General features: G+C 64.9%; 100 protein-coding genes (1 of these 100 running past the window's edge). 46 read left to right on the forward strand and 54 right to left on the reverse strand.

What is annotated here, in order from left to right; translation table 11 throughout:
* Positions 1–181: 181 nt before the first annotated feature.
* Genes D8Z78_RS16680 through D8Z78_RS16740 form a run of 13 tightly spaced genes read right to left on the reverse strand, consistent with a single transcriptional unit; the run spans position 182 to position 14,606 of the window.
* The gene (locus D8Z78_RS16680; RefSeq protein WP_121632968.1) at positions 182–952 is read right to left on the reverse strand and encodes a WecB/TagA/CpsF family glycosyltransferase; all 771 of its coding nucleotides are present in this window, start codon (positions 950–952) and stop codon (positions 182–184) included.
* Position 953: 1 nt separating this feature from the next.
* The gene (locus tag D8Z78_RS16685) at positions 954–1,898 is read right to left on the reverse strand and encodes an SGNH/GDSL hydrolase family protein (RefSeq protein ID WP_121632970.1); all 945 of its coding nucleotides are present in this window, start codon (positions 1,896–1,898) and stop codon (positions 954–956) included.
* Between the two features lie 10 nt (positions 1,899–1,908).
* On the reverse strand, positions 1,909–3,330 hold the full coding sequence (locus D8Z78_RS16690) for an MBOAT family O-acyltransferase (protein WP_121632971.1): 1,422 nt from the start codon (positions 3,328–3,330) through the stop codon (positions 1,909–1,911).
* On the reverse strand, positions 3,331–4,479 hold the full coding sequence (locus tag D8Z78_RS16695) for a glycosyltransferase family 4 protein (RefSeq protein WP_121632973.1): 1,149 nt from the start codon (positions 4,477–4,479) through the stop codon (positions 3,331–3,333). It lies immediately after the preceding gene.
* Entirely contained in the window at positions 4,476–5,702 is a 1,227-nt protein-coding gene (locus D8Z78_RS16700) for an O-antigen ligase family protein (protein ID WP_128910834.1), read from the reverse strand. Before D8Z78_RS16700 ends, D8Z78_RS16695 begins: the two co-directional genes overlap by 4 nt.
* 9 nt (positions 5,703–5,711) lie before the next feature.
* A complete protein-coding gene (locus D8Z78_RS16705) occupies positions 5,712–6,878 on the reverse strand; it encodes a glycosyltransferase family 4 protein (RefSeq protein WP_121632977.1) in 1,167 nt (388 codons plus the stop codon).
* Positions 6,875–8,026 (reverse strand): acyltransferase family protein, encoded by a 1,152-nt coding sequence (locus tag D8Z78_RS16710; protein WP_164932992.1) that lies wholly within the window; start codon positions 8,024–8,026, stop codon positions 6,875–6,877. The genes D8Z78_RS16705 and D8Z78_RS16710 overlap by 4 nt, the downstream gene beginning before the upstream one ends.
* Before the next feature lie 2 nt (positions 8,027–8,028).
* On the reverse strand, positions 8,029–8,724 hold the full coding sequence (locus D8Z78_RS16715; protein ID WP_121632981.1) for a class I SAM-dependent methyltransferase: 696 nt from the start codon (positions 8,722–8,724) through the stop codon (positions 8,029–8,031).
* 3 nt (positions 8,725–8,727) lie between these two features.
* Complete coding sequence (locus D8Z78_RS16720; RefSeq protein ID WP_121632982.1) at positions 8,728–9,915, reverse strand: polysaccharide pyruvyl transferase family protein; 1,188 nt, start codon at positions 9,913–9,915, stop codon at positions 8,728–8,730.
* A complete protein-coding gene (locus D8Z78_RS16725) occupies positions 9,915–10,799 on the reverse strand; it encodes a hypothetical protein (RefSeq protein ID WP_121632984.1) in 885 nt (294 codons plus the stop codon). Before D8Z78_RS16725 ends, D8Z78_RS16720 begins: the two co-directional genes overlap by 1 nt.
* Positions 10,796–11,758 carry a nitroreductase family protein gene (locus tag D8Z78_RS16730; protein WP_121632986.1) on the reverse strand — a complete coding sequence of 321 codons (963 nt, stop codon included), beginning with the start codon at positions 11,756–11,758 and terminating at the stop codon, positions 10,796–10,798. The genes D8Z78_RS16725 and D8Z78_RS16730 overlap by 4 nt, the downstream gene beginning before the upstream one ends.
* The gene (locus D8Z78_RS16735) at positions 11,755–13,230 is read right to left on the reverse strand and encodes an oligosaccharide flippase family protein (RefSeq protein WP_121632988.1); all 1,476 of its coding nucleotides are present in this window, start codon (positions 13,228–13,230) and stop codon (positions 11,755–11,757) included. The genes D8Z78_RS16730 and D8Z78_RS16735 overlap by 4 nt, the downstream gene beginning before the upstream one ends.
* A 38-nt stretch (positions 13,231–13,268) precedes the next feature.
* Complete coding sequence (locus D8Z78_RS16740) at positions 13,269–14,606, reverse strand: nucleotide sugar dehydrogenase (protein ID WP_240672159.1); 1,338 nt, start codon at positions 14,604–14,606, stop codon at positions 13,269–13,271.
* Between the two features lie 298 nt (positions 14,607–14,904).
* On the opposite strand from D8Z78_RS16740, the gene D8Z78_RS16745 reads away from it, so the two are divergent.
* Together D8Z78_RS16745 and D8Z78_RS16750 are read left to right on the forward strand one after the other, a co-directional pair.
* Positions 14,905–16,341, forward strand: coding sequence for a mannose-1-phosphate guanylyltransferase/mannose-6-phosphate isomerase (locus tag D8Z78_RS16745; protein ID WP_121632992.1), 1,437 nt, complete (start codon positions 14,905–14,907; stop codon positions 16,339–16,341).
* A 63-nt stretch (positions 16,342–16,404) separates the two neighbouring features.
* Complete coding sequence (locus D8Z78_RS16750) at positions 16,405–17,418, forward strand: NAD-dependent epimerase/dehydratase family protein (protein WP_121632994.1); 1,014 nt, start codon at positions 16,405–16,407, stop codon at positions 17,416–17,418.
* Positions 17,419–17,600: 182 nt separating this feature from the next.
* On the opposite strand, the gene hpaR is transcribed toward D8Z78_RS16750, so the two are convergent.
* From hpaR to D8Z78_RS16765, 3 genes are all read right to left on the reverse strand, one after another.
* Positions 17,601–18,062 carry a homoprotocatechuate degradation operon regulator HpaR gene (gene hpaR, locus D8Z78_RS16755; RefSeq protein ID WP_121632995.1) on the reverse strand — a complete coding sequence of 154 codons (462 nt, stop codon included), beginning with the start codon at positions 18,060–18,062 and terminating at the stop codon, positions 17,601–17,603.
* A 63-nt stretch (positions 18,063–18,125) separates the two neighbouring features.
* Complete coding sequence (locus D8Z78_RS16760) at positions 18,126–19,478, reverse strand: aspartate aminotransferase family protein (protein WP_121632997.1); 1,353 nt, start codon at positions 19,476–19,478, stop codon at positions 18,126–18,128.
* Between the two features lie 15 nt (positions 19,479–19,493).
* Positions 19,494–20,261 (reverse strand): IclR family transcriptional regulator, encoded by a 768-nt coding sequence (locus tag D8Z78_RS16765; RefSeq protein ID WP_121632999.1) that lies wholly within the window; start codon positions 20,259–20,261, stop codon positions 19,494–19,496.
* Between the two features lie 135 nt (positions 20,262–20,396).
* On the opposite strand from D8Z78_RS16765, the gene D8Z78_RS16770 reads away from it, so the two are divergent.
* The 4 genes from D8Z78_RS16770 to D8Z78_RS16785 all read left to right on the forward strand — a co-directional run bounded on the left by D8Z78_RS16770 (position 20,397) and on the right by D8Z78_RS16785 (position 24,717).
* A complete protein-coding gene (locus D8Z78_RS16770; protein ID WP_240672160.1) occupies positions 20,397–21,329 on the forward strand; it encodes a tripartite tricarboxylate transporter substrate binding protein in 933 nt (310 codons plus the stop codon).
* A 95-nt stretch (positions 21,330–21,424) separates the two neighbouring features.
* Positions 21,425–21,958: a tripartite tricarboxylate transporter TctB family protein gene (locus D8Z78_RS16775; protein ID WP_121633002.1), complete on the forward strand. Its 534-nt coding sequence runs from the start codon at positions 21,425–21,427 to the stop codon at positions 21,956–21,958.
* The gene (locus tag D8Z78_RS16780) at positions 21,958–23,481 is read left to right on the forward strand and encodes a tripartite tricarboxylate transporter permease (RefSeq protein WP_121633004.1); all 1,524 of its coding nucleotides are present in this window, start codon (positions 21,958–21,960) and stop codon (positions 23,479–23,481) included. The genes D8Z78_RS16775 and D8Z78_RS16780 overlap by 1 nt, the downstream gene beginning before the upstream one ends.
* Positions 23,482–23,484: 3 nt before the next feature.
* Complete coding sequence (locus D8Z78_RS16785; protein WP_121633006.1) at positions 23,485–24,717, forward strand: Tm-1-like ATP-binding domain-containing protein; 1,233 nt, start codon at positions 23,485–23,487, stop codon at positions 24,715–24,717.
* On the opposite strand, the gene D8Z78_RS16790 is transcribed toward D8Z78_RS16785, so the two are convergent.
* Both D8Z78_RS16790 and D8Z78_RS16795 read right to left on the reverse strand, forming a co-directional pair.
* Entirely contained in the window at positions 24,714–26,102 is a 1,389-nt protein-coding gene (locus tag D8Z78_RS16790; RefSeq protein WP_128910835.1) for a hypothetical protein, read from the reverse strand. The two genes, D8Z78_RS16785 and D8Z78_RS16790, sit on opposite strands and share 4 nt — an antisense overlap.
* 57 nt (positions 26,103–26,159) lie before the next feature.
* Complete coding sequence (locus D8Z78_RS16795; RefSeq protein WP_164932993.1) at positions 26,160–26,597, reverse strand: GtrA family protein; 438 nt, start codon at positions 26,595–26,597, stop codon at positions 26,160–26,162.
* 221 nt (positions 26,598–26,818) lie between these two features.
* Between D8Z78_RS16795 and D8Z78_RS16800 the strand changes: the two genes are divergently transcribed.
* Positions 26,819–28,201 carry a phosphomannomutase gene (locus D8Z78_RS16800; protein ID WP_121633011.1) on the forward strand — a complete coding sequence of 461 codons (1,383 nt, stop codon included), beginning with the start codon at positions 26,819–26,821 and terminating at the stop codon, positions 28,199–28,201.
* A gap of 24 nt (positions 28,202–28,225) precedes the next feature.
* Here the strand turns inward: D8Z78_RS16800 and kdsA are convergent, their stop codons facing one another.
* From kdsA to D8Z78_RS16815, 3 genes are read right to left on the reverse strand one after another with little or no spacing between them, the layout of a single operon-like run.
* A complete protein-coding gene (gene kdsA, locus D8Z78_RS16805; protein WP_121633013.1) occupies positions 28,226–29,047 on the reverse strand; it encodes a 3-deoxy-8-phosphooctulonate synthase in 822 nt (273 codons plus the stop codon).
* Positions 29,044–29,832: a 3-deoxy-manno-octulosonate cytidylyltransferase gene (locus D8Z78_RS16810; RefSeq protein WP_121633056.1), complete on the reverse strand. Its 789-nt coding sequence runs from the start codon at positions 29,830–29,832 to the stop codon at positions 29,044–29,046. The genes kdsA and D8Z78_RS16810 overlap by 4 nt, the downstream gene beginning before the upstream one ends.
* A gap of 16 nt (positions 29,833–29,848) precedes the next feature.
* The gene (locus D8Z78_RS16815; RefSeq protein WP_121633058.1) at positions 29,849–30,799 is read right to left on the reverse strand and encodes a KpsF/GutQ family sugar-phosphate isomerase; all 951 of its coding nucleotides are present in this window, start codon (positions 30,797–30,799) and stop codon (positions 29,849–29,851) included.
* Positions 30,800–30,950: 151 nt separating this feature from the next.
* On the opposite strand from D8Z78_RS16815, the gene D8Z78_RS16820 reads away from it, so the two are divergent.
* From D8Z78_RS16820 to D8Z78_RS16830, 3 genes are all read left to right on the forward strand, one after another.
* Positions 30,951–32,273, forward strand: a complete 1,323-nt coding sequence (locus D8Z78_RS16820) for a UDP-glucose dehydrogenase family protein (protein WP_121633015.1) — start codon at positions 30,951–30,953, stop codon at positions 32,271–32,273.
* A gap of 128 nt (positions 32,274–32,401) precedes the next feature.
* Positions 32,402–33,316, forward strand: a complete 915-nt coding sequence (locus tag D8Z78_RS16825) for a lipid A-modifier LpxR family protein (RefSeq protein ID WP_121633016.1) — start codon at positions 32,402–32,404, stop codon at positions 33,314–33,316.
* Between the two features lie 145 nt (positions 33,317–33,461).
* Complete coding sequence (locus tag D8Z78_RS16830) at positions 33,462–34,526, forward strand: Hint domain-containing protein (RefSeq protein WP_121633018.1); 1,065 nt, start codon at positions 33,462–33,464, stop codon at positions 34,524–34,526.
* A gap of 59 nt (positions 34,527–34,585) precedes the next feature.
* Here D8Z78_RS16830 and D8Z78_RS16835 read toward each other — a convergent pair whose 3' ends face one another.
* The gene (locus D8Z78_RS16835) at positions 34,586–35,080 is read right to left on the reverse strand and encodes an SH3 domain-containing protein (RefSeq protein ID WP_121633020.1); all 495 of its coding nucleotides are present in this window, start codon (positions 35,078–35,080) and stop codon (positions 34,586–34,588) included.
* Positions 35,081–35,185: 105 nt separating this feature from the next.
* Between D8Z78_RS16835 and D8Z78_RS16840 the strand changes: the two genes are divergently transcribed.
* The 5 genes from D8Z78_RS16840 (at position 35,186) to D8Z78_RS16860 (ending at position 38,419) form a co-directional block, all read left to right on the forward strand.
* Positions 35,186–36,172, forward strand: a complete 987-nt coding sequence (locus D8Z78_RS16840) for a 2-hydroxyacid dehydrogenase (protein ID WP_121633021.1) — start codon at positions 35,186–35,188, stop codon at positions 36,170–36,172.
* Complete coding sequence (locus tag D8Z78_RS16845) at positions 36,169–36,522, forward strand: CidA/LrgA family protein (protein ID WP_121633023.1); 354 nt, start codon at positions 36,169–36,171, stop codon at positions 36,520–36,522. The genes D8Z78_RS16840 and D8Z78_RS16845 overlap by 4 nt, the downstream gene beginning before the upstream one ends.
* Positions 36,515–37,231 carry an LrgB family protein gene (locus D8Z78_RS16850; RefSeq protein WP_121633025.1) on the forward strand — a complete coding sequence of 239 codons (717 nt, stop codon included), beginning with the start codon at positions 36,515–36,517 and terminating at the stop codon, positions 37,229–37,231. The genes D8Z78_RS16845 and D8Z78_RS16850 overlap by 8 nt, the downstream gene beginning before the upstream one ends.
* 74 nt (positions 37,232–37,305) lie before the next feature.
* On the forward strand, positions 37,306–37,818 hold the full coding sequence (locus tag D8Z78_RS16855; RefSeq protein ID WP_121633027.1) for an alkylphosphonate utilization protein: 513 nt from the start codon (positions 37,306–37,308) through the stop codon (positions 37,816–37,818).
* A gap of 76 nt (positions 37,819–37,894) precedes the next feature.
* Positions 37,895–38,419, forward strand: coding sequence for an REP-associated tyrosine transposase (locus D8Z78_RS16860; RefSeq protein WP_121633029.1), 525 nt, complete (start codon positions 37,895–37,897; stop codon positions 38,417–38,419).
* A 39-nt stretch (positions 38,420–38,458) separates the two neighbouring features.
* On the opposite strand, the gene D8Z78_RS16865 is transcribed toward D8Z78_RS16860, so the two are convergent.
* Together D8Z78_RS16865 and D8Z78_RS16870 are read right to left on the reverse strand one after the other, a co-directional pair.
* Complete coding sequence (locus D8Z78_RS16865) at positions 38,459–40,024, reverse strand: 2-isopropylmalate synthase (protein ID WP_121633031.1); 1,566 nt, start codon at positions 40,022–40,024, stop codon at positions 38,459–38,461.
* 15 nt (positions 40,025–40,039) lie between these two features.
* Positions 40,040–40,396 carry a cupin domain-containing protein gene (locus D8Z78_RS16870; protein ID WP_121633034.1) on the reverse strand — a complete coding sequence of 119 codons (357 nt, stop codon included), beginning with the start codon at positions 40,394–40,396 and terminating at the stop codon, positions 40,040–40,042.
* A 298-nt stretch (positions 40,397–40,694) separates the two neighbouring features.
* Here D8Z78_RS16870 and D8Z78_RS16875 point away from each other — a divergent pair, with 298 nt between their 5' ends.
* Positions 40,695–43,646 (forward strand): calcium-binding protein, encoded by a 2,952-nt coding sequence (locus D8Z78_RS16875; RefSeq protein WP_121633036.1) that lies wholly within the window; start codon positions 40,695–40,697, stop codon positions 43,644–43,646.
* Positions 43,647–43,842: 196 nt separating this feature from the next.
* Here D8Z78_RS16875 and epsE read toward each other — a convergent pair whose 3' ends face one another.
* A complete protein-coding gene (gene epsE, locus D8Z78_RS16880) occupies positions 43,843–45,054 on the reverse strand; it encodes an exopolysaccharide biosynthesis GT4 family glycosyltransferase EpsE (protein WP_121633038.1) in 1,212 nt (403 codons plus the stop codon).
* A 141-nt stretch (positions 45,055–45,195) separates the two neighbouring features.
* Between epsE and D8Z78_RS16885 the strand changes: the two genes are divergently transcribed.
* The 7 genes from D8Z78_RS16885 to D8Z78_RS16915 all read left to right on the forward strand — a co-directional run bounded on the left by D8Z78_RS16885 (position 45,196) and on the right by D8Z78_RS16915 (position 61,639).
* Positions 45,196–46,050: a glycosyltransferase family 2 protein gene (locus D8Z78_RS16885; protein WP_240672161.1), complete on the forward strand. Its 855-nt coding sequence runs from the start codon at positions 45,196–45,198 to the stop codon at positions 46,048–46,050.
* A complete protein-coding gene (locus D8Z78_RS16890) occupies positions 46,047–47,396 on the forward strand; it encodes an oligosaccharide flippase family protein (protein WP_121633042.1) in 1,350 nt (449 codons plus the stop codon). The genes D8Z78_RS16885 and D8Z78_RS16890 overlap by 4 nt, the downstream gene beginning before the upstream one ends.
* Positions 47,397–47,583: 187 nt before the next feature.
* The gene (locus D8Z78_RS16895) at positions 47,584–53,985 is read left to right on the forward strand and encodes a type I polyketide synthase (protein ID WP_121633043.1); all 6,402 of its coding nucleotides are present in this window, start codon (positions 47,584–47,586) and stop codon (positions 53,983–53,985) included.
* A gap of 3 nt (positions 53,986–53,988) precedes the next feature.
* Complete coding sequence (locus tag D8Z78_RS16900; protein ID WP_121633046.1) at positions 53,989–54,996, forward strand: glycosyltransferase family 2 protein; 1,008 nt, start codon at positions 53,989–53,991, stop codon at positions 54,994–54,996.
* Between the two features lie 5 nt (positions 54,997–55,001).
* Complete coding sequence (locus tag D8Z78_RS16905; RefSeq protein WP_121633048.1) at positions 55,002–59,450, forward strand: MupA/Atu3671 family FMN-dependent luciferase-like monooxygenase; 4,449 nt, start codon at positions 55,002–55,004, stop codon at positions 59,448–59,450.
* On the forward strand, positions 59,447–60,076 hold the full coding sequence (locus D8Z78_RS16910; protein ID WP_128910836.1) for a 4'-phosphopantetheinyl transferase family protein: 630 nt from the start codon (positions 59,447–59,449) through the stop codon (positions 60,074–60,076). Before D8Z78_RS16905 ends, D8Z78_RS16910 begins: the two co-directional genes overlap by 4 nt.
* A 231-nt stretch (positions 60,077–60,307) precedes the next feature.
* Positions 60,308–61,639: a GumC family protein gene (locus D8Z78_RS16915; RefSeq protein WP_121633052.1), complete on the forward strand. Its 1,332-nt coding sequence runs from the start codon at positions 60,308–60,310 to the stop codon at positions 61,637–61,639.
* An 88-nt stretch (positions 61,640–61,727) separates the two neighbouring features.
* On the opposite strand, the gene D8Z78_RS16920 is transcribed toward D8Z78_RS16915, so the two are convergent.
* The 6 genes from D8Z78_RS16920 to D8Z78_RS16945 form a co-directional block, all read right to left on the reverse strand.
* Positions 61,728–63,404 carry a nucleotide-binding protein gene (locus D8Z78_RS16920; protein WP_240672162.1) on the reverse strand — a complete coding sequence of 559 codons (1,677 nt, stop codon included), beginning with the start codon at positions 63,402–63,404 and terminating at the stop codon, positions 61,728–61,730.
* Between the two features lie 201 nt (positions 63,405–63,605).
* Positions 63,606–65,702 carry an NAD-dependent epimerase/dehydratase family protein gene (locus D8Z78_RS16925; protein ID WP_121633159.1) on the reverse strand — a complete coding sequence of 699 codons (2,097 nt, stop codon included), beginning with the start codon at positions 65,700–65,702 and terminating at the stop codon, positions 63,606–63,608.
* Between the two features lie 8 nt (positions 65,703–65,710).
* The gene (locus D8Z78_RS16930; RefSeq protein WP_121633161.1) at positions 65,711–66,670 is read right to left on the reverse strand and encodes a glycosyltransferase family 2 protein; all 960 of its coding nucleotides are present in this window, start codon (positions 66,668–66,670) and stop codon (positions 65,711–65,713) included.
* Positions 66,667–67,881: a glycosyltransferase family 4 protein gene (locus D8Z78_RS16935; RefSeq protein WP_121633163.1), complete on the reverse strand. Its 1,215-nt coding sequence runs from the start codon at positions 67,879–67,881 to the stop codon at positions 66,667–66,669. Before D8Z78_RS16935 ends, D8Z78_RS16930 begins: the two co-directional genes overlap by 4 nt.
* Positions 67,878–68,852, reverse strand: coding sequence for an NAD-dependent epimerase/dehydratase family protein (locus D8Z78_RS16940; RefSeq protein ID WP_240672163.1), 975 nt, complete (start codon positions 68,850–68,852; stop codon positions 67,878–67,880). Before D8Z78_RS16940 ends, D8Z78_RS16935 begins: the two co-directional genes overlap by 4 nt.
* Complete coding sequence (locus D8Z78_RS16945) at positions 68,840–69,982, reverse strand: Gfo/Idh/MocA family protein (RefSeq protein ID WP_240672164.1); 1,143 nt, start codon at positions 69,980–69,982, stop codon at positions 68,840–68,842. The genes D8Z78_RS16940 and D8Z78_RS16945 overlap by 13 nt, the downstream gene beginning before the upstream one ends.
* Before the next feature lie 227 nt (positions 69,983–70,209).
* Between D8Z78_RS16945 and D8Z78_RS16950 the strand changes: the two genes are divergently transcribed.
* On the forward strand, positions 70,210–70,977 hold the full coding sequence (locus D8Z78_RS16950; RefSeq protein WP_121633165.1) for a WecB/TagA/CpsF family glycosyltransferase: 768 nt from the start codon (positions 70,210–70,212) through the stop codon (positions 70,975–70,977).
* Between the two features lie 22 nt (positions 70,978–70,999).
* On the opposite strand, the gene D8Z78_RS16955 is transcribed toward D8Z78_RS16950, so the two are convergent.
* The 3 genes from D8Z78_RS16955 to D8Z78_RS16965 are packed head-to-tail and all read right to left on the reverse strand — an operon-like array spanning position 71,000 to position 75,377.
* The gene (locus tag D8Z78_RS16955) at positions 71,000–71,752 is read right to left on the reverse strand and encodes an SDR family oxidoreductase (RefSeq protein ID WP_121633167.1); all 753 of its coding nucleotides are present in this window, start codon (positions 71,750–71,752) and stop codon (positions 71,000–71,002) included.
* Positions 71,749–73,302: a GMC oxidoreductase gene (locus D8Z78_RS16960; RefSeq protein WP_121633169.1), complete on the reverse strand. Its 1,554-nt coding sequence runs from the start codon at positions 73,300–73,302 to the stop codon at positions 71,749–71,751. The genes D8Z78_RS16955 and D8Z78_RS16960 overlap by 4 nt, the downstream gene beginning before the upstream one ends.
* Positions 73,299–75,377 carry an acyltransferase family protein gene (locus tag D8Z78_RS16965; RefSeq protein ID WP_420824326.1) on the reverse strand — a complete coding sequence of 693 codons (2,079 nt, stop codon included), beginning with the start codon at positions 75,375–75,377 and terminating at the stop codon, positions 73,299–73,301. The genes D8Z78_RS16960 and D8Z78_RS16965 overlap by 4 nt, the downstream gene beginning before the upstream one ends.
* A 184-nt stretch (positions 75,378–75,561) precedes the next feature.
* Here D8Z78_RS16965 and D8Z78_RS16970 point away from each other — a divergent pair, with 184 nt between their 5' ends.
* Positions 75,562–76,068, forward strand: a complete 507-nt coding sequence (locus tag D8Z78_RS16970; protein ID WP_121633173.1) for a serine O-acetyltransferase — start codon at positions 75,562–75,564, stop codon at positions 76,066–76,068.
* Here D8Z78_RS16970 and D8Z78_RS16975 read toward each other — a convergent pair.
* Complete coding sequence (locus tag D8Z78_RS16975) at positions 76,050–77,696, reverse strand: Y-family DNA polymerase (protein WP_121633175.1); 1,647 nt, start codon at positions 77,694–77,696, stop codon at positions 76,050–76,052. The two genes, D8Z78_RS16970 and D8Z78_RS16975, sit on opposite strands and share 19 nt — an antisense overlap.
* Before the next feature lie 63 nt (positions 77,697–77,759).
* Positions 77,760–77,978 carry a hypothetical protein gene (locus tag D8Z78_RS16980; RefSeq protein WP_121633177.1) on the reverse strand — a complete coding sequence of 73 codons (219 nt, stop codon included), beginning with the start codon at positions 77,976–77,978 and terminating at the stop codon, positions 77,760–77,762.
* A gap of 147 nt (positions 77,979–78,125) precedes the next feature.
* On the opposite strand from D8Z78_RS16980, the gene D8Z78_RS16985 reads away from it, so the two are divergent.
* The 4 genes from D8Z78_RS16985 to D8Z78_RS17000 all read left to right on the forward strand — a co-directional run bounded on the left by D8Z78_RS16985 (position 78,126) and on the right by D8Z78_RS17000 (position 81,502).
* Entirely contained in the window at positions 78,126–79,253 is a 1,128-nt protein-coding gene (locus D8Z78_RS16985) for an S-(hydroxymethyl)glutathione dehydrogenase/class III alcohol dehydrogenase (RefSeq protein WP_121633179.1), read from the forward strand.
* Between the two features lie 258 nt (positions 79,254–79,511).
* Positions 79,512–80,273 (forward strand): ion transporter, encoded by a 762-nt coding sequence (locus tag D8Z78_RS16990; protein WP_121633181.1) that lies wholly within the window; start codon positions 79,512–79,514, stop codon positions 80,271–80,273.
* On the forward strand, positions 80,270–80,755 hold the full coding sequence (locus D8Z78_RS16995; RefSeq protein WP_121633183.1) for a GNAT family N-acetyltransferase: 486 nt from the start codon (positions 80,270–80,272) through the stop codon (positions 80,753–80,755). Before D8Z78_RS16990 ends, D8Z78_RS16995 begins: the two co-directional genes overlap by 4 nt.
* A gap of 48 nt (positions 80,756–80,803) precedes the next feature.
* Positions 80,804–81,502 carry an NYN domain-containing protein gene (locus tag D8Z78_RS17000; RefSeq protein ID WP_121633185.1) on the forward strand — a complete coding sequence of 233 codons (699 nt, stop codon included), beginning with the start codon at positions 80,804–80,806 and terminating at the stop codon, positions 81,500–81,502.
* Between the two features lie 16 nt (positions 81,503–81,518).
* Here D8Z78_RS17000 and D8Z78_RS17005 read toward each other — a convergent pair whose 3' ends face one another.
* The gene (locus tag D8Z78_RS17005; protein ID WP_121633186.1) at positions 81,519–82,454 is read right to left on the reverse strand and encodes an AEC family transporter; all 936 of its coding nucleotides are present in this window, start codon (positions 82,452–82,454) and stop codon (positions 81,519–81,521) included.
* A gap of 209 nt (positions 82,455–82,663) precedes the next feature.
* The gene (locus tag D8Z78_RS17010) at positions 82,664–83,074 is read right to left on the reverse strand and encodes a hypothetical protein (RefSeq protein WP_128910837.1); all 411 of its coding nucleotides are present in this window, start codon (positions 83,072–83,074) and stop codon (positions 82,664–82,666) included.
* Between the two features lie 230 nt (positions 83,075–83,304).
* On the opposite strand from D8Z78_RS17010, the gene D8Z78_RS17015 reads away from it, so the two are divergent.
* From D8Z78_RS17015 to D8Z78_RS17045, 7 genes are all read left to right on the forward strand, one after another.
* Positions 83,305–84,195 carry a CPBP family intramembrane glutamic endopeptidase gene (locus tag D8Z78_RS17015; RefSeq protein WP_121633189.1) on the forward strand — a complete coding sequence of 297 codons (891 nt, stop codon included), beginning with the start codon at positions 83,305–83,307 and terminating at the stop codon, positions 84,193–84,195.
* A gap of 60 nt (positions 84,196–84,255) precedes the next feature.
* Positions 84,256–85,179, forward strand: a complete 924-nt coding sequence (gene accD, locus D8Z78_RS17020; RefSeq protein WP_121633191.1) for an acetyl-CoA carboxylase, carboxyltransferase subunit beta — start codon at positions 84,256–84,258, stop codon at positions 85,177–85,179.
* Entirely contained in the window at positions 85,176–86,447 is a 1,272-nt protein-coding gene (locus D8Z78_RS17025; protein WP_121633193.1) for a bifunctional folylpolyglutamate synthase/dihydrofolate synthase, read from the forward strand. The genes accD and D8Z78_RS17025 overlap by 4 nt, the downstream gene beginning before the upstream one ends.
* A gap of 126 nt (positions 86,448–86,573) precedes the next feature.
* Positions 86,574–87,026, forward strand: coding sequence for a hypothetical protein (locus D8Z78_RS17030; RefSeq protein WP_121633195.1), 453 nt, complete (start codon positions 86,574–86,576; stop codon positions 87,024–87,026).
* Positions 87,027–87,152: 126 nt separating this feature from the next.
* On the forward strand, positions 87,153–87,728 hold the full coding sequence (locus D8Z78_RS17035) for a rhodanese-like domain-containing protein (RefSeq protein ID WP_121633197.1): 576 nt from the start codon (positions 87,153–87,155) through the stop codon (positions 87,726–87,728).
* 18 nt (positions 87,729–87,746) lie between these two features.
* Entirely contained in the window at positions 87,747–88,325 is a 579-nt protein-coding gene (locus D8Z78_RS17040; protein ID WP_121633199.1) for a LysM peptidoglycan-binding domain-containing protein, read from the forward strand.
* Positions 88,326–88,539: 214 nt separating this feature from the next.
* Entirely contained in the window at positions 88,540–89,097 is a 558-nt protein-coding gene (locus D8Z78_RS17045; RefSeq protein ID WP_121633201.1) for a LysM peptidoglycan-binding domain-containing protein, read from the forward strand.
* A gap of 72 nt (positions 89,098–89,169) precedes the next feature.
* Here D8Z78_RS17045 and zapE read toward each other — a convergent pair whose 3' ends face one another.
* Positions 89,170–90,231, reverse strand: coding sequence for a cell division protein ZapE (gene zapE / locus D8Z78_RS17050; RefSeq protein WP_121633203.1), 1,062 nt, complete (start codon positions 90,229–90,231; stop codon positions 89,170–89,172).
* A 254-nt stretch (positions 90,232–90,485) separates the two neighbouring features.
* Between zapE and D8Z78_RS17055 the strand changes: the two genes are divergently transcribed.
* On the forward strand, positions 90,486–91,730 hold the full coding sequence (locus D8Z78_RS17055; RefSeq protein ID WP_121633205.1) for an MFS transporter: 1,245 nt from the start codon (positions 90,486–90,488) through the stop codon (positions 91,728–91,730).
* Here D8Z78_RS17055 and D8Z78_RS17060 read toward each other — a convergent pair.
* The 6 genes from D8Z78_RS17060 to D8Z78_RS24705 all read right to left on the reverse strand — a co-directional run bounded on the left by D8Z78_RS17060 (position 91,676) and on the right by D8Z78_RS24705 (position 95,461).
* Positions 91,676–92,599 (reverse strand): alpha/beta fold hydrolase, encoded by a 924-nt coding sequence (locus D8Z78_RS17060; RefSeq protein WP_121633207.1) that lies wholly within the window; start codon positions 92,597–92,599, stop codon positions 91,676–91,678. The genes D8Z78_RS17055 and D8Z78_RS17060 overlap by 55 nt on opposite strands.
* Positions 92,596–93,216, reverse strand: coding sequence for an HAD family hydrolase (locus D8Z78_RS17065; RefSeq protein ID WP_121633210.1), 621 nt, complete (start codon positions 93,214–93,216; stop codon positions 92,596–92,598). The genes D8Z78_RS17060 and D8Z78_RS17065 overlap by 4 nt, the downstream gene beginning before the upstream one ends.
* A 4-nt stretch (positions 93,217–93,220) precedes the next feature.
* Positions 93,221–93,670: a YaiI/YqxD family protein gene (locus D8Z78_RS17070; RefSeq protein WP_121633212.1), complete on the reverse strand. Its 450-nt coding sequence runs from the start codon at positions 93,668–93,670 to the stop codon at positions 93,221–93,223.
* A gap of 80 nt (positions 93,671–93,750) precedes the next feature.
* Positions 93,751–94,575: an S-formylglutathione hydrolase gene (fghA, locus tag D8Z78_RS17075; protein ID WP_121633214.1), complete on the reverse strand. Its 825-nt coding sequence runs from the start codon at positions 94,573–94,575 to the stop codon at positions 93,751–93,753.
* 39 nt (positions 94,576–94,614) lie between these two features.
* A complete protein-coding gene (locus tag D8Z78_RS17080; protein WP_121633216.1) occupies positions 94,615–95,232 on the reverse strand; it encodes a TetR/AcrR family transcriptional regulator in 618 nt (205 codons plus the stop codon).
* Between the two features lie 67 nt (positions 95,233–95,299).
* Positions 95,300–95,461 carry a hypothetical protein gene (locus D8Z78_RS24705; protein WP_164932994.1) on the reverse strand — a complete coding sequence of 54 codons (162 nt, stop codon included), beginning with the start codon at positions 95,459–95,461 and terminating at the stop codon, positions 95,300–95,302.
* Positions 95,462–95,620: 159 nt separating this feature from the next.
* Here D8Z78_RS24705 and mbfA point away from each other — a divergent pair, with 159 nt between their 5' ends.
* The 5 genes from mbfA (at position 95,621) to D8Z78_RS17105 (ending at position 99,752) form a co-directional block, all read left to right on the forward strand.
* Positions 95,621–96,595: an iron exporter MbfA gene (gene mbfA, locus D8Z78_RS17085; protein ID WP_121633217.1), complete on the forward strand. Its 975-nt coding sequence runs from the start codon at positions 95,621–95,623 to the stop codon at positions 96,593–96,595.
* A gap of 115 nt (positions 96,596–96,710) precedes the next feature.
* Positions 96,711–97,403: a dihydroxy-acid dehydratase gene (locus D8Z78_RS17090; protein WP_121633219.1), complete on the forward strand. Its 693-nt coding sequence runs from the start codon at positions 96,711–96,713 to the stop codon at positions 97,401–97,403.
* A 68-nt stretch (positions 97,404–97,471) separates the two neighbouring features.
* The gene (locus D8Z78_RS17095) at positions 97,472–98,245 is read left to right on the forward strand and encodes a DUF6478 family protein (RefSeq protein WP_121633221.1); all 774 of its coding nucleotides are present in this window, start codon (positions 97,472–97,474) and stop codon (positions 98,243–98,245) included.
* Positions 98,246–98,257: 12 nt separating this feature from the next.
* Complete coding sequence (locus D8Z78_RS17100; RefSeq protein ID WP_121633223.1) at positions 98,258–98,635, forward strand: hypothetical protein; 378 nt, start codon at positions 98,258–98,260, stop codon at positions 98,633–98,635.
* Between the two features lie 202 nt (positions 98,636–98,837).
* Positions 98,838–99,752 (forward strand): DMT family transporter, encoded by a 915-nt coding sequence (locus D8Z78_RS17105; RefSeq protein WP_121633225.1) that lies wholly within the window; start codon positions 98,838–98,840, stop codon positions 99,750–99,752.
* Positions 99,753–99,775: 23 nt separating this feature from the next.
* Here D8Z78_RS17105 and D8Z78_RS17110 read toward each other — a convergent pair whose 3' ends face one another.
* The 5 genes from D8Z78_RS17110 to D8Z78_RS17130 form a co-directional block, all read right to left on the reverse strand.
* Positions 99,776–101,065 carry an NAD(P)/FAD-dependent oxidoreductase gene (locus D8Z78_RS17110; protein ID WP_121633228.1) on the reverse strand — a complete coding sequence of 430 codons (1,290 nt, stop codon included), beginning with the start codon at positions 101,063–101,065 and terminating at the stop codon, positions 99,776–99,778.
* Positions 101,062–101,877 carry an ABC transporter permease gene (locus D8Z78_RS17115; protein ID WP_121633230.1) on the reverse strand — a complete coding sequence of 272 codons (816 nt, stop codon included), beginning with the start codon at positions 101,875–101,877 and terminating at the stop codon, positions 101,062–101,064. The genes D8Z78_RS17110 and D8Z78_RS17115 overlap by 4 nt, the downstream gene beginning before the upstream one ends.
* 61 nt (positions 101,878–101,938) lie before the next feature.
* Positions 101,939–102,829 (reverse strand): ABC transporter permease subunit, encoded by an 891-nt coding sequence (locus tag D8Z78_RS17120; RefSeq protein WP_121633232.1) that lies wholly within the window; start codon positions 102,827–102,829, stop codon positions 101,939–101,941.
* Between the two features lie 96 nt (positions 102,830–102,925).
* Positions 102,926–104,296 (reverse strand): ABC transporter ATP-binding protein, encoded by a 1,371-nt coding sequence (locus tag D8Z78_RS17125; protein WP_121633234.1) that lies wholly within the window; start codon positions 104,294–104,296, stop codon positions 102,926–102,928.
* Between the two features lie 88 nt (positions 104,297–104,384).
* On the reverse strand, positions 104,385–105,479 hold the full coding sequence (locus tag D8Z78_RS17130; RefSeq protein WP_121633254.1) for a polyamine ABC transporter substrate-binding protein: 1,095 nt from the start codon (positions 105,477–105,479) through the stop codon (positions 104,385–104,387).
* A gap of 153 nt (positions 105,480–105,632) precedes the next feature.
* On the opposite strand from D8Z78_RS17130, the gene D8Z78_RS17135 reads away from it, so the two are divergent.
* On the forward strand, positions 105,633–106,292 hold the full coding sequence (locus D8Z78_RS17135; RefSeq protein ID WP_121633236.1) for a GntR family transcriptional regulator: 660 nt from the start codon (positions 105,633–105,635) through the stop codon (positions 106,290–106,292).
* A 205-nt stretch (positions 106,293–106,497) separates the two neighbouring features.
* Positions 106,498–107,883 (forward strand): aspartate aminotransferase family protein, encoded by a 1,386-nt coding sequence (locus D8Z78_RS17140; RefSeq protein WP_121633239.1) that lies wholly within the window; start codon positions 106,498–106,500, stop codon positions 107,881–107,883.
* Positions 107,884–107,913: 30 nt separating this feature from the next.
* Here D8Z78_RS17140 and D8Z78_RS17145 read toward each other — a convergent pair whose 3' ends face one another.
* From D8Z78_RS17145 to D8Z78_RS17160, 4 genes are read right to left on the reverse strand one after another with little or no spacing between them, the layout of a single operon-like run.
* Positions 107,914–108,630: a SpoIIAA family protein gene (locus D8Z78_RS17145; RefSeq protein WP_164932995.1), complete on the reverse strand. Its 717-nt coding sequence runs from the start codon at positions 108,628–108,630 to the stop codon at positions 107,914–107,916.
* A 60-nt stretch (positions 108,631–108,690) separates the two neighbouring features.
* Positions 108,691–109,065 carry a rhodanese-like domain-containing protein gene (locus D8Z78_RS17150; RefSeq protein ID WP_121633243.1) on the reverse strand — a complete coding sequence of 125 codons (375 nt, stop codon included), beginning with the start codon at positions 109,063–109,065 and terminating at the stop codon, positions 108,691–108,693.
* 12 nt (positions 109,066–109,077) lie between these two features.
* Complete coding sequence (locus D8Z78_RS17155; RefSeq protein WP_121633245.1) at positions 109,078–109,971, reverse strand: MBL fold metallo-hydrolase; 894 nt, start codon at positions 109,969–109,971, stop codon at positions 109,078–109,080.
* A 59-nt stretch (positions 109,972–110,030) separates the two neighbouring features.
* Positions 110,031–110,939 carry a LysR family transcriptional regulator gene (locus tag D8Z78_RS17160; RefSeq protein ID WP_121633247.1) on the reverse strand — a complete coding sequence of 303 codons (909 nt, stop codon included), beginning with the start codon at positions 110,937–110,939 and terminating at the stop codon, positions 110,031–110,033.
* Between the two features lie 197 nt (positions 110,940–111,136).
* Between D8Z78_RS17160 and D8Z78_RS17165 the strand changes: the two genes are divergently transcribed.
* Together D8Z78_RS17165 and mutL are read left to right on the forward strand one after the other, a co-directional pair.
* Complete coding sequence (locus tag D8Z78_RS17165) at positions 111,137–112,363, forward strand: urate hydroxylase PuuD (RefSeq protein WP_121634006.1); 1,227 nt, start codon at positions 111,137–111,139, stop codon at positions 112,361–112,363.
* Positions 112,364–112,608: 245 nt separating this feature from the next.
* A protein-coding gene (mutL, locus tag D8Z78_RS17170) for a DNA mismatch repair endonuclease MutL (protein ID WP_121634008.1) crosses the window boundary here: on the forward strand, positions 112,609–113,837 show its 5' portion. Its footprint extends 619 nt past the window's final position; only the first 1,229 of its 1,848 coding nucleotides appear in the window; it begins with the start codon at positions 112,609–112,611; the stop codon falls past the right edge of the window.

Genomic DNA, 113,837 nt, shown 5'->3' on the forward strand with positions numbered 1-113,837 from the left:
TACTCCCGCAACCACTTACAGAGAACAGGCCGCCACAGCCGCCCTCAGGGCGGCTTTTTGCATCCAGGATAGCCAAAACCACACCAAAACGCTGCCGCTGCGACACAACTAAGCTTGCAAGTATGCTCTGCGCGACGACCCAAGCGTCGCGCTGCCGACGTATCGGCACGCGCCTGCGCGGTCAGCGGGAACCGCGCAGCCGCGCGCGGGCGACGCGGGCCAGAAAGCTGGGGTTGGAGACGAAATTCCGCCGCCACAGCCGTTTAGGCTGGCGCATCAATCGCGGCAGCCATTCCATCCCAAGCTTCTGGAACACCGCAGGCGACCGCGGAACCGTTCCGGCGTAGAAATCGAACACCGCCCCGATCGCACCGATGAACCGCACGTTCAGACGGTCCGCGTTCTGGGCGATCCACTTTTCCTGTTTCGGTGCCGTCATCCCGACCCACAAAACATCCGCGTTCGAGGCGTTCACCGCCGCGATCATCGCGTCATTGTCGTCATCAGAGAACTCGGGCCGGAAAGGCGGCGAATAGGTGCCGGCAAGGCGCATGTTCGGCCAGTCCTGCGGCAGGCGCTGTTTGATCTCAGCCAGCACATGCTCGGTCGAGCCGAGAAAGAACACGCTGCCCCCGGTCTCGTTGAGCAGGTCGCAGGTGTCTTCGAACACGTCGTGGCCGGTGATCCGGTCGCGGATCTGACCCTTGAGCCATTTGGAGCCGATCACGATGCCGATCCCGTCCGGCGTCAGCAAATCCGCCTCGCGCAACGCGCGCTGAAAGGCGGGATCGCTTTCGGCAACATGAAGCGAATGCGGGTTGGCACAGGCAAAGATGCGCGCCGGGCCTGTCTCGGACAGCCATGCCTTGACGCGATCCCGGACCTGCGCACGGGTGAGCGTGGTGACGGGATAGCCGATGATGTCTTCGACGGGCATGTCTGGGCGGGTCATATCACTGTCCTTCGGGCAAAAGCGGGGCAAGACGGGTGGCGAGGTCTTCGGTCACCAGACGCTGCCCCTTGGCATTCAGGTGGATGGGATCGGCGAACAGGTCGTATTGGCTCGACCACGGGTCACGCAGATCGAGGAACTGTACGCTCTCGTAGGTGTCGGCAAAGCCCTTCAGCAGGGTCAGGACCTCGGTGAATGTGTCAGGTTCCAGCGCATTCCAAGCCTCGGTCGTGGGAACGAAGGTGAGGATGACGGGCCAGCCCTTGGCGTCCGCCTCGGCGAGGAAGGCGTCGAACTGGGCCACTTGGGCCGCGTCGATGGCGATGGGCCGGGTTTCCCCAAGCTCAGCCTCGCGTGCGAGCCGTTCCGGATCGAACCGCCCGCCCACACCGCTGGACCAGTCGCCGCTCAAGCCCCGCCGGGCGACGTTAAGCAGCACATCATTGTAGCGCGCCAGATGCACAACCTGCCGGGTCACGTATTCCTGCCAAGACAGGGCGTGGTCGCGCAGGTAGGCATCGACGATTTCGTCGCCCATATGGGGATAGAACAGCCGATGCGCGTTGGAACTCAGCCCGCGCGGCGAGAACATGTGCCCGTCGACGCCAAACACGATGGCGCGCGGGCCGTCGGGATGCAGGGTGCCATAGTGCCGGGCCATGAGGATACGGTCCTCAAGCTGGGCACCGGCGCGGGCGTATTTGGAAACGGGCGTGCCAAGGTCGCGTTCCAGCCGCACCCGGTCGATGCCCAGAACGACGTGGGAATGGCCGACCAGAAGGACGGTATCCTCGGTTTCCAGCCCGAAATAGCGATCAAGCCCCCGCATCAGCACCGCATCCAGCCCACGGTCAGCGGCAAAGAACACGATCAGCCCCAGCAACACGCCCTGTGCCAACCGGATCAGCTGCGCCTTCTGGGCCTTGAGATTGTCGGATATGCGCATCATCGCCCCTTCAGAACTGGAAGTAGATGAAGGCAGAGGAGGACGCGCCCAACAAGGCGATCCCGCACAACAGCAGCGCATGGCCGCTGATCTGCAACGGGCGCGGCACGCGGCTTTCGGAGAAGTAGAACGAGAACCAGCCGCGCACCTGCCCGGTCTGCACCGCGAGCAGGAAGAAGATCAGTAGCACGTTCACCATCGTCGAAAAGCGTGACGAGCCAAGGTCGGGCATGCCGCCCAGATCGGTCAGGATGCGGGTGACGACGATCCAAGCATCCTCGATCGAGGCGGCGCGGAAGAACACCCAAGCCAGAACCACCGCGTGGAAGGTCACAAGCAGGCCGAAGGCGCTGCGCAGCAGCGACGGGCGGTCGGGTACGGGCAGGATCGCGTGCCAGCCGCGTTGCACCATGTAATACGCGGCGTGCAGCCCACCCCAGACGACGAATGTCCACGCCGCGCCGTGCCACAGCCCGCTCAGCAGGAAGACGATCCAGACGTTGCGAATCCATTTCGGCAGGCTGGTGCGGCTGCCGCCCAGCGGGATGTAGACGTAGGATGTGAACCAGCTGGTCAGCGAGATATGCCAGCGCCGCCAGAAATCGGTGATGGTGCGCGCGAAATAGGGCAGGTTGAAGTTCTTCATCAGATCGTAGCCCAGCATCCGGGCACTGCCGATGGCGATGTCGGAATAGGCGCTGAAATCGCAATAGATCTGGAAGGTGAAGAAGTAGGTGGCCAGCAGCAGGGTCGAGCCGTCATGCAGCTCGGGATGGGCGTAGATGTCATCGACATACAGCGCCAGCCGGTCGGCGATGACGATCTTCTTGAACAGACCCCAGATGATCAGCCGCGCGCCCTCGGCGAAGCGTTGGGTGTCGAACCGGTGATGGGTGCTGAACTGGTCCAGCAGCGTCGTGGCGCGTTCAATCGGGCCGGCGATCAGCTGCGGGAAAAAGACCACGTAGGTCGAGAACCGCATCACGCTGCGTTCCGGCCCATGCGCGCCGCGATAGACGTCAATCGGGTAGCTGAGCGCCTGAAAGGTAAAGAAGGAAATCCCCACCGGCAGGATGATATCGAGATGCGGCACCATGTAGGTCATGTTCGCCATCTCGAAGATGGTCCGGAAACTGTCGTTGAAGAAGTTGAAATACTTGAAGAACCCGAGGATCCCCAGCGACACGACACAGGCGAACCACAGCCATGCGCGCCGCGTGAACCGGTCTTCGGTCTGGGCGATGCGGCGCCCGGCCTCGAAGTTGAACAGGGTGACGAAGCCGATCAGGAAGGCGAGCTTCCAGCTCCATTGCATGTAGAAGAAGTAGCTCGCCACCAGCAGGAACGGCACGCGCCACCGGAACGGCGCGGTGAAATAGATCCCGACCACCACCGCGAGGAAAAGGATGTACTCCCACGAATTGAACAGCATCTAGCCGAGCGCCCTTTCATAGGTGGCCATCAGGCGGTCGTAATATTGATCTCGGGTATAGGTCTGGCTGACGCGGGCATAACCCGCCGCGCCCATCATCTTGCGCCGCGCCGGGTCGGCCCAAAGCGTCTGGATCGCCGCGGCCAAGGCAGCCTCGTCGCCCGGCGGCGTGGTCAGGCCGGTTTCGCCCGGGGCGATGATCTCGGGCAGGCCGCCGATATCGGACACGATCACGGGGCGCGCCTGCACCATCGCTTCGATGATGACGCCGGGAAAGCCCTCGTACCACAGACTAGGCACGGCGATCAGCGCCGCCTCACGGTAGAACGCGGACAGGGCCGCCCCGTCGAGATTGCCCAGCAGGGTGACATTGTCCGGCAGGTCGGTGCGGTCGGCCCACGGGCCGGGATTGCCCGCGAAACGGAAGGGCACATCCGGCAGGCGGCGGGCCGCGTCGATAAGCGTCTCGACGCCCTTTTCGGCGCTCAGTCGCCCGACAAACCCGACATAGCCGCCCTCGGACGGCTCCGGCGCTTGATCGGGCAGGTCGATCATGTTGGGGATCACGTCGATGCGGTCGGCGGGATAGCCCTCCTGCACCAGCGTCTCGCGCTGAAAGGCGGTCTGGGCGTAGTATCGGGTGACGTTGTCGCGGTAATAGCCCCGCCTGCGCGCCCATGCGTTGCGGGCGGCGTAGGCTGTGGACTTGAACAGGCTGTCCTCGCAATTGCGGGTGATGCAGTTCCATTCCCGGCCCCCGGCGCAGGCGCGGCAGACCTCGCCATGGGACAGGAACAACCCGTTGGGGCAGACCAGCCGGTAATTCGACAGGCGCATGACGATGGGCACACCCGCGTCATGGATCACCGGCAGGACGGCGGGCGAAATGAGCGGGTACAGGTTCTGCACCTGCACGAGGTCGGGCCGGTCTTGCGCAATCCGCGCGCGCAGAGCCTTGATGGATGAGGCCGAACGCAGGCCAGAGGCGGCAGCGCCCAGCTTGCCGCCGATGCCGCTGATCTCGGCGCTGTCGGCGAAATGCGTATCGACATGATGGCCGCGCGCGCGCAGCAGGTCGACGATGCGCTCCAGCATGATCTCTTCGCCGCTGCGCTTGCCATAGCGGTTATGGACGAACAACAGCTTCATGTTTGTGCCGCCATGCGGGGGTCGACGAAGGGCGCCCTGTCCTGCATCTGCCGCCGCACCTGCGCCTGCCGATAGACGCAGTAATGGAAAAACGCCAGCATCACGAACACGCCCACATGGGTCGGGTCATAAGCGCCGCCGATGATCGACTTGGAATTGTTGTTGACCATCAGCATGGCGATGCCACCGGCCATGCCGATCGCGCCGGGCACCCGCATCCGACGCGCAAACAGCGATTCCCGGATCAGCGCGTAGACGTAGTAAAGCAGAACGAAGATGCCCATCAGCCCCATGCCGAGGATCGCTTCGAGGAAGCCGTTATGCGTGTTGGTCGTGGCCCGCACGCCAAACGTATCCAGACGCGCGCCCACGGCGAAGCCGTAGCCGGTAAAGGGCCGCTGGGCAAAGCCGTCGAGATAGGCGGCCCACAGCACGTTGCGGCCGGTCAGGTTCGACAGGTCCTCGATGCTCCGGCCGGAAAAGACCGTGCTGGTGAGCAGGTCAGTCATCGCCCCCGACAGGAAGGCGACCAGCAGCAGAAGCGACAGCACCGGCAGGATGATGACACGGCCAAAACCCAGCATCATCATCATCACCATCAGCCCCATCACGACGCCGATGTTCGACCCGACGCTGGTGCCGATGCCAAGGAAGAAGAGGAACAGCAGGGCCTTGCGGCGCAGCATCTTTTTCCGGGCCTTGTCGGTCCCGAAGCTTTCGCCGAAACAATACAGCACGCCAAGACCGGCGGTGACGGTATAGACGTTGGTGTGCAGGCCCTCGATGCTGATGCCGACGTTGATCGCCCGTTGCAGAAAGCTCAGGACCGTGACGGCCAGCAGCACCCGCAGCACCGTCCGTTCGGCTTCGAGAAAGTTGGTGTGGCGCGACATCAGGATATAGGCGGTGATGAAGATCGCGATGACCTCCGCGGCGCGAAAGATGCTGAAGGCGGGCAGGGCGGACCAGAGCGCGCTCAGCAGGCCGATGCAGAAATAGATCAGCAACACCATCGCCGAGCTGCGCCGCATGTCCATCAGGACGCGGCGGGTGCGCGGGTTGATCATCGCGAGACCCAGCAGCAGCGCCACGATCAGCACCGCGAGCGAGGCCGATCCGTCGACGCTGGCGAATTCCGACGTGTCGCGGCGGCGCACCATGATCGTCGTCCGCATCACGGACAGGATCATCAACCCCCAGAGAGCCCCGTATAAGATCCGCACGCCGACCCCTTACCTCTTGCGATGCGCGATGGCCATCTCGCAGGCCTCGACGATCGAGCGCGCCGCGTTTTCCGGCCCGTATTGCCGCACCAACGCGCGCGAGGCCTGCCCCATCGCGGCGAGCCCGTCACGCCCCTTGGCCGCCGCCTGTTGCAGCACCTGCGCAAATCCGGGGCCATCTTCTGGCAGGAAGGTCCAGCCGTTCTCGGCCCGGACCAGTTCCGGCCAGCAGCCGTTATAGGTCGAACTCAGGATCGGCAGCGCGCAGGCCATCGCCTCGGGCACCACCAGCGACCAGTTGTCTTCGAGCGTGGAAATCACGAAGGCATCGGCAGACGCGTAATAGGGCGCGATCTCGTCATAGGGGATGCGCCCGGCAAAGACGACATTGCCCAGATCGGCGCTGCCCGCGGTCAGGTCCTCGCGCAGCGGACCGTCTCCCACCAGCAGCAGGCTGGCCTGATCGGGGCCGAGGCCCGCGCTGCGCCACGCCGCCAGCAATTCACGCACGCCCTTGCGGTCGTCCATCCGCCCGACATACAGGAAAACGGTCCCGCGCAGGCCGTAGCGGTCGCGCAGGGCGGTGATCTGCTCGGCGCTGATGGCGTCGACGGCGGCCTGCAAGCCCTCGGTATCGGCGCTCATATGGCCCATGGTGATCCGGGCCGGGTCCATGCCGAGGTCTTCGACGGTGTAGTCCTTGCACAGCTGGCCGCTGCAATCCATCGCATCGGTCATCCGGACCACGCCCTTGCGATACAGCGTCCGCAGCCCCTGCGCATTGCGTTCGGTATGCCGGGTACGCTCGTAGGCGATCACCAGCGGCGTGCGGTGCCGGACCCGGTGCAGTAGCGCGGGCAGCGTCCATTTGAAGAAACCGTCGCAGACCAGAACATCCGGGTCGAGCGCGCGGATATGCTTCATCAGCCCCGGCTGCCAGCGGAACGAGACGTTCCTGTTGGCCATGTGATGCTGGTCTTCGCTGCCGACCTTGGCCTCGCCGGTCAGCGGAAAGGCCCGGTCGCCCAGCGTGGCCACGGCCTTTGCCGTGACGCTTTCGGGGACGTAATCACCGGACCACGACAGGTACAGCCCGCCATTCGTCAGCGCGTCGACCTCGCGAAAGACCGGGATCCGGTAATCGAGAAAGGATCGGGTGACCCAAGCAATCTTCATGCGTGTCCCCTGTTCACGTACCGGTCTTTGGCCAGCGGTTTGGTCCCACGAATGCGGAACCGGTTCTCGATATGGCGAAAGCTGAGATGGCTGATCCAGCACACCGCGGCGAGGTACAGGACAAGGACGAGATTGCCCATCAGGAACCCGCCATAGAACTTGTCCTGCATGCCGTCGACGGGCACACGGTCCCAGTCCAGAATGACGCGCAGCGTCTGCACGAAGAACCAGTTGATCGCGAGATGGACCATGTAGATGGAATACGACACCTGCCCCAGCCACAGCATCGGCCGAAAGACCGGTTGGCCAAAGTCTCCGGGCCGCTCGCCGAAGGCAAGGCACAGGATGGCGATGCCGTAGACCAGCGGAATCGCCAGTTCGGCACGCGTGTCACCGAAGGTTTCGAACCCCCAGAAGACGGTGGCACCTAGGATGCCGCACCCGGCAAGAAACCACAGGCGCCGGTCAACCTGACCCGCCCGGTGCCGCAGCAGGACGAAGCCCTGATAGGCGAAATAGCCGATGGCAAAGCTGCAGACCGAGCGATACAGGCCAAAGATCGGCGCGCGTCCGGTCAATTGGCCATGCATGTTCAGCAATATCCACGCGGACCCTACCGCCGCGGCCAGCAACAGCACGCCCCGCAGCCGCCCGGTGAGGCACAAAACGGCAAACAGCAGGTAGGTGTAGAACTCGACGCTGATCGACCAGCTGACGGCATTGATCCGGGCGTGATCGGCAAACGGCCCGAGCGCCTGCACGAGGAAGGTATTGGCGAGCACGCTTTCGAAATATTGCCGCGAAAAGGCTGGCGGCGCGAGGGTGACGCCCTGCGTCGCTTCGTAGGCAAAGCGCAGCACCTCGATCCCGATGAAGACCGCCAGCATGACCATGTGCAGCGGCCAGACACGCCAGAAGCGCCGCTTGATGAACTCGGCCGCGCCCGAGGTCGTGCGCAACCTTTGTTCGTAATTGTAGCTGATCACGAAGCCCGACAGGACAAAGAACAGGTCCACCATCAGCACGGTATGCGGCAGCATATCGAGCCGGGTGGCCGCATGCACCCAGCCCGCGTGGTACAGTGCCACCGAGACCGCCGCGATGCCGCGCAGCATGTCGAGGGAATGGAACTGCAACCGTTCGGTCATGCCTACTGCGCGCCTTCTGTAGATGTGGCCACCGCCAGCAGCTGGCGGCGCTTTTTCAGGCGCGAGAACAGATTCATGAACAGGCCCTGCAAGGCCCCGTCGCCGAGGAAGAACGCCTTGTGCGTCCATGCGCTGGTGATCGTGCGGACCTCCTGCGGCTCGAACCCGGCCTCGCGCAGGGTGTGCGCGAATTGCAGCGGCGTCCAAGTATGCAGGTGCTGGTTGACGTCCGGGCTGCGCCAGTCGGCGTTGCGCGCGGTGCGGAAATCCTCGACCGGGACCATGATGATGACCTTGCCGCCGGGTTTCAGGATCTTGTGCAGGTCGCGCAGCATGGCGATCGGGTGGGGGATGTGTTCGAACACGTGGTTCGACACGATCGCGTCGTATTTGCGGTCCTCGGGGATCGAATCCAGCCCGTCATACACCGTCAGGTCGAAACTGTCGCGGGCCAGCGCGCGCGGCATGTCGTTGACTTCGAGCCCGTCCACTTCGGCCACGTCCTCACGCAAGAGAGCGGCCATCGAGCCATTGCCACAGCCGAAATCCAGCACGGTCATGTCCTTGGTCAGGTGCGGGCGGTAGAACCGCGCCTGAAGCCGGTAGCCAAGGTGCATCAGGTTGTCCTGACCGCGCCCCTTGAAATAGGCTTCGCCCTTTTCGCCAGCATAGGCCGAAGCCAGATTCTGTTCAGCCATGTCTTATCCCTTCCGCGATTGCGCGATCTGTTCGAAGCGGCCCAGATGACCGTACAAAATGTCGGGCGCCTTTGCCGCAAATGCATCCGCCTTTTTCTGCGTATCGGCATCAAACAGCCGATCCATGACGGTTTCCGGGGCGGTCTGCATCAGGTCGCGGCGGACGAAATAGTTGCCGTCGATCCCGGCGCGGCGCGCGAGGTCGTAATTCGGGTTGCGCGGGTCGCAATGACCAAAGCGCGGTTTCGCCACGTCCATGGTGACGACGGGCGTGTTGTTGGCAAGGCACGAGACATAGCCGTGGAACCGCATCCCGATGAACCCGGCACAGGACGCGAGCGAGGAATACCAGCGCAGCGGCGACATCGGCAGGCCAAGCTCGCCATCGACCAGCGGGTTGCCTTCCTTTTCATGCGGGTTGGCCAAGGTCACCGCCTGATAGCCACGATCGTGGATCACCGAGACCAGTCGCTTGGTCCAGTCCGCGTCAAAGGACCCGGTCAGCAGGATCGTCTTGGACAGGTCCTCGGTCGGTTTTTCGTCCTCGGGCACGGTGAAGGCGCTGTTCAGGCCAAAGACCGGGTCGCAGCTGTAATGCGGGGTGGCGGCGCCCATGGACAGCCAGCGCACCAGCTTGGCGGTCCAGTCGTCGCGCACCGTGACGAAGTCGAAATCGCGCAGCGCCGCGCCCACCTGCCGCATCATCGAGGGGCGCAGGTAGTAAAACGACGTGCCGCGCGAACTGGCGGCGATCGAGCCCTTGATCAGGTTGGGCGCATCGAAGGGCAGGAAGAAGGGCGGCACATCCCGATCCCAGCTGAACGCGTCGAACGGGTTCTTCTTGCCCAGCAGCTTCTTGGCCAGCCGCTTGGGCTCATAAGGCGTGGCCAGACGGAACACCGCGTCCGAGCCGGTCACCACCCCATCCAAGTTCTCGCGGCAGTAGTTCGCAACCGCCTCGGTCGAGGTCAGCGCGGGCGACAGGTTGTAATACCGGTCGGCAAAGGCGTCGTGCTCGGCGATCTGGGCATCGGGCACAAGCTTTTCGAACGCGGCCAGCTTGGCCTCGTCGACATAGTTCACGATCACCGGTTCGTGGCCCAGCTTGCGCAGCATTTCCTGCGTTGCCAGCGTTTGCAGGTTGGCACCGAAATTCCGGCTGGAATGGAAGGTGAGGACGCCGATGCGCATCAAGAGACCTTTCGTCCTTGTCCCAGCCGCGAGTTCAACTGCCGCAACCCCGGCGACAGCACGAACGGCAACAGCCAGGTCGTGTCATGGAACCAGCCGTTGTCATAGCGGATGGTCTGGAGTTTCTCCGGCTCGAACCGCATCCGGTTGCCGAAGATGCTGTGATTGTCGGCCCGCGCGCCGGGCGTGCCATAATCGGCAATCGGCGCGTCGATGAAGGCCTCGATTTCGCCTTTCACGCTGGCGGTGTCGAAACACAGCCGTTCGTAGGAGACGGGCAGCACCGGCAGGCCGTTGCGCTTCACGATCTCTTCGACGCGAGTGTTCAGGCGCTGCCATTGCCGCGCGTCGGCCATCGGGTGGCGCAGAAGGTATTTCGCCGTGCCCTTGGCCAGACCGGCGCGCTTGCGGTTCTCGGCCCAGCTGGCGACGCCGTTGCGGCGATAGGATTTCTGCATCGACACCAGCCACGACCGCACGTCGCGCACGAGGTGCAACACCTTGATGTCGAAGGCCCCCGAGGCAATGGCGCGCTCCAGCCCCTCGGGTGTCTTGGAACTGTCGACCATGACCGTGCCGGGGCCGAAATGCGTTGCCACCGCTTCGCCCAAGGCACGGTAACGCGCGTTTTCGTCGTCGCGCGGGATATCGGACAGGCGCGCGATCACCGGCTTCCAGAACACACAGTCGGCCACACCCGTCCCGCAGGAACACAAGTGACCGTCAAGATTGTCGACGATCGGATTGCGCCGATCCACCAGCTGAAAGATCTCTCCCAGACCGACATGACCCTCGGCCCCGCTGACGAACATCTCGAGCAGGGTCGAGCCGCTATGCCCGGAGCCAGCGATATAGATCAGGGGAAAGCGCCCGCCCGAGGTCATGTCCGCGCCTCCAGATCCTTCAGCACATGGTCCAGCGCGTAGCGGCGCGATCCAGCGGCCTTGGTGTCCTCGGCCAGCGGGCCGAAGGAGATCATCATGATGACGACCTCGTCATCCGGGATGCTGACGGCGGCGCGCAGGGCGTTGTCCTGCCGATAGCTGGCCGACCAGTTGAGCGGACAGGCGCCAAAGCCATGCGCGTGCAGGGACAGCATCAGGCTCATCGAGAAAAGCCCGCCATCGACGAAGGCTTGGTTGCGTTCGCTGGAGGTGGAAAAGATCGTCATCGAACAGGTCACGATGAACAGGCCGGGCACGCGGTCGCCGAAACCGGAATTGCCATTTTGATGCCCGAGCGCGGTCCGGATGACCTTGGGGTCCAGCGTCGCATGCACGCGAAAGCCCTGACGGTTGCAGACCGACGGCGTTGCAAGGCTGTCACGCACGACCTGCCGGACGGTTTCGGGGTCGATTGGATCCTCGCCATATTCGCGGATGCTGGCGCGGGTGTTCAGGCCCTTGATCAGCGCCGCGCGTTCGTCGGCGGTCAGGGCGTCGGGGCCGACCTGCCGGACACTGCGCGCGATCTCGGCGGTGGCCGGATCGTCGAGACCGTCGGTCTCGGGCAGCAGGTCGGAAATGTCGATCCCGGCCTCGTCATGGACACGGCGATAATTCGCGACGGCATCCTGTGCCATGCGCATGGCCGTCGCATCCTCGGGCAGGCCGAGACGGCGATGCTGGCCCATCAGTTTCAGCGTGTTGGCGAGCTTGGCCTTGGCCCGGCGCGGTTCGAACCCGCGAAAGCTGAGCGCCTTTTCAAGGCCATGCGCCGCGATCATCAACCGCGCCTCAAGCAATGCGGGCACGGTCCCGGCGGTCTTGCCAAAAGCCGAGTGCCGCTTGAAGCGCCTCAGATCGTTCATGTAATCGGCCAGCAGGATGATGGATCGCTTCATGTCCGATACTCCAGATAGATATAGCCGAGCGGCGCGAGCGAGAGGATGACGGACACCGCCATCAACGCGATGGAGCCTTCGGAAAAGGCAAAGACGCTGAGCCCGCTGCTGCCGATTGCGATCAGGATCGGAATCGCGGTCTGCCGCAGGAACTGACGCGACAGGAGCACGATGATATATGCCAGCGACGCCAGTGCCATCACGGCCTCGGCCACGAGATAGGCATAGGCCAGCGAGATCGCCGTCGGCTCTTCCCAGATGAAATAGAGCGGCAGCAGGAAGGCCAGCGCCCAGATCACCGACAGCGCGGTGTGCCGCCAGACATGGCCGGTGCCGTCCATGATCTTGCGCAGCGACTGGTTCAGGGCGAACAACGCGACGCTGATCATCAGCGCGGGCAGCACCATCGCGCCGTCGTCATAGGCGTCACCAAAGATCACCATCAGCCAGTCCGACAGGCAGATCGTGACCACCGTGACCGGCAGGGCAATGGCGAGGATGCCGTTGAATTGCAGGCTCACCGCCTTATGGAATTCCGACTTGTCCGCCTGCCCGTAGGTGCCCGCGATGATCGGCAGCGCCACCAGCGACAGCGATCCGGGCACGAACAGGATCATCGTGCGCCACTGGTTCGCAGCCTCGAACAGGCCAAGTTCCTGAAACCCGTTTTCCGCCCCCGCAAGGTGGACGCGGCCCAGCCAGTAGCAGCCCGCAGTCATCAACCCGGTGATCAGCCCGGGCAGCGCAAAGGTCCACAGGATCGACACCTCGGAGCGCCATTCGCGAAACGGCAGATTGCCCTTGATGCCGTGCATCGCCAGTGCCTTGCGGACATGGATTTCGAGGATGACGAAGCTGAGCAGCGCCGCAAGGCTCAGCCCCAGCGTCGCGCCGAGAACGCCCCAGAACCACGCGCCGACCGGCATCAGGACCGCGGTGGTTGCGCCCTTCCAGATGTTGACGCGGGCGTAGGCGCGGAATTGCTCCGTGCCGATCAGGATCGTCTCGCGCACCGCGCTGTAGGCTTGGCAGAACATGAAGACGGAGCCGACCCGCAGCGGCAGGCTAAGTCCGGGATTGTTGAGATAGGTGGTGGCGATGTAGCCGCCGCCGAACAGCAAGACGGCCCCGAACAGCGCGCAAAGTACCGCGGACACGAACAGCGTCATCGACAGGATGCGCGCGGCACGGACCGGATCGGTCTCGCGGAACTCGGCGACATGCTTGTTCGCCGTGGTGCCCAGCCGGAACACCGCCAGCGTCGTCAGGATGTTGGCGGTCGAGCGCAGGATGCCCAACTCGCCAAAGCCCACGGGCCCAAGCACCCGCGCCACCAGCACCGAACTGGCGGCGGTCAGTGACCGCCAACCCAGATTGCCAAGGACGCTCCAGCCAAAGCCGTCACGCAGGCGGCGCAGGACGCTTTTGCCGGGCTTGGCCACGGGTTGTTCGCCGCTCGTGTCGACTGTCATGTCACCCCCTGCGGTTCCGTCCGGTGTTGCTCCGCCTGTCAGGCCAGAACCAGGTTATCGCCCGAGGCCCCCGCCTTGCGGCAGGCGTTGCGCGTATCCACCACCAGCGGCGCATGTGTCAGCAGCGCCTGATAGTCGACATCGTCGTGATCGGTCACGATCAGCACCGCGTCGAAGCGGGCCCCGATCTCGTCGCTCCAGTCCTCGCTCTCGCGGCCCGCCAGATTGGGGTGCTCGCGGGTCATCGGGATGACGGGAACGTAGGGGTCGTAATAGCTGGTCTCGGTGCCGCGCTCGTCCAGAAGTTCCAGCACGCGCAGCGCCGGGCTTTCGCGCATGTCGTCGACGTTCTTCTTGTAGGCCGCGCCGATCACGAGCACCTTCGAGCCGTTCAGACCCTTGCGCAGGCGCTGGTCCATGGCCAGGGCCAGCTTTTCCACCACGCGCGACGGCATGGCCGAGTTGATCTCGCCCGCCAGTTCGATGAAGCGCGTGCGGATGTCGAATTCGCGCGCCTTCCATGTCAGGTAGAACGGGTCGATCGGGATGCAGTGACCGCCCAGACCGGGCCCGGGATAGAAGGGCATGAAGCCAAAGGGCTTGGTCTTGGCGGCGTCGATCACCTCCCAGATATCCACGCCCATCGGCTCGAAGATGGTCTTCAGCTCGTTGACCAGCGCGATGTTGATCGAGCGGAAGATGTTTTCCGTCAGCTTCGTCGCCTCGGCGGCGCGGGTCGACGACACCGGCACGACCGTTTCGATCACATGTTCATAGAAGGCCGTGGCCGCCGCGCGCGCGCCTTCGTCATCGGCGCCGACGACCTTGGGAATGGTTGAGGTCGAGAACAGCGCATTGCCCGGGTCCTCGCGCTCGGGCGAGAAGGCCAGCAGGAAATCCTCGGCCGCCTTCAGACCCGTCGCTTCGAGAATCGGGCGCATGTCCTCATCCGTCGTGCCGGGATAGGTGGTCGACTCCAGAACGATCAGCTGACCCTTGCGCAGGCGCTTGGCGATTTCGCGCGTGGTGTCCAGCAGGTAGGACAGGTCGGGCTCGTAATGGCGGTCCAGCGGGGTTGGCACGCAGATCACCAGCACATCCGGTTCGCCCAGCCGGTCGAAGTCGCTGGTGGCGCTGATCAGGCCGGTGGCCTGCGCGCGGGCGATGGCCTCGGACGGGATGTGCTTGAGATAGCTTTGGGACGCTGCGATCTGCTGCGGCTTGCGCTCGTCGACATCGAAGCCCAGAACCCGCAGCCCCTTGTCGCAAATCGCGAGGGCCAGCGGCAGGCCGACATATCCCAGTCCGATGACGCCGATCAGGGCGTCCTTGCTCTTGATCTTGCTGACCAGTTGCTCACTGATGGTGGCGGACAATGTATCACCCCTAAGATTAGCGTCGGACCGGGGGCGCCGGCCTGTGCCCGCGCCCATGTCTGACTAAATTCGCTTGCCCAATAGCACTAAGTTTGGGCACCTTCTATACGCGCTCGGCAGGGATACAAGATGAAATTGTTTGCACCTGCGGCACAGTGCCGATGACTGCCCAAAAAACGGGCGCACCCTTCGACCGGCTCGCCGCGAGGCGCGACGACTGGTGGGGAATATGGGGTTGCAGAGACAGGGCTAATCCAAGAAAACTCGACGCGAAGCGTTCTTTATCGGAATTTGAGACATGACTGCCACTTCGATTACTCCCGTGATTCTCTGCGGCGGGTCGGGCACCCGGCTGTGGCCGTTGTCACGCAAGAGCTACCCCAAGCAATTCGTTCAGCTGATGGGCGAGGAAACGCTGTTTCAGGCCTCGGCCCGGCGGCTGTCCGGCAAGACCGGGGCGCTGTCCTTTGCCGCGCCGATGGTGCTGACCAACTCGGATTTCCGGTTCATCGTGACCGAGCAACTGCACGGGATCGGGATTGACCCGGGCGCCATCGTGATCGAACCCGAGGGGCGCAATACCGCGCCCGCGATTCTTGCGGCGGCGCTGCTGGCGGCCAAGACCGACCCCGACGCGATCCTGTTGGTCGCGCCGTCGGATCACGTGGTGCCGGATGTCGCGGCGTTTCATGCGGCGGTCGAACAGGGGCTGGCGGCAGTGGCGCAAGGCGATCTGGTCACCTTCGGCATCCAGCCGACCCATCCCGAAACCGCCTATGGCTATCTGGAACTGGCGGGCAAGCCAGAGGGCGGCCCGGTCAAGCTGGCGCGCTTCGTCGAAAAGCCCGACGGCGCCGCGGCGCAGGCGATGCTGGACGCGGGCACCTATATGTGGAACGCGGGCATCTTCTTGTTCCGCGCCGCCGACATCATCGCCGCGTTCAAGACCCATGCCGCCGACCTGATGGACCCCGTGTCCGACGCGCTGGATCAGGCCAAGCCCGACCTTGGATTCCTGCGCCTCGCGCCTGAGCCGTGGTCGAAGGCCGACGACATCTCGGTCGATTACGCGGTGATGGAACGCGCGGGCAACCTGTCGGTCGTGCCCTTTGCCTCTGGCTGGTCCGATCTGGGCGGCTGGGACGCGGTCTGGCGCGAAAGCGGGCCGGATGCGGATGGGGTCGTGACCTCGGAGGGCGCGACCGCCATTGACTGCCGCGACACGCTGCTGCGCGCCGATGGCAACCGGCTGGAGGTCGTGGGCATCGGTCTGAGCAACATCATGGCCGTGGCGATGAATGACGCGGTTCTGGTCGCCGATATGAGCCGCGCGCAGGATGTGAAAAAGGCCGTCACCGCGCTGAAGGCAAAGCACGCGGTTCAGGCCACGCAATTCCCCAAGGATCACCGCCCATGGGGCTGGTTCGAAAGCCTCGTGGTCGGCGACCGCTTTCAGGTGAAGCGCATCCTTGTCCATCCCGGCGCGTCGCTGTCGCTGCAAAGCCACTTTCATCGGTCCGAACACTGGATCGTGGTCGAGGGCACGGCGCGCGTCACCGTCGATGACGAGGTCAAGCTGGTGACAGAGAATCAGTCGGTCTACATCCCGCTCGGCGCCGTCCACCGGATGGAAAACCCGGGCAAGGTGCCGATGGTCCTGATCGAGGTGCAGACCGGCGCCTATGTGGGCGAAGACGATATCGTCCGCTACGAGGACGTCTACGCGCGCGACTGAGGCTGGCCACATCCCGCCCTTGATGCTAGGGGCGGGGCGGGATTTGATCACGGGACGGGTTTCATGGAACGGGTTTTCATCACCGGCACCGCCGGCTTCATCGGCTATTTTCTGGCCCGGCTGCTGCTGGACGAGGGCTATACCGTCCACGGCTATGACGGCATGACGGATTACTACGACGTCACGTTGAAACAGCGCCGCACGCAGGCCTTGCTGCAATCGCCGCGCTTTGGCTTTACCGAAGGCATGCTGGAGAATACGGCCCGGATCGACGAGGTGATCGACGGGTTTAAGCCGGACGTGATCGTGCATCTGGCCGGGCAGGCGGGCGTGCGCTACAGCCTTGAAAACCCGCGCTCTTATATCGACGCCAACGTGGTCGGCACCTTCAACGTGATGGAGGCGGCGCGGCGCAACGGCGTGCGGCATCTGCTGATGGCGTCGACCTCGTCCGTCTATGGCGCGAATACCGAAATGCCCTATCGGGAAACCGACAAGGCCGACACGCAGATGACGATCTATGCGGCCACGAAAAAGGCGACCGAGGCGATGGGGCACAGCTATGCCCACCTCCACGATTTGCCGGTGACCATGTTCCGCTTCTTCACGGTCTACGGGCCGTGGGGCCGCCCCGACATGGCTTATTTCAAGTTCGTGAAGGCGATCCTGAACGGCGACCCGATCGACATCTACAATCACGGCGAGATGTATCGCGACTTCACCTATGTCGAGGATCTGGTGCGCGGCATTCGCCTGCTGATCGACGCCGCACCGGTGCGGCCCGCCTCGGCGGAGGAGATCGCCGCGAATGACAGCCTGTCGCCCGTTGCGCCCTTCCGCATCGTGAATATCGGCAACTCGACCAAGGTGCGTCTGCTCGACTTCATCGAGGCGATCGAGGACTCGCTGGGCGTCAAGGCGCAGCGCAACTACATGGAGATGCAGCCCGGCGACGTGCCCGCCACTTGGGCCGAGGCCAGCCTGCTGCACGACCTGACCGGCTACAAGCCCACCACGTCAGTGCGCGAGGGGATTGGCGCGTTTGTCGCTTGGTACCGGGAGTATTACGGGGTGTAATGGCGGGGGCGGTCGCCCCTCAGCCAGCGCCAGCATTGGCGGAACACGCTCTGCCGGCACGGTTCGAATAGGCAGCCCAGTACGAAGCGGAACGGATCGATTTCGGTCATCGGCAATCCCCCGGTGAATCACTTGCCCGGTGGATAGCGGCGCTGTGTCATGGTTTCATGACAGACGGTGGATCAGGTCTGGCCGCTCACCGCGTCCTGAAGCGCATGCAATTCGTCCAGAAGCGCGTCCAGCCGGTCCGCGCCGAAATGGGCTTCGATCCGGTCGTAGATCGCGCGGCTTTCCGGAGAAATCCCGGCGATGAAGTCCCGCCCGGCCGCCGTCAGGTCGATGGTCCAGCGGCGGCGGTCATCCGGGTCGCGCCCGGTGGTGATCAGGCCGCGCGCCTCAAGCGCCTTGAGCATGCGTGTCAGCGAAGGCGCGAGGATGCAGGCCCGGCGTGCCAGTTGCGACGCATCCGAGGGGCCTGTTTCCTGAAGCACCCGCAGGACGCGCCACTGCTGTTCGGTGATGTCATGCGCCGCCAGCATCGGGCGAAACTGTTCCATCACCGCCTCGCGCGCCCGCAAGAGGGCGATCGGCAGCGTGCGGGCGGTCTGGGCCAATCCGGCGGGGATGCGGTGTCTATCGGGCATGGGTGTCTCCGGGCTTGGACTGTCTTCCCGCAGAAGGCGAGCCTTGGCAAGCCCGGCCCGGCGTCAAACCGCCGAGAACCCGGCGTCCAGCGCCGTCAGGATGGTATCCGCCTGTGCCTCGCTCAGCACCAAAGGCGGGGACAGGATGATGTTCGGTCCCGATATGCGGATCATCGCGCCCGCCTCATAGGTGGCGCGGTGGATGCGCGCGATGGTGCCCTTGTCGATGGGGGTCTTGGTGGCGCGGTCGCTGACCAGTTCCATGGCCAGCATCAGCCCTTCGCCGCCGCGCACGTCACCGATGACCTCGTGTTTCGCATGCAGTGCCTTCAGCCCGTCGAACAACTGCGCACCCCGGGCGGCGGCATTGGTGTGGACGTTCAGGCGCTGGGTTTCGTGCAGGCAGGCAATCGCCGCCGCAGCCCCCACCGGGTGGCCGGAATAGGTGTAGCCCGAGCCGATGGCCCCCTTGCCGGTGGCGTCGCTCTCGAACACCTCCGCCACCGCGCCGGAAATCATCACCGCGCCAAAGGGGAAATAGCCGTTGGTGATTGCCTTGGCGGTACACATGAAATCGGGCTTCACGCCCCAATGGCGGCTGCCGGTCCAGCTGCCGGTCCGGCCAAAGGCGGTGATGACCTCGTCCGCGATCAGCAGGATGCCGTATGTGTCACACAGCGCGCGCACGCCGGGCATGAAGCTGGCATGGGGCGGGATCACCCCGCCCGCGCCCAGCACCGGCTCCATGATGAAGGCGGCGATGGTGGACGGGTCCTGAAACTTGATCTCGTCTTCGATATCGGCCAGCACCAGCTGCGCCAGCCGTTCCGGGTCGGTCTCGTTACAGGGGTTCCGGTAGGGGTAAGGCGCGGGCACGTGGTAGCAGCCGGGCAGAAGCGGCTCGTACTGGGTGCGGAAATTGGCATTGCCATTGACCGACGCGCCCAGCGTATGCGTGCCGTGATAGCCCTTTTTCAGGGACAGATACTTGATGCGCCCGGCCTCGCCCCGGATCTTGTGGTATTGCCGCGCCAGACGCAGGGCGATTTCCACGGAATCGGACCCGCCCGAGGTATAGAAGGCGCGCTCCAGCCCGTCCTCGGCAAAGAAATCCTTCAGCATTTCAGACAGTTCGATCACGCAATCATTCGTCGTGCCGCGAAAGATCGAATAATAGGGCAGGCGGTCAAGCTGCCGGGCAATGGCCTCTTTGACCGGCTGGCAGGAATAGCCGAGGTTGACGTTCCACAGGCCGCCCACCGCATCGACCACACGCACGCCGTCCACATCGGTGATCTCGCACCCCTCGCCGCCGACGATGATGTCGGGCGGGTTGGCGAGGCTGTCGGCGGGATGCGCCATCGGGTGCCAGACGTGGCGGGCATTGTGTTCCTTGAGGAAATTGGCGTCTTTCATGGCGGGCCTCTTGGGTCAGGACAGCGGGTGGTCGGGCGGAAAGCTTCCGCCGAGCGAACGGGTGGCGGCGCGGGCCGCCTCGATCAGGTGGGGCTGGATCGCGGTCAGTTTCTCGTCCGACGCCCGCACCGATGGCACCGAGACGGAGATCGCGCCAAACGGCTTGCCCGCTGCGTCGAAAAACGCGATGCCCTGCGATGTGACCTCGGAGTCGAAAGCCTGCGCCTGCCGGGCCAGCCCGGTGGCGCGGGTGTCGTCGATCAAGGCCTGCAGGGTATCCGGCGTGGCCGGGGTTGTCTCGGTGAAGGCGGTCAGGGGCTTTGCCAGAACCTGCCGCGCCAGCGCGGGCGCAAAGGCAAGGATCGCCAGCCCCGACGAGGTGGCGTGCAGCGGCAGCATCTCGGCCTCGTCGAAATGCACCTGCGTGCCGTGACGCTTTGGGTCCATGTGGTAGATCGGGGACAGCTCGTCGCCTTGTAGCAGCGAGGCATGCGCCAGTTCGCCCACCTCATCGGCCAGCGCGGACACGATGGGACGGATCAGGTGGCGCAGCGGATGGGTGGCCTCGCGCACCGCCGACAGCCGCAGAATCGCCGGACCCAGCCGGTAAGCGCGGGTCTGCGCATGCTGTTCCAGAAAGCCGTTCTGTTCCAGTTCCACCAGATGGCGGTGCACGGTGGCCTTGTCGCGCCCGGTCAGGCGGACGAACTCGGTCAGCCCGATCTCGGGCCGTGAACGAGAGAAATGGTTCAGCATTTCCAAGGCTTTGGTGATCGTGCCCATGCGCTTCCTTCTGACGGGCCTCGGAAATCTGCATCCGGCGCCAAGCTATTTGTTGACAGAGGATCATTGCGGATGCAAGTATTTTTGCAACCAGTGGTTTGAATAATGAACCCGCATCCCAACAGGAGAAGAACCGTGAAGAAACTGCTTTGCACCGCTGCATGCTTGCTGGCCCTGCCCTTGGCGGCTGCGGCCGAGTATCCCGAAAAGCCCGTGGAATTCGTGGTGCCATGGCCTCCGGGCGATCTGGAGGATGTGCTGACCCGGATGATCGCCGACCAGTTTCAGGCGGATTACGGCGTGCCTGCGGCGGTGGTGAACAAGCCCGGCGGCGGTGGCGGTCCCTTCCCCGGCGCGGCCGAGGTCGCAAGCGCGCCTGCGGACGGCTATACCGTGGGGTCCTTCGTGGTGGGCGTGCCGATCGTGGGCCCGCAAACCGGCATCCCGGTGCTGAACCCCAACCCGTTCGAGCCACTGGGCATCTTCCTCACCTATCCGTTCGTGATCGCCGCGTCGGGCGATGCGCCCTATTCGTCCATCGACGAACTGGCCGCGCACGCGCAGGAGAACGAGGTGGCGCTGGGCCATTTCGGGCGCGTGCTGATCCCGACACAGGTGACGATGGCCTTGGCCAAGACCAAGGGGTTCGACTACGCCTATGAATCCGCCTTCGACGCGCTGGATTGCAACACGCTGGCTTCGGGAGACGCGGATGTCATCAACACCACGCTGCAACTGATCCTGCCCTGTCTGGACGACGTCAAGGTGCTGGCTTCCATCGGGTCGGAGCGCATCGCGCTGACGCCTGACACGCCCACGGTGGGCGAATTGGCCCCCGACCTGAACGTGTCGCTGTGGAACGGCCTGTTCGTGCACAAGGACGTGCCGCAGGACGCGCGGGACAAGATCATCGCCACGGCGGAAAAGGTCATGGCGTCGGACAAGGCCAAGGAACTGGCGGCAGAGACCGGCGCGCTGATCTATTGGCAAAATGCCGGGGATGCGGCGGCTCAGATCGAAAGCGATATGACCACGCTGGGTGTGATCGACGGCCTTCTGGCCGAGTGACACCTGTCCCGGGCGAAGACCCGGGACCTCCACCTTGATCCACCCAGAGGCCCCGGGTCTGCGCCCGGGGCACGACCCCCGGACCGCGAGGGACGATGAAGACCTTTCAGGACCTGTTCAAACGCTACCGGAGGCCCGGCGACTTCTTCATCGCGCTCTTGTCGCTGCTGTTTGCGCTGTTCCTGCTGGTGAACCTGCCGGGGCAGGCGCAATGGATGGACCGGGCGAAGACGGTCGCCCAACCGGCGCTGTGGCCGGGCATCGCAGTGATCGGGATGGTCGTCTTCTCCGCCTTGCACCTGTTGGGGGCCATCGTCTCCGACCGCATTCCGGGCCGCATGGCCGAGGTGCTGGAATGGCTGAGGGCGGTGGAATATGCGGGCTGGTTCATGGCCTATGTCTGGCTCGTGCCCTATCTCGGCTACCTGCCCGCAACCCTCGTCTTCTGCATCGCGCTGACCCTGCGATTGGGCTATCGCGGCTGGCGCTGGATGCTGGTGGCAAGCGTCTTTGCCATCGCGGTGGTCGTGATCTTCAAGGGCTTCCTTCAAGTGCGCATCCCTGCGGGTGCCATCTATGAATGGCTGCCCTCCGGCCCGTTCCGCACCTTCATGATGAGCTACCTCTGATGGCCGATCTGATCGCTGGCTTTCACATGTTGATGACACCGGCGGTGCTGTTCGCGCTGCTGATCGGGTCGCTGGGCGGCGTCATCATCGGCGCGATCCCGGGCGTCGGCGCGGCCGTGGCCATCGCCATCCTGCTGCCTGCGACTTTCTCCATGGAGCCGATCGTCGGCCTGACCATGCTGCTGGGCATCTACGGGTCGTCGATGTATGGCGGATCGCTCCCCGCGATCCTCATCAACACCCCCGGCACCGCCGTCAACGCGCTGACCACCTATGATGGCTATCCCATGACCCAGCGGGGCGAGGCGCTGAAGGCGCTGGGCCTTGCCTATGGTGCCAGTTTCATCGGTGGCATTCTGTCGATCTGCGCGCTGATCTTCCTCTCGCCCGTCTTGGCGAAGGTCGCGCCGATGTTCGGCTCGCGCGAGATCTTTCTCGCCGCCCTGCTGGGGATCGTGCTGGTGATCCTTGCCCACAGGGGCCAGACCTTTGCCGCAGGATCACTGGCCTGTTTCGGCATCTTCCTCGGCACCGTCGGGCTGGAGCCGATCCAGTATACGCAACGCTTCACCTTCGGCCTGACCTTCCTGTCCTCGGGGATCAACCTGATTGTCGTCGTGCTGGGCCTGTTCGCCCTGTCCCAAGGCTTCCTCTTGCTCAGCCAGCCCGACGGTGCCCCCCAAGGGCAACGCGTCCAAGGCAACATGTTCCGCGCCATGGCCGGTGTCTTTCGGCACAAACGCATCGCCGGGGCCGGGTCGGGCTTTGGCGTGCTGATGGGCATGATCCCCGGCGTGGGCGAGTTCACCGCCCAGTTCCTGACCTACACCTACGCGCAAAAGACCTCCAAAACGCCCGAGCAATTCGGCAATGGCAGCAGCGAAGGGCTGGTGGCCAGCGAATCCGCCAACAACGCCGTGCCCGCTGCCGCGATGATCCCGCTGCTGGCACTGGGCATCCCGGGCGAGGCGCTGACCGCGATGATGCTCTCCGTCTTTTACGTCCATAACGTCGTCCCCGGTCCGGCTCTGTTCCAGACCCAGATGGACTTCGTCTATGCGCTGTATATCGCGATGATCCTGCTGAACGTGATCGTAGTGATCTTTGTCGGGTTGTCCTCGAACCTGCTGATGAAGATCATCCGCATCCCGACCCGCTTCCTTGGCATGACCATCGTCACGCTGGGGTTTGTCGGCGTCTACTCCCTGCGCAACTCGATGACCGATTGTGCGCTGGCCGCAGGCTTTGGCCTGCTGGGGTTGGTGCTGAAACGGCAGAACCTGCCCATCGTGCCGATCATCCTTGGCATGGTTCTGGGCGGGATCATGGAGACCAAGCTGCGCTCTGGCATGGCGCGGGTGAAAACCCCGTTGGATTTCTTTGACCGGCCCATTGCGGCGCTGCTGGGCGTGGCTATCGTGCTGCTGCTGGTTGCCCATGTCTGGGGTGTGCTGCGCGAACGGCGCCGCAACATCCCCGACGCGGAACACGATCACGACATGCATGACAGCCAGACGAGGTAACAGATGCCCGACCGCACCATCCTGATCGTCGGCACCTATGACACCAAGGACGATGAACTGACCTATCTGGCGCAGGTCATCCGCAGGCAGGGTGGGGCCGTGCTGACGATGGATGTCAGCGTGCTGGGCGATCCCTCGGCCCCGACCGACATCTCGAAACACGAGGTCGCCGAGGCAGGTGGCCACACGATTGCCGAGGCCATCGCGGGCGAGGATGAAAACCTTGCCATGCAGATCATGGCCAAGGGGGCGGCCTTGATGGCGGCCCGTCTGCATGGCGCGGGTCGCATCGACGGCGTTTTGGTGCTGGGTGGCACGATGGGCACCGATCTGGCGCTGGACGTGTGCTGCGCGCTGCCTTTGGGCGTGCCGAAATACATCGTCTCGACGGTCAGCTTCTCCCCCTTGATCCCGGCGGAACGCCTGCCCGCCGATGTGCAGATGATCCTCTGGGCCGGGGGGCTGTACGGGCTGAACTCGGTCTGCAAGGCGTCCCTGAGCCAAGCCGCCGGTGCCGTCCTTGGCGCCGCCCGGGCGGTCGAGCCGCCGAAACGCGACAGGCCGTTGATCGGCATGACCAGCTTCGGCAAGACCGTGCTGCGCTACATGGTGGCGCTGAAACCAGAGCTGGAGGCGCGGGGCTTTGAGGTTGCCGTCTTCCACGCCACCGGCATGGGAGGGCGGGCCTTCGAAAGCCTTGCGGCGCAGGGTGCCTTTGCCGCCGTGATGGACTTTGCCCCGCAGGAACTGGGCAACCACCTGATGGGCAGCACGATCACCGCCGGGGCTGACCGCATGACCCATGCAGGGCGCGCGGGGGTGCCGCAACTGGTGGCCCCCGGCTGCTACGATCTGGTCGATTTCGTCGGCTGGCAGGAGGTGCCCGAGAAGGTCAGGGGGCAGGAAATCCACGCCCATAACCGCCTGCTGTCCTCGGTGGCCATGTCCCCGGACCAGCGCCGCGAGATGGCGCGCGAGATCTGCGCCCGACTGAGCGCAGCCAAGGGGCCTGTCACCGTGTTCCTGCCGTTGCAGGGCTGCAACGAATGGGACCGCCCTGGTGCGCCCTTGCACGATGCGCAGGGGCTTGCGGCCTTCGTCGACGAAATCCGCAGCCACAAGGCGGACCTACCGGTGATCGAACTGGACGCGCATATCAACGATGCCGCTTTCACCGATGCGGTGCTGGCGGTGTTCGACGACTGGGTGGCGCGGGGGCTCATCGCCCGCGCCTAACGCGCCCAGATGGTCCAGTGGTCGAGGTCCGTCACCTGACCGTAGCCAGCGGCCAAAAGCTCGGCCCGGCTGGCCTCTGTCTGGCTCAATGGAACGACGACGAAGGTCACCCTGCCCCGGTCGGGCTTGCCGAACAACAGGCCAAAGGGGCTGGCTTCCCCCATGACCTCGATCCGCGCGGTTTGCGGCAGGCTCGCGCCAAGCGTATCGAGCGCCTCGTAAGCCTCTTTCATACGGGCGACTTGCTGTGCGGCGGGCGTTCCCGGAACAACCGCGAGGTCGCGCAGCGGTGTCTGCGCAAGCGCGGCGACGGGGGCCACCTCGGAGGCCAGCAGGTGCTGGGCCAGCACCGACGCCATATCCCGCGCGGCCCCCGCCAGCCCCGCGACCAGCGCAAGCCCCGAAAGCCCGGCCCACAGGCCCGGCGCCAAGGCGGGCTTCGTTGCGCTGCGCAGCATCCCCGACGCCTCGGCCACGAGCAGCGGCATCAGCGCCACCAGCCCGACAAGGTCTTTGACCACCGCAAGCGCCCCCAAGGCCAGCAGCAGCGTCCAAGACGCCCAGTCCGCACCTTTCTCGCGCGCCCCCGTCATCGCCAGCGACAACAGCACGCTCACGCCGAACCAGCCCGCGACACGCGGCAGCAGGTGCAGGTTCGGCTCGCTCCCGGCGGTCATCAGCCATGGCAGCACCGGCCCGGACATGCTGTCTTGCAGCACGAGGCCGGTGGTCAGCCCCGTCAGCGCAAGCATTGCCTGCCACAGGCTGATCCGGCCGACCAACAGCGCGATGACCATCACCGCCAGCACGCCGGTCGCATATCCCGGATCGAGCAAGGCAAGACCGGCAAGCCCCAGCCCCAGCAGCAAGGCGGCAATTGCGCCCCGGTCGCCTTGCGGCAGGCACAGCGCCGCGATCAGCGGCACCGACAGGCCAAGCGCCCAGCGGCTCTCGATATCCGACCAGCTTGCAGCATCGCTGCCGGGCATGCGTGGCGAAACGACGATGGCCACCGCGAGGATCATCACCACCGCCAAGCCCGCCTTGGACATCTGCCTCAGGAAGACGAGGCAGATGCCGCAGGTCATCAGCGCGAACAGGGCGCTGGCCAGCGGCAGGCGGGTGGCCGACGCGGCACCGATGTCCTGCGCCAACAGATGGACCCATCGCGCCAGCGGCGCGTGCGGCGTGAACGTCTCCCAATGCAGGACCGGGCCCGTGACCACCACCACCGGCACCAGCCAGCTTGCCACGATCAACGCCCCTGACAGGCCCATCCCGCCAAGCGCGATCATGGGCGGGCCGTTGCGCTGCCCGCCGATCAGGGCGACGGCGAGAAAGGCGCCAAGGCTCAGCGCGACGGTGTAGACAGCCAACAGGGTCACGATGCACCCATGCACGTTGCGGCGATTGCTGCATCCTGACGCCGAACGCTCACCCGATCAACGGGATTGATCGCGGTACTTCTTGGGTTCCAGCAGAAATCGCATGAACAGGAAATTGCCGATGATCGCCAGCGGCGTCATCACCAGCTTGGCCCCCAGCCCGGCAAAGGTCTCGGGGCGCAGGGCGGTGGTCGGCACGATCTCGATCAGGTGCGTGCTGCCCCAGCCGATCAGGGCCGAGGATGCGGTGATCGCGCAGGCATGCCAGACCCAGTAGAACGACAGCAGCGTGGCATGCGATTGCGGGCGGCTTTTCTCGAACACGCGCAGTCCGGCCACGACATAGACGAAGGTCACGCCACAGAAGGCTCCGCAGATATTCGCCCAGAAGACGGTCAGGCCCAGTTGCACAAGCGTGCCCATCACGGTGAAATCCAGCAGCCAGCCACAGGCCGAGATCAGCGTGAAGCCGGAAAACCGGGCCAGAAAAGTCATCAGCCGGGATCTGGGCGTATGCGTCATATTGGTCATGGCCGTGCTTGTGCGCGCATTTCCCGGGCAATCATAGGGGAAAGTGCAGGGGAGTGCGAACCGATGGCCGTCCCCCTTGCGGGCTGGGCCGCATTGTTGGCCGCCGCGCGAAATTCGGGCCTATCGCCGCGACCTGTCGACGCCTATACCACCGTCAATTGGCACAAATGAATGGTAGACGGATCATGGCCCCCAAATTCGGAACCAGCGGCCTGCGCGGCCTCGTGACGGAACTGACGGAACATCTGGTGCGGGATTACGTGCGCGCCTTCATCGCGTCCTGTCCGAATGGCAGCGCGGTCCATGTCGGGCAGGACCTGCGCCCCTCGTCGCACCAAATCGCGGCGTGGGTACTGGACGAGGTGCAGGCGGGCGGGTTGATGGCGGTGGATTGCGGCGTCACCCCGACGCCCGCTCTGGCGCTGTCCTCTATGGAGGCGGGCGCGGCGGCGGTGATGGTCACCGGCAGCCACATCCCAGCCGATCGCAACGGGTTGAAGTTCTACGTGCCCGGCGGCGAGATTTCGAAGGCGGACGAACAGGCGATCCTCGGCGCGCTGGGGGGTGAGGCCCCCTCCGGTCCGCGCGGCGCGTTTGAGCGACGCGATGTCGGGGCGGACTATGTCTGCCGGTACACCGGCGCCTTCGGTCCTGCCCTGCAAGGGCTGCGCGTGGGCGTCTACCAGCATTCCTCGGTGGCCCGCGACCTGCTGATGGAGATCATGACGGGGCTGGGGGCAGAGCCTGTGGCGATTGCCCGCTCCGACGTCTTCATTCCCGTCGATACCGAGGCGCTCGACCCCGAGACCAGCGCCCTGTTTGCCGGTTGGATGGCCGAGCATGACCTCGACGTGCTGATCTCGACCGATGGTGACGCGGACAGGCCGATGGTGGTCGATGACGAGGCCCGCGTGGTGCCGGGTGACGTGCTGGGCGCGCTGACGGCGCGGCGGCTGGGGGCAGGCGTGATCTGCACGCCGGTTTCCTCGAATACGCAGGTGGACAAGGGATTTGGCACGGTACTGCGCACGCGGATCGGATCGCCCTTCGTGATCGCCGCGATGGAAGAGGCATTGGCGCAGGACAAGGCGGCGAAGGTCGTGGGCTACGAGGCGAATGGCGGGTTCCTGCTGGGATTCGAGGCCGAGGGACCCAAGGGCGACCTGCCGCCGCTGATGACCCGGGATTGCGTCTTGCCGATCGTTGCGCCGCTGGTCGCCGCGCGTGAGGCGGGAATGGACCTGTCGGCGCTGATCGACGCGCTGCCCGCGCGGTTCACCGCCGCCGACCGGATTCAGGGGATCGACACCGAGGTTTCGAAAACCTTCCTCGCACGGCTTTCCGGGGACGCAGGCGCGCGCGCCGACTTCTTTGCCGATCAGGGCGACGAGATTGCCGTGGATGAAACCGACGGGTTGCGTGTGACCTTCGCCAGCGGCGCGATCCTGCATCTGCGCCCGTCGGGCAATGCGCCAGAGTTTCGCTGTTATGCCGAGGCTGGCAGCCGGGAGCGCGCCGTGGCGCTTTGTGACGCGACGCTCGAAAAGCTTGGAGCAGAGCTTAAGTAGGATGGGTGATCACCCATCCTACCTTCAATAGCCCTTGGTCAGGGCGTCGATGGCGCACAGACCTTTCAGGATGCGCGCCAGCCCCCCCACCGGAACCATGTTCGGCCCGTCGCTGGGCGCGTTGTCGGGGTCTTCGTGAGTCTCCATGAACACCGCTGCACAGCCCACCGCCAAAGCCGCCCGCGCCAGCGGTTCGACATATTCGCGCTTCCCGCCCGAGGATTTGCCTTGGCCGCCGGGCATCTGCACCGAATGCGTCGCGTCCATCACCACGGGATAGCCCGTCTCGGCCATGATCGGCAGCGACCGGAAATCGCTGACCAACATGTTGTACCCAAAAGACGTGCCCCGCTCGCACAGCATGATCCGCTCATTGCCGGTGCTGGCGATCTTGTCGGCGACGTTGCCCATGTCCCAAGGCGCAAGGAATTGCCCCTTTTTCACGTTGATCGCCCGGCCGGTTTCGCCCGCCGCCAGCAAGAGATCCGTCTGGCGGCACAGGAACGCAGGGATTTGCAGCACGTCGACCGCTTCGGCCACGACGGCACATTGCGCGGTTTCGTGGATGTCCGTCAGGACGGGAACGCCGAATTCCTGCCCGATGGTCTGCAAGATGCGCAGGCCCTCATCCATGCCGATACCGCGCTTGCCCTCCAATGACGACCGGTTCGCCTTGTCGAAACTGCCCTTGAAGATCCAGCCGGTGTTGACCGCCTCGCAGGCGGCGGCGATCTGCTCGGCCAGCATGCGCGCATGATCGAGCGTTTCCAACTGGCAGGGGCCTGCGATCAGCTTGAACGGTTTGTCGGCGGCGATCTCCAGATCGCGAATCGTGACGGTGGTCATGCGATGCCTTCCTTCTTGAGCACGCCCTCGATGCGGGCGACGTCGACGGGATTGTTGAGCTCCCAGAACACCCGCCCGCGCGCCTCGACCGGCACGCAGGTCACCGGCGCGCCGTTTTCGAGAAAGCGCAGCTGTTCCAGCCCTTCGGCGCGCTCAATCGGGCCTTCGTCCCACGACATGTAGTAGCGCAGGGCGTCGGGGCGGTAGGCGTAGACGCCCACATGGTGCCAGACCTCGGGCGGGGTATCGAGGTTGCCGACGTAAGGAAGCACCTCTTTCGAGAAGTAGATCGCCGTGCCATCGCGCCGCATCACCGCCGTCGTGCCGCCAACGCGCCCAGCGTGACGGTCGGAGACGAAGTTCGACAGCGTGTCATGGTCGCATTTCAAGACGGGTGTGGCCATCTCCACCGCAGGGTCGGCCATCGCGGCGATCAGCGCCTCGACGAACCACGGGGGCGTCAGCGGCGCATCGCCTTGCAGGTTCACCACCACCTCGGGCGCCTCGGGCAGTTGCGCGACGCCCTCTGCGCAGCGTTCCGTGCCGTTGCGGGCGTTGGACGAGGTCATCAGGACCTCCGCGCCGAAACCTCTAGCTGCCTCGGCGATCCGGTCATCGTCGGTCAGCACGAACACCGCATCGGCCCCCTGCACCTGCTGCGCGGCGTCCCATGCGCGCTGGATCAGCGACTTCTTCTCGCCCGTGGCGCCGGTCAGCTCGACCAGTGGCTTGCCCGGATAGCGGGAGGAGGCATAGCGGGCAGGGATGAAGATCACGTTTTTCATGGGTCCCTCCGGGGGGTCAGGCGACGCCAGCGCGCAGCGCGTCATGGATATGGATCAGGCCGGTCAACCTGTCACCTTCGGTGACCAGCAGCACGGTGCGTTTCTTTTGGTTCATCACGCCCAGTGCCTCGACCAGCAGGGTGTCGGGCGTGGTGGTCAGCGGGCCGCGCGTGGCGACCTGACCGGCGGTGCGGTCCATCAGCCCGGCCATGTTACGGCGCAAGTCGCCGTCGGTGATGATGCCCTTCAGGGTCTCGCCCTCGACCAGAGCCGCCACGCCAAAGCCTTTCTGAGACATGGTCAGCAGCACTTCGGACATCGGCGTGTCCTCTGTCACGATGGGCAGTTCCGCGCCCCGATGCATCACGGCGGCCACGCGCAGCAGCTGCGCGCCAAGTGTGCCGCCGGGGTGGAAGGCGGCGAAGTTCTCGCGCCCGAAGCCCCGCGTCTGCATCATCGCCACCGCCAGCGCATCGCCCAAGGCCATCGCCATCGTGGTGGAGGTGGTAGGCGCCATGCCGATGGCACAGGCCTCGGCGGCGTCAGGCAGGGTCAGGACGTGATCCGCCGCTGTGCCCAAGGTCGACCCGGCCCGTTTCGTCACCGCGACCAAGGGTACGGCAAAGCGCGCGCAATGGGCGATCATGTCGGCCAGTTCGCGAGTCTCGCCGGAATTCGAGATCAGGATCACCGCATCCGCCGGCGTGATCATCCCCAGATCGCCATGCGACGCCTCGCCCGGATGGACCATCTGCGCGGGCGTCCCGGTCGAGGCGAAGGTCGCCGCGATCTTGGCGGCCACATGCCCGGATTTGCCCATGCCGGACACGATCACCCGGCCCTTCACCGCCAGCAGCAGCGCCACGACCGCGTCGAAGCAGCCGGGCAGCTCATCGGCCAGCCGCGTCAGTGCGGCGCTTTCGGTGGTCAGCACGTTGCGGGCAACGTCGGAAGGGGACTGCGTCATGGGGGCACCGTTCAGGATCATGGCGCCTGTTACCCTTCAATCAGGCCGGTGTCCAATGCGCCATATCCCGCAGGCGCAGGCATCCGCTTCGTTGACATTCGCCGCCCGGACCGCAACAAGAAGGCAAATTTTGCGACAAGGGGCAATTTCCATGAAGATCGCGATGATCGGGACGGGCTATGTGGGTCTTGTCTCGGGCGTTTGTTTTTCCGATTTCGGACACGAGGTCGTCTGCGTGGACAAGGACCCGCGCAAGATCGAAATGCTGGAACGCGGCGAGGTGCCGATTTACGAACCGGGGCTCGACGCGCTGATGGCCAAGAATGTCGAGGCGGGGCGCCTGTCCTTCACCCTCGACCTGCAAAGCGCCATCGACGGCGCGCAGGCAGTGTTCATCGCCGTGGGCACGCCAACCCGGCGCGGCGATGGCCATGCGGACCTGACCTATGTGATGGCCGCCGCCGAGGAAATCGCCAAGGCCGCCAAGGACCACATCGTCGTCGTGACCAAGTCGACCGTGCCGGTGGGCACCAACCGGCAGGTCAAGGATGTCGTGGCCAAGGCCAACCCGGAACTGGATTTCGACGTCGCCTCGAACCCGGAATTCCTGCGCGAAGGCGCGGCCATCGATGACTTCATGAAACCCGACCGCGTCGTCGTCGGCGTCGAGACGGACCGCGCCGCGAAGGTCATGGAAGACATCTATCGCCCGCTCTACCTGCGCGATTTCCCGATCGTGACCACCGATCTCGAATCCGCCGAGATGATCAAATACGCCGCGAACGCGTTTCTGGCGACCAAGATCACCTTCATCAACGAGATCGCCGCGCTGTGCGAAAAGGTCGGCGCGGATGTCAAATCCGTGTCCAAGGGCATGGGCATGGACGGCCGCATCGGCAACAAGTTCCTGCATGCCGGTCCCGGCTATGGCGGCAGCTGTTTCCCCAAGGATACCAAGGCGCTTGCCCGGATTGGTCAGGAACATGCCAGCCCGATCTCCATCGTCGAGACGGTCATCAAGGTCAACGAGGACGTCAAGCGCCGGATGATCGACAAGCTTGTCGACCTGTGCGGCGGCTCCTTCAACGGCAAGACGGTGGCGGTGCTGGGCGTGACCTTCAAGCCCAATACCGACGACATGCGCGACGCGCCCTCGCTGACCATCGTTCCGGCGCTGGTCGGTGGCGGGGCCAAGGTCCGCGCCGTCGATCCGCAGGGCAAGCGCGAGGGCGAGCACCTGCTGCCCGGCGTGCATTGGGAAGACGACCCCTATACCGCCGCCAAGGATGCCGACCTGCTGGTGATCCTGACAGAGTGGAACGAGTTCCGCGCGCTGGACCTGTCGAAGCTGGCGGGCAGCATGGCGACCGCGCGCATGGCCGACCTGCGCAACATCTATTCCATCAAGGATGCGCGGCGCGCGGGCTTCGAAGCTTATGAAAGCATCGGCCGCGAGGGCTTTGGCCAGGGCTGACCGGCCCGAACATTGGGGCAAACGCGCCACAGGCACGATATTGACGACGCCGTCCCCTTTCGGGGGCGGCGTTTTTCGTGATACCCCTGCGCTTGCCCGGGGGGGCACGCTTTATCCAAGGGATACACATGTCTCGTGTCCTCGCTCTGGCTGTTCTGGCCATGATGACCTTTGCCCCCCAGACCTTCGCGCAGGGCCGCGAGGCGCTGGGCAATGGCCGCCTTGTCACCAACGACCTTTATGGCGACACCGCCGACCGCTGGCAGTCCGGGTCTGTCGCGGGGTCGCATGTGGTGGGACATGGTTGGACCGGCTTCCTGCCGGACCGTCCCTTTGACATCATCGAATATCGCATCAACGCGCAGGTCGCGACGCCGGCCAAGCTGGGCACGCCCGCGGCCGGGGATCGCCCCTTTGCCGGGGTGCTCAGCCTTGGTGCTCACAGCCATTTCGCGCGCGCCGGGTTCGAGTTCGCCGTGGGGGCGGACCTTGCCTTTACCGGGCCGCAGACCGGGCTCAGCGCCTTGCACGTAGCCCTGCACGACCTGCTCGGGACCAAGGGCGCCTCGAAAAGCGTGACCGACAACCAGATCGGCAACGGCATCCACCCGACCTTCGTCGGCGAGGCCGGGCGCAGCTTCAACTTTGGCAACGCCACCAGCGTCCGCCCCTTCGTCGAGACCCGCTGGGGGCTGGAGACGCTGGTCCGCGCCGGGGCCGACCTGACCATCGGCAATGTCGGGCAGGGCGAATTGCTGGTGCGCGATCCCGTCACCGGGCAGCGATACCGCGTGGTCAAACAGTTGATGCCGGGCTTCAGTTACGTGCTGGGCGGCGACATCGCCTATGTCGACAGCAGCGCCTTGCTGCCTACGGATCGCGGCTATGACCTGACGGACACCCGCAGCCGAGTCCGGGCGGGCGTGCATTGGCAGGGCGACCGCAACGCGGCCTTCTACGGTGTCACCTACCTGTCCGAGGAATACACCGCGCAGCCCAAGGGGCAGGTGGTCGGCTCGGTGCGGCTGGACTTCAAGTTCTGAGCCGCCGCCCGTCGATTATTGCGCGAATGCCACACACGCTTTGGCTGAACGATGTTTTTTGACCTGAAGGTATAGAGCTACTTCACACCACACCTGAATTCGTTAATCTGTTGTTAATAAATATAACAAGGGCAGAGATACAGGCATGGGAACGGGCTATCGCGGCACGTTCGTCATCTCCTGGGCGCAGACGGATATAGACGGTCTTCAGGCCGCACCCTCGTCTTCGCTGACCGTCGGGGCCACGTGGTCTTGGCGCGGAACTCCGGTGCGGGTGGATGGACCTTCGTCCATTCTCCGGCTGGAACAGGCTGATGGCGACGCAGACATTCGACGGCGCGCGGCGCGCATGGTGCGCCGGCTGGTTGGGGCAGCGGTCACACACAAGACACGGTTGGAGGAGGTCGAAGTCGACCACCCATTGGCCGAGTCCAGTTTCGTGGTGACGGATGGGACACAAAGCTACACGGTCACGTTGATCGACATCGGCGAAGGGCAACGCCCGCTGTTGATGTTCCTCGACGAATTGCCGCCGCAGCGCCGCGACCTGTGGGTCGTGCATCACAACCTCGACCCGAACCGCAAATCCGTGGCGACCGAGCAAGGCACCGGGGTGATCTGCTTTACGCCGGGCACACAGATTCTGACGCCCGGGGGCGCCGTGCGGATCGAGGACCTGCGCGAAGGCGACATGGTCCAGACCAAGGATAACGGCGCGCAGGAAATCCGCTGGATCGGATCGCGCCGCATGACCGGGGCGCGGCTCTTCGCCCTGCCGAAGCTGCGACCGATCCGCATCCGTGCCGGGGCCTTCGGCATCGGCGAGCCGGACGAGGAGCTGCTGGTCTCGCCGGAACACCGGATGTTGGTCAAGGGCGTGGTGGCGCGGACGCTGTTCAACACGCCCGAGGTGCTGGTCGCGGCGCGCGACCTCGTCAACGGGTCGTCGGTGATCCGCGATACGCAGGTCAAGGAGGTGACCTACGTGCACATGCTTCTGGAGCGGCACGAGGTGCTGTTCGCGAACGGCGTGGAAACCGAAAGCTTCCATCCCGCGAACACCGCCATGTCGACCATCACCGACGAGGACCGTGCGCGTCTGCTGGGTCAGTTGCCGCATCTGGCCGAGAATCCGCACAGCTACGGCGCTTATGCCCGCCGCAACCTCTCGCATTCCGAGGCGGCGATCCTGCTGCACGAGGCGGCGTAACACAAGGCTGCCGGGGGTGGGTCGGGGTTATGCCCCGGCGCCCCGGCGGCCCATTGGGGTCACTCGCGGATTTCGTCGAGCCTCACGCCCCATAGCCGCGCCTTGGGCGCCCAGCCCTTGTAGCCGTTGACGCTCAGCCAGCACCATTCCGGCTGGCACTCGCCGAGATTGGCGACGACGCCCAGTTCCAGCCGGGCGTTCACCTTGGCCTCCGGGGCGGGCTGCGCCAGAAGCGGCAGCATGTCCTGCAACACCAGCACCGTGCGCACCCCGGACAACAGCGAATAGTGTACCCAGCCGCCCGCGCCGTCGCGGTCGCGGACCTGTCGCCAATGGCCATGCTCGGCCACGACCTCCAGCGGCATGTCGCGGCGCTTGTAGACCCAGTCGATGCGATGGGTCAGCGATGGCCCGCGCCGCACATTGGCCTCTGCAGCCTTCAACGACACGAAGCGCGGCAGCGGCAGGTTGGTCACGGGGCCCTTGTCGGCGGCCCAAGCTGTGCCGAGCGACATCCACAGGATCAGGCCCACGGCCAAGGCTCTTTGGAACATTCGATTGGTCCTGCTCAGGTTTTTCGCGGCGGGTTCTTGTGTCCCGTCCGATCCTGCATCACTCTAGCCGCCAAGCGGCCGCGCAGGAAGATCGGGGAGACATCCATGCCATCAAAACGTCTGAGTGTTGTCGTCACGCGACGCTTGCCGGAGGTGGTCGAAACCCGCCTGAAAGAGCTGTTCGACGTGCGCCTGCGCGACGATGACACGCCCATGACCCGCGGCGAGCTGGTCGATGCGGTGCGCGAGGCCGACGTTCTGGTGCCCACGGTCACCGACCAGATCGACGCAGGCCTGATCGGTCAGGCGGGCGAACAGCTGAAGCTGATCGCCAATTTCGGCGCGGGCTTCGATCATATCGACGTGGCGACCGCCCGTCAGCGCGGCATCCTCGTGTCGAACACGCCCGGCGTCGTGACCGAGGACACCGCCGATATCGTGCTGGCCCTGATGCTGGGCGTCACCCGACGCATCCCCGAGGGCTTGACCCTGATGCAGACCGGCGAGTGGGGCGGCTACGCGCCCACCGCCATGCTGGGCAGTCGTCTGGGCGGCAAGCGTCTGGGCATCCTCGGCATGGGCCGCATCGGTCAGGCCGTGGCCAAGCGCGCGGCGGCCTTCGGCATGCAGATCCACTACCACAACCGCCGCCGCCTGCATTCCCAGATCGAGGAAAAGCACGAGGCGACGTGGTGGGAAAGCCTCGACCAGATGGTGGCACGGATGGATGTGATCAGCGTCAACTGCCCCTCGACGCCCTCGACCTATCACCTGTTGAACGCGCGGCGGCTGAAACTGCTGAAGCCTTCGGCGGTGATCGTCAACACCTCGCGCGGCGAGGTGATCGACGAAAATGCCCTGACGCGGATGCTCAAGGCCGGGGAACTGGCGGGCGCGGGGCTGGATGTCTACGAACACGGCATCCAAGGCAATCCCGAGCTGCGCAACATGCCCAACGTGGTGATGCTGCCGCATATGGGCTCGGCCACCTATGAGGGCCGCGTCGAGATGGGTGAGAAAGTCATCATCAACATCAAGACCTTCGCCGACGGCCACCGCCCGCCGGACCAAGTGATCCCGGCCATGCTGTGATCCGCGTCCTCGCGATTCTGCTTGTCTACCAACTGGCGGGCGAGACGGTGTCGCGCGGGCTGACCTTGGCGGTGCCCGGCCCGGTGATCGGGCTGGCCGCGCTGTTCGTCACGTTCCTCGTGGTGCCGCGACTGGCCGACTACATGCGCGAGACGGTGACCGGCTTCCTGTCGCACCTGTCCTTGTTGTTCGTTCCGGCAGGCGTGGGCGTGGTCGCGCATCTCGACGCCTTTGCCGAGTACGGCGTGGGGTTGTTCGTGGCGCTGATCGGCTCGACCGTGCTGGCGATCCTCGCCGGGGTCGGGGCATTTTTGCTGGTGGCAAAATTGACCGGGGTCGGCGATGACTGAGGCGCTGGCCCTGTGGTCCTACCTCGCGCAGGAGCCGCTGCTATGGCTGACCTTGACGCTGGGCGCCTATGTCACGGCGGAAATCCTGTCACAACTGGCGGGACGGCACGCGCTGGCCAATCCCGTGCTGATCGCGGTGATCCTGTTGGCCGCCGTTTTGCGCCTGACCGGGACGCCCTACAATACCTATTTCGAGGGTGCGCAATTCGTGCATTTCATGCTGGGTCCGGCAACGGTGGGGCTGGCCCTGCCGCTGTACCTGAACCTGTCCAAGGTGCGCCGTGCCCTATGGCCGATGCTGGCCGCCTTGCTGGCCGGATCGCTGGTGGCGATGGTGTCTGCCCTTGGGTTGGCGTGGCTTTTCGGAGTGCGCGGCGCTGTGCTGCTGTCATTGGCGCCGAAATCGGCCACCGCGCCGGTGGCGCTTGGCGTGTCCGAAGCTGTCGGCGGCCTGCCGACCCTGACGGCGGCGCTGGTGATCCTGACGGGCATCGTCGGGGCGGTGGTGTCGACCCCGATGCTCAACATGCTGGGGGTCAAGGACTGGCGGGCCCGCGGCTTTGCCGTGGGCGTTGCGGCACATGGCATCGGCACGGCGCATGCCTTTCGCATCCACCCGACAGCAGGCGCGTTTTCGGGCATCGGCATGGGCCTGAACGCCGTGCTGACGGCGGTTCTTGCGCCGTTGGTGGTGGGCCTGCTGTTCTGAGTGCGCTTTTGGCGCATGGACAGGGCGGCAGGCTTGCGGTTTGAGCAAAGCAAACTGCGGTATTGGAGAACCCCATGTCGAATTGCGCCCTGTGCGGTGGCGAGGATGCCACCCCCTATGTCGTCGCGCCCAAGGAGGACGAGGTGCCGCTGTGCGCCACCTGCCGCGACGGTGCCGAAAACGGCCCGACCGAAGATCCGCATTGGCAATGTCTGAACGGCGCAATCTGGAGCACGGAACCTGCCGAACAGGTTCTGGCATGGCGCTTGCTGAACGGGCTGGATGCCGTCTGGGCGGCGGAGGTGCTGGAGACGGCGTATCTGGAACCGGAGGTCTTGGACTGGGCGCAGGCCGGGGTGTCGTCAAGCGATGAGGTGGTGCATCGCGACTGCAACGGTACCGTCTTGCAGAACGGCGATACTGTGACGTTGATCAAGGCGCTGCCGGTCAAGGGGGCTGGATTCACGGCCAAACAAGGGACTGCGGTGCGCAAGATTTCCCTTGAGCCGGACAATGCCGAGCACATCTCTGGCCGGGTCGAAGGCCAGCGGATCGTGATCCTGACGAAATTTGTGAAGAAGGCGTAGGCCGGGGTAGGATGGGTGATCACCCATCCTACTTTGGTTCAAATTTGAGTAACCGGTTTGTGCCAATGTCTTCGGCATGACCCAGTATCGCCGATTCCGTGTGCCTGGTGGCACGTACTTCTTCACCGTGCGGCTCCAAGAGAGGTTCGGACACTCTCTCATCGATCATGTCGATATCTTGCGAACCGCATACGCGGAGTGTTTGCAGCGCTATCCCTTCCAGACCAAATGCATCGTCATCCTGCCAGATCACCTGCATGCCATTTGGACGCTGCCACGTGGAGACGAGGATTTCTCGTCGCGCTGGCAGTTTCTAAAGCGCCGTTTCACCCAGATTTCAGGGCTGACTGGGGCTGTTTCTCCGAGCCAGGCGGCAAAGGGTGAGAAGGGTGTCTGGCAAAGGCGGTTCTGGGAACACACGATCCGAAATGCAGCCGATCTTGACTTGCATCAGCGCTATTGCTGGACAGACCCTGTCCGGCATCACCTTTCAGACTCCCCGGCGCACTGGGCGTTCAGTTCGATCCACCGGGATATGCGCTCTAGTCTGCTTGATCCGGACGAGATCGAGCCCGTTCCGGATGGCCAATTTGGCGAGTGACGAGAAAGTAGGATGGGTGATCACCCATCCTACCCAAGGTCACGCATCCTTGTAGCTAATCTCTTTCGCATCGGCACCGGGCCCAACCTTGGACCGGCGGACGATCAGCCGGTTCAGCGCCTGGATATAGGCCCGCACCGAGGCAACGACCGTGTCGGTATCCGCCGACTGGCCCGTGGCGATCACGCCATCCTCTTCCAGCTTCACGGACACGGTCGCCTGCGCATCCGTACCCGCCGTCACCGCATTCACTTGGTACAGTTGAAGGCGCGCCTTGTTCGGGTGCAGTTCACGCACCGCCTTGAACGCCGCATCGACAGGCCCGTCGCCCTCGCATTCCGCCGTCTGATCCTTGCCGTCGATCTCAAGCTCGATCTCGGCTTTGGCTGGGCCACCGGTGCCGCACACGACACGCAGGTTCACCAGCTGGATCGCGTCACCGCCTTCGGTCGTGGCGGATACCAGCGCGAGGATGTCGTCGTCGTAGACCTCCTTCTTGCGGTCCGCCAGATCCTTGAACCGGACAAAGATGTCCTTCAGCTGGTTGTCGCCCACCTCGGTGCCAAGCTGGCGCAGCTTGTCGCGCAGCGCCGCGCGGCCCGAATGCTTGCCCAAGGGCAGCGAGTTCGCGGCAAGGCCCACATCCTCGGGCTTCATGATCTCGAAGGTTTCGGCGTTCTTCAGCACGCCATCCTGATGGATCCCCGACTCATGGGCAAAGGCGTTCTTGCCGACGATGGCCTTGTTGAACTGCACGGCAAAGCCCGACACGGTCGAGACCCGGCGCGAGATGTGCATGATCTTGCGGCTGTCGACATTGGTGAAATACGGGATCACGTCGCCGCGCACCTTCATCGCCATCACCACCTCTTCGAGGGCGGTGTTGCCGGCGCGTTCGCCCAGCCCGTTGATCGTGCATTCGATCTGGCGCGCGCCGCCCGCGACGGCGGCCAGCGCGTTCGCCGTCGCCATGCCAAGGTCGTTATGGCAATGCGTGGCAAAGACCACCTCGTCGGCGCCCGGCACGGTCGCGATCAGGCGGCGGATCAGGTCGGCGCTTTCGCCCGGCTCGGTATAGCCCACCGTGTCGGGAATGTTGATCGTCGTGGCACCCGCCTTGATCGCGATCTCGATCACCCTGCAAAGGTAATCCCACTCGGTCCGCGTCGCATCCATCGGCGACCATTGCACGTTGTCGCACAGGTTGCGCGCGTGGGTCACCGTTTCGTGGATGCGGTCGGCCATTTCGTCCATGGTCAGGTTCGGAATGGCGCGGTGCAGCGGCGAGGTGCCGATGAAGGTGTGAATCCGCGGGCGCGCGGCGTTCTTCACCGCCTCCCAGCAGCGGTCGATATCGGGCAGTTGCGCGCGCGCAAGGCCGCAGATCACCGATTGCTTGGACCGCTGCGCGATCTCGGACACGGCGCGGAAATCGCCTTCGGAAGCGATGGGAAAGCCCGCCTCGATGATGTCGACGCCCATATCGTCCAGAAGCTCGGCGATCTCCAGCTTTTCGTCATGGGTCATGGTGGCGCCGGGGGATTGCTCGCCGTCGCGGAGCGTCGTGTCGAAAATGAGGACGCGGTCTTTGGTCTGGTCAGTCATGGTCTTTGTCCGTCTTCAGATATGCGGTTTGGCAGATGCGACGCGGTCGGCATCGCCGGAATTGGGTTCGCCCTTGGGCTCGATCAGCAGCACCTTGACCTCGGCTTCGGCGCGGGGGCGATGAACCTGCCCGGCGGGAATGACAACGATCTCGCCCGCCCGAACGGTCACCGGGTCGGCGGTGTCATAGTCCATGACCATCTCGCCTTCCAGAACCAGAAAGAAGTCGTCGGTGTCGTCATGCTTGTGAAAGGGAAATTCGCCTTGGAATTTCACCACCATCACGTCGTTTCCATTGTAGCCCGCCACAACGTGCGGGTCCCAATGGCTTGAAAACATGGCCAGTTTTTCGGCCAGATTGATCGCATTCATGGGAATGTCCTGTTTGCTGCTAATAGGGGCTCGGCGCGTCACAAATCTCCTCTGAGCAGGCGCGCCGACGGCTGCACGCTCAGAGGCGGCCTAGCAGCAAGTCGAAGCCACGCGCAAACGGCGCCGGAAGGCGCGGTCTGTCTGCGATATGGCCAAGGGTCATCATGACGGTCACTATACGCCCCAAATCGTGAATGAAAACCCACCAAGTGCGCTTTTCGTAGGGCGCGGCCTATGGCACGTTTGCCCGGCAGGAACGCATCGGGCATACTGACCCCGAGCAAGGCAAGGCAGGCACATGATCCGGAAACTGTTGGGCGCGGTGGCACTGGCCCTTGGCGCGCTGCCCGCATGGGCAGAGCGGCAGGACGTCAAGGCATATGTATTCGGCAATTCGCTGGTGCATCACCTGAGCGAGACCGATGACAACACCAACGTCCCGCATTGGCTGGGCCAGATGGCCCGTGCCGATGGGCGGACGCTGGGCCTCGATGGGCAATGGGGGTTCCTGCGCAACTTTGCCGACGGGCTGCCGCCCACGGCCAACTGGTCGTTTCCCAACGTCCGGGGCGTCTGGGGGCCGGGGCAAAGCGGGTTTGGGTCTGCGGGCTTTGATTCGGTCATCGTGACGCCGGCCAATTTCATCCAGTACCAGTTGCCGAATGTGCCGTATGACGGCGACAACCCGACCGGGGAAAGCCCGCTGGGCGCGGCGTTGCGCTTGTTCGACTGGGTGGATGACGCGGCCCCCGACGCACGCCTGTTCGTCTATGAGGGTTGGGCGGCGATGGACGGTATCACCGGGCCGTTCCCCCCCGATGCCGAGGGTTTGGGCCGGTATCATGCCCACAATGCGGGCGATTATCACCTGTGGTACGAGGATTTCCTCGCAGATCTGGCCGAGGCCCGCCCGGCGCTGGAGGTCACGCTGATCCCCGTGGCCTCGGTGCTGGCGGGTCTGTTGGCGGATGGCGGCGTGCTCGAAGGGTTGCCCGCCGAGGCGCTGTATGTCGATGACGCGCCGCATGGCACGCCGACGCAATACCTGCTGGCGGCGATGGTCACCTATGCGGCCCTGTACGAAGCCCCGCCGCCCGCCGACTATCAACCGCCCGCCAGCCTGCACCCGGATGTCGTCGCCAAATTCCCCGAGATCGCGCAGGCGATCTGGGATGCCATGCCAGAGGTCAAGGCATTGAAGGCCGCCGTGGCCAATGGGGCCGAGGCCGTCGCCGAAGAGGTGGCCGAAGCCGCCCAGCCCGACTTGCCGCAACGCCAGCCCATCGCCTTGCCGCCGCGGGGCATCCGCCCCGATGGCCTGCCTGCGCTGGCCATGGGGCTGAACGGCATTTCCGACTGGTCCACGCAGCATCCCTTCCTCGACCTGTTCAAGTCGTCGCGTCCGTGGGTCGGCCACCTGCCCGGCCAATGGGGCGGCGTGACCACCGAGGAACTGGAGGCCGGGGGCCACCTCTCGCCCGAGGGCTGGCCGCTGTCGCTCCCCGAGGGGGTCGAGGCGCTCGAGGCCGTTCTGCTGACCGAACAGCCCGAAGGCGCGACCTCGCTGCGCGGCGATTACGTCCTGCGATACGAGGGAACGGGCCGCATCCGGCTGGAAGGCCGCGCCAAGCGCACCCGCTACGATGACGGCCGCATCACCTTTTTCTACGAACCCGGCGGGGATGAAGGGCTGGTCGCGGTCAAGATCACCGAACTCGACCCCTCTGACCCGATCCGCAACATCACCATCGTGCGCGAGGATATGCTGCCGCTCTACGATGGTGGCGCGATCTTCAACCCCGACTGGATCGAGGCGGTTGCCGATCTGCGCGCCCTGCGGTTCATGGACTGGATGCTGACCAACGGTTCTCCCATTGCCACGTGGGAGGACCGCCCGCGCATGACCGATGCCACATGGGTGCGCTGGGGTGTGCCGGTCGAGGTGATGATCCGTCTGGCCAACAAGATTGGCGCCGACCCGTGGTTCAACATGCCTCACATGGCCGACGACGCCTATATCCGCGCCTTCGCCGAAGCCGTCGAGGCCGGGCTCGACCCGCGCCTGAAAGCCTATGTGGAATATTCCAACGAGGTCTGGAACCGCATCTTCCCGCAAGCCACATGGGCCGAGGCGCAGGCTGACGCGCTTTGGGGCCATTCCGAAACGGGCTGGATGCAGTTCTACGGGATGCGCGCCGCGCAGGTCATGGACATCTGGACCGAGGTCTTTGACGAGGACGACCGGCTGGTGCGTGTCGTGGCCACCCATACCGGCTGGCCGGGGCTGGAGGAGCAGATACTGGTGTCGCCTTTGGGCTATCTCAAGCTGGGCAAGATGGCCAAGGAAAGCTTCGACGCTTATGCGGTCACCGGCTATTTCGGCTATGAAATGGGCGGCGAGGAAATGGCGCAACGCATGAATGACTGGCTCGACCAGTCCGAGGCGCTGGCCACCGCCGCCGGAGAGGCCCAAGGTTTGCGCCGCGTCGCCCTGCGTGAATTCGTCAAGACCGCGCAATTCGAGGCGGCGATTGCCCCGGTGGCACTGGCGCTGGCCGAAGGGTCGCTGCGGCAACTGGTCGACGAGGTCTTTCCCTATCACGCCGGGATCGCGCGCAAGCATGGCTTGCGGCTGGTGATGTACGAGGGCGGCACACATGTATCGGGCCACGGCCCGCGTGTGGATGACGACCGGCTGACCGCATTCTTCACCGCGTTCAACTACACGCCCGAGATGGCCAAGCTGTACGAAATCCTGCTCGCCGGGTGGGAGGCCGCCGGGGGCACGCTGTTCAACGCCTTCGTCGACGTGGCCCCGGCCAGCAAATGGGGCAGCTGGGGTGCGAAACGCTATCTGGAGGATCAGAACCCCCGTTGGGACATGCTGATGGCCTACAACGCCGCAGGCCCCAACGATTGGGAAACCCGCGACCCGGCGGCCTTTGCCAACGGCATCACCCGGGTTGCAGGCGTCGGCAACCAGCGTCTGCAAGGCACGTCCGCCGAGGATGTGCTGGTGGGGGGCTCCGGCAATGACACGCTGGTCTCGGCGGGCGGTGCCGACGTGCTGGCCGGTGGCCCGGGCGTGGATCGCGCCGTGCTGCCGGGCGCGCGCGAGGATTATGCCTTTGACACGGTCGAGGGGCGGTTGCTGGCGACCGGGCCGGATGGTGGTGTCATCTTGTCCGACATCGAAGAGGTCGTCTTTGACGACGCCCCGTCCGTGGCCGTTGCGGTTGCGGATTTGTAGGCATGGGGTTGCTTTGCGGGCATTGCCCCAGCGCGGAAACAAGGCGAAGCCCCCACGCGGCGGCGATTTGGTGGGATCAGGCGCACAGCTTTGATCTTCTTCGGATTTGGCCAGCATAAACCGAGGGATTCATAGCTCAGGAACGCCACCACGCGCGGCTGCAAAACGCGGCTCACCCAAACGTCGGCTTCGCCCGCTAAATCCCTTTCAACCGCTGGATTTCGCTGACCAGCGTTTCCGCCCCCAGAGACGCGCGGAAGTTTTCCTCGATATGGGCGCGACCGGCTGCCGACAACCGCAGCAGCGCGTCCGGGTCGCCCGCCAGCGACCGGATCGTGCGCGCCAGTTGGCCGGGGTTCTTGGGTTCCACCAGATAGCCGGTCGAGCCGTCCTGAATCAACTCGCGCACGCCGCCCGCATCGGTGCCGATGGTCGGCACACCCATCGACATCGCCTCCATATAGGCGACGCCCAGCGGTTCATGCCACGAGGCCAGCACGAACAGATGCGCCTCTTGCAGCTTTTGCCGCACCGCGCCCGCATCGATGGCGCCCAGCAGTTTGACATGGTCCTGAAGGCGCAGCTTCTTCAGATGCTCTTCGAGTTGCAGCCGGTAGCCGGTGCCGCCATCGTCATCCTCGCCAGCGATCTCGACCCGCAGGTCGACTCCTTGGTCGATCAGCTGGCGGGTGGCGCTCATCAGGTCCTGATGGCCTTTGACGATGTTCAGCCGCCCGCAGGCAAAGACCCGCAGGGGGCGGCCCTTTTCCGGCGCCTCGTAGGGCTCGTCCCGGCGCATGATTTCCGTATCGACGCCCATTGGGCGGATCAGCAACCGGTCGGGCAGCGATCCTTCGAGGTCCTCGTAGATCTCGTTCAGGATCTTCTGGGTGATGATCGTGGCAAAGCTCGCATGCTTCCACTTGAAGCGCTGGCCGGGCCCGTAATCCGACAGCGGGCCGTGCAGCGTCAGCGAATAGGTCGGCCCGCCCATCAGATGGGCAAAGGCGGCGATCAGCGCTGCGCGCCCGCAGGAATGCGCATGGACGTGGTCCAGCCCCAGCCGTTTCGCATCGCGGCGCAGCCGCTCGGCGGCGGCCAGCGTCAGAAGGGTATCCTTGGAATAGCCGACGCCTTCGCGCAGCATCCAGCCCGGCAGGCCCTTGGGCAGCAGCCGCGCCAGCGCGACGCTGGCATTGAACGGGTCGATCTGGCCCAGATAGGTCGTCGACCGCATCGCCGCGCGCGACCAGCTATGGGCAATCAGACCCTCGGGCGGCTTGCGGGTGGAAAAGACGTGTACCGAATGGCCCATCGCCTCCAGCGCCTGAATCTCGCGCCAGAAGAATATATGGGTCTGTCCCGGAAATTGCGGGACAATGTATCCAATACGCAAAGGCTGCGACACGAGGGTTCCCTGTCTGGAGTTGGCAGCCTGCCCTCCCATAGGCAGATTTGTCGCGATACTCTTTTGGTTTCCTTGGTTTGGCCACAGTTAACCGGGATATAGTCACGGGTAAGAGGCAGGATTTTCCGAATGTGTGGCCTCATGGGTACGGGTATGGATCAGGTACAGGACGGATCGACGCCACGGGTGTCGGTCATCATTCCGGCAAACAACGAGGCGGCGCTGATCGGCGGCTGCCTCGGCGCGCTGCTCGACTCGGAGGAGGTGCCGGGCGGCTACGAGGTGATCGTCATCGCCAATGGCTGCACCGATGACACGGTGGCGCGCGCGCGGGCCTATGAGGGGCGATTCGACGCGCTGACGGTGCTCGACCTGCCAGAGGGCGGCAAGATCGGGGCGTTGAATGCGGGTGACGCGGCTACGCGGGGCGCGATCCGGGTCTATCTCGATGCGGATGTGACCGTTTCACCGGGCCTTCTGGCGGCGCTGGCGGTTGCGCTGGACGGGGACCGCCCCGCCTATGCCAGCGGTCGCGTGCGGATCACCGCAACCGGCGCGGTCAGCCGGGCCTATGCCCGGATCTGGCGGCAGGTGCCCTTCATGCGGTCTGGTGTTCCCGGCTGCGGGGTCTTTGCGATGAACGCCGCCGGGCGTGCGCGCTGGGGCGATTGGCCCGCGATCATCAGCGACGACACCTTTGCCCGCCTGTCCTTTGCCCCGTCCGAGCGCAGGCTTGTCCGGGCCAGCTATGACTGGCCCATCGCCGAGGGCTGGCATGCGCTGGTCAAGGTGCGCCGCCGTCAGGATGCCGGCGTGGATGAAATCGCGGCGCTGTACCCCTCCCTGCCCGACAATGACGACAAGGCCCCCTTTCCGACGCAGGAAAAGCTGCGCACGGCCTTGCGCGATCCGGTCGGATTCGCAATCTATGCCAGCGTGGCCCTGATGTCGAAACTGACGCGCCACCGCGCAACCGGGTGGAGTCGCGGCAGATGAGTGTTTTGTCCGTGATGCGAGGCGAGGGGCTGAATGCCCGCGTGATGCGCTCGTCGCTGTTCACCGTCGGGGGGTTCGGTTTTTCCCAGATCATCCGGCTGGCCTCGAACCTGATTCTGACGCGCCTGCTGTTCCCCGAAGCGTTCGGGCTGATGGCCTTGGTCATGGTTTTCCTGATGGGGCTTGGACAGTTTTCCGATGTCGGCGTCACCCCGGCCATCTTGCAAAGCAAACGCGGCGATGACCGCGATTTCCTGAACACCGCATGGACCATTCAAGTGTTGCGCGGCATCGGGCTGTGGCTGGTCGCCTGCGCGCTGGCCTGGCCCATGGCATGGCTTTACGATGCCGACCTGCTGTTGCAGATGTTGCCCGTATCCGCTTTGACCCTGCTGATCACCGGCTTCCGTCCGACCCGGATGGTGACGGCCAACCGGCACCTGATGCTGGGACGGGTGACGGTGCTCGACATGATCACGCAGGCCGCCGGTGTGGTCACTGCCATCCTTCTGGCGGTGTGGTGGCATTCGGTCTGGGCGCTGGTGGTGTCCGGCGTGGTCGGCGCCTTGGTCGAAGTCTGGCTGAACTGGCGCTTTCTTCCGGGCGAGGCGAACCGCTTTCGCTGGGAAAAGCGCGCGGCGCAGGAATTGATCGGCTTCGGCAAATGGGTGTTTCTGGCGACCGTTTGCGGATTCGTCTTTACACAGGCGGACAAGATCCTGATCGGCAAGTTCGCCCCGCTCGACCTGTTCGGCATCTACAATATCGGGTTCTTCTGGGCGTCCTTCCCGATGCTTCTGGGCGGAATGGTCACGCAAAAGATCCTGATCCCCATCTACCGCGAAACCCCGCCCAAGCAGAGCCCCGAGAACTTTGCCAAGTTGCGCAAGATGCGCTTTGTCGTGTCCAGCCTGCTGATGGGCTTTGTCGGAGTATTCGCGCTGCTGGGGGTGTGGCTGGTGAGCCTGCTATACGACGCACGCTACGCGCAGGCCGGGGCCGTAGCGGTGGTGCTGGCGGTTGCGCAGATTCCGATGCTGATCGTCATGACCTACGATCAAGCGGCGCTGGCGGCGGGGGATTCCAAGCGGTTCTTCGTTCTGGCGCTGGCGCGTGCGGTGCTGATGTTCGCGGGCATCTGGATCGGATGGGAAGCGGGCGATCTTCTGGGCGCGCTGATCGGGCAGGGGGCGGCCTTCGTGCTGGCCTATCCGGTGGTGGTCTGGCTGGCGCGGCACATGGGCGCATGGGACCCGCTGCACGATGCGGTCTTTGCTGGAATCGGCGTCGGAATCGCGGTCGCGGCCCTATGGCTGAACGGGGCGGCAATCCTTTCACTATCGTGACGGCTCATCGTTTCCGGAAAAGCGATAATTCTGGTAAAATTCCCAATTGTGCATAAATTCATCGAAACGGGCCGCAAAACCCCTTCTGATTGCGGCATTTTGTGGGGCCAAAACCTAAAAAGCGCCGCATTTTCCCCGCAATCCTTATCTAGGTTCGGGGGCGTCGCATGTGGCGGGGTATTGGATCATGAGTGTTGACGCAAAGGTATTGGGCGAAAATGACATCGCCATTGTCGGCATGGCTGCGCACCTGCCGGGCGCGTCCGATATTGCCCAATACTGGCGCAACCTGCGCGATGGTGTCAGCTCGATCCGCCGCCTGAGCGAGGACGAGCTGCGCGAGGCCGGTGAGGACCCCGGCCTGATGCGCCACCGCGATTACGTGCCCTTCGCGGCGCCGCTGGACGATTTCGAATATTTCGACGCCGAGTTCTTTGGGTTTTCACCCAAAGAGGCCGCGATCATGGACCCGCAACACCGCCAGTTCCTTGAAACCGCGTGGGAGGCGCTGGAAACGGCGGGTCACGTGCCCGAGAATTTCCCCGGTCAGGTCGGTGTCTTTGCCGGGTGCGGGATGGGCTCGTATTTCTATTTCAACGTTTGCTCGAACCCCGATCTGGTCGAGAATACCGGCATGTTCCTGTTGCGCCATACGGGCAACGACAAGGACTTCATGACGACGCGCCTGTCCCATGTTCTGGACCTGCATGGCCCGTCGATCAACCTGCAAACCGCCTGCTCGACCTCGCTTGTGGCGACCCATTACGCGGTTCAGGCGCTGCTGAACGGCGAATGTGACATGGCGCTGGCGGGCGGCGTGACCATCGAGCTGCCGCATAAGCGGGGGTACCTGTATAAGGAGAACGAGATTCTCTCGCCGGACGGGGCCTGTCATGCCTTTGACCATCGCGCGCAGGGCACTGTGTTCGGATCGGGCGCGGGGGTCGTCGTGCTGCGCCGCGCGGCGGATGCGGTGGCTGATGGCGACCACATCTGGGCGATCATCAAGGGCACCGCCGTCAACAATGACGGCGCGCAAAAGGCGGGCTATCTGGCGCCCTCGGTCGAAGGGCAGGCGATCGCCATCGCCGAAGCCCAAGCCATCGCGGGCGTCACCGCCGACACGGTGGATTATGTCGAGTGTCACGGCACCGGCACCTATCTGGGCGACCCGATCGAAGTCGCCGCACTGACGCAGGCCTTTGCCGAGACCTCGGACAAGGTCGGTCATTGCCGCATCGGCTCGGTGAAAACCAACATCGGCCATTTGGACACCGCCGCCGGGGTGGCGAGCCTGATCAAGGCGTCGCTGGCGCTGCACAACCGCCAGATGCCGCCAAGCTTGGGCTACGAGGCCCCGAACCCCGCGATTGACTTCGACAATTCACCCTTCCGCGTCAATGACCGGCTGAGCGACTGGCCGCGCGAGGATCATCCGCGCCGCGCCGGGGTGAACTCGCTGGGCGTCGGCGGGACCAACGCGCATGTGGTTCTGGAAGAAGCGCCTGAGCGTGCCGCGTCCGAGGACAGCGACTTCCCCTTCCAGATCCTGACCCTGTCAGCCCGGTCCAAGGGCGCACTGGATGACGGCGCGAAACGCCTCGCCCAGCACCTGCGCGCCCATCCCGAACAGTCGCTGGCCGATGTGGCATGGACGCTGAAAGAAGGCCGCCGCGCCTTTGAAAAGCGCCGCATCGTCGTCGCGGAAACGCATGAAGAGGCAGCAGCCCTTCTGGAGTCGGACGCCCCCCGCCGTGTCCACAACCATACCGCGCTGGACCGGCCCGACGTGGTCTTCATGTTCCCCGGCGGCGGCGCGCAATATGCGGGCATGGCGCGCGACCTGTACGAAACAGAGCCGGTCTTTGCCGAATGGATGGATCGGGGCCTCGATCATCTTGCCACCCTCACGGATGCGGACATTCGCACGCTGTGGCTGCCCGACGGTGACACGGCGCAGGCCGATGAGGCGTTGAAGCGCCCGAGCCTGCAACTGCCGCTGATCATGATCACGGAATACGCGCTGGCGCAGTTGTGGATGAGTTGGGGCGTCAGCCCTGCCGCCCTGACCGGGCATTCCATGGGCGAAAACACTGCCGCTTGTGTGGCGGGTGTGATGCGCTTCGAGGATTGCATCGGCTTGGTGCACCTGCGCGGCACCCTGTTCGACACGGTCCCCGCCGGTGGCATGTTGTCCGTCAACCTCGCGGCGGAGGACCTGCGCCCCTATCTGGGCGACGACCTCGACCTTGGGGCCGTCAACGCCCCCGAACTGTCCGTCGCCTCTGGCCCGCGAGCGGCGCTCGACGATCTTGCGCAGCGTCTTGCCAAGGATGGTATCGACGCGCAGCGCATCGCCATCGACATCGCCGCGCATAGCCGCATGCTGGAACCGATCCTTGATCGCTTCCGCGCCTACCTGCAGTCGATCCCGCTGAGCGCGCCCACGATCCCGCTGACCTCCAACCGCACCGGTGCGCTGATGACGCCCGAACAGGCGACCAGCCCGGATTACTGGGTGGACCACCTGCGCGGCACCGTGCTGTTCGCGGATTGCATCGGCGCACTGGCCAAGCCCGACCGCGTTTTCCTTGAGGTCGGGCCGGGCAAGGCGCTGTCCTCGCTCGCGCGCCAGCACGACAAGGTGGATGGCAACACCGTGCTGTCCTCGCTGCGCCACCCCGACGACGTCATCGCCGATGACAAGCACCTGTTCGAGGTGCTCGGCCGTCTCTGGGCGCTGGGCGTCACCGTCGACTGGGACCAGATCTGGGGCGAGGCGCGGCGCAACCGTGTGGTGCTGCCGACCTATGCCTTCCAGCGCGCGCCCTATTTCATCGCGCCGGGCAAGGCCGCCGACAGCGCGCCGCAATTCCTGATGCGCAATGACGATGTCAGCACATGGGGGTGGAAGCCCGTCTGGCGGCCCCGCTCCGCGCAGGTCGAGGTGGATATCGACGCGTTGCAGGACGCCACGCCGCAGACATGGCTTGTCTTTGCCGACGAGGCCGGGCTGGCGGCCCGTGCCTCTGCCCGGCTTCGCGCGGCGGGTCATGACGTGGTCGAGGTCCGCCCCGGCGATACCTTTGCCCGCACCGAAACGGGGTACATCCTTGCCCCGGAACGCGGGCGCGAGGGCTATGACCTGCTGGTGCAGGACCTTGTCCAGCGCGGCCTGATCCCCACGCGGATCGCCCATTTCTGGCTGGTGACAGAGGGCGAGACGCACCGCCCCGGCTCTTCCTTCTTCCATCGGATGCAAGAGCACGGGTTCTATTCGCTGCTCTTCCTCGCGCAGGCGTTGGAGGGCGAATCCGTTCCCCGCCCGTTGCACCTGTCGGTCTTCACCAACGGCGCGGAAAAGCTGCGGGACGAGGCGTTGCCCTATCCCGAAAAGGCCACGATCGCCGGGCCTGCCCGCGTGATCCCGCGCGAACTGAACGGCGTGACCGTGTCCACCTGCGATCTGATGCTGCCCTTGGTGCCAGATGCGGGCTTCTGGGGCCGGGCCAAGGCGCAAGCCGCGCGCGATGCGGCCATGGACGCCCTGACAGGCCGCGTTCTGGAAGAGATGCTCTCCGAGCCCGCCGATCTGATCGCCGCCCTACGCGGCGACCGGCGGTTCGAATGCGCCATGCGGCCCGTGGCCCTGCCCGAGGCCCCCGAGGTTGCCCAAGGCACCTACCTGATCACCGGCGGCTTTGGCGGGATCGGCCTGACACTGGCGCAGGATTTTGCGCGGCACGGCTCCAAACTGGCGCTGCTCGCGCGGCAGGCCTTGCCCGACCGCGCCGACTGGGAGACCTATCTCAAACGCCATGCGCCGCAAGACGCCGTCGCGCGCCGCATTCGTGCGGTGCAGGACCTGGAGTCCCTCGGCGCCGAGGTCATGGTCGTCGCCGCCGATGTCTGCAACGCGGGCGCGATGCAGGCCGCGCGCGACACGGTCGAGGCGAAATTTGGCCGTATCACCGGCGTGATCCACGGCGCGGGTATGATCGCCGACGCGCCCTTGCTGGCGAAATCGCCGTCCAGCATCGAGGACGTCTTTACCCCGAAAATCCATGGCACCGAGGTGCTGGGCGAGGTCTTCCCCGACGGCTCGACCGACTGGATCGCGCTGTTCTCGTCCTCCTCCACCGTCACCGCGCCCGCCGGGCAGGTCGACTACGTCGCCGCGAACGAATTCCTCAACGCCTTCGCCCGCGCCCGCACCGGGCGGACCAAGGTCATGGCGATCAACTGGGGCATCTGGGCCGAGGTCGGCATGGCCGCCGAAGCCGTCGCCGCCCGTCAGGGTGAGGCGCCCGAGGCCCCCGTGCAGCCCGTCGCCCTGCCGATGCTGGACGAGGCGACCTTCGACACCCACGGCAACCGGGTGTTCCACGCCGAATACAGCGCGCAAGACTGGTTCATCGACGAACACCGGACCAAGGCGGGCGACGCCCTGCTGCCCGGCACCGGCTACCTGACGCTCGCCGCCCATGCCCTGCGCGCCCATCACGAGGATGCGCCGTTCGAGATCCGTGACTTGTCCTTCCTGCGCCCTTTGCGCGTGGCCGATGGGGCGGCGCGGGACGTGCGCGTGCGCCTGACCCGCAGCGCCGAGGGCTATGGCTTTGACGTGCTGGCGGATGCCACGCTGAATGGGCGGCACGGCCATGCGCTGGCCGCTCAGGGCGCGCTGCGCATCGTGCCGATGGCCCGCCCCGAACCGCTGGACCTGACCGCGATTCGTACCCGTTGCGGCACGCCGCAAACCGGGGGCAAGCTGGCCGCCGCGCAAGAGGTCCACCTGAATTTCGGCCCGCGCTGGAAGGTGCTGGATAGCCGCGCGCTGGGGCAGGGAGAGGGCGTCGCTGACCTGTCCTTGCCTGACATTGCCGCAGGCGATGGCTGCCTGCTGCACCCCGCGCTGCTGGATATCGCCACCGGCTGGGCGATGGAACTGATCGAGGGCTATCAGCCCACCCACCTGTGGGTGCCGGTCCGCTACGCCCGTGTGCGGGTGCATGGCGACCTGCCGTCACGCATCGTGTCCTGGGTCCGCAACGCCGCCCAAAACCGCGCCGATGGCGAAACCGCCAGCTTTGACGTAACCCTCACCGACCCCGAGGGACGCGTGATCGTTGAAGTCACCGGCTTCACTATCCGCAAACTGGCCTCGCTGGACGTGCTCAAGGCCTCTCCGCGCCTGACCGCCTCGGAACTGGAAGTGGATGAAACCCATGTCCAGCCGCTCAGCCCCGCCGAGGAACGTCTGGCCCATAACCTGTCGCAAGGCATCACCCCGCCCGAGGGCGTGCAGGCCTTTGCCCGCGCGCTGGCCTTGGGCGTGCCGCAGGTGGTCGTGTCGTCCATGGACATCGATGCGCTGGTGAAACAGACCGCCGCCAGCACGGCGGAGTCCGGCCCCGGCCAGACCTTCGACCGCCCGCAATTGGACAGCGACTATGTCGAACCAGAGGGCGCCATCGAAACGGCGCTGGCGGGCATGTGGCAGGACCTGCTGGGGGTGAGCCAAGTCGGCGCCGAGGACAGTTTCTTTGACCTTGGCGGGCATTCCCTGATCGCCGTGCGCCTGTTCGCCACGATCAAAAAGACCTTCCGCGCGGATTTCCCCATCTCCGTCCTGTTCGAGGCCCCAACGATCCGCAAGATCGCCGCGCTGATCGAGGCCGAGACCGGCCCCGTGTCAGAGGATGGCCCGACGGAAAGACCGGTCCGCCGCTTCAAGCACCTCGTGCCGATGCATGACGGCGAGGGCGGGTCGAAAACGCCGTTCTTCCTTGTGGCGGGCATGTTCGGCAACGTGCTGAACCTGCGCCATCTGGCACATCTGTTGGGGTCGGACCGGCCGTTCTTCGGGCTTCAGGCCCGCGGTCTGCTGGGCGGCGAGGCCCCCCATGAGACCATCGAGGACGCCGCGCGCGACTACATCGCCGAACTGCGTCAGGTGCAGCCACATGGGCCGTATATGCTGGGCGGCTTCTCGGGGGGCGGCATCACCGCCTATGAAATGGCCCGCCAGCTGGAAATCGCCGGTGAAGAGGTCTCCATCGTCGTCATGCTCGACACGCCGCTGCCACAGCGCCGCCCGCTGTCGCGCAAGGATCGGATGATCATCCAATGGGCGCAGGCCCGCGAGAAGGGGCCGCTGTACCCGGTCATCTGGGCCAAGAATCGCATCGCGTGGGAATTGGCCAAGCGTCGCGACACGCCGGAAACCGTGACCACGGGCTTCCATGATGCCGAGATCGAGGCCGCCTTCTACCGCGCGATCAACCGCTATGACCTGAAGCCGTGGGATGGGCGGCTAGTGCTGTATCGCCCGCCACTTGTGGGCAAATGGCAGGTCTCGGACGGGGCGATGGTGAACAGCGAACGCACCTATGTGACCCATGACAATGACTGGGGTCGGATCGTCGATCATGTTGAGGTGCATGAAGTGCCGGGGGATCACGATTCGATGGTGTTGGAACCCAATGTCCGCGTCTTGGCCGCGCTGATGCGCGAGGCGATCCAAGGGGCCGAGGCGGTGGCGCTGGGCTCCGAAGTCGTGACCTTCCCGACACAGGCGGCGGAGTAGATCATGCCCAGACTTTTGGTCGTATCGCTGAACTACCGCACCCCGCAGATGACCCTACGCTCTGTCCGCAGCGCCTTGGTCGCTATGCAGGGATTGGAGGCCGAGCTGGTCATCGTCGACAATGACAGCGGCGATGGCTCGTATGAGGAAATCTTTCACGCGGTGCAGGAGGAAGCCCTGCCGGTCCGCGTCATCCAGTCCGGCCGCAATGGTGGCTTTGGCGCCGGGAACAATGTCGGCATTCAGGCGCGGATGAGCAACGGGACCAAGCCCGACTATGTATACATCCTGAATTCAGACGCCTTTCCCGCGCCGGACGCGATCCGGCTGTTGCTGGACCATCTGGAGACGCACCCCGAGGCGGGCTTTGCCGGAAGCTACATTCATGGCGAGGACGGCGGCGCCCATGTGACTGCCTTCCGCTTTCCGTCGCTCTGGTCGGAACTCGAAGGATCGGCGCGGTTTGGGCCTGTTTCCAAGGTCTTGCGCAATCGGATCGTGCCCATCGGCGTGCCAGAGCAGACCCAGCGCGTCGACTGGCTGGCGGGCGCATCGATGATGATGCGCCAATCTGTGCTCGATGAAATCGGCCTCTTCGACGAAGTATACTTCTTGTATTTCGAAGAGACCGACCTGTGCCTTCGCGCCGCGCGCGCCGGGTATGAAACGCATTACGTGCGCGAAAGCGAAGTCGCGCATATCGGGTCGGTGTCCACCGGGATGAAACGGTGGACGCGCATCCCGGGCTTCTGGCTCGACAGCCGGTGGCACTATTTTTCCAAGAATCACGGGCGCTTGTATGCTGCCGGGGCCACGTTGGCCCATGCGGTTGGCGGCGCTCTCTGGCGGCTGCGCGTGGTGGTGCAGCGAAAAACGCCGGCGGACCCTCCGCATTTCCTGCGCGATCTGCTGGTTCATGACCTCAAGGCGATGATGCGCCCCCTGCCGGGAAAGAGCCAAGCGGTTCCGACGGTGCGCGCCGGGACCGCGATTGAGGCAAGCGTGGAGTGAAGGATATGGGGTTTTCCTGTGTTGTGATCGGCAATGAGTCGCTTTTGATTCAATGTGCTGAAATGGCTTTGGAGCGGGGCAATCGGATTGATGCGGTCGTGACCCGCAACGCCGACGTGCAGGCTTGGGCCGAAGGGCGCGGTCTGGCGGTCAAGCCTTTGGATCAGTTGGAAAAGGGTTTCGACTATCTGCTGTCGATCGCCAATCTCGACATCATCCCGCAGGCGGTTCTGGACTTGCCCGCCAAGGGCGCGATCAACTTTCACGACGGCCCGCTGCCGCGCCATGCCGGGCTGAACGCCCCGGTCTGGGCCTTGATCGAGGGCGAGACGCAGCACGGCGTGACTTGGCACATGATCGAAGGCGGGGTGGACGAGGGCGACATTCTTGTCCAACGTCTGTTTGACATCACGCCGAACGACACGGCTTTGACCTTGAATACAAAGGCTTACGAGGCGGCGATGGGGTCTTTCCCGGAGCTGCTCGACCAGCTTGAAACCGGGTCGCTGAACCGCTTGAGACAAGACCTGTCCGCCCGCAGCTATCACGCGCTGGCAGACCGGCCCTTTGGCCACGGGGGGCTGGACTGGTCCAAACCCGCCGAGCAGGTCGCGCGGCTGGTGCGTGCGCTGGACCACGGGCCGTATTGGAACCCGCTGTCTGCTCCGAAATTCTGTTCAGAAACGGGGCTTTGGCTGGCGTCTGGCGCTGTGATCACAGAAAGCTACGCCGCCCCCGGCACGGTGATCGGACTTGATGAAGACAGCCTGACGGTGGCTTGCGCAGGCGGCGCGGTCAAGCTGACCGGCCTGACCCGCATCTGCGGGATGCCGGTGGACCCCGCGCAAATTGCCAAGACCGGCGACCGCCTGCCCCTGCCCGAAGCGGTAGATATGTCTGTCGTCGCAGCCAAGGAAAACGTCATGCGCAAGCGTCTCGCGTCGCTGAACCCGGCGCAATTGTCTGACATTTGCGAGGGTGTTGGCGAGATCCACGTCCGTCCCGTGGCGCAAGTGACCGAGACACAAATTGCGGCCTGGGTCCGCCAATTGACCGGCGAAGAGGTGGTCGATCTGGCTTGGGCAGATTCGGGTCTTGGTGCGTTGGCGAACAGCGGGTTGGTTGCTGGTTGGACACGCTGCCGCGTGGATACATCTGGTATTCAATCTGTACACCAGATGTATCCATTTGCTACGGACCTGCCGTTCCGAGCGCCCGAATTGAACTGGCCGAAGGTGCCGCAAATCGGCCTGTCGACCGATGGGCATGTGCCGGGCACCGCGATGACCATTGTCACTGGCGACGCACCGAAGCTGACTTGGGATGACGGCAAGATCAGTGCGCAGGCGGCGGAACTCTACGCCGCGCGGCTGGAAATCGGCGCCGGTCTGCCCCCGCAGGAATGGGATCTGGTGCTGCACCAGTGGAACGCGACCGCGACGGACCATGATCGCAGCCTGACCATGCACCGCGCCTTCGAGGCACAGGTTGCAAAGACCCCCGACGCCACCGCGCTGATCTTCGAAGACACGCGCCTGACCTATGCCGAGCTGAACGCCCGTGCCAACCGCGCCGCGCATCTGCTGCGCGAGATGGGCGTGGCGCCCGACAAGGTCGTGGGCCTGTGTACTCGCCGGTCGGTCGATCTGCTGGTCGGCGCATTGGCGATCTTGAAGGCCGGGGGCGCCTATCTGCCGATGGATCCGGGCTACCCCGCTGACAGGCTTCAACATTTCGTCGAGGATAGCGGCGCAGACGTGATCGTGACCCAAGCCGCTGTCGAGGCGCAGCTGCCCCCGCACAAGGCCGATCTGCTGGTCTTGGACGCGGAACCCCGGCTGGCGAGCATGCCCGACACCAACTTACCCGACATCAGCGGGCCAGACCATCTTGCATACATGATTTATACAAGCGGTTCGACGGGCAAACCCAAAGGCGTGATGATCGAGCATCGCAACGTTCTGAATTTCTACACCGGCATGGACGCGCATATCCCGCATGACGGGGGCACTTGGCTGGCGGTGACCTCTCTGTCCTTTGACATTTCCGTGCTGGAACTGTTCTGGACCACTGCGCGCGGGCTGACTGTCGTCTTGACGGCGGATGAGGACCGCGGGCTGATCTCGAACGGGCCGATGCCGCGCGGCGAGGGGATGGAGTTTTCCATCTACTACTGGGGCAACGATGACGGCGTCGGGCGTGACAAGTACCGGATGCTGCTGGAGGGCGCGCAGTTCGCCGATGAGAACGGCTTTGTCGCGGTCTGGACGCCGGAGCGGCACTTTCACGCCTTTGGCGGGCCTTACCCGAACCCCTCGGTGACGGGCGCTGCGGTGGCGGCGATCACCAAGAATATCGGGGTGCGATCCGGGTCGGTGGTGGCGCCGCTGCATCACCCCGCCCGCATCGCCGAGGAATGGTCGGTGATCGACAACCTCACCAATGGGCGCGCCGGTCTGGCGATTGCAAGTGGTTGGCAACCCGACGATTTTGTCCTGCGGCCCGAGAATACACCGCCGCATAACAAGCCCGCCATGCTCGAAAACATCGACCAGATCCGCAGGCTGTGGCGGGGCGAGGCCGTGGGCTTTCCGCGCAAGGACGGCACCCTGCACGAGGTCGTCACACAGCCGCGCCCGGTGTCCCGCGAATTGCCCATCTGGGTCACGACGGCGGGCAACCCGCAGACGTGGAAAGAGGCGGGGCAGCTGGGCTGCAACGTGCTGACGCACCTGCTGGGCCAGTCGGTCGAGGAAGTCGCGGGCAAGATCAAGATCTACCACGCGGCGCTGCGCGAGGCGGGGCATGACCCGGCGGATTTCACCGTCACGCTGATGCTGCACACCTTCATTTCCGACACGCGCGACCACGCGCGCGAGGTGGCGCGGCAGCCGATGAAAGACTACCTGAATTCGGCGGCGGGGCTGATCAAGCAATACGCTTGGGCCTTCCCCGCGTTCAAACGGCCGGAGGGCGTGGACAACGCCTTTGACTTGCAACTGGACGGGCTGGAGCCGGAGGAACTGGACGCCATTCTGGACTTTGCCTTTGAACGCTACTTCAACGACAGCGGCTTGTTCGGCACGGTCGAGGATGCGCTTGCTCGCGTCGAGGAACTGCAAGCCATCGGCGTGGGCGAAATCGCCTGCCTGATCGACTACGGGATCGAGCGTGACACCGTTCTGGAGGGGCTGCGGCCTTTGGCGCAGGTGGTCAAGGCCGCGAATGTCGCGCCGGAACTGGCGGCGGACGATTTCTCCATCGCGGCGCAGATCGTGCGGCATGGTGTGACGCATCTGCAATGCACGCCCTCGATGGCGCGGATGATTGCGATGAACGACGAGGCGCGCTTTGCGCTGCGTGGTGTGCAACATGTATACCTTGGAGGTGAGCCGCTGCCGGGTGCGCTGGTCGAGGAATTCCGCGAGATCACAAATGCCACCGTGACCAACATGTACGGCCCGACCGAGACGACGATCTGGTCGTCCTGCGAAGTCGCGCAAGGGCATGAAAACACGGTCAATATCGGCCTGCCGCTGGCCAATCAACAGATGTATGTTCTGGACGAGGACCGGCAGCCTGTCGGCATCGGGCAAGAGGGTGAGCTGTGGATCGGTGGCGAGGGCGTGACGCGCGGCTACTGGAACCGGCCTGACCTGACGGCGGAACGCTTTGCCGGCAACCCCTTCCACGATGGGCGCATGTACCGGACCGGGGATCTGGTCCGCCGCCGTGTCGACGGCAAGATCGACTTTGTCGGGCGCGTCGACCATCAGGTCAAACTGCGCGGCCACCGGATCGAACTGGGCGAGATCGAAAGCGTGCTTGAGAGCCTCGACGGGGTCACGCAGGCGGTCGTCATGGCGCGCGAGGATGTGCCGGGCGACGTGCGCTTGGTCGGCTATTTCACCGGCAAGGACATGGCCGAGGGCGTGCTGAAGGCCGCGATGGCCAAGGATCTGCCTGCCTATATGGTGCCGGGGCGGTTCGTGCGGCTTGACGCCTTTCCGCTGACGCCGAACAAGAAGGTCGACCGCAAGGCGCTGCCCGCGCCGCAGACCGTCGTCGCTGCGCCGGCGCCGAAAATCGAAGCGCCGACCTTCACCGGTGACAGCGCCGGGGTCGAGCGGGCGATTGCCGCGATCTGGACGCGCTATCTGGGTGTGCAGGAAATCGCCGGGCGGGACAGCTTCTTTGACCTTGGCGGGCATTCCCTGCTGGCGGTCCAGACCCATCGCGCCATCCGCGAGGAACTGGGCGCGGCGAAACTGTCGATCACCGACATCTTCCGCTTTCCGGTCCTGCGCGATCTGGCGGGGCGGGTGGCCGGCATGGTCGAAACCTTGCCCGACGCCCCGGCCCCTGCGCCGCAACCCGCGACACAGGACCGAGCGCAATCGCGCAGCGATGCGATGGCCCGACGCCGCGAGATGCGGGCGCGGCGGCGCGCGTGAGCGCAACCGAGACAGCAGAAACCCTCGTCCGCTTGATGGACGAGCAATGCCCCGGCCTGTGCTGGGGCATTGCCTTTGGGGCGGCCACGCCCGCCCATCCGGATGCAGAACGGGCGATCATACGCGCCGTGCCGACACGCCAAACCGAGTTCCGCTTGGGACGGATGGCGGCGCGGCAGGCCTTGGCGCGACTGGGGGTTCTGGCACCCGTGCCCATGGGGCCCGACCGCGCGCCGATCTGGCCCGAGGGTGTTGCCGGGTCGATCACCCATCACGATGGCATCGCCGTTGCCGTCGTGACGATGGGCGGCTGGCTGGGCTTGGACCTCGACCGGGCCGGTCCGCTCGACCCCGACCTGATCCCCGAGATCTGCCGCCCCGAAGAGGATACCAGCAAAGCGCGTCACATCTTCAGCGCCAAGGAAGCCGCCTACAAGGCGCAGTACCCAGCGAATCGGGTGGTCTTTGGCTTTCACGGCTTGTCCGTGGACCTGAACCGGTGCGCGGCCACGTGGCCCGAGCATCCGGAAACCGCCACAATCGCGCCCGATTCGCGCCCGCCGCTGCCGATTTGCCAGCTGGCCCGCGATGGCTGGCTGCTGTCGCTCACCTACCTGCCCGATTGAACAAACCGCAATTCTGGCGAAACCGCCACATTTGCCGCTGATTTCGCTTATCTTTTTGAGATTAAGGCAAAAATATGACCCCAATCCCGGATTCAGAAACGCTATGTTCAGGGCCTTAACTCAGCAAAACCATGGCGAAAACGGGGCAACTTGCCTAAATTGGGTCAAGAAGATGGCGCGCCCGTGGCCGCCTCTTCCGCATTGGGGGCCAACTTTGCGGGAGCAGACAGTATGAACCAGTTCCAGTCCTTCGACGAAATTCTTTCGGCGATCAAACGCCGCTTTTGGGTGATCGTGATCATCACGTTCATCGGCTGCCTCTTCTCGCTCAATTACGCGCTGGGTCAGGTGAAGGTCTACGAGGCCACCGCCGTCGTCCAGATCGAGGATGCCTCGGTCCCGGACCAGTTGGCCGGGGCCTCGGCCGGCAATTCCGCCAGCGCGACCCGCGGCGTCAAGCTGATCGAACAGCGCCTGATGTCGCGCGACAACCTCTTCAAGGTGGTTGAAAAGCACGACCTGTTTGCCGACGACCCGACCGTCACCCCGCTGGAGCGTGTCGGCCTGATGCGCGAAGCGGCCCGGATCGAGGAAATCCGCGACCAGACCCAACAATTCGCACCGGGCGGCAACGCACCGTCGGGGCTGCTGATCTCGGTTCGCCTGACCGACCCGGACAAGGCTGCCGAAGTTGCCAATGAACTTATGACCTTTGTCATCGACCAGTCGCGTGACCGCAATGTCGGACGCGCCCGCGAAACGCTGGACCTGTTCAGCAGCGAAGAGGCCCGCGTGGCCGAGCAGATCGCCGCGCTCGAAAACCGCATCGCCGCCTACAAATCGGAAAATGCGCTGCAACTGCCCGAAGGGGTGCGCGATCTGCGCGGCCAGTTGGCCAGCCTGCGTGAAACCGAACTGGACCTTGACCAGCAGATCCTGACGCTGGAAACCACCGCCAACCGCCAGCGCGAAGAGGTGCTGGAGCGTCAGATCGGCCTGCTCGAAGAGCAAAAGCTTCTGATCGTCGAGCGCGCCACCCAGATCGAGGCCTTGATCGCCTCTGCCCCGCAGGTCGAGCGCGAGCTGAGCGCGATGGAACGCGAAATGTCGACCCTTCAGGAACAGTATTCCGTCATCACCCGCCGCAAGGCCGAGGCCGAGATGGGCCAGTTCCTCGAAGATCGTCAGGCGGCCGGTGGCTTTGAAGTGCTGGAAACCGCGCTGGTGCCGGAATACCCGATCTCGCGCTCGCGCAAGAAGACCGCGATCATGGGCGGCGTCGCGTCGGTCATCGCCGGTCTGGCCGCAGCCTTCATCATCGAGTTGCTGAACCCGGCCTTGCGCTCGGCCGGTCAGGTGGAGCGGGCTCTGGGTGTGCAGCCGGTCGTGTCGATCCCGGTCGTCGCGACGGGCCGGGACCGCCGCCGCCGTGGCCTGTCGGTCTTTGGCAAGATCGCGATGGCGGTGCTGGCGCTGTTGGCGGGGTTGCGGATCGCGGCGGAGTATCTGCCGTGGCTGGGCGAACTGTTCGGCAAGGCTTCACCGCGTGCCGCCCGGGTCTGACCCGCGCCTGAATTGGAATAAGCAGCGATGGACCCTCGGATGGCCTGGCCCGGCCTCCGGGGGTTCATTTTTGCCAAAAGTCCGGGGATCAGTAGCGGTAGCGCTCGATTTCCGTGCCTTCGGCCATGTTCAGAACCACACCCAGAAGCGGGGTCTGCTCGCCGAGGCGGCGCTCGACCTCCTTGACTTCCTTTTCGGTGGTCAGGCCGCCGCCGATCACCAGCAGCACGCCGTCGAACAGCGGGCGAAAGGCGATGACATCGTCATAGAACAAGGCGGGCGGCAGATCGAACAGCATGACATCGGGGTCATAACGGCTTTCGATCAGGTCAAGGGTCCGGGCCGTGCTCGGGTCTTGCAGCAGTTCCGAGGCGTATGGCTCGACAAGGTTGTTGAAGCCGAAAGCAATGTTGCGCCCGGCATGGATTCGGTTCGACCCCATGCGCATCAGGTGATCGCCGGGGTCGACCGTGCCGCGCAGCAGGTCGCCCATCGCGCCCGGCGTCGAGATGCCCATGGTCTTGTGCAGCGACGGGCGCCGCATGTCGCAATCCATCAGCAGCGTACGGCAGTTTTCCTGCCGCGACAGGCTGATGGCGAGGTTGGCCGCGGTAAAGGTCTTGCCGCAATCCTTGCCGGGCGACGTGATGGCGACACGCCGCCAGCCATTGTCGTTGAGCGCCTGCAGCAGGCGAGTGCGCAGCACGTCAAAGGCGGCGTGGGCGGGGTCGTCGCGTTGCGCCGTGATGATCCGGTTCTCGGCCAGATGTTCCTCGTCGACCTTGAAGGTCGCGAGATCGTCCCACGGATCATGCGCCGCTGGCTGAGCTTCGATCCGGGCGCGCGCAGGCGCAGTATGCTCTGTCTTGCGCTTCTCTTCAGCGCGTTGGGCCTCTTCGGCTTTGCGTTGGTCTTCTGCGCGTCGGGCCTCTTCGGCCTTGCGCTTTTCCTCTGCGCGTCGGGCCTCCTCGGCCTTGCGCTTTTCTTCTGCGCGTCGGGCCTCCTCGGCCTTGCGCTGCTCCTCTGCGCGTTGGGCCTCTTCGGCCTTGCGCTTTGCTTCCGCGCTTCGGGCCTCTTCGGCTTGGCGCTTTTCTTCCGCGCGTTGGGCCTCTTCGGCTTTGCGCTTTTCTTCTGCGCGTTGGGCCTCTTCGGCCTTGCGCTGCTCCTCGGCACGCCGGGCTTCCTCTGCCTTGCGCAGCTCCGCTTCCTCTGCTGCCGAAGCCTCCTGCGCGCGGCGGCGGGCCTCTTCGGCGGCGCGGGCGGCGGCGGCAGCGTTGGCCTCTGCAGCGGCTTGCTCGCGGCGCAAAGCCTCTAGCCGCGCGGCTTTGCGGCGCTTGGCCTCTGCCACGGCTTCGGCCTTGGCGCGGGCTTCGGCGTCGGCGCGGGCGGCGGCTTCGGCCTTGCGTTTCCGGGCGACGGCCTCGGCATGTGCCTTTTCCTTGGCCAAGCGATCGGCCTCTGCCTTGGCGGCGGCGGCCCTGCGGGCCTTCTCCTCGGAGGCCTTGCGGGCTTTGGCCTCTGCCACGCGGCGCGCCTGCTCCTCTGCCGCTTGCCGTGCCTCTTCCTCGGCCTGCGCGCGTTGTTCGGCTTCGATCCGGGCGGCCTCTGCCGCTCGGGCCTGTTCCTTGCGGCGCGCGTCCTCGGCGGCTTCCGTTTCACGGCGGGCCAAACGGTCCTCGCGGCTTTCCAGCAGCGGCACCGGGTCCATTTCGTCCACGGGGGCGGTTTTCTTGAACCGTCGGCGGAATTTCCGTTCGTCCGTCATGATCATGCCCCGCCGGCCCGAACCAACAGGATCAGGAGCGCGCGCGCCTGTCTGTGCATGTGCTGATCCATGGCCTGCTCGTCTCCGATCACTGTCACCCGAAACTGGTGTGCCTCGCGTTGGGCATTCATTCTGTCCGTTTAAACCAAAGGAATTTGGCTAGAATAAGTCCGTATTGAGGGGATTGTTCACACAAACTCGCTACCAACCAAAGAGATTCGCCCGCGTGATCGCCTGTTCGACAAAGCGGGCGCGATCCGGCTCGGGCCGCCACTCGAGCAGCTCCTTGGGTTTGCGATTGTCGAAGGGCGAGAAATGCGCCCGGCTCTTCCAATCGGCAAGGCTGGGGCGGATCAGGCCGGGCTTGCGCAGGGCGTATTTCTTGAGCCCGTATTTCACCGCGTCAGAGGCATAGAAGGCGTAAAGGTTGCCCGGCGCGACGCGGATGCGCGCGCCCAGCTGCTCGTGGATCGCGTCGAAGTAATCGCGCGCGGACAGCATTGGCTCGCCGATCAGGTTGAAGCTTTGACCCTCGACCGGGGCGTCGATCATGCGGACCAGCCCATCGGCGATGTCATCATTCAGCACAAAGGGCAGGATGTTGCGGCCATGCCCCCAGATGCGCACCGCGCCCGCGCCATGCCAGCGCCCGATGCCCCAGTGTTGCAGCGGGCCGCCCTCGCCCACGACGATGCCGGGGCGGGCGATGACCACGGGCAGGCCGCGCTCCTTGTGCAGCTTCATAAGCTGGCGTTCGCATTCCGCCTTGGACCGGGCATAGAGGTTGCGGTCGGTCATGTCGTCGGGAAAGCCGGTCTCCTCGGTGATCGTGCGCGCGGGGTCGGACATGTCGTAGCTGGCGATGGTGCCGGTATAGACCAGCCGTTTCACCCCCGCCTTTTCGCAGGCCATGCCGATGCGGGTGGCCACGCCCACGTCATTCTTCAACGCGTCGGCCCATGTGGTTTCGAGCGCCTTGGCAAGGTTGAAGACCACGTCGATGCCCTTCATCGCCTCGGTCAGACCGTCCAGATCGTGCAAAGAAGCCTGATAGGTTTCCACGTTGTCGGGCAGGTCGGGGAAGGGGCCTGTGCGCCCGCGCGACAGCACGCGCACATCGCGCCCCTCGGCCACCAGCCGCCGGGTCAGTGCCCGCCCGATGAAGCCGGTGCCGCCGATCACCATCGCGGTGGGTTTCGGGTCGTGCGAGCGGATGACGGGGGCCTTGACCTCCAGCGACTCGGGCGGCAGCAGGGCCAGCGCGTCGTCGAGCGCCTGCATGACCTTGACCGCACTTGGCCCGGCAAACCGCGCGTCGGGCTGGCCCTTGTGGATGCCGTCGTAAATCGCTGCATCCATGCCCCGGAAACTACGCCCGTACGGGTTTTGCGTGTTCAGGGATTTCAGTTGGATGGCGGCGTTCTTCACCCCCTGCCACAGATGCTGGCGCGACAGGTCCAACTGGCGGCGCAGCGGGTTGACGATCAGATCAGACGGATTCTCGCGTTCCACGATCAGCACGTCCTGCGCAAAGTCCAACCGCGCGCGGGCCGAGGACCCACGCAGCGTGACGGACCGGTCGTCGATCGTCTCGACCATCGAGACGGTAAAGGTCACCTCGACCCCGCCGGCGCGGGCGAAGAGGCGGATATATTGCGGGCGCGGGTCGTCGCCGGGCAGAAGCGCGGGTTTCGACACTTCGGCATGGGTCATGGTGACGTCGCCGAACAGATCCTGAGCAAAGGCAACCAGATGCGGGCCAAGCTCCAGCAGCAGGTTTTTCGGCTCTCGCAAGAGCCACAGGTTGAACGGGCCGGACCGCAAGGGGGCCAGCGGCAGCGCCCATGTGATCTCGCATCCCGAGATGCGGCCATAGTCACCCGCGCGCATCGCGTTCTTCATTGCCTCATATGACGGCAGGCCGAGGAAATTATGCCCAGCGTGAAAGCATTTGCCCGATGTCTCGGCCGCCGCCTGAATCCGCCGGGTGGCGTCGGCAGATTCGGCCACAGGTTTTTCCACAAGCACATGGACGCCCGCCTCAAGGCATTCGATGGCGATTCCCTCATGTAAATGGGGGGGCGTCAGGATGTGCACCGCGTCGCAGACCCCGGCGCGCAACATGTCGCCAACAGAGGAAAACGCCCGCGCGCCCAAACCCCCGGCAAGGCCCTGCGCGGCCGATTCGTTGGGGTCGGCAACGGCGGTAACGGTGACGCCAGACGTCGCGCGCAGCGCGTCCGCGTGCCAGGTGGCGATGTAGCCTGCGCCGATCAGGCCGATGCGGATGTCGGTCATGGGAACCTCTACTTGTACTCGATGATGCGCATCTCGGCCCCGCGCAGCCTGCGCAGGTGGAACCGGAGAAGCCCGATCAGATTGGGGAATTTGGATAGGGTCAGCAGCCGCGCCATCTTGTTAGCGTCATCCGGCGGTATGCCGTCGCGCAGCAGCGCCTGACGCCCCTTGTTCAGACTCAGGGCGTAGAGCCCCAGAACGACTACCAGAAGCCATGCCCATCCCATCAGCAGGAAAAGCACGGCCAGAACCGGCAGGGCGAGGCCGTAGACCAACACGCGGCGGACCTCGGTCTTGAAATAGTCGGGATGCAGGTGATGGACCTGCGCAAAGCCGTGGCCCGTGCGTTCCGCCCGCGACCACCATTGCCCAAAGCGCAGCATGGCGGCGTCGTGGCGGGTCATGTCCACCGGCAGGCGGTGCAGCTTGGCCCCGGTCTTGCGGAAGCGACAGCAGACCTCGTCATCCTCGGCGGCGATCACGTTGGGATTCATCCCGCCAACCAGCTCCCACAACCGTGCGCGCACCATCATGTCACCGCCACAGGCCGCGATTTCGCCCGGCGGGCGATGCCATTCCCAGTCGCACAGGCGGTTGTAGATCGACGCCTCGGGGTGGATTTCGCTGCGCCAGCCCGTGACCATGCCGACCTGCGGATTGTCTTCCAGAAAGGCGCGCCCGGCGTCGAGCCAACCGGGCACCAGCGCGCAATCCCCATCGATGAATTGCACGATCTCGGGGGTGTCGAGCGCATCGAAGCCCGCATTGCGGGCGCGGGCGGCGGTGAACGGGATCGACATGTCCAGTTGCACGACCTTGGCCCCGCGCGCCTGTGCCTGCGCGACGCTGTCATCGGTCGAGCCCGAATCGACATAGACCACCTGTCGCGCGATGCCTTGCACGGAGTCCAAGGCGGCCACCAACCGCGCGCCCTCGTTCCGACCGATCAGGACGACATCGACACTCATGGGCGTTTTTCCTTCGGGGGCTGGCCCTTGGCATAGCCTTCGAACAGGTCAGACAGCCACGCGGCCTCGTGGGTGATGTTAAATTCGGCCTCGATCTTGGCGCGGCCCTCCGCGCCGAATTTCGCGCGTGCCTCCGGGTTTGCCAGCAAGGTGACGATCGCGTGGGACAGTGCCGCGCTGTCTCCGGGCGGGACCAGAAGGCCCGCATGATGATCCCGCACCAATTCCGGCACCCCGGCGATCTGGGTCGTGACCACGGGCACGCCGCTGGCCATGGCTTCCATCAGGACGACGGGCACGCCCTCGGCAAAGCTGGGCAGGACGAAAAGGTCGGTCCGCGCGAGGGCCTCGGCCACTTCGGCCTGCGACTTGTAACCCAGAAACTCAACCGGCAAGCCGCGTGCTTGCGCTTCCAGCGCGGCGCGGTCCGGGCCGTCGCCGATCAGGGTGACGCGCAGGTCCTTGAACGTCTTGTGCAGGTCGGCAATGGCCTCCAGCAGAACCGGCACGCCCTTGACCGCCGCAAGCCTGCCGACGAACAGGACGTCCGTTCCCTCGTGCGGGGCGGTTTGATAACGCGCCGGATCGACGCCGCAATGCACGATGTGAAAGCGGTCCCAATGGGCCTGATCGGCAAAGCACATCAGCTGAGAGCGGCAGAAATCCGAGATACAGGCGACGAACGCGGCGCGCGCGGCCTTTTCGTCGATGCGCCAGTGATGCGGCTCAAAGAAGATGTCCGGCCCGTGGATGGTAAAGCTGTAGGGAATGCCCGACAGGCCCGAGGCCAGCATGGCAACGGTGCAGGACGCCTTGGCAATGTGGTTGTGCAGGTGTTCAACGCCGTGGCGGGCCAGCTCATCCGCCAGAACGCCCGCCTCGAGGAAATAGATCAGGTTGTAGAGCCGGCCTTTGATGCCCTTGGGCGCGGTGTCCCATGCCAGTTTCAGCGTGCGCAGATAGCGTGCGGGGTGCCGCATCCAGCGCAAATGCGCGCGCAGCAGCCGGGCGGGCGATTTGCAGGCGTCCAGCACCTTGAAGGTGGTCTTGTGTTCGGCGCGCTGTTCGGGGCCGACAAGGTGTTCCGCGCCGGTGGTGCGGATCGAACAGGTCAGCACGTCGTGGCCGAGGGTCCGCAGAGCGGCAACCTCGCGCTGGATGAAGGTGTCGGAGGCGCGGGGGTATTCGCCGGTCAGGTAGGCGAGCTTCATCTCTCGGCCTCCTTCGTGCGGGCCATCATGCCTTCGAACGTGTCGATGTCTTCCAGTCCAAAGTCGCTGCGGGCGCGGTCGTTGGACCAGCGCAGCGGCATCATCCGCGCCCGTAAAACGGGTTCGCGGAACAGGCCGGGCAGCTTGCCCGAGACCGGTTTCAGCAGGCGGACCAGCGCCAGCCACGCGCCATAGGGCACCGTGATGTTCAGGCGTGGCCAGCCGTAGCTGCGACGATGCGCGCGCAGGAACCGGGCGCGCGTCGGGCGGTCGTCGTCCAGCACGTTCAGGGCGGGTACGCCCTCCGTGCGGGTGCCCGCGGCTGCGACAGACACGCGCGCGAGGTGGTCGACATGGCACAGCGGCAATTCGCCGTCCGAGCCGATGGTGACGAACAGCTTGGACGCCCAGAACCCTTGCAGCGCGTGCCAACTGCGTGTCGGCCCCCAGACCGCGCCGGGGCGCAGGATCCAGTCATCCTCACCACCGGTCAGCATATCCTCTTGCATCCGCTTGGCCCCGGCATAGGGGTCGCGGGCGTCATGCGGGTCGGCGAGCGGCAGCAGCGGGTTGCTTTCGCGGATCGTGTCGCCGGGTTGCACGGCGTCGGTGTCGTAGACGGAAATCGACGAGATCAGGACAAGACGGATGTCACGCGCCCCGCGCGCCGCGATCAGGCGGCGGGTGGCGTCGATGGTGTCCCGTTTCAGCGCCTCGGGGTCGTCACCCAAATGCGCGGCGGCATGGATCAGCGCGCTGCCTTCGGGCAGGTGCTGCATCAATTCGGTCGCGGCGTTGGTCGCGCCGAGGTCGAACTGCAATGGCGTGATATCGGGATCATCGGCGCAGTCGGGGCGGGGCGTGCTGCGATAGACGGCGAGCACGGGATGGCCTTGCCGCCGGGCCTCTGCCACGCAGGCGGCGCCGACAAAACCGTTCGCCCCGGTGATCGCGACGGTCAGCGGGCCCATGTCATCGGCTCCATCGGGTCGCAGCGGGTGGTCATGCGCTGGGCGCCCGTGTCCTCGCCTGCGTTCTGGATCGCAAGGGTCACTTCGGTTAGGTGCAGGGCAAAGGCGTTGGACATGCGGCAGGGGCGGCCCTCGCGCGCGGCGTCCAGCATCTCTTGCGGACCGAGCAGAAAGTTCATCGCGGCCGCGCCCCAGCGCTCGACCTTGGGATGGGTCGGTTGGGGCAGCTTGATCCGGCGCTTCAGGGGCGATTCCATCAGGCGGCGGCGCAGGGTCAGACGCTTGGCAAAGCGCACCTTGGCGGCGTTGTCCCACGCCGCGTCGCAGGACAGCACGCCCTTCTCGCCGATGATCCGGATGCCGTGGTTGTGCGGCGCGGTGATCGAACAGGTCAGGCGCGTGACCGGGCCGTTCTCGAAAAACAGCGTGGCGACGGACAGGTCCGGGGCGAAGGGGCCGGTGCCCTCCTTGTCGGGGATCGTCTCGGCGCTGGCGGCGACGACGGTGCGGACCGAACCGAACCACGCGATCAGCCATGTCAGGTAGTAGCCCGCATGTTCCAGCGTGCAGCCGACACGGAATTCATCTTCAAACGGCCACGGCGCGCCGCTTTCGCTGCGCCATTTGTGATAGGCGGCTTGGGGGATGAAACCGTCGTCGAGCTCGGCATAAATCGCGCGAGGCGTCCCCGCGATACCGTGGCGTAGCGCGTGGCCCAGCGTCTGCGCGGCCTCGCCAAGCGCGGAACACGGCGCAGAGCCCAGCATGAGCCCGCGCGCCTCGGCCAGATCGTGCAGGGCGCGCGCCTGATCCATTGTCATGGCCAGCGGTTTCTCGGAATAGACGTTGTGCCCGGCCTCAAGACAAGCCTGCGTCGTCTCGAAATGGGCATCGGGATTGGTTAGGTTCAGCACCAGCGCGCCGGGGGCGTCGGCCAGCAGCTGATCGAAGGACGCTTTTGCCGGCAGCTTCCAGTACTCGCAGAACTGGCGCAGCCGGTCGGGGTTCAGGTCAAAGACTCCGACGACCTCGATCCCCGGCATCACCTTGAGCGCGCGCGCATAAAGGTCGGCCACGAAGCCGCACCCCAACAAGACAACCCGCCCGCTCATGCCGATATTCCCCGGCATGTCGGGCCGTTTCGGTTCGTTCTGCAAACCGGCACCTGCACGATCCCCACTCAATCCACGTTGGCCTTGAACCAGATGATCATGGCCAGAATTCGGCATTGTCGCCTTTGCCGGGAAAATAATGCGGCGGCGCGGCATCACTTGCGGTGATTTGCATGGGATGTTGCGGAAAGGGCACGTACATGGCCGCAAATCCACGTTATGTGAGGGGCAAGAGGTGCCCTTGGATGCTGTTTCGGATCAACGGTCAAAGCTTGCACGTCAATGTCCCCACTTGGGCGACATTGGAGGCGCGCGTGCGCGAGCGCTTTGCAAAACGGCAGGGTTTTGCGCTGGCGACGGTGAACCTGGATCACCTGGTCAAGCTGCGCAGCGACGGGGCGTTCATGGACGCCTATCTGGCGCAGGATTTCGTGGTGGCGGATGGCAATCCGATCGTCTGGATGTCGCGGCTGGCCGGGCGCCCGGTCGAGCTGATTCCCGGATCAGAAGCGATCCTGCCGCTAGCGCGGATCGCGGCGGCGCAGGGTGTGCCGGTGGCGCTGGTCGGCTCGACCGAAGAGGTGCTGACCTCGGCAGCAGCCTATCTGGAACGCGAAGTGCGTGATCTGCGCGTGGCCTGCTGCATTGCGCCGCCCATGGGATTCGATGCGGGGGGCGCCGCAGCGGAGGACGTGTTGAGGGACGTGGCGGCGTCGGGCGCGCGGATGTGCTTTGTCGCAATGGGCGCCCCCCGGCAAGAGATATTCGCCGCCTTGGGGCGTCGCGTTGCGCCGGAGGTCGGGTTTGCGTCCATCGGGGCGGGGCTGGATTTCTTTGCAGGCACGCAAAAGCGCGCGCCGGGCTGGGCGCAGCGTTTCGCGGTCGAATGGTTGTGGCGCGCTCTGTCCAGCCCGAAGCGGCTGGGGCCGCGCTATCTGAAATGCCTGATGATCCTGCCGGGGCAGGTCTTGCGGGCGGGGTTTTTGCGGTTCTCGGGGGGGCGCGGGGCATAGCCCCGCCCTACGCTCTGTCCCGCTAGAGGCTTCGCGGCGTTCGTTTTTGAAACAGGAGCGCGTCCTTCAGCTTACCCTTCAGCCCGCGCGGGGGCAGGATTTCGCGATTCATCTCGAAGGTCGTACCGGTCAGCGACGGGTCGCGCATCAGCGCGAGCTTCACGCCCCATTTGGCAGAAACGTCGGGCGGTGTGCCATCCGGAATACCCATCGACGTCGCCAGCATCCCCGGCATCCAATCCGACACCACGATCCCCGGCCAGCGGTCGGCGATGTCGGCGATCACAGTGCGGGTCAGGATGCGCGCCGCGCCTTTGGACACCGAATAGGCCGACGATGCGGGCAGGGGATGGAGGTCGGCAAAGGTGGCGACGTTCAGGATGCGCCCGGTGCCACGCGGGGCCATGTCCTGCAGTGCCGCATGGGTGCAATTGACCACGCCACCAAGGTTGATCGCCATCGTCCAGGCAAAGCTGTCAGGCGTTTCGTCGAGGAAATCCCGGTGGGGGTAGACGGCGGCGTTGTTGATGAGCAGGGCAATCGGGCCGAGTGATGCAAAGAGCGCGGCCACCGCCTGCGCATCCGCAACATCAACCGCATGCGCCCGAAACTTCGGACCGGCGGCCTCTGCCGTGCCTTGCAGCCCGTCCAGCCGCCGCCCCAGCCCGGCGACGGTGAATCCGCGCTGGCACAGGGCGACAGCCAGCGCCCGGCCTAGGCCGCTGCCCGCCCCGGTGACGATGGCGATGCCGTCCTGTGGGGTCACCTCTGTCATGTCGCGCCTTTCGTGATCGTCTCGGCCACGCGCAGGGCGTTTGCGGCGATGGTCAGACTGGGGTTGACCCCCATCGAGGTGGGCATGAAGGACGCATCGACAACCCACAGGTTGCCGATGTCATGGGTCCGACAATCCGGGCGCAGCACCGATTGCGTGCGATCGGTGCCATAGCGCAGGGTTCCCGACGGATGGCCCCAGTTCAGTTCGATCCCATGGCCCATCATCATCCGGCGGTGCCCTTTGAACGCGCGGCGAATGGCGCGGCGAAAGGCGCGGTGACGGGATTTCAGCTCGTCATGCAAGGTATAGTCGACCGACAGCCGGTCGGCTGCGGCGGCGTCCCATGTGACGCGGTTTTCCGCGTAGGGCAGGTCTTCGAGCAGGCCGACGAAGATCTGCGCCGAGCCAAAGGCGCGATGCGCGAGCGCCGCAGGGATGCGGGTCAGCTGGCTCAGCCCCCGCACGCGGCCAAGGGGCGAGCGGGCCAGCATCAGGTTGAGATAATGCACGATCTCGCCATAGCTGGCGCGGATGCCCATGGCCTGAATCGTGCCAAAGCGTTGCCCGGGGTGGTAGAGATCGCGCAGCGAGATCGCCTTGGTCGCGCCGCTGTCAGGCGTGCCGCGTTGCGGCCATAGCGCGAACATCTTGTTCACGTGGAACATCAGGTTGCGCCCGACAAGGCCAGAGCGGTTCGCGACACCGCTCGGCCAGGCCTCATTCGCGGATTTCAGCAGCAGGTGTGGCGAGCCGAGCGCCCCACCGGCCAGAATATAGCGCCGCGCGGTCAGGCGGCGGGGCACGCCGTCATGGATCAGCTCGACATGGCTGATCGTGTCGCCATTGGTGCCAAGCCGCGTGACGCGGGCGCGGTCCAGAAGCGTGGCGTTGCCCGTGGCCAAAGCCGGCTCCACCCCGGCAGAGCGGCCATCCATCTTGCAGGCGCGCGGGCATTTGTGGCCGAGGCAGGTGGCGCAGCCGGGCAGACGTTCCAGCCCGGTATGCGCGTGGTAAGGGTGCAGACCGGCGCGGGTCAGACTGTCCATCAGCGCGCTTTCGGTCGCGCTCAGGTCGGGCGGGGCGCGCAGGGGGATCGGTGGCTCGCCCAGGGGATCAGGGCTGCCATACACCCGGTATTGCGCGGCGGCCTTCGCATAGTAAGGGGTCATCGCGTCGAACGAGACAGGCCAGCCGCCGGTGGGATGCGGTTTGCCGTCGACCGAGTCCAGATCGTGCCGCTCGGGCCGTTCGAGCGTGGCGGCGTAGAACGCCGAAGACCCACCGACGCCCGCCCCGAGCGGCGCATAAAGCTGCTCGGATCGGCCATCGACCGTGACATGCAGGGGATCGGGCCACAGGCCCCGGGTCAGGCGCGCCTCCGGAACGAAGATCTCGGACAGGCCGTTTTGCTCGGACCGGAACCCGGCTGGCCCCTGCTCGACGAACAGAACCTTGTGCCCGGCCTCGGCCAAGGCGCGCCCGATGGTGCCGCCGCCGATGCCGGTGCCGATCACGATGGCGTCCCACTGCACGTCGAAGACGCTCATTCGCTGGTCCCGGTCAGGGCGGTTTCGCGAACCTCGCCGCCAAAGACCGGCGCGAACAGGTCGCGCAGACGCAGGGCGGCGGCATTGGTCACATGGTTGTTGTCGAAGAACTGCCCAACCCCGTCGACCACCGCGTGACAGGTCCCGTCCACGCAGAATCGATCCCACGGGTCGATCAGGGTGATCTGCCCGGTTTCCTCAAGCGCCTGCCACGGCGTATCTGCCAGCGCCGTGCGCACGGCCTGTTCATCGGGATTGGCGGTGGCGCGGGTCTGTGGCGCAGGGGCCAGCGGCCAGTGGGCATGGGCTGCCTCGCGCGCGGCCTTGCGGCTGTCATACAGCGGGATCTCGGGCGGTTGGCGCAGCACGGTCACCTGCGGCACCCATCTGTGCAGTTCGGTCACGGTGCGCTGCGCGGCCTGCGCCAGCAGAAGCGCCTGTTTCATCCCGGCCTGACCGGGCGTGTCTGTGGGATGCAGGGCGATGGTATTGCCCGCGTCCAGCCCCACGCCCTTGCCCGTCGCGTAATAGGCCCAGCGACCGATCAGCAGCACCTGTTCGAGGCTGTCCATGCGCGAAAACGCCTGTTCGATCTGCTTGTTGGCTTGGGTGCAGGCGGTGTCCTGTGCCTGTGTCGCGGCGCTTTCAACCTTGCGGATGCCAAAGAGCGGCGGGCAACCGGCGCGCCAGATGATGATGCCCGGTGTCCCGGCCTCATGCGCGGCAAGATCCAGCCCCGCATGGAAGGCGCGCACATGGCTGTCGCCCCAGACCAGCACGCGCGGAGCGCCCTCGGGGCCGATGGGACAGACCTCCAACCCGTCGAGCGGCAGCGTATCGGCCACGTAACACCGGCTGAAATCCTGAAGGAAATCGCCCGACGCCGCGATATGGATGCTGGCCTGTTGCCCGAACCGGTCGGGCAGACCATTCGCCTTGAACACCAGCCCACCCATGGCCAGCGCCGACAGCGACAGCACCGCCGTCCCGCCCAGCACCGCCAGCCCCGGCAGGCGGCGGGCCCGCCGCACGGGCTGTTCCACCAAGCGCCAGCTGAGCCAGCCCAGACCCACCGACAGCGCCATCCAGACCAGCGCCTCGGCCATGTTGGCATAGCCGTCGCGCAGATAGGCGGACAGCGTGTAGACCGGCCAGTGCCACAGGTAGAGCGAGTACGAGATCAACCCGAAGAACACCGCGACCGGGTGCGTCAGAAGCCGGTTCACCGGGTTTGCCCCCGTGCCGCTGGACAGCAGCAAAACGGTCCCCAGCACCGGGAACACCGCCAGCAGGCCGGGGAATGTCGGCCCCGCCGGGATGAACACGACCGAGACGAGGATCAGCGCCAGCCCCAGCCAGCTGAGCACCGCGTGACCGCGCCATAACGTGCCGCGGTGAAAGCCCCAGATCGCCAGCAGCACGCCGGTCAGCATCTCCCATGCGCGGAACGGGAACAGGTAAAACGTCGCCGTCTGCATGTAGGGCGTCAGCACGATGCAGGCCGCCAGCGACCCGGCCCAGACCGCGATCAACCCGCCGATCAGCCCCCAACGCCAGCGCGCCAGCAGCAGGATGAACAACGGCAGGAAGACATAGAACTGCTCCTCGACCGCCAGCGACCACGTATGCAGCAGCGGCTTTTCCTCGGATGCGGCGTCGAAATACCCGGCTTGGCGAAAGAACAGCAGGTTCGACAGATAGACCGTCGCCGCGATGACGCTTTTGCCCAGTTCGCGGTACTCGAACGGCAACAGGATCGCGTAGCCAAGCGCCATCGTCACCGCGACCATGGCGAAGAACGCGGGCGCAAGGCGGCGGAAGCGGCGAATGTAGAAATTCTTCAGCCAGATGCGCCCGGTGGAATCGTATTCGCGCCACAGGATGCCGCCGATCAGGAAGCCGGAAATGACGAAGAAGATGTCGACCCCGACGAACCCGCCCTTCAGCGGCAGGCCGAAATGATACAGTACCACAGACAAGACGGCGATCGCCCGCAACCCGTCGATGTCGCGCCGATAGGGCAACGGGGCGTGGGGCGAGGCGCTCTGTCCTGTAGGAGCCGGGCTCATCTGCATCCTTCCGGTTTCTCCGGGGTCACTCATAAAGGCAGCCCCACATGACGCTACGTCAGTGGAGCCGGGTATTCATCTGGTCAAGCTTCCGGGTGCGCGCGACCGCAGACGCGCGGCACCTGTTGCCATATCATCAAGGATACCGCATTTCTGGGCAAGAATATGACGCGGTGCGGGGAAAGATCGCTTGGATCACGAAACGGGGATATCGGCTGTCGAGCCGGACTGGTCGCGCGAACGGATCGAGCGGTTTTGGGAGCCGGGCAAGAAGATGATCCGCGCGGTGCGCCGCTATCAGGCGTGGCGCGGACGCGGTGCGCTGGGCCGCGTGATGTCGAAATACTGGGTGCTGAACCATTGGTTCTGGTCGCTCATGTGCCAGTCGGAATTGCATCTGACCACGCAGATCGGCGGCGGGCTGCGGCTGACCCATCCGACCGGGATCATCATCCACCCGCAGGCGAAGATCGGTCCGAACTGCATGATCTTTCATCAGGTCACGCTGGCCGGGCCGGTTGTTCTGGGCGGGCATGTGGACGTGGGCGCCGGGGCCAAGCTGATCGGTCCGTTGACGGTGGGCGATCATGCGGTGATCGGGGCGAATGCGGTGGTGACCCGCGATGTGCCTGCGGGCGCGACGGTCGCGGGCATCCCGGCGCGGGTCATCGGCGAGGCTCACGCAAAGGCCCCCTGACAGAACCAGCCCGACGACACCTGCCCGCCATGGGCGTAGAACAGCCACAGCCGGTCGCCCTGCTCGGTGGCCACGCGCCAATAGTCGCGCGGACCTGACCGCCAGTTCGGGTCTTCGAGCCACCATTCCGGCAGGATGCGTTCCGGCCCCTCGCGATGCGCCGCCACCCAGTCGCGCCCCCGCCAGCGAAAGCGGTCCGGCGGCGTGGGCGTGTCGGGGGCCTGCACGATTTCCGGTGGCCACATGCGCAGCGGGCGCGGCGGCAGATCGTCGGGCCAGTCATGGCAGGGCTTGGTAAAGGCGGCGGGCACCGGGATGCTTTGCTTTTCCGGGATATGGCTGTCGCCGGGATGCAGGCGGGTGATCTTTTCGATACCGATGCGGGCGCCGAGACGGCTGATCAGATCCTCCATCGCGCGGTCGCGCGCCAAGGGCGTTCCCCCCGACAGGGGTCCGGCATGGGGGCGCGATTGAAGGGGTTCGTGCGCGGTGGCCTCCAGCCGCATCATGTCGATGCCGGGGCCTGCGTCGATCTCGGGGATGCGCAGGGCCAGCAGGGACAGCAGCCGGTCCGGGTCGTGGGTGGCCACGGCGGACACCACCTTTTGCCATTCCATCAAGCCGTCGCAGCGATGTGCCTCCAGCCGCAGGGCGCGGGCAGCGCGGCCTTTCCGTTCAAGCGTCCGGCACAGGCGGTCCAAGAGGCGGCGGGTGGCCTCGGTCACGTCGGCTTCGAGCCCGATGGGTTCGGGCAGGGTCAGGCGGATGGCAAAGCGATCGGGTGCGGCGCTGGGCGAGACGGGTTCCGGCGCGGCGCCGGTGGCCTGATCCAGCCGGTCGATCAGCCCGCGCCCAAAGCGACGCGCAAGGCTGGCGCGGGGCTGGTCCAAAAGGTCGCGGACCCGGCGCAGCCCCAATCGGTTGAGTTGCTCGACCGTTTGCGCATCCAGCCGCAGCGCCGCGACGGGCAGGGGCGCGAGGCTCGCCAGACTTTGTCCCTCGGCGGCGATCTGCCCGGGCGTCGCGGGGCTTTGCGCATTGATCGCCGGGGCCGCCCCGCCGCGTTCCCAATGCCGACGCTTGCCGGCGCGGGCGCGGGTGGCGCGGGCCTCCTGATCGATGGCATCGCCCGAGCGATGCGCGCGGGCCCGTGTGCCGCCATAGCGGGCCAGCGCCCAAGCCGCGCCCAGCGTATCGGCCAGACCGATCCGCACCGTCAGGCCCAGATCGGCGCAATCCTGCACCACCGTATCGGTCAGCTTGGCCTCGCCCCCGAACAGATGCGCGCAGCCGCTGAGATCCAGCATCAAGGCATCCGGCGGCTGGGCCGATACCCAAGGCGAATACTTGCCTGCCCAGCGATGCAAGCCCCCCAGAAAGGCCGCCTCGCGATGCGGCGCGGCGGGTCGGGTGACCAGCTCGGCACAAAGCGCATAGGCATCGCGCAGGGGTTGCCCGGCATAAAGCCCTTGCGCACTGGCCTTGTCCGACAGCGACACCAGCCGCTGCCCGCCGCCAACCTCGTCCATCGTGGCCAGCGGCAGGCTGGCCAGATGCGGTTCGCGGCGGATCAGCCGTTCGGCCCCGAGCCGGGGAAACCAAAGGGACAGGATTCGTCTGCGGGCCATCGACTCACACCAAATGTTCCGCATTTGTTCTAGTTTGCGGCTGGGCACGAGTCGAGTCGGGCCTCAGACGACGTAAAGCGGGTGCATCAGCTGATTGCGCAGGGTGGCGATGCGCGCCTGAATCTCTTCCTCTTCGGGGTAGGGGCCCGGGCGCAGGCTGCGCAGGCGGTCGAGCGTCGCCTCGTAGAGGCGGATGCGGATCAGCAGGCCGGTGCTGCTGTCCCGTGCGCCGCGAGACAGGGCATTGGCGGCGGCCTGTTGGGCAAGAATCTGAATCGACATTCTGTCAGGACCTTTTCCGAGATGATCTGATCCTCACGCTGACTCAAAACTCTCAACAATTGCTGAACGCGCGTGGCCAAGACGCCTTGCGACCGGGGGGTGCTTGTCGCTAGTGTCCGCGCGAACGTGCATCTTGGGAGAATGGACATGCGTACAAGAGCCGCCGTGGCGCTGGAAGCAGGCAAGCCGCTGGAAATCATGGAAGTCGAGCTGGAAGGTCCGAAAAAGGGCGAAGTGCTGGTCGAGATCAAGGCCACCGGGATTTGCCACACCGACGAGTTCACCCGCTCGGGCGATGACCCCGAGGGGCTGTTCCCCTCGATCCTCGGCCACGAGGGCGCGGGCGTCGTCGTCGAGGTCGGCGAGGGTGTCACCACGCTGAAGCCGGGCGACCACGTGATCCCGCTCTACACGCCGGAATGCCGCGAATGCCACGCTTGCCTCAGCGGCAAGACCAACCTCTGCACCGCCATTCGCGGCACGCAGGGCAAGGGCCTGATGCCCGACGGCACCACGCGCTTCAAGATGCTGGATGGCACGCCGATCTATCACTACATGGGCTGCTCGACCTTCGCGAACCACACGGTCCTGCCGGAAATCGCGCTGGCCAAGGTGCGCGATGACGCGCCCTTCGACAAGATCTGCTATATCGGCTGCGGCGTGACCACCGGCATCGGCGCGGTGATCAACACGGCCGGTGTGGAAATCGGCTCGACCGCCGCTGTCTTCGGTCTGGGTGGTATCGGCCTGAACGTCATTCAGGGCCTGCGCATGGCGGGCGCGGACATGATCATCGGTGTCGATCTGAACGACGACAAGGAGGAGATGGCCCGCAAGTTCGGCATGACCCACTTCGTCAACCCGTCCAAGGTCGAGAACACCGTTCAGGCCATCATCGAGCTGACCAAGACGGAAAAGGACCAGTTCGGCGGCGTGGATTACTCCTTCGACGCGACCGGCAACGTGAAGGTCATGCGCGACGCGCTGGAATGCTCGCATCGCGGCTGGGGCGTGTCGGTGATCATCGGTGTCGCTCCGGCGGGTGCCGAGATCAGCACCCGTCCGTTCCAACTGGTCACGGGCCGGGTCTGGAAGGGCACCGCGTTCGGTGGCGCCAAGGGCCGGACGGATGTGCCGAAGATCGTCGACTGGTACATGGACGGCAAGGTCGAGATCGACCCGATGATCACGCACAAGCTGACGCTGGACGAGATCAACAAGGGCTTCGACTTGATGCACGAAGGCAAGTCGATCCGCGCGGTCGTCGAATTCTGATCGGTTCGACACGGTAGGATGGGTGATCACCCATCCTACTTTCGGCTGGCGCGGGTTTCGGCCCGGGCCGCTTGCATGACCCGCGCGCGCATGATCTCTTTCCATTACGCGGCCTGTCCATTGACCTCGCCGCTCCGCAAACCTGCCCCTCGGAGTGATGCAAAAACGGTGCGGCTGCGCCCAAATCCTGTCCACCGTCTGGCACGGGCGCGGATCGGATGGCATCCCTTGATCCCGTGACAGCAGATGGGCAGGAAAATGAAGGTCCGTATCCGCGAACTCTACAAGGGGGACAGCGACGAGGCGCACCGGTTCCGCTATGCCGTCCTGACCTTTGACATCGTCACGATCCTGTTCGTGATCGCGACGTCCTTCACCCATCACGGTCCGGTCGTCGAGACCATCGACGCGGTGTTCGGTGTCTTCATCCTTGCGGATTTCGCCGCCCGGATCTGGATCAGCGCCAACCGCTGGCGTTTGCTCACGCGGTTTTCGACACTTGCGGATTTCATCGCGCTCATTTCCTTTCTCGCGCCGTTGGCTGGCGAGGGGTTGGGCTTTCTCCGCGTGCTTCGCACCTTGCGTCTGCTGCACACCTACCAATTGTCGAAGCGGCTGAAGCAGGATTTTCCCTATTTCCGCCGAAACGAGGACGTGATCCTTGCCTCGCTCAACCTGATGGTCTTCATCTTCATCATGACCGGGGTAATCTATGCCACGCAGTATCCGTCCAATCCACAGATCCGGAACTATGCCGATGCGCTGTATTTCACCGTCACGGCCTTGACGACCACGGGGTTCGGCGACATCACCCTGCCGGGCACGGTCGGGCGGATGATTTCGGTCGTCGTCATGATCGCGGGCGTGACCCTGTTCCTGCGGCTGGTCACGGTGCTGTTCCGGCCGCACAAGGTGCGCTACGAATGCCCGACCTGCGGGCTGATCCTGCATGACGCCGATGCCGTGCATTGCAAACATTGCGGCGAGACGATCCACATCAAGACGGAAGGCCTGACATGATCCTGCGAGAAGCCAGCCGTGACGCCGACGAGGCCCGGGTTTGGGACATCCTGCGCCCCGCCGTCGAACGCGGTGATGTCTTTTGTGCGCAGCCAGATGGCGGTCAGGCGGGGGGGCTCGCGTATTTCTGGCCCGAAACGGCGCGGGTCTGGATTGCCGAGGACGCGGGCCGCGCGCTGGGTTGCTTCTACCTGCGACCGAACCAGACCGGCAACGGCGGCCATGTCTGCAATGCCGGATATTGCACCCGGCCCGAGGCCTCTGGCCGGGGGGTTGCCCGTGCCATGCTGGCCTTCTCGCTTGACGAGGCGCGGCGGCAGGGGTTTCGCGCCATGCAATACAATTTCGTCGTCTCGACCAACACCCGCGCCATCGCGACGTGGGAACGCGCCGGATTCGAGGTGGTGGGGCGCCTGCCGGGCGCCTTCGACCACCCGACCGAAGGAGAGGTCGATGCGCTGGTCATGTTTCGGCGGCTCTGACTGGCCCTCGTGCCGATCCGTGCTAGGCTGCACCGCAAAGGAGACCTCATGCCCGAAACAAAACTGCTGGCCGTCCTGATCGACGCCGACAACACCTCGCCGAAATTCGCAGGCGCGATCTTTGACGAGATCGCCTCGCTGGGTGAGGCGTCGGTGCGCCGCTGCTACGGCGATTTTTCCAGCCAGCAGATGGCAGGCTGGAATCGCGTGCAGGCCGATTTCGGCATCGTTCCGCACCATTCCCCCGCCAACACCGTGGGCAAGAACGCCAGTGATATCGCGCTGGTGATCGACGCGATGGACCTGATGCATTCCGGCCGGTTCGACGGCTTCGTTCTGGTCTCCTCGGACAGCGACTTTACCCGGCTGGCCAGCCGGGTGCGCGAGCAGGGGCTGGATGTGTACGGCATGGGTATGCAAAAGACCCCGGATGCGTTCCGCAAGGCCTGCAAGCGGTTCATTTTCCTTGAGAATCTGGATGGCGCCCCGGACCGGGACAAAGAGAAACCAGCCGGACGCTCGCCAAACGAGGCGCGGGACCTGATCTTCAAGGCGATGGACGCACTGGAGCCCGAGGATGACTGGTATCGTCTCGGTGATATCGGTCAGGTCATCGGCGCCGCCAACCCGGATTTCGACACCCGCACCTATGGCAAGCGCAAGTTGTCGGACTTGGTGAAGTCACTCAAGGTCTTTGAGATGCGGCAAGGCGACGGCAACCAAATGCTGGTGCGCCGGGTGGACTAGGGCGCCCGGGCTTGCGCTAGGGCAGACCGGCTGTCACCACCGCGATGATGGCGCTGACGGTCAGGATGCTGGCCGCGGTCGAGATCAGGATCGAGGCCGAGACGCGCTGCGGCGCGATGCCATAATGCTGCGCCAGAATGAAGACGTTTCCGGCCACGGGCAGCGCAGCTGCGCTGACCACGACTGCGGCGCGATAGGCGTCGACAGGGAAGATCACGTAGACCGCCAGCGCGACGAAGGCCGGATGCAGGATCAACTTGGCAAAGCTGAGCCATGCGGCGATCTGCAACCGCTCGGCAGATTTCGAGGCCAGCGACGCACCAATGGCGAATAACGCTCCGGGCGTTGCGGCATTGCCGAGGATCGTCAGAAAGGAATTGACCACCTCGGGCACCGGCAGGCCTGCGCCGGAAATGCCAAGGCCCAACGCGATGGAGACGATCATCGGGTTCTTCAGAAGCCCGATGGCGACCGTGCGAAAGATGCGCAGGGACACGGTGCCTTGGCGGGACGCGGTCACAAGGATCGTCAGCAGCGAGGAGAACACGATCAGGTCGATGGACAGGATCAGGATGATCGGGCCGACCGCGTCCTGACCCAGCAGCAGCGCCAGCATCGGCACGCCGAGAAAGCCGGTATTGCCGATGGCCGCGCATTGCGCCTCGATCGAGGCGGTCGGCAGGTCGAGACCGCGCCAGAATGCCCAGAACATCGCGATGCCATAGGTGAAGGCCGTGCCCCACAGGTAGGCGCTGGCCAGCCGTGGATCGAAGATCTCCGCGAAAGACAGGTTCGCCGAGAACCGCAGCAGCATCGCGGACAGGGCGAAGTAAAAGACAAACTTGGTGATGTGCGCTGTCGCTTCCTCGGGGAAAAAACGCGACTTGGCCGCGCCGTAGCCCAGCCCGATCAGGGCAAAGAAGGGCACTGTCTTGAGGAAGATTTCGAACATGTGTTCGGCTTAGCATGCCGGTGGGCGGGGTCAATGTGCTGTTGCGGTTTCGCGGGCAAGGCGCTTCGAAGCGCCTTGGATCAAGCGCCTTAGAAGGCGCTTGTCGCGCGACGTCGATCGGGTGTGTTTCAAGGCTTTTCGAAAAGCCTTCTGCCGCTGCGCGGTGGCAGAGCGCCACCGTCTGATACGGCGACCCAGCGCCGCAAAGCTCAGCCGCCGAGGGCTTTCACCGCCTGTCCGGCATTTGCCTCGTGCGGCAGGAATTGCAGCGCCGCCAGCGCATAGCCCGCCTCGTCCGGAAACGCGCCCCGCAGTGGCAGGATCACCTCGCAGGTGGATTGCACACCCGGTGCCTTTCCGACGAAGGGCAGCGACACCAGCAGCGGTTTGCCTTGGCGTGCCAGCGTCTGGTAGACCGCCCAGATCATCGAGCCCGGCCCCTTGCCGGGCGTGACCGACAGGCACTTGCCCAGCATGTGCCGACCGGTGCCTTGGGTCATGGACGTTCCCATGTAGATCGGAAGGAAGTCGATCGGCATGCCGCTGTCATCCCGGATGATCTCGGTCAGGATTAGTGCGCCGCTCGCACTATCCTGCGACATGAAGTCGAAGTCTTCCATCAAGGGCAGTGACTCGCCGCGGCAGGCTGCGCGCCAGCGAAAGTAGACCCGGCGCTGATAATCAGGCAGGTCGCCCGGGGAAAAGTCGGCACTGTGCATCCTGTCGCCTTCACCTTGACGTGCCGGGCAACCCTACACGATTCACCGGGGCACGGGTGGAAAAAACCTGATTTTGAGGCGCGCTGCCCGGACCCGTTGACACCGGCTCTACAAAGGGTCCAAGTCGCGACATGCGCTATACCCGGTTCCATCTGCTGACCCTGCCCGCCAAGACCGCCTGCGCGCTGTGGCAGACCGGTCTCGGGCTGCTGCTGGCCTTCGTCATCATGTATGCGCTGACCCAAGGGATTTTCGCGGTGACCGGCGCCATCATGGCACCACAAGGCTTCGAGGATCTGCTGGGCCAGATCAACCGCGGCGACACGGCTTTGGGCCTGATCCTGATGCTCGGCCTGATGGGGGCGATGGGGCTGGCCGCCTTTACCGTGACCGATCTGGTGCACAAGCGCCCGCCTTCGACCATCGTCGGTCCGTGGCCGCTGGCGCGCAGACAGTTCTGGGACGTGCTGTTGATCCTCGTGGCGCTCTACGCGGTGCTGATGATCCTGCCGCCTTGGGGGCTGTGGCGGGAAACCGCGCCGGGTTTGCCCCCGGGACGGTGGGTTGCCCTGTTGCCGGTGACGCTGCTGGCGCTGTTCATCCAGACCGGAAGCGAGGAATTGCTGTTTCGCGGCTATCTCCAGTCGCAATTGGGGGCACGGTTCCGCAGTCCTCTGGCGTGGATGGTCGTGCCCTCGGCGCTGTTCGGGCTGGGACACTACGCCCCCGAAATATACGGTGCGAATGCGTGGCTGGTGGTGGTTTGGGCGGTGATCTACGGCATGGCCAGCGCCGATCTGACGGCGCGTGCGGGGACGCTTGGACCAGCCGTGGCGTTCCACCTTGCCAACAACTTCGTCGCCATCGGGCTGTTCTCGATGCAGGGGGATATGTCCGGCCTCGCCCTGCGGCTGCTGCCCTTTGGTCCCGGTGACATTTCCGAGGTGGCCGGTTTCCTGCCGATCGACCTTGCCATGATCGGGGTCAGCTGGCTGGCGGCAAGGATCGCGATCCGCGCGTGATTGCAATTTGTCGCGGGCGGGCTTAAGTCTGCGCCAGTTTCAAGACAGGTCAGGTCGCGCATGAACTGGATCACCAACTACGTCCGCCCAAGGATCAACTCCATCTTTTCCCGCCGCGAGGTGCCGGAAAACCTCTGGTCCAAGTGCGACAGCTGCGGGACGATGCTGTTCCACCGCGAAATCAGCGACAACCTGAACGTCTGTTCCGAATGTGGCCACCACATGCACATCACGCCGCGCGACCGCTTTCTGGCGCTGTTCGACGGTGGTGTGTTCTCGGAAATCGACGTGCCGGAACCGCTGACCGACCCGCTGCAATTCCGCGATCAGAAGAAATACCCCGAGCGCATGAAAGCCGCGCAAAAGGGCACCGGTGAAAAAGAGGCGATGCTGGTCGCCGCTGGCGAGATCGGGCGCACACCGGTGGTTTGTGCCGCGCAGGATTTCAGCTTCATGGGCGGGTCCATGGGCATGTATGTCGGCAACGCCATCGTGAAGGCCGCCGAAGAGGCCGTGCGTCTGGGCCGCCCGCTGATCCTGTTTTCCGCCGCTGGCGGCGCGCGCATGCAAGAGGGCATCCTGTCCCTGATGCAGATGCCGCGCAGCACCGTGGCGATCCAGATGCTGAAAGAGAAAAACCTGCCCTATATCGTCGTGCTCACGCATCCGACGACGGGCGGGGTGACGGCCTCCTATGCGATGTTGGGTGATATCCAGATCGCCGAACCCAACGCGCTGATCTGTTTCGCAGGTCCGCGTGTGATCGAGCAGACCATCCGCGAAAAGCTGCCCGAGGGCTTTCAGCGCGCCGAATACCTGCTGGACCACGGCATGCTCGACCGCGTGACCGACCGCCGCAAGCTGCGCGAGGAGCTGATCGTGATCTGTCGACAGCTTATGAAGATGCCGCCGCCCACTTGGGGCGACCTGCCTGCGCCCGGCCCCGATGAGGCCAAGATGCCCCAGACGAAGCCCGCCAAATGAACACAACCTCCGATGTCATCCTCGACCGGATGATGGCCCTGCACCCCAAGGTGATCGACCTGGTGCTGGACCGCGTGTGGCGCTTGCTTGACGCTTTGGGCAACCCGCAAGACGATCTGCCGCCGGTGATCCATCTGGCCGGAACCAATGGCAAAGGCTCGACGCAGGCGATGATCCGCGCCGGACTGGAGGCCTCGGGCAAGCGCGTGCATGCCTATACATCGCCGCACCTTGCGCGCTTCCACGAACGCATCCGGCTGGCGGGCGAGCTGATTACGGAACAGCACCTGACCGAGGTGCTGGACGAATGCTACGCCGCCAATGGTGGCGAGACCATCACCTATTTCGAGATCACGACCTGCGCCGCGCTGCTGGCGATGGCGCGCACGCCCGCCGATTTCACCCTGCTGGAAACCGGACTTGGCGGGCGGCTGGATGCGACCAACGTGGTGGCAAAGCCCGCGCTGACGATCATCACGCCGATCTCGATGGATCACGAACAGTTCCTTGGGGACACGCTGGCGAAGATCGCCGGTGAAAAGGCCGGGATTCTGAAGCGCGGCGTGCCTTGCGTCGTCGGCCCGCAGCCTGACGCGGTGCTGGAGGTGATCGAGGCCCGTGCGCAGGCGCTGGGCTGCCCGCTGCTGGCCCATGGTCAACAGTGGCATGTGTCGGAGGAACGCGGTCGCCTTGTCTATCAGGACGAAACCGGGTTGCTGGACCTGCCGATGCCCGCGCTGGCCGGTGCGCATCAGGTACAGAATGCCGGGGCGGCGCTTGCGGCCTTGCGGCACCTGAAGGCGGGCGAGGCCGCGTATGAGGGCGCGATGACCGATGTCACTTGGCCCGCGCGCATGCAACGCCTGCGCTCCGGTCCACTGGTCGATCAGGCAGGCCGTGCCAAACTGTGGCTCGATGGTGGGCACAACCCCGCGGCGGGCGAGGCGCTGGCCGACTACCTGTCGAAACTGCCGGGCCGCAAGGTCCACCTGATCTGCGGGATGCTGAACACCAAGGATGCGCGCGGTTTTCTGCGACCGCTGGCCACGCAGGCGGAAAGCCTGACCGCCGTGTCCATTCCCGGCGAGGCGAACACCCTTCCGGCCGAGGAAACGGCGCGGTTGGCCGCTGAAAGCGGGCATCGCGCGTTTCAGGCCGATGGGCTTGGCGCGGCGCTTGCGGCGATCCTTGAAGCGGAGCCGGACGCACGGGTGCTGATTTGTGGCTCTCTCTACCTTGCCGGGAACGTGCTGCGCGATCACGCCTGATTAACGGGAATTTTCCGAAAATTTGACCGTTTGGTTGCGCGTAATCCGGTCAACGGCCCAAAAATAGATTGTTAATGATTCATTAACTTTTTAGAGCGCTGCAAGTTGACACATGCAGCGAAGACAATGTCTATCCGGATTACGCTCTTTCCCGAGTTCTCGTTTTGTTACGTCGAAGTGGCAGGCTTGCTGAGCCTCGCGGACCTTGCGCGTGGCTATGCCGAGGCGCAGGCAAAGCCCGGATGGGAGGCGATCCGCCATTCCCTGAACGACCTGCGTGGCCTGCACGACATGCGGATCTTTCCCGAAGGCATGGAACAGTTCGCAAAGGTGCTGGCGCAGGACGTGGCCAAGATGGCCAAGCCGCGCGACATCGCGATCCTTTGCCCGCCGCCGCGCAGCATCGGCATGTTGTCGGAATATGCCCGGCTCGTGCAGGAACTGAGCCCAGGCCGCTGTGCCATCCACCAGAATTTCCGTCGTGCCATGGACTGGCTGGGTGCCCCTGCCGCCTGCCACGACCTGCGCCTGCCCTCGGGGCGACGGATCGAGGACCGCGATCCGGACTGGACGACGTGACACAGCAACAGTCAAGGCGGGTGCGACCCTTGAAATACCCCCCGGATGTTGACTGATTCGAGGGAAATGCCCTATATTTTGCTCTAACCACAATGGCCGGCCCAACCGGCTGCAGAGGAAGAGCAGATGATCAAAGGTCTTATCCCGGCCCTTTGCTGCATGGCGACCGTGCTGGCGCACCCCGCCGGTGCGCAATCGGGTCGTATTTCCGAGACCCGCGACAGTTTCCAGTTCTCCCTCAACGGTGTGCCCGTCACGATCGAGCGCAAGGGGCGGTCCTGCCCGTCGGATTGCATTCAGCCGATGCAGGCGGTGCGCGGTGTGGCCACGATCGGCGAGCTGGAATTGCTGGATTTCCTCGAAATCTTCGTGGCGTCGGGCAAAGGGTTGCTGATCGACGCGCGTCTGCCGCAGGGCTTTGCCAGCGGGACCGTGCCCGGCGCGGTCAATGTGCCCGAGGCCACGCTGCGCCCCGACAACCCCTATCGCGACGACTTGCTGAGCGCGCTTGGCGTGCGCGGTGGCGATTTCTCGGGGGCGTTCGACCTCGTGCTGTTCGGCGGGGGGGCCGATGACGCGCAGGCGGTGTCCGCCCTGCGCAGCCTGAGCGACAGCGGCTACCCGGCGGACAAGTTGAAATATTATCGCGGCGGGGTACAGGCGTGGACGGCGCTGGGCCTGAGCCTTGCCAGCGGACAGTAAAAGTATGTGGGGTAGGTCATGATCCGGATGGTTCTTTTCGCAGTCGGGTTCATCGCGATCACCGTCACGCTGATCGTCGTGCAGCCGGGCGCCAACCGCCGGACTGCGGACATGTCTGCCCCGGACCCCGTCACCCGTGCCGAGCCGGCCCTTGCGCCCCTGCCGCAGGAAAGCGCGCCCGTCGCCATGGCCGTGCCGGACTTCACGCCCGCCTTGCCAAGCGCCGAACCTGCGCAGGCCGCTGCTCCGGTGCCGACGGCGGGGCTGGATGATCAGACGATGCGCCAGATGACGTGGGAAACCCTGTCGAGCCTGAACCACGCGACCGGACGGCAGACCGCGCCCGGACAGCCCGGCAGCCTGCTGCACACAATCGTGAGGCGGTCTCTGGATGCGCCGGTGGGGGCGGCGCCACCGCAGGCGGGCAAGATGGCCGATATGTATGTGGTTCAGGCCGGTGACAGCCTCGTGTCCATCGCCGAAAAGATCTACGGCGACGTCAACATGACGGGGCCTCTCTTTGCGGCGAACCAGTCGATCCTGACGCGGCCTGACGACCTGAGGCCCGGCCAGACCCTGATGCTGCCCTCAAAATAAGCGACTTTCCTGCACCCACTTATAGCTGGCTCGGCTTTCGACGCGCCTATGTGTTGACAGCTCTACTATATGTTGACGGCTCAAAGCTGATTCGGCTATACCGTTAGGCAACGCGAAACCGCTGCCAAAACTGGTGCCGCGTTTGGGGGACTGCAATGTTGACGACCGACGTGACCGGCCTTGCCGGGGTCGCGCCCTGTTGCGGAGGGCGCGCATGATCAGGATTATCTTGCTGGGCGTGGCATTCTTCTCGGCCACGGGCGCGTTGCTCTGGGGACTGAACGCCTATCCCGACAAGGCCGTGCCCGCCATCGATCAGGTCAGCCGGACGGCGCCGGACCCGCTGGGCCTTCAGCCCAGCTTCGCCGCCGCGACGGCCCCGTTGACGCCCGCCGTGGCCGCGGTCGAGCCGCCCGCCCCCGCTGCGGTGAAGCGACCGGAAGCGGCTCCGCAAGCCGTCGTTGCCACACCCGCACCTGCCGTCGAGCCGGAGATGGACATCGTCCGCAAGATGAGCCTCGGCATCGTGCAGGAATTGCAAAAACCCGTCGCGAACCAGCCCGCGCCCGTACAGGCCGCCAAGGTCGCGCCCCAAGCCGAAGCGACGCGGAGCCATGTGGTGCAGCCCGGCGACAGCCTGCCGGGCATCGCCTTTCGCTATTATGGCACGACGGTCGCATATCTTCAGATTCTACAGGCAAACCCGGACGTGCTGAGCGACCCGTCCGAGTTGACCGCAGGCATGGTCCTGCGGTTGCCCGAAACGCGTTAAAACGTCAGGCAGAGAACCAGACAGAGCAGGCAGAACGCAGCCTTGAGGGTCCTTCGGGACCCTCTTTTTTTGTCAGGGCTGCATGCCCCATTGTGCGTCCTGCATCTCGCGCAGGCGGGACGCGGTGCGTTCGAATTCGAAACTGCCCGCGCCCTCGACATACAGGTATTCCGGCTCGGCGGCGGCCGAGGCGATCAGCCTGACCTTCGCCTCGTAGAGCGCATCGATCAGCGTGACGAAGCGCTTGGCCTCGTTGAAGTTCGAGCGCCCGAGGTTGGGAATGTTGTCGATGATCAGCACGCGCACGGTTTCGGCGAGTTTGAGGTAATCGGCGGGGCCAAGCGCCCGCCCGCACAGATCGTAGAACGTCGCGCGAGCGACACCGTTGTGATAGCGCGGCAACTCGACCTCGCGGCCCTTGACGTGCAGGGTCAGCGTTTCGGACTGGCCATGGGTGAGTTCCTCCCACAGGGCGTCGATCTTTGCCCGGGCCTCGGCATTCGCGGGGGTGAAATAGACCTGCGCGCCTTGCAGGCGGTCCTGCCGGTGATCGCGATCCGACGCCAGTTCCTTGACCTCCATCCGCTCCTTCAGAAGCGCGATGAAGGGCAGGAAAAGCTGGCGGTTCAGCCCGTCCTTGTAGAGATCGTCGGGGACGCGGTTCGAGGTGGTGACGACGACGGTTCCGGCATCGAAGAGGCGCTCGAACAGCCGCCCGACGATCATCGCGTCGGCGATGTCGGTGATCTGCATCTCGTCGAAGGCGAGCAGCTTGACGCTGTCCGATACGGCCTTGGCGACCGGTTTGATCGGATCCTCGACGCCCTCGCCGCGCAGGCGATGCAGTTCGGACTGGATTTCCTGCATGAAGGCGTGGAAGTGCACGCGGCGGGCGGGCACGTACAGCGTTTCGACGAAGAGGTCCATCAACATCGACTTGCCGCGCCCGACCCCACCCCAGAGATACAGGCCCTTGGGCGGTTCCGGCGCCTTGCGGAAGAGGCCGCGTTTCGGCGGGTTGGCCAGATCGTGCCGGATGCGTTCGAAGGCGGGCAGCGCTGCGCGCTGCGCCTCGTCCGGTTTCAGACGTCCGTCGCGGATGCGGGCTTCGTAAAGGTCGGGCAGGGTTGTCATAGGCTCGGTTTAGCGAGGTTGCGTGGGGTGATCCAGAGGGCTGCTGCGCAGGCAGGTTGGTTTGCGCCTGCGCGGCGCGTGCGCCGGGGCTGTGCCCCGGACCCCCTTGGGGCGCTGCCCCCTGCGCGTGCCGCGCATTCCCCCGAGGTATTTCGGGACCGAAGAAGCACGGGTGATGGTGGGCATCACGGAATGATGTTTGACGAGAGCATGTATTTTGGCGATACGTTTCGCGCTTTTTGAGGGAGTGCGCGATGGAACAGAGGGCTTCGATCCTGACGCCGGTCTTGTTGGTGGGCTGCGTGATCATCATGGCAGGCTTTGCCGTACGCGCGTCGTTTGGCGTGTTCCAGATCCCGATTGCCGAGGAATTCGGTTGGGCGCGGGCGGAGTTTTCGTTGGCCATCGCCATCCAGAACCTTGCATGGGGCATCGGCCAGCCGTTGTTCGGGGCGTTGGCGGAAAAGCTGGGGGACAGGCGCGCGATCGTGCTGGGCGCGTTGATCTACGCGGCGGGGCTGGTGTTGTCGGCCTTTGCCGAGACGCCGTTTGCCATGCAGGCTTGGGAGGTGCTGGTGGGTTTTGGCATTGCCGGGACCGGGTTCGGCGTGATCCTGGCTGTTGTCGGGCGCGCGTCGAGTGACGAGCATCGCTCCATGAGTTTGGCGATTGCGACGGCGGCGGGGTCGGCGGGGCAGGTGATCGGCGCGCCTTTGGCCGAGGGTCTATTGTCGGTGATGCCATGGCAGTCGGTCTTTTTGGTCTTTGCGGGCATGATGGTGGCCGTCCTGCTGGCGCTGCCGATGATGCGGGCGCCGGTTGCGTCGAAGGCTGAGTTGCAGGAGAGCATGGGCGCGATCCTTGGCCGGGCGGCGCGGGACCCGTCCTTTGCGTTGATCTTCCTCGGCTTCTTTTCCTGCGGCTACCAATTGGCCTTTGTCACGGCGCATTTCCCGGCGCTGGTGACCGAGATGTGCGGGCCGATCCTGCAGGGCGGTGTGCTGCATTCGGTGGGCATCACCACGACCAGCGCGCTGGGGGCGGTGTCGATTTCGCTCATCGGGTTGTTCAACATCGCCGGGACGTTGACCGCCGGTTGGCTGGGCAAGCGGTTCACCAAGAAATACCTGCTGTCGGGCATCTATGCGATGCGGGCAGTGGCGGCGGGGGTGTTCATCGCCTTGCCGATCACCCCGACATCGGTGCTGGTGTTCTCCGCCGTCATGGGGGCGCTTTGGCTGGCGACCGTGCCGCTGACCTCGGGCCTGATCGCGCATCTTTACGGGTTGCGCTATATGGGGGCGCTGTACGGGATCGTCTTCTTCAGCCACCAATTGGGCGGCTTCCTCGGAGTGTGGCTGGGTGGGCGGCTGTACGATGTCTACGGCGATTACAGCCTTGTCTGGTGGATCGGCGTGGGGGTCGGCGTGTTCTCGGCGCTGGTTCACCTGCCGGTGAAGGAGGATGCGCCGGGCCGGGCGGCGATGCCTGCGACCTGAGCGGGGTGCGTGAAGGGCAGGCCGTGATCCGCGTCCTCGATCACGTGATGCCGGACCGCGCGGTTCCACTGGGTCAGTTGACCCATCGCGCGCAGCGGGATGATCGGGTCCTGACCGCCCCAGATCGCCGTGACGGGCAGATCGGTCCGGGCGATGGCGCGATGCTGCGCCTCCATCGTTTGGCGGATCGTACCGCGCAGGGAAGACAGGACCGAGCGCGTGTAACCGCGTCGGTGCAGTTCGTTCTTTAGCAAGCGTGGCAGGTCCTCGATGGCGTCCGCGCGTTCGCCGCGGGCATAGGCGGCGTGGCTGCGGGGAAACATCATGTGAAAGGCCCAGTCGCCGACAATGGGCCAGTCCGCGGCCCATTTGGCGAGAGGCCCAAGGTCGTGGCCCATTCCGGCGGGTGCTAGAAGGATCAGTTGCTGTAGGCGCTTCGGGTGCCGTGCGGCAAAGGCCGTCGCAATGGCACCGCCCATGGAATAGCCGATCAGTGCAAAGCCGTCGGCGACCGTTTCATGGGCCAGGAGGTCTTCCAACTGGGCGCAGAAGAAATCCGGGGTTTGCAGACCGCGCGGGGCGTCGGAATAGCCGCGCCCGTAGAGGTCGTAGCTGAGCACGCGATAACCTTGGGCCGTCAGGTGCGGGGTCAGGAGGGTCCAGACAAAGCTGGGGGTGGTCAAGCCGTGGACCAGCACGGCCACGGGGCCATCCTTGGGGCCTGACCACTGGAAATGGGTCTTGCCGCGGCTCAGCCGGGCCAACTGGCCCGGAGCCTGCTTTTGCAGGTGTCGAGCAGGGGTGCGCAAGGCTTCGCGAAGGCCGGGCAGCAGGGCCAGACCGGCAAGGCCGAGCGCGGGCCAGATCATCTTGCCTCGTCCGGCGTCAAAAGGCCCTCGGCCACCAGCCGGTCGGCCCAGCCTTGTGGGCCGGTGAACAGGTGGGTTTGCCAACCGCGCCCCTGTGCGGTGGCGATGTTGTCTGCACGGTCATCGGTGAACAGCAGGCTTTGTGGCGGCAGGCCGCAATCCTGTTCGACCATCTCGTAGATGCGGGGCTCGGGTTTGATCTGCTGCATCTCGCCCGAGATGTAGTGGCGGTCGAATTCCTGCAGGAACGGGTAACGGGGCGTGGCGACCGCCCATGTGCCGATGCCAAAATTGGTCAGGGCAAAGACGGGTATACCCTTTGTGCGCAATGCATCGCGTAGGCGGATCGAGTGGGGGATTTCGGGTGTGGCGAGGTCAAGCCAGTGGTCGTGCCAATCGCGGATCTCGTCACGCCAATGCGGATACTGCTCGGCCCATGTATACACGGTGTCTTTGAAATCTGCGCCACGGTCGATCTGGTCATTCATGCCGTGCAGGTCGATCTCTGCGAACATCTTCTTGCGGCGGTCCTCGCCGATCTTGGCGTCGTAATAGCGTTCGGGCACCCATTCGATCAGCACGTTGCCGATATCGAAGATGACCGCTTGTATACCCATTGTATTACCCTTTGGCCTTGCGCAGCGTGTTTTCCAGCGCGTTCAGGAAATTCGACCGATCTGCTTTGGAGAACGCACGTCCGCCGCCCTGACGAAAGGGATCGGCGGCGCGCAGGTCGGACATCAGGTCGCGCATGGCGAGTTGCTGGCCGATGTTGCGCGCGTCCAGAACCGAGCCGTCATGGCGCAGCACCTGCGCGCCGTTCTCGACGCAGCGCGCGGCAAGCGGCATGTCGGAGGTCACGACCACGTCGCCTTTGCCCGCGCGGTCGGCGATCCACATGTCGGCGACGTCCGGCCCGTCAGGGACCACAACCACTGACACGAACGGGTTGCGCGAGGGGCGCAGACCGCCGTTGGACACAAGGTGCATCTGCACCTTGTGGCGGGTGGCGACGCGCTCGGCTTCTTCCTTGACCGGGCAGGCGTCGGCGTCGATATAAAGCTCAGTCATGGGCGCACCGCGCCCCGGGCTTGACCCGGGGCCTCCCGGTCGGTTTCGCCCAGAGGTGCCGGGTCAAGCCCGGCACGGTGTCACGCATGAAGCGCCTCGGCATGGAAGGCGACGTGGTCCTCCATGAAGGTCGAGACGAAGAAATAGCTGTGGTCATATCCCTTCTGCATGCGGAAGGTTCCGTCCTGACGGCGGGCCATCATGGCCTGTGCCAGCGCCTCGGGTTTCAGAAGGTCAAGGAACTGGTCGCTGCCGCCTTGGTCGATCAGGACGGGGCCGTCAAATCCGTTCGCCTCCATCAGCAGTGTCGCGTCGTGCTTGTCCCAGCCCGTGTCGCCCAAGTAAGCGCCCAACTGCTTCTTGCCCCAATCGGATTGCGTCGGGTTCGCGATGGGCGCGAAGGCCGAGACCGAGCGGAAGCGCCCCGGCAGGTTCATCGCCAGCGTCAGCGCGCCGTGGCCACCCATGCTGTGCCCGGTGATGCCCTGACGCTCCATGTCCAAAGCGAATTCCTTGCCCACCAGCGCGGGCAGTTCCTCGGCTACGTAGTCCCACATGCGGAAATGCGGCGCCCACGGGTCTTGCGTCGCGTTCACGTAGAACCCGGCGCCCTGACCCAGATCGTAGGCCTCGTCATTGGCCACGCCCTCGCCGCGCGGCGAAGTATCGGGGAAGATCAGCGCGATGCCCTGTTCGGCGGCCCAGCCCTGAGCGCCTGCCTTGACCATGGCGTTTTCATGCGTGCAGGTCAGGCCCGACAGATACCACAGCACCGGGACCGGCTGGTACTGCGCCTCTTCCGGCAGGAAAAGGCCAAAGGTCATGTCGCAGGAACAGGCCTGCGACGCATGGGTGAAGACACCTTGGGTGCCACCAAAGCAGCGGTTTTCGGATACGGTCTGCATGTCATTCTCCGTCACGGGGTTGGCCCCCGCGAACGGGGGTCATTTTGCGCCGTAACGTGCCATGAAGGTGGCGACAGCGCCATCCACAATCCGGCCGATTTCCGCATCCGTGACCTCGGCCTGAAGGCCAAAAACCATGCGCGGCCACAGGTCGGCCTTGCACAGCTCGGCAAACTGGTCGGCAGCCAAGGGCATGTCGTCGATGTCCAGTTCGCCCCGGCTGCGCGCAACCTCAAGATAGGTGGTCAGAGCGCGGCGCATCAGCAGCGGCCCGCTTTCGTAGAAGCGTTTGCCAATCTCGGGAAAGCGTTCCGCTTCGGCGACACAGATGCGAAAGATCCGCATCCCCATGTCGGAATACAGGAAGCCAAGGAAGCGCCGCCCGGCATCGCCCAGCACTTCGGCGGGGGGGCGGGTCAGGTCCATCGTGACCAGCGCCTCGTCCGCCTGACGGCAGCATTGGTCACTGGCGACCTCGACGAACAGCAGGCGCTTGTCGGGAAAGTAGCTGTAGAGCGTCGCCTTGGACACGCCAGCCTCGCGGGCGATGGCATCGACCGAGGCGCCCTCGAACCCGTCGCGCAGAAAGACCTCGCGCGCGCCGGTCAGCACCTGATCGAATTTACGCCCCTTGCGAATGATCGGCTCGGCGGTCATGCGGTTCCTCCCGTGTGCGTGTCACGGGAGTATAAACCGTTCGGTTCACTTCCTTCAAGGAAGCGCGTCATTGACAGGCGGTCTGTCCCTGCACCGGCGCGCAGCCCTGAGTCGAGATGTCGGGCGACGGCGTGGGAAAGGTCAGGTCCGGCAGGGTCATGGCGGGCACATTGGCCAATGCCGCGCTTGCGGACAGGGAGAAGAGGGCGGCGACGAAGAAGCGTGTCATATCGAGTCTCCAAACTAAACTGTTCTGTTCATTTATCTAAACTATACGGTTCAAAACGCAAGGGCGGATTGAAAGCTGCGGCGAAATGGCGTTGGCCGGGGGACGGCCTTGCACGTTGCCTTGCAAGGCTTATCCTGCTGGCAAACCGAGGAACTCGATATGCGCTACATCACACAGAGACGGCATTTCAGGGACCTGTCGGAGCAGGAGGTCCTCGCGCTTGCGATTTCCTCGGAAGAGGACGACGCGCGCATCTATCGCAGCTACGCGGAACGCCTGCGCGCCGATTACCCGGATACGGCGGCGGTGTTCGATGGCATGGCCGTCGAAGAGGACAACCACCGCAAGGCGCTGATCAGCGCGCATCGCAAACGCTTTGGCGAGGTCATCCCGCTGATCCGGCGCGAGCATGTGGCGGGCTATTATGCGCGTCGTCCGGTCTGGTTGATGGAAAACCTGTCGATCGATCGCATCCGCGAAGAAGCTGCCGCGATGGAGAAGGATGCCGAGCATTTCTATCTCGAGGCGGCCAAGGCCTCGTCGGATGCGGAAACCCGGAAATTGCTGGGCGATCTCGCGGCCGCCGAGGCAGGGCACCAGCATTCCGCGCAACGGCTGGAGAAAAAGCACCTTACCGACGACGCCCGCGCCGACGAGGACGCAGCGGCGCATCGGCAATTCGTGCTGACATGGGTGCAGCCGGGGCTGGCGGGGCTGATGGACGGATCGGTCTCGACGCTGGCGCCGATCTTTGCCACTGCCTTTGCCACCGGGGACACCTGGACGACGTTCCTCGTGGGGCTCGCCGCTTCCGTGGGTGCCGGCATTTCCATGGGCTTCACCGAGGCGGCGTCGGATGACGGGCAGTTGTCGGGACGCGGCTCGCCAGTCAAACGCGGAATCGCGGCAGGGGTGATGACAACGGTCGGCGGGCTAGGCCACGCGTTGCCCTACCTGATCCCGCATTTCTGGACGGCGACGGTGATCGCCATGATCGTGGTCTTTGTCGAATTGTGGGCGATCGCCTGGATCCAGAACAAGTGGATGGAGACGCCATTCCTACGGGCAGCCTTCCAGGTGGTTCTGGGGGGCGCGCTGGTGTTTGCCGCCGGGGCCCTGATCGGGGCGGGATAGGGGGCGGACGCTCCTGCTGCGCAGGTCGCCCCGCCCACCATCCCTTGGGCCGCGCTTGCCTTGCCGCTTGCCCGGGTCATTCGGCTTCGCTATGCCGGATCGGGGAGGCGGGACAATGCGCAAGCTATCAGGTGCGGGTTTGGCGATCGGGTTGATCGCAAGCAGCCTGTCGGGCTGCCAGTCGACCTTGTCCGACGACAATCCGGCGGCAGACCGCCGCGCCAGCCTTGTGCCCGCCCTTGCTGCTAAGTCGGCCCCCAAGCCACTGTCCAAGGTGCATTTTGCCGGGGGCGACGTGGTGGTCAGCGGACCGGAGGGCTATTGCCTTGACCCCAAGACGATCCAGAACCGGTCGGAACGCGGTTTTGCCCTGATCGCCTCGTGCAATATTCTGTCCGGTGGCCGGTTGGGTCCGCAGGTGCCTGCGATCATGGTGTCTGTCACCATAGGGCCGCGCGGGTCGTCCAACGATGTGCCGCGCGCCGCTGACATCGCCCGGACGACGGGGGCGCGCCTCGTGACCGAACAGACCCGAGACGGCTTGGTGCTTGCACAGGTCGAGGGCGGCGGGGACGCGTTGGCCGACAGCCGCGATCCGCGCCAATGGCGCGGAGCATTCGCCCTGAACGGGCGACTCGTGGGGCTGGCGCTGTATGCCCCCCGGGGCAGCAGCTATGCCGATGCCGAAGGCGCGGCCTTCCTCGCCGCGACAAAGGCCCTCATCGTTGCACAATCCGCGCGGCCCGATGCGCCGCTAGCACAAAATGCAAAATCCAAGGGGCTTCTCGCCGGGTTGTTCAAACGTTAAGACTCGCGGTAATAGTTTCCGATATCGAAACTCGTGCGTTTGCGGGTGACAGCAAGGCGAGGCACAAGATGGCAGGCGATGGGCAAGGCTGGCTCGACCGGATTTCGCAAGTGGCGGCAGAGCGGCGCTGGGCGCGCGCTGCGGCGTCGGCGGAAACGACTGACCTCCCGGACCTGCGCAAGCAGCGCAGCAAGGCGCGTCGCCTGAAGACCCATCTCGACCGGCTGATCTTCGTGGCGGAGTCGCGTCTTGCACTGCCCCTGATCGGCAACCAAAGCTTTCCGCGCCCGGCCGATGCCGACTGGGCGTGGCGGCCCGAGCTGTGGTGCGGTCCCTTGTCCGTGCCCGGAATCTCGTCGGTGCAATCGAAGTCGATGCTGGGCGACGAGGCGACGCTGTTCCACGATTGCGCCCATTCCGAGCTGACCCTGCGCCAGATCCGCAACATGCGCGAAGCCGACCTTGCCGCCTATGGCCTGCGCCTCGATGTGTTCAAGTTCGACGGGTCGTACTTGTCGCTCGCCATCGACCTACCCGAAGAGGCGGCCCAAGGGTTGAAACGCAAGCATCTGATCAAGGTCGATACCATTGTCGAGATGGAAAAACGGCTGGAAATCTTTGCCCGCCTGAACATCAAGCACGGCCCGAACACCGAACAAATCGTGCGCGAATTGCCCCTGCATGACGAAGAGATCACGGTGGAATTCGATCTGGCCTACACCAAGCTCAACGAGAAGCGGGTGGAAAAGATGTGGCTGGACCTGATCTTTGAGGGGCCGCAGATGAATCAGGTGATCCTGCGGGATCTGACCTTCAGCCGGCGCAAGCGGGCGGAATTGTAGAAAGGGACCGCGATGAGCGCCTATACTTTGACCAAGACGCAGTTTCGCGAAGGCATATGGACCGGCCTGCTGGTGGCCAAAGAGGCCAACGCCGCCCCGCCCGAGATCCTCGTGACCCTGCGGGACATGCCGGTCAAGGGCGTGACCGTGGCCGAAACCGCGCAGGCGGGGCGCTACGCCGTCGAAATCCCGGTCCCGCGCGAGGCGCTGAGTGACGGGGTCCAGACCTTCCTGATTACCGATGCCAACGCGGATGTGGTGCTGGAAAGCTTTACCCTCATGGCGGGTGAAGCCCTCGGAGAAGATATTCGCGCCGAGGTCGACTTGTTGCGGGCCGAGCTGGACATGCTCAAGCGCGCCTTCCGGCGCCACTGTCTGGAAACCACCTAAGGGGTGCCGGGGCAAAGCCCCGGTCTACGATCTGTTGCGCATGCCCGCATGAGGGTCCGCGCCACTTGCGTTTCTTCTGGCCGAAAATACCGCGGGGGGCTCCGCAGGAGCGGGGGCAGAGCCCCCTCCGCCCCGGCCACCGGCGCGCCATTGACCTTGCCGCCGACACAGGCCACTTTGCCTGCAATCCCGAGGAGCCCCCATGTCCCCCCTGCGCGGCATCGCCCTGAAATTGGGCGCCATTACCCTGTTCTCTGCCATGGCCGCGCTGGTGAAAGCCGGTGTGGCGCATGTGCCGACCGGCGAGGCGGTCTTTTTTCGGTCGTTCTTCGCCATGCCGGTGATCGTGGTCTGGCTGGCGATGCGGGGGGATCTGTCGACAGGGTTCAGGACCCGCCACCCGATGGGCCATCTGTGGCGCGGGCTGATCGGCGTTTCGGCCATGGGCTGCGGCTTTGGCGCGCTGGGCCTGCTGCCGCTGCCCGAGGTCACGGCGCTTGGCTATGCCGCGCCGCTGCTGACGGTGATCTTTGCCGCGATCCTGTTGGGGGAACGCATCCGCCTGTTCCGCATCAGCGCGGTTGTGATGGGGCTGGTCGGCGTTTCGGTGGTTCTCTGGCCAAGGCTGAGCTTCGACGATCTCACCGGCCCCGCCACTCTGGGCGTGGCCCTCGTGCTGATGTCGGCGGTCTTTCGGGCGCTGGCGCAAATCCACATTCGCCGCATGGTCCGGACCGAGGAAACCTCGGCCATCGTGTTCTATTTCTCGTTGACCGCGACCCTCTTCGCCCTGCTGACCGCGCCGTTCGGATGGGTCTGGCCGGACACGCCGATCCTGCTGGGCTTGGTCGCGGCGGGGTTGATCGGGGGCGTTGCACAGATATTGCTGACCTCGTCCTACCGCTACGCGGAAGCGGCGCTGCTGGCGCCGTTCGACTATGCCTCGATCCTGTTTGCCATCGCGATCGGATGGGCCTTCTTCGACGAGATTCCGACGGTGATGGTGCTGATCGGCTCTGCCATCGTCATGACGGCTGGCTTGATGATCATCTGGCGGGAACGGCAGTTGGGGCTGAAACGGGGCACCGCCCGCCCCTTGATGCCCGCCAAGTGGTAGGATGGGTGATCACCCATCCTACTTCATAGATCAAAAACCGACGCAGCCATGTAGGCGGGCCGCAGGAGCACCCGCCGGAATCGGCCCAACGGGAAGCGCGCGGGGGGCTTGCGCAGGAAGGCCGGGGCGGGCCCTGAAGCGCGCCCGGTGATCTGCGCCGCCACATGTGCCCCCGCATAGGACCCCATCGCCACGCCATTGCCGTGAAACCCCATCGCCGCATAGAGGCCCGCATGACCGGGCACTTGCCCGACAAAGGGCACCAGCCCGCGCATCAGGCAGACCAGCCCGTCCCAGTCATGGGTGATCTTGACATCCGCCCATGCCGGAAAGAGGCGGGCGAAGTCGCGGCGGATCTCGGCCTTGATCGCCTGCCGAGCCCGCGCGGACGCATCGAGGCCACCGCGCATCCCGAACAGAAAGCGCCCATCCGGCATGAGCCGGAAATAGTGCAGCAGAAAGCGGCTGTCATAGGCCATCTGGTGCGACCACCAGCCCTGCGCCTGCTGCTCTTGCGCCGTCAGGGGGCGCGTGACGATCACGCTGGATTGCACCGGCAGATAGCGGGCCGACAGCCAATCCGGCAGATCCTCGGAGGAATAGCCGTTGGTGGCCAGAATGACGGTGTCGGCGCGGACACTCTGCGCTCCGACCTGCAGGGTCCATGCGCCGTCACGGTGCAGGCCGGTGACCGGGCTGCGGGCAAAAAGCTGCGCCCCGGCTTGGATCGCCGCACGGGCCAGCCCGTCATGGTATTTCTGCGGGTTCAGCGCGAAGCCCACCGGCGACCAGAGGCCGCCATGCCAAGTGCCGCCCATCCCCTGCTCGGCAAGGTCCCGGCGCGACAACATCCGCTCGCCCGGCCCGGCCCGCATGCGGCGCAGCGCGCGCGGGGAATGGGCCAGCATGACCTCGCCCTCGCTGTGGGTGTCGGCGTCGATGGCATGTCGATCCAGCAGCGCACTGACATGATCGACCGCAGCGACCTGCGCGTCGTGCCAAAGGCCCGCGTCGTCGGCACCATAGCGGCGGCGCAGCGCCGCGTCGGACAGTTTCGCGCCCCCCAGACAGCAGAACCCGCCATTGCGGCCCGAGGCGCCCCAACCGGGGCGCTCTGCCTCGAAAACGGCGACGCGCACGCCCTGTTCGGCAAGGGCCAGCGCTGCGTTCAAACCGGTGAAGCCGCCGCCGATGACCGCCACATCGACGCTCAGATCATCGCTCAGCCGGGGCCAGTCCTGCGCGGGGCGCGTGTCGGACCAATACGCGCCGGGATCGGCTGCGTAGGCCGCGTCCTCGTAGATGCGCTTCACGTCCGCGCTGCGGCCTGTTCGTCGCGCGCACGCGCAACGGCGGCGCGCTTGGTCGCCAGCGAGGCGCTGATCACGCCGATGGTCACAAGCCCGATCATGATCGTCGACAGCGCGTTGATTTCGGGCGAGACGCCCAGACGCACGGCGGAGAAGATCTTGATCGGCAGGGTGGTGGCCGACGGCCCGGTGGTAAAGCTGGCGATCACCAGATCGTCCAGCGACAGGGTAAAGGCCAGTAGCCAGCCCGAGATCACCGCAGGCGCGATGATCGGCAAGGTGACAAGGCGGAAGCTGTCGAAGGGCGTTGCGCCAAGGTCCAGCGCCGCCTCTTCGAGCGAGCGGTCAAAGGTCGCCAGCCGCGACGAGACCACGACCGAGACATAGCACATGGCAAAGGTCGTATGCGCCAGCACGATGGTCAGCACGCCCCGGTCCAGCCCGATGCCGATGAAGAGTAGCAGCAGAGACAGGCCGGTGATGACTTCGGGCATCACCAGCGGCGCGTAGATCATGCCGGAAAACAGCGTGCGACCGGAAAACCGCCCCGCGCGCACCAGCACATAGGCGGCCAGCGTGCCCAGTACGGTCGCGATGGTCGAGGACATGAGCGCCACCTTCAGCGTCACCCAAGCAGCGTCGAGATATTCCTGGTTGCGCAAGAGCTCGCCGTACCATTTGGTCGAAAACCCGGCCCAAACGGTGACGAGGCGGCTTTCATTGAAACTGTAGACGATCAGCACGATCATCGGCAGGTAGAGAAACGCAAAGCCAAGGCTGAGCGCGGTGGCGTTGAACCAGCTGAAGCGTCTCATGCGGACCTCGCGGGGCTGAGGTGGAGGCCCCGGGTCAAGCCCGGGGCGGGTGTGCAACTGGTCATTCGCCGCGCTCCCTTGCCCGGTCTTCGCTGCGCTGGAAGATCATGATCGGGATCACGAGGATCGCCAGCAGCACCACGGCCACGGCGCTTGCCAGAGGCCAGTCGAGGTTGTTGAAGAATTCCTGCCACAGCACCCGGCCGATCATCAGAGTGCCCGATCCGCCCAGCAATTCGGGGATGACGAATTCACCGACCGAGGGGATGAAGACAAGGAAGCAGCCCGCGATGATCCCGCCCTTGGAGAGCGGGATGGTGATCATCCAGAAGGCCGAGAGGCGCGAGGCGCCAAGGTCTTCGGCGGCTTCCAGCAGGCTGTCATCCATCTTTTCCAGCGCCGAATAGATCGGCAGGATCATGAAGGGCAGGTAGGTGTAGACGATGCCGATGAACACCGCAGTATTGGTGTTCAGGATTTGCAGCGGCTCAGAGATGATGCCCGTAGCCACCAGCACCGAGTTCAGCACCCCGTCGCCCGCAAGGATCACCTTCCACGCATAGACGCGGATCAGGAAGCTGGTCCAGAAGGGCAGGATCACCAGCATCAGCAGGGTCGGGCGCCATTCGTCCGGTGCGCGGGCCATGCCGTAGGCGATGGGATAGCCGATCACCAGCGCCAGCAGGGTCGAGATCAGCGCGATGCGCAGCGACGACAGGTAGGACTTCCAATACAACTCGTCGGTGGTGAGGAAGGCGAAATTCTCGAAGTCCAGTTCCGAGAAGAACGCCTTGAGCCCCGCCCAGCCTTCGCTGAGGTCGAGCTGTGGCATGTAAGGCGGGCGCGCGATGGCCACGTCCGACAGCGAGATCTTCACCACGATCAGGAACGGCACAAGGAACAGCGCCAGAAGCCAGAGATACGGGATGGCGATGAGGGTGAACCTACGCATGTGATCCCCCGTCCCGGGCTTGACCCGGGACCTCATGGTCGGGCTTGGCGTGGAGGCCCCGGGTCAAGCCCGGGGCGCGTTGGGCTTGCCGCGCGGTCACGCCTCGTCCTCCAGCACGATCCCGGCGGTTGCGGTGAAGCCGAGCCAGACGTCATCCTCCCACGTGATGTTGCGGCGCGAGATGCGGCGAGTGTTCGCGACCTGCGCCTTGACCTTCGTGCCGTCGGTCAGTTCGACGTGATAGGTCGAGATATTGCCGAGATAGCCAATATCGATGACCTTGCCGCGCAGCACGTTGGGCGCGTCGGGGCGGTCTTTGCCGATGGACAGCTTTTCCGGGCGCAGCGCCAGAACGACCTTCTTGCCGTCCAGTGCCGCGTCGCCATTGGCGGCGATCAGCGCGGGCTGACCGTCGACCCAGTCGATGGACAGGCCTCCTTCGGGGATATCCGGCGCAGCGGCTGGTTTGGCTTTGGCGGTTTCCTCGGGCGAGGGCGCGGGAAGGGCCTTGGGCGCGTCGTCTTCGGGGCGTTCGCCAAGGATCGGTTTGAGCAGGTTGTCATGCAGCCACGCGCCCATGGCGTTGGGCTCGGGGCGCGGGTCGCGATTGAGCGCGGGCTGCGCCGCCTCTGTCGCCGGTTCCGGCACGGGCTTCGGGGCGGGGGTGGCCTGCGGTGCCGCCGTGCGGGCTTTGGCCACGCCACGGATCAGGTTCACATCGCCGATGAAGTCAGCCACGTAGACCGAATTCGGCGCCTCGTAGATCACGTCTGGCGTGGCCACCTGCACGATGCGCCCCTCGTCCATCACCGCCACGCGGCTGGCGACGGTCATCGCCTCTTCCTGATCGTGGGTGACGATCACGAAGGTCGTGCCAGTCTTTTCCTGAATGTCCATCAGCTCGAACTGGGTTTCCTCGCGCAGCTTCTTGTCCAGCGCGCCGAGCGGTTCGTCGAGCAGCAACAGTTTCGGCGCCTTGGCCAGCGACCGCGCCAAGGCTACGCGCTGGCGCTGGCCACCGGAAATCTGGTGCGGCTTGCGCTTGGCAAACTTCGACAGGCGGGTCAGGCGCAGCATCTCGTCGACGCGGGCCTGAATGAAATCCTTGTCCTTGCCTTCGCGCCGCAGGCCAAAGGCGATATTGTCGAACACCGTCAGATGCGGGAATAGAGCGTAGCTCTGGAACATCATGTTCACCGCGCGCTTGTTCGGCGGCACGGTGTCGATCTGCTGGCCGTTGAGCAGGATGTGCCCCTCGGTCGGGGTCTCGAAGCCCGCAAGCATCCGCATCATCGTGGTCTTGCCACAGCCGGACGGGCCCAAAAGGGCAAAGAACTCGCGTTCGTAAATGTCCAGCGTCAGGTCATCGATGGCGGTGAAATCGCCGAACCGCTTGGTGACGTTGCGAAACTGGATAAGAGGCTTGGCCTCAGGGTCGGTCCACGGGGCAAATACGGGTTCGGCCATATGTCATTCCTTGGTCCCGTCCCGGGCTTGACCCGGGACCTCATGGTGGAGGCCCCGGGTCAAGCCCGGGGCGGGTGTTGCAATAGGCTCAGGTGCCCGATTTGATCTTGGTCCACAGGCGGGTCACGACGCGCTGCACCCGGGGCGGGTAGGGCGTGGTGGTGAACGTGTTGTCCAGCGCCGCCTGCGACGGGTAGATCGCCGGATCACCGATCACGTCCTCGGCCAGGAATTCCTGCGAGGCCTTGTTGCCGTTGGCGTAATAGACATAGTTCGACGCCGCCGCCATGTTCTGCGCATCCATGATGAAGTTCAGGAAGGTATGCGCGCCCTCGGGGTTCGGCGCATCCACCGGAATGGCCATCTGGTCGAACCACATCTGCGCGCCCTCGTCGGGGGCGTAATAGCTGATCTCGACGCCGTTATCCGCCTCGGCGGCACGGTCGCGCGCTTGCAGGATGTCACCGGACCAGCCGACGGCCACGCAGATCTCGCCATTGGCAAGCGCATTGATGTATTCGGAGGAGTGGAACTTCTGGATGTGGTCGCGGATGGGCATGTAGACGCCCTCGGCCTTGGCGATCACGTCCGGATCATGGCTGTCCGGGTCCTCGCCAATATAGTTCAGCGCGGCGGGAATCATCTCGGCCGGGGCATCGAGGAACATCACGCCGCATTCCGCCAGCTTTTCCATGTTCTCGGGCTTGAAAACGAGGTCCCACGAGGTCACGGGCGCGTCGTCGCCCAGCAGTTCCTTGACCTTCGCCTCGTTCACGCCGAGGCCGGTGGTGCCCCACATGTAGTTGATGGCGTATTCGTTGCCGGGGTCGTATTTCGCGGTTCGGTCGGCGATCACGTCCCACATATTGTCGATGTTGGGCAGCTTGGACTTGTCCAGCTTCTGGAAAGCGCCCGCAGAAATTTGCCGCTGCAAGAACGTGCCGGTGGGCACCACGACATCATAGCCGGAGCCGCCGGCCAGCATCTTCGTCTCCAGCACCTCGTTGCTGTCGAACACGTCGTAGACCAGCTTGAGGCCGGTCTCGGATTCGAACTTGGCCAGCAACTCTTCGTCGATGTAGTCGGACCAGTTATAGACGCGCACTTCCTGCGCGGTGGCCATCCCGGCCAGCGCCGCAAGGGTTGCGGTCAGCGTGAGTGTCTTGATCGTGGTTGACGTCATGTCATGGCTCCCGTTGGTCGCGGGGTCTTTGCCGCCCCGTCCCCGGATTTTGATCATAAGTTGCAAAATCGTGCAACTCTTGCGATGCTTTCACTGATAAGGACCACGCGCAAGGGGTCCCGAAAGGGCAAGCGCGCCGGGGGAGGCAAAGCGATGAATTCACAGGCAGAACCGCCCGCAGGCGCAGGGCTGCCAGCACATGAGCGCACCTATCGCGCCTTGCGCGATGCGGTGCTCTTCGGGGCCTTGGCGCCCGGTGAGCCGGTCACGATTCAGGGGCTGACCGAACGTCTGAACACCGGGATGACTCCGGTTCGCGAGGCGCTGCGCCGCCTGACGGCGGAGGGGGCGCTTCAGACCTTGGGCAATCGCCGGATCATGGTGCCGGTGCTGGACGCGGCGGCTGTCGAGGAACTCACCGAAGCGCGTCTGGCGCTGGAACCGCGCCTCGCGGCGCGGGCGGCCACCCATGCGGACAAGGTTGGCATCGCGGCGCTGCGCGCCATCGATGCGCGTCTCGACCGCGCCATCGCACGCGGGGATGTGACCGGATATCTCGCGGAAAACCACGCCTTTCACGCGCATCTCAATGCGCTGGCGCAGGCCCCGATTCTGACATCCCTCGTAGAAGGTCTGTGGCTCCGGTTCGGACCATCCTTGCGGATTGTCTGTGGTCAGGTGGGGACGCGTAACCTGCCGGATTTGCACAAGGATCTTCTGACGGCGCTCGAAACCGGCGACACCGAAGCCGCATCCGCCGCCATCGCGGGCGACGTTGCACAGGGCATGGACTTGATCGCGCAAAACCTGTGATCCGACGGGGCTTGCGCTTCTTCTTGGGGGAAATACCCCGGGGTGAGCGCGGCACGCGCGAGGGGCGGAGCCCCTTCTACCGACTCAATTGACTTCGCAAAATTTGATCATATTCTTGCGGATGAACCAGCCGACCAAGGCTCTTGCAAGAGCCTTGCAAATTTCTTCGAAGAAATTTGGCCCCAGACCCAATCGGAGGCACATCATGACGATTCTCACACCGAATTCGCCGACCGCGGAACTGCAGGCGATGGATGCCGCGCACCACATGCACCCGTTCTCCACCAATGACGACCTTGCGAAAAAGGGCGCGCGCGTGATCACCCGCGCCGAGGGCTGTTGGCTGACCGATAGCGACGGGAACCGCATCCTCGACGGCATGGCCGGGCTGTGGTGCGTGAACATCGGCTACGGGCGCCGGGAACTGGCCGATGCCGCCGCGCTTCAGATTCAAGAACTGCCCTATTACAACACGTTCTTCCAGACGACTCACGTGCCGTCCCTGAACCTGGCCGCGCGGCTGGCCGAACTGGCCCCGGGTGACCTGAACCATGTCTTTTTCGCCTGCTCCGGGTCCGAGGCCAATGACACCAACCTGCGGATGGTGCGCACCTACTGGCACGAAAAGGGCCAGCCCGAGCGGCAGGTCATCATCTCGCGCTGGAACGGCTATCACGGGTCCTCGGTCGGGTCGGGTAGCCTTGGCGGGATGAAGGGCATCCACGCCCAAGGTGGCCTGCCGATCCCCGGCATCCATCATATTGGCCAGCCGCATTGGTGGGCCGAGGGCGGCGACATGACGCCCGAGGAATTCGGGCTGATGCGCGCCCGCGAGTTGGAGCAGGCCATTCAAGAAATCGGCCCCGACAAGGTCGCGGCCTTCATCGCGGAACCCATCCAAGGCGCTGGTGGGGTGATCGTGCCGCCCGACAGTTACTGGCCTGAAATCAAACGGATCGTGAAGGAATACGGCATCCTTCTGATCGCTGACGAGGTCATCTGTGGCTTTGGCCGGACGGGGCAGTGGTTCGGGTCGCAGACACTGGATATCCAGCCGGATATCATGACCGTGGCCAAGGGCCTGTCCTCCGGCTACCAGCCGATTGGCGCGTCCATCGTCTCGGACGAGGTGGCAGCGGTGATCGATGCGACCGAGTTCAACCATGGTTACACCTATTCCGGCCATCCGGTGGCCTGTGCCGTGGCGCTGGAAAACCTTCGGATTCTCGAAGAGGAGGGTATCGTGGACCGCGTGCGCGAGGAGACGGCGCCCTATCTGAAACAGAAATTCGAAAGCCTGACCGATCATCCGATGGTCGGCGAGGCGAAGATCGCGGGCATGATGGGCTCGATCGCCTTGACGCCGGACAAGGCATCGCGCGCGCCGTTCAAGGCGGAGGCGGGGACCGTGGGTTACGTCACCCGCGAGCGGTGCTTTGCCAACAACCTGATCATGCGCCATGTCGGCGACCGGATGATCATCTCGCCGCCGCTGGTGATCTCGAAATCCGAGATCGACACGCTGATCGAGCGCGCATGGCAAAGCCTTGACGAGGCGCACGCCCAGATCAAGGCCGAAGGCATTTCCTGAACGGCGGGCGGGGCACAGCCCCGCCCTACGTCATGTGGTCACCCAAGTCCGGGCGTCGTCAAAGGCGTCCCTGTCGAAATAGCGTGCCTCCGCCCCGCTGAGCCGCCCGAGCCCGCTCAGGGCGAGCCGGTGCCAGCGCGATTCGCCCACCACGGCGACCCGGTCGAGCAGTCGGTAGTGGTCGCGCACGATGCCGAGATGCTGCCAGAGCGCGCCCAGACCTTGCCAGCCGTCGAATTCCCGCAGGTCGACCAGCAGACGGAACCTGTCATTGCGGCGGATGAAGGCGTTCATGTCCTCTGCCTCTCCGGCAAAGGCGGAGGGATCCAGCTTGCCCAGCAGGGCAACGTGCAGCGCGCCGTTGCCCAGATCGGTCTGGTGAACCGCGCCCAGCGACAGGGTCAGCCAGCGCCGGGCCTCGTCCTCGTCACCGAAGGTCGCGACCGGGCAGGGCATCAGCACCGACAGGCCGCGCACGGTGCGGGCGATCCATTTCGGGCCGCCGACAACCGCGATGCGCTCGAATCCGTGCCAGTGGCGCAGGCCGAATTCGGCATCGTCCAGCAGGGCCTCCATGGAGAAATCCACGTCCTCGTCCAGCACGACCAGCGCGCGGATGTGATCGTGTTCCTCGATGGCGCGGTCCAGCGCCGGGATCAGGATTTCCTCGTAATCATAGTCGCGGATCTTGCCCGACAGGTGCAGGCGATAGCGGCCCGGGCCGCCCAGTTCGGTGATCTCGATCATGACAGTCTCCCTTCTGTCGCCCATCCTGCCACGGGTTGTGGCAGGATGCCTTGCGCTGGATCAGTCGACCATTTGCGGCGCGCCGGTCGCCATGTTGGTGCCGATGTAGGGCTTCTTCGCGCCTTTCCACGCGCCAAAGCCGCCCTCCATATGGGCGATGCGGGCGAAGCCTTCCTCGATGCATTTGCGCGCGACCTTTTCAGAGCGCATGCCCGACCCGCAATGGAAGACGATGCGCTTGTCCGACTGGCCGGGCAGCGAGGCGCATTGCAGGAAGCTCATCGGCAGCAGCAGCGCGCCGGGGATATGTTCGAACATGTATTCCTGCGGCGTGCGCACGTCGATCAGGACGATCTCGTTCTTCTTGAAGGCGTCCTGAACCTCGTCGACGGTCCATGTTTCCAGATGGGCTTGGCCCACTTCCTCGGTCTTCATCTTGGTATCTCCTTAGAACTTGTTTGCAGGGATCTTGAAGTAAGAGTGGCCATCGCCCTGCGTCGGCGCAAGACGCCCGCCGCGCAGATTGACCTGAAGCGCGTAAAGCATCCGGTCCGGCAGGCCGAGCGTGGCGTCGCGGTCGTCGCGCAGCTTGCGGAACTGCTGTTCGGATTTTCCCGCGATGTGGGGATTGTGGGCGCGATGTTCGGCCACGGTGGCCTCCCATGCGGGGTCTTGGCGGTCGCCCACGGGGGGATAGTCGTGACCGATGAACAGCCGGGTGTCGTCGGGCAATTTCAGGATGCGTTGCAACGATTGCCACAGATCGGCAGAGGACCCGCCGGGGAAATCCGCGCGCGAGGTGCCGGTGTCCACATGCATGAAGGTGTCATGCACAAAGGCCGCGTCGCCCACGACATAGGTGATCGAGCCCAGCGTATGACCGGGTGAGAGCATCACGGTGACGTCCATCTCGCCGATGCGAAAGGTGTCGCCATCGGCGAACAGGTGGTCAAAGTCGCGATCCACGTCAAACGCATCGGGCATATTGTAGATGTCGCGCCACAGCTCGGCGATCTCGCGGGTCTTTTCCCCGATGGCGTTGGGCGCGCCGGTCTGTTCCTTCAGCCAAGCCGAGGCCATCATGTGGTCGGCATGGGGGTGGGTGTCCAGCACCCATTCTACGCTCAGGCCTTTGCTCTGGACGAAGTCCAGCACCTCTTGCGCGCTGTCGGTGCGGGTGCGGGCAAAGGCCGGATCGAAATCCAGAACCACGTCGATCAGCGCGGCCTTGCCCGTCTCGGGACAGGCGGCGACATACATGATCGACCCGGTGTCAGAGTCGTAGAACCCCGTGACTTCGGGTTTGCCGGGGCCGGACGATGGGCTTGTGCGTGTGAACATGGCAGGCGCTCCGTTTGTTATTCCAAAGGTGGAATGTTTGGCGCTGCGTTTGGTTCCGGTCAGTTTTCGGACAGGGCCGCGCGGCAGGTATCGACCATGTAATCGGCGAACAGGCGCACCTTTGGATCGCGATGCTTGCGCGAGGGGGACAGGCAGGCCAGTTGCGCGGGGTAGGGCGGTTCGTTTGTCGCGACCGGCACCAACGCGCCCGAGGTGAGATGCGCGGCGATCTCGAAGCGCGGTTTCAGCACGATGCCAAGCCCCGCCAGCGCCCAGCCGGTCAGCACATCGCCGTCGTCACATTCCAGCGGGCCGGTGATCTCGAACCGGCGGGGTCCGTCTGCGGTCTGCAAGGTCCACTGGAATTCCTGCGCGCCGGGAAAGCGCAGGTTCAGGCAGGCATGGCGTTGGCGGATCAGGTCCGCACCACCCTCGGGCATGCCGCGCGCCTCGATATAGGCGGGCGCCGCCACCAGCAGGCGCGGGCAATCCGCAATCATCCGGACCTTGAGGTCGCTGTCGGTCAGCGGACCAAGGTGAAAGGCAAGGTCCAGCCCCTCGGCGGTCACGTCCACGACCCGGTCGGACAGGCGCAGGCGGATGTCGATATCCGGGTACATCTGGCGAAATCGGATCACGGCGGGGGCGATGATCTGGCGGCCCAGATGCAAGGGCGCGGCCACATAGATCGTGCCGCGCGGGCTTTGCGTGGCCTCCATCACGGTGCCCTCGGCCTCGTCGATGGCATCGAGGATGCCACGCGCCCCGTCATAGAACATGCGGCCATGTTCGGTAGGGTGCAAGGCGCGTGTGGTGCGGTTGAACAGCCGCACACCCAGATGCCGCTCCAGTTCCGCAATCCGGGCGGAGGCGACGGCGGGCGAGGTGCGCTGATCCCGCGCGGCGGCGCTCATGCTGCCCAATTCGTAGACACGCACGAACATGCGGATGTTGTTGACATAGGCCATGCGCGCTTTTTCGGTCTTTTTGAAAGTCCCTACGGATTATGAGGGTTATCATTGAAATCGCGCCCCGTATAGGATTTCGACAAGGACCGCCCACCGCCCCGCGCCCCCACCCAACCCCCAGAGTTTGGACCCTATCGGGGGTTGGGTGGGGGCGCGGGGCGGTGAGTGGCACGCAAACTGAAAACAGGAGGTACGCCATGTATGATCTTGCCGCGATGGGCGCGTGGGTCGAATTCGCGATCCGCTGGCTGCACGTGATCACCGCGATCGCGTGGATCGGGTCGTCGTTCTATTTCATCGCGCTGGATCTGGGCCTGCACCGGGATCGCAATCTGGCATCCGGCGCGGATGGCGAGGAATGGCAGGTGCATGGCGGCGGCTTCTATCACATCCAGAAATACCTTGTTGCGCCGTCGTCGATGCCGTCGGACCTCGTGTGGTTCAAATGGGAAAGCTACTGGACGTGGATTTCCGGCTTTGCCCTGCTGACGGTGGTCTATTACTTCGGGGCAGAATTCTACCTGATCGATCCGGCGGTTGCGGACCTTGCCACATGGCAGGCCATCGCGATCTCCGTTCTGTCGCTGGGGCTGGGCTGGGTGGTCTACGACCAGTTGTGCAAGGTCTTCGTCAACGCCAACCAGACTTGGCTGATGGTGGCGCTGTTCGCGGTGCTGGTGGTGATGGCGTATTTCTATACGTCGGTCTTCTCGGGCCGCGCAGCGATGCTGCATCTGGGGGCCTTCACCGCCACGATCATGAGCGGCAACGTCGCGATGATAATCATCCCGAACCAAAAGGTGGTCGTGGCCGACCTGATCGCGGGCCGCAAGCCGGATGCGAAATACGGCAAGATCGCCAAGCAGCGGTCCACCCACAACAACTACCTGACGCTGCCCGTGCTGTTCCTGATGCTGTCGAACCACTACCCGCTGGCCTTTGCGAGCGAGTATAACTGGATCATCGCCGCGCTGGTCTTTTTGATGGGGGTGACGATCCGGCACTATTTCAACACGATGCACGCGCGCAAAGGCTCGCCCACATGGACGTGGCTGGCGACAGCTGTGCTGTTCCTGATCGTGATGTGGCTGTCGACCGCGCCGCTGTTCCGCGACGACGCGCCGGAAGAGGCATCAGGCGCGGCGCTGCGGTTCACGCAGGCCGAGGGTTGGACCGAGGTGTCGGATATCGTGATGGGGCGCTGTTCGATGTGCCACGCGGCAGAGCCGTCATGGGATGGACTGCACTGGGCGCCCAAGGGCGTGCGGCTGGATAATGAGGCCGAGATCGCCAGACATGCGCGGGCGATCTATCTTCAGGCCGGACTGAGCCATGCCATGCCGCCCGCGAACCTGTCCTACATCGAAGAGGACGAACGCGCGGCGATCCGCGCGTGGTATGCGGCGGCGGTCAGCGGTGGATGACCGAGACGGGCTTGAACCACATCTTGGCAAAAGCCTCGCCATAGGTGGCGGAAATCGTTTCGAACATGATAAGCGGGACGAGCATTTGAGGTCTCCAATGTCTGTCATGGAAGTGTTACGCTAATAATAGAACACTGGATATGCGACTTTTGTTCATATCTTGCTTTCGTAATTTGCAATGCCGTTTGCGTGGCGCGTGATCTGACCCGTTTCAGAATCACGGGCGCTCTGCTAGGTCTTGGGGTATGAACAGTCACACCCCCAATATGCGCCCGATCATCCGGCAGTTGGACGAGGCCGCGATCAACCGGATCGCCGCTGGCGAAGTGGTCGAACGGCCCGCGTCGGCGGTGAAGGAAATCGTCGAAAATGCCGTGGATGCAGGCGCGCGGCGGGTCACGGTCGAGATCGCGGATGGGGGCAAGACGCTGATCCGCGTGACCGATGATGGCTGTGGCATGACACCGGACGAACTGCCTCTGGCCCTGTCGCGCCACGCCACGTCCAAGATCGACGGGACCGACCTGCTGAACATCCATTCCTTTGGCTTCCGGGGGGAGGCGCTACCGTCCTTGGGCGCGGTGGGCCGTCTGACGATCCAGAGCCGGGCGCGCGGGCATGAGGCCGCCGAGCTGTCGGTCGAGGGCGGGGTGATGCGCGGCGTCAAACCCTGCGCGCTGAACGCGGGCACCGTCGTCACGCTGCGCGATCTGTTCTACGCCACGCCCGCGCGGCTGAAGTTCCTGCGCACGGACCGGTCGGAAACGCAGGCCATCGGCGATGTCATCAAGCGGCTGGCCATGGCCGAGCCCTCCGTCGGGTTCACCCTGCGGGACGTGTCGGGCGGCGGCGACCGGGTCACGTTCCGCGTCGATCCCGAGACGGGCGACCTGTTCGACGCGCTGCGCGGACGGCTTTCGCGCGTCATGGGGGCGGAATTCGTGGAAAACGCGCTGGCCATCGACGCCGAGCGCGAGGGTTTTCGCCTGACGGGCTACGCGGCGCTGCCGACCTATTCGCGCGGCACGGCGGTGGCGCAGCACCTGTTTGTCAATGGCCGCCCGGTGCGGGACAAGATGCTGATCGGCGCGCTGCGCGGGGCCTATCAGGACTTCCTGTCGCGCGACCGTCACCCGGCGGTGGCGCTGTTCGTCGATTGCGATCCGCACAAGGTCGACGTGAACGTCCACCCGGCCAAGTCCGAGGTGCGCTTTCGCGATCCCGGCGTGGTGCGCGGGCTGATCGTTTCCGGCCTGCGCCATGCGCTGGCCGAGGCGGGGCATCGCGCGTCCTCCACCGTGGCGAGCGACACTTTGGGCGCGATGCGGGCCGAGCCTGCGCAGCCGCGCGTCTACCAGATGGACCGGCCCTCGATGGGCGCGCTGCGCAGCGCCTATCAGGCGCAGGCGCCGATCCCGCAGCCGGGCTTTGCCGATCTGGGCAATACCTATTCGGGACGTGTCGTCGAGGAACC

This window comes from Tropicibacter alexandrii (genome assembly GCF_003667315.2).
Classification (GTDB): Bacteria; Pseudomonadota; Alphaproteobacteria; order Rhodobacterales; family Rhodobacteraceae; genus Tropicibacter; species Tropicibacter alexandrii.

Coding starts and splice junctions, on each gene's coding strand:
- D8Z78_RS17165 (WP_121634006.1), top strand. CDS start 111,137: ATGTATGATCTTGCCGCGATGGGCGCGTGGGTCGAATTCGCGATCCGC.
- D8Z78_RS16860 (WP_121633029.1), top strand. CDS start 37,895: ATGACCCAGTATCGCCGATTCCGTGTGCCTGGTGGCACGTACTTCTTC.
- D8Z78_RS17030 (WP_121633195.1), top strand. CDS start 86,574: ATGTCTATCCGGATTACGCTCTTTCCCGAGTTCTCGTTTTGTTACGTC.
- D8Z78_RS17120 (WP_121633232.1), bottom strand. CDS start 102,829: ATGCGTAGGTTCACCCTCATCGCCATCCCGTATCTCTGGCTTCTGGCG.
- D8Z78_RS16945 (WP_240672164.1), bottom strand. CDS start 69,982: ATGCCGGGGAATATCGGCATGAGCGGGCGGGTTGTCTTGTTGGGGTGC.
- D8Z78_RS17115 (WP_121633230.1), bottom strand. CDS start 101,877: ATGAGACGCTTCAGCTGGTTCAACGCCACCGCGCTCAGCCTTGGCTTT.
- D8Z78_RS16785 (WP_121633006.1), top strand. CDS start 23,485: ATGCCCGACCGCACCATCCTGATCGTCGGCACCTATGACACCAAGGAC.
- zapE (WP_121633203.1), bottom strand. CDS start 90,231: ATGACAACCCTGCCCGACCTTTACGAAGCCCGCATCCGCGACGGACGT.
- D8Z78_RS16745 (WP_121632992.1), top strand. CDS start 14,905: ATGACTGCCACTTCGATTACTCCCGTGATTCTCTGCGGCGGGTCGGGC.
- D8Z78_RS16750 (WP_121632994.1), top strand. CDS start 16,405: ATGGAACGGGTTTTCATCACCGGCACCGCCGGCTTCATCGGCTATTTT.
- D8Z78_RS16810 (WP_121633056.1), bottom strand. CDS start 29,832: ATGAAAAACGTGATCTTCATCCCTGCCCGCTATGCCTCCTCCCGCTAT.
- D8Z78_RS17095 (WP_121633221.1), top strand. CDS start 97,472: ATGGCAGGCGATGGGCAAGGCTGGCTCGACCGGATTTCGCAAGTGGCG.
- D8Z78_RS16895 (WP_121633043.1), top strand. CDS start 47,584: ATGAGTGTTGACGCAAAGGTATTGGGCGAAAATGACATCGCCATTGTC.
- D8Z78_RS17160 (WP_121633247.1), bottom strand. CDS start 110,939: ATGGCCTATGTCAACAACATCCGCATGTTCGTGCGTGTCTACGAATTG.
- D8Z78_RS17015 (WP_121633189.1), top strand. CDS start 83,305: ATGCGCTATACCCGGTTCCATCTGCTGACCCTGCCCGCCAAGACCGCC.
- D8Z78_RS16915 (WP_121633052.1), top strand. CDS start 60,308: ATGAACCAGTTCCAGTCCTTCGACGAAATTCTTTCGGCGATCAAACGC.
- D8Z78_RS17145 (WP_164932995.1), bottom strand. CDS start 108,630: ATGATCGAGATCACCGAACTGGGCGGCCCGGGCCGCTATCGCCTGCAC.
- D8Z78_RS16725 (WP_121632984.1), bottom strand. CDS start 10,799: ATGACCTCGGGCGGGCGCTTTCCCCTGATCTATATCGCTGGCTCCGGG.
- D8Z78_RS16950 (WP_121633165.1), top strand. CDS start 70,210: ATGCTGTTTCGGATCAACGGTCAAAGCTTGCACGTCAATGTCCCCACT.
- D8Z78_RS16795 (WP_164932993.1), bottom strand. CDS start 26,597: ATGACTTTTCTGGCCCGGTTTTCCGGCTTCACGCTGATCTCGGCCTGT.
- D8Z78_RS16855 (WP_121633027.1), top strand. CDS start 37,306: ATGTCGAATTGCGCCCTGTGCGGTGGCGAGGATGCCACCCCCTATGTC.
- D8Z78_RS16735 (WP_121632988.1), bottom strand. CDS start 13,230: ATGACAGTCGACACGAGCGGCGAACAACCCGTGGCCAAGCCCGGCAAA.
- D8Z78_RS16985 (WP_121633179.1), top strand. CDS start 78,126: ATGCGTACAAGAGCCGCCGTGGCGCTGGAAGCAGGCAAGCCGCTGGAA.
- D8Z78_RS16920 (WP_240672162.1), bottom strand. CDS start 63,404: ATGACGGACGAACGGAAATTCCGCCGACGGTTCAAGAAAACCGCCCCC.
- D8Z78_RS17010 (WP_128910837.1), bottom strand. CDS start 83,074: ATGGAAGACTTCGACTTCATGTCGCAGGATAGTGCGAGCGGCGCACTA.
- D8Z78_RS17005 (WP_121633186.1), bottom strand. CDS start 82,454: ATGTTCGAAATCTTCCTCAAGACAGTGCCCTTCTTTGCCCTGATCGGG.
- D8Z78_RS16840 (WP_121633021.1), top strand. CDS start 35,186: ATGCCATCAAAACGTCTGAGTGTTGTCGTCACGCGACGCTTGCCGGAG.
- D8Z78_RS17105 (WP_121633225.1), top strand. CDS start 98,838: ATGTCCCCCCTGCGCGGCATCGCCCTGAAATTGGGCGCCATTACCCTG.
- D8Z78_RS17060 (WP_121633207.1), bottom strand. CDS start 92,599: ATGATCTGGCCCGCGCTCGGCCTTGCCGGTCTGGCCCTGCTGCCCGGC.
- D8Z78_RS16680 (WP_121632968.1), bottom strand. CDS start 952: ATGACCCGCCCAGACATGCCCGTCGAAGACATCATCGGCTATCCCGTC.
- D8Z78_RS17090 (WP_121633219.1), top strand. CDS start 96,711: ATGCGCAAGCTATCAGGTGCGGGTTTGGCGATCGGGTTGATCGCAAGC.
- accD (WP_121633191.1), top strand. CDS start 84,256: ATGAACTGGATCACCAACTACGTCCGCCCAAGGATCAACTCCATCTTT.
- D8Z78_RS16890 (WP_121633042.1), top strand. CDS start 46,047: ATGAGTGTTTTGTCCGTGATGCGAGGCGAGGGGCTGAATGCCCGCGTG.
- D8Z78_RS16685 (WP_121632970.1), bottom strand. CDS start 1,898: ATGCGCATATCCGACAATCTCAAGGCCCAGAAGGCGCAGCTGATCCGG.
- D8Z78_RS16885 (WP_240672161.1), top strand. CDS start 45,196: ATGGGTACGGGTATGGATCAGGTACAGGACGGATCGACGCCACGGGTG.
- D8Z78_RS16705 (WP_121632977.1), bottom strand. CDS start 6,878: ATGAAGATTGCTTGGGTCACCCGATCCTTTCTCGATTACCGGATCCCG.
- D8Z78_RS16820 (WP_121633015.1), top strand. CDS start 30,951: ATGAAGATCGCGATGATCGGGACGGGCTATGTGGGTCTTGTCTCGGGC.
- D8Z78_RS16815 (WP_121633058.1), bottom strand. CDS start 30,799: ATGACGCAGTCCCCTTCCGACGTTGCCCGCAACGTGCTGACCACCGAA.
- mbfA (WP_121633217.1), top strand. CDS start 95,621: ATGCGCTACATCACACAGAGACGGCATTTCAGGGACCTGTCGGAGCAG.
- D8Z78_RS24705 (WP_164932994.1), bottom strand. CDS start 95,461: ATGACACGCTTCTTCGTCGCCGCCCTCTTCTCCCTGTCCGCAAGCGCG.
- D8Z78_RS16900 (WP_121633046.1), top strand. CDS start 53,989: ATGCCCAGACTTTTGGTCGTATCGCTGAACTACCGCACCCCGCAGATG.
- D8Z78_RS16955 (WP_121633167.1), bottom strand. CDS start 71,752: ATGACAGAGGTGACCCCACAGGACGGCATCGCCATCGTCACCGGGGCG.
- D8Z78_RS16780 (WP_121633004.1), top strand. CDS start 21,958: ATGGCCGATCTGATCGCTGGCTTTCACATGTTGATGACACCGGCGGTG.
- D8Z78_RS16730 (WP_121632986.1), bottom strand. CDS start 11,758: ATGAAGCGATCCATCATCCTGCTGGCCGATTACATGAACGATCTGAGG.
- D8Z78_RS16765 (WP_121632999.1), bottom strand. CDS start 20,261: ATGGGCACGATCACCAAAGCCTTGGAAATGCTGAACCATTTCTCTCGT.
- D8Z78_RS16710 (WP_164932992.1), bottom strand. CDS start 8,026: ATGACCGAACGGTTGCAGTTCCATTCCCTCGACATGCTGCGCGGCATC.
- D8Z78_RS16965 (WP_420824326.1), bottom strand. CDS start 75,377: ATGCAGATGAGCCCGGCTCCTACAGGACAGAGCGCCTCGCCCCACGCC.
- D8Z78_RS16830 (WP_121633018.1), top strand. CDS start 33,462: ATGGGAACGGGCTATCGCGGCACGTTCGTCATCTCCTGGGCGCAGACG.
- D8Z78_RS17135 (WP_121633236.1), top strand. CDS start 105,633: ATGAATTCACAGGCAGAACCGCCCGCAGGCGCAGGGCTGCCAGCACAT.
- D8Z78_RS16905 (WP_121633048.1), top strand. CDS start 55,002: ATGGGGTTTTCCTGTGTTGTGATCGGCAATGAGTCGCTTTTGATTCAA.
- D8Z78_RS16695 (WP_121632973.1), bottom strand. CDS start 4,479: ATGAAGCTGTTGTTCGTCCATAACCGCTATGGCAAGCGCAGCGGCGAA.
- D8Z78_RS16975 (WP_121633175.1), bottom strand. CDS start 77,696: ATGGCCCGCAGACGAATCCTGTCCCTTTGGTTTCCCCGGCTCGGGGCC.
- D8Z78_RS17045 (WP_121633201.1), top strand. CDS start 88,540: ATGATCAGGATTATCTTGCTGGGCGTGGCATTCTTCTCGGCCACGGGC.
- D8Z78_RS17000 (WP_121633185.1), top strand. CDS start 80,804: ATGCCCGAAACAAAACTGCTGGCCGTCCTGATCGACGCCGACAACACC.
- D8Z78_RS17070 (WP_121633212.1), bottom strand. CDS start 93,670: ATGACTGAGCTTTATATCGACGCCGACGCCTGCCCGGTCAAGGAAGAA.
- fghA (WP_121633214.1), bottom strand. CDS start 94,575: ATGCAGACCGTATCCGAAAACCGCTGCTTTGGTGGCACCCAAGGTGTC.
- D8Z78_RS17055 (WP_121633205.1), top strand. CDS start 90,486: ATGGAACAGAGGGCTTCGATCCTGACGCCGGTCTTGTTGGTGGGCTGC.
- D8Z78_RS17125 (WP_121633234.1), bottom strand. CDS start 104,296: ATGGCCGAACCCGTATTTGCCCCGTGGACCGACCCTGAGGCCAAGCCT.
- D8Z78_RS17140 (WP_121633239.1), top strand. CDS start 106,498: ATGACGATTCTCACACCGAATTCGCCGACCGCGGAACTGCAGGCGATG.
- D8Z78_RS17150 (WP_121633243.1), bottom strand. CDS start 109,065: ATGAAGACCGAGGAAGTGGGCCAAGCCCATCTGGAAACATGGACCGTC.
- D8Z78_RS17080 (WP_121633216.1), bottom strand. CDS start 95,232: ATGACCGCCGAGCCGATCATTCGCAAGGGGCGTAAATTCGATCAGGTG.
- D8Z78_RS16980 (WP_121633177.1), bottom strand. CDS start 77,978: ATGTCGATTCAGATTCTTGCCCAACAGGCCGCCGCCAATGCCCTGTCT.
- D8Z78_RS16715 (WP_121632981.1), bottom strand. CDS start 8,724: ATGGCTGAACAGAATCTGGCTTCGGCCTATGCTGGCGAAAAGGGCGAA.
- D8Z78_RS16930 (WP_121633161.1), bottom strand. CDS start 66,670: ATGAGTGTCGATGTCGTCCTGATCGGTCGGAACGAGGGCGCGCGGTTG.
- D8Z78_RS16865 (WP_121633031.1), bottom strand. CDS start 40,024: ATGACTGACCAGACCAAAGACCGCGTCCTCATTTTCGACACGACGCTC.
- D8Z78_RS16870 (WP_121633034.1), bottom strand. CDS start 40,396: ATGAATGCGATCAATCTGGCCGAAAAACTGGCCATGTTTTCAAGCCAT.
- D8Z78_RS17130 (WP_121633254.1), bottom strand. CDS start 105,479: ATGACGTCAACCACGATCAAGACACTCACGCTGACCGCAACCCTTGCG.
- D8Z78_RS16935 (WP_121633163.1), bottom strand. CDS start 67,881: ATGAAGCTCGCCTACCTGACCGGCGAATACCCCCGCGCCTCCGACACC.
- D8Z78_RS16775 (WP_121633002.1), top strand. CDS start 21,425: ATGAAGACCTTTCAGGACCTGTTCAAACGCTACCGGAGGCCCGGCGAC.
- D8Z78_RS16720 (WP_121632982.1), bottom strand. CDS start 9,915: ATGCGCATCGGCGTCCTCACCTTCCATTCCAGCCGGAATTTCGGTGCC.
- kdsA (WP_121633013.1), bottom strand. CDS start 29,047: ATGACCACCGTCACGATTCGCGATCTGGAGATCGCCGCCGACAAACCG.
- D8Z78_RS16835 (WP_121633020.1), bottom strand. CDS start 35,080: ATGTTCCAAAGAGCCTTGGCCGTGGGCCTGATCCTGTGGATGTCGCTC.
- D8Z78_RS17025 (WP_121633193.1), top strand. CDS start 85,176: ATGAACACAACCTCCGATGTCATCCTCGACCGGATGATGGCCCTGCAC.
- D8Z78_RS16760 (WP_121632997.1), bottom strand. CDS start 19,478: ATGAAAGACGCCAATTTCCTCAAGGAACACAATGCCCGCCACGTCTGG.
- D8Z78_RS16825 (WP_121633016.1), top strand. CDS start 32,402: ATGTCTCGTGTCCTCGCTCTGGCTGTTCTGGCCATGATGACCTTTGCC.
- D8Z78_RS16690 (WP_121632971.1), bottom strand. CDS start 3,330: ATGCTGTTCAATTCGTGGGAGTACATCCTTTTCCTCGCGGTGGTGGTC.
- hpaR (WP_121632995.1), bottom strand. CDS start 18,062: ATGCCCGATAGACACCGCATCCCCGCCGGATTGGCCCAGACCGCCCGC.
- D8Z78_RS16940 (WP_240672163.1), bottom strand. CDS start 68,852: ATGGGCCCGCTGACCGTCGCGATCACCGGGGCGAACGGTTTTGTCGGC.
- D8Z78_RS16800 (WP_121633011.1), top strand. CDS start 26,819: ATGGCCCCCAAATTCGGAACCAGCGGCCTGCGCGGCCTCGTGACGGAA.
- D8Z78_RS16990 (WP_121633181.1), top strand. CDS start 79,512: ATGAAGGTCCGTATCCGCGAACTCTACAAGGGGGACAGCGACGAGGCG.
- D8Z78_RS16925 (WP_121633159.1), bottom strand. CDS start 65,702: ATGACCGACATCCGCATCGGCCTGATCGGCGCAGGCTACATCGCCACC.
- D8Z78_RS16960 (WP_121633169.1), bottom strand. CDS start 73,302: ATGAGCGTCTTCGACGTGCAGTGGGACGCCATCGTGATCGGCACCGGC.
- D8Z78_RS17100 (WP_121633223.1), top strand. CDS start 98,258: ATGAGCGCCTATACTTTGACCAAGACGCAGTTTCGCGAAGGCATATGG.
- D8Z78_RS17040 (WP_121633199.1), top strand. CDS start 87,747: ATGATCCGGATGGTTCTTTTCGCAGTCGGGTTCATCGCGATCACCGTC.
- D8Z78_RS16875 (WP_121633036.1), top strand. CDS start 40,695: ATGATCCGGAAACTGTTGGGCGCGGTGGCACTGGCCCTTGGCGCGCTG.
- D8Z78_RS17155 (WP_121633245.1), bottom strand. CDS start 109,971: ATGTTCACACGCACAAGCCCATCGTCCGGCCCCGGCAAACCCGAAGTC.
- D8Z78_RS16850 (WP_121633025.1), top strand. CDS start 36,515: ATGACTGAGGCGCTGGCCCTGTGGTCCTACCTCGCGCAGGAGCCGCTG.
- D8Z78_RS17035 (WP_121633197.1), top strand. CDS start 87,153: ATGATCAAAGGTCTTATCCCGGCCCTTTGCTGCATGGCGACCGTGCTG.
- D8Z78_RS17065 (WP_121633210.1), bottom strand. CDS start 93,216: ATGGGTATACAAGCGGTCATCTTCGATATCGGCAACGTGCTGATCGAA.
- D8Z78_RS16995 (WP_121633183.1), top strand. CDS start 80,270: ATGATCCTGCGAGAAGCCAGCCGTGACGCCGACGAGGCCCGGGTTTGG.